Raw genomic sequence first — 94,303 nt, 5'->3', positions numbered from 1 at the left:
GGGCATGGGCCGGCGCGTGCTGCTCACCGGCTCGGCGGAGGCGCGTTCCACCTCGCCTGGAACGATCACGCCCGCCTGCGCCATGCGCGACAGGACGCGGTCGCGTGCGGCCTGCGCGGCTCGTGCGTTCCGGTCGGGGCGCCGCGCCTCGGGCGATTGCGGCAAGGCCACCAGAAGGGCTGCCTGCGGCAGCGTCAGCCGGTTCGGCTCCCGTCCGAACCAGGCGAGGCTTGCCGCGCGCACGCCCTCGATGTTGCCGCCATAGGGCGCCAGCGTCAGGTAGCGCGTCAGGATCTCGTCTTTCGACAGGCGCCGCTCGATCTGCAGCGCCCGCAGCGCCTGGCGCGCCTTTGACAAGAGGCTGCGCTCCTCGCGTGGTTCGATCAGCCGGGCAAGCTGCATGGTGATGGTGGAGCCGCCAGAAACGATCCGACCTTGCGTGGCGAACTGGAAGGCGGCGCGGCCGACCGCCAGCAGGTCGACGCCGTGGTGGTCGTGGAAGCGCTTGTCCTCATAGGCCACCAGCATCCTCACGAATTGCGGATCGACCGCCTTCCGGTCCACCGGCAGCCGCCAGCGGCCGTCGTCGGTGGCGTAGGCCCTGAGCAAGGCGCCGTTGCGGTCGACGACCTCGCGGGAGAAATCCCTCGCCCGGTCGAGCGGCGGCGGATAGGCGCGATCGAGGCGATCGAGGGCAAAGAGGGTGACGCCCGAGAGCGCGAGGAGGGAGAGAGCGGCAAGGGCGAGGCGGGGGAGGGTGCGTGCGGCCCGGTGGGCGAAGATGCCTGTACCTCTTCCTCCGCCGGCAGTACCCCCAGCCCCCACCCCTCCCCAAAAGGGGGAGCGGGGCCGCCCGAGACCGAGCCCGGCCGACATCGTCTGATTGTCAGGCACAGCATCGGCGACCCCCTCCCCCTTGTGGGGAGGGATAAGGGGTGGGTGTCCCGCGCCATCCAAGCCAGATGCGGAACCGGGGATCGAGCCGGCCTGAAAGGCCTCTTCGCCATGATCCATCATGGTTATCTGCCGGATGCGCCGCTCACTCGCCCCGCACCTCCATCAGCCCACTGGCGGTACGGGCCGACAACTGCGGACGGTACATGTCCTCGACGGTGGCCGCCGGATGTGTGTAGACGCCCGGCGTCACCGCGCGAACCACATAGGCGAGTGTGATGTCTCGGTCGCTTCCGCCAGGCCGGTCGAAGGCCGCGATGAAGCGGTCGTCACGGAACTCGGTGTGAACGGCGTCGGGTTGGGGCAGCCAGTCGAAGTTCGATAGCGCCGCGGTGTCGATCAGACGCGGATTGTCGATCTCGAACCCCGCCGGCAGCAGGTCGGATACGAGGAGCCGCGACGGCCAGTCGTTGAACTCCCGAACCTTGAGCACCACCACATAGCGCTCGTTCTGCCTCGCATCGAAGACGTTCGCCGGCTCCCCGTCGAGCGTGTAGTAGGCGCGCTCGATCGAAAAACCCTCGCCGCCGGCCGGCAGCGGCTGTTCGGGTGCAGCCGAGACCGTCAGGATCGCATCGACCGGTTCCGGCCCCCGGTTGACGATGGTCATCGGCGAAACCGTCACCTCCATACCGTCCAGACGTCGGGCGAAAGCGCCCTGGTGCGCCGCGCCGTCGACTTCGAGGCGGATGTCGTCGCTCGTCTCCTGGATCGCGCGGGCGGCGAGCAGCATCCAGGCTTCGTCCTGCGTGCTGGTCCAGCGGAACTGACGGCGGACGTCGGCAACGTAGTCGATCATCTTCGGGATGAGCGCGGGCGCGGGACGGCTTTCGGCCGCCAGCGCCAGCATGGCCGCGCCGTCGCGCAGCGTCGAGCCATAGTCCGAGCGGCTGGTGTAACCGACAGGTTCGCCCTCGGCGAGCCGGAAGGCGGAGCCAAAGGCCGCCTCGGAGCGCACGGCGTCGCCATAGAGCGCCAGGCTGGCGGCCAGCTGGGCGCGGGCCATCGGGCTGGCGAAGGCCTCGATCTGCGTGTCGGAATAGTAGCGCAGGTCGGCGGCCGAGGCCTTGCGGTTGCGCGACAGCACGTAGAGCGCATAGGCGATCTCGTTGCCGCGAGAGGCGATGTCGGTGTTGTAGGCGAGCGCGTTCTGCAGGTTCATCAGCGCCTGGCTCATCGCCTGTTCCGGCACCGGGTATCCCTGTTCGCGGGCCCGGGTCAGGAAGTCGGTGACATAGGCGTCGAGCCACAGGTCGCCGGAGCTCGGCCGCCAGAGGCCGAAGCTGCCGGACGAGGACTGGTAGGACAGAACCCGTATGATCGCGTCCTCGATGCGCTGGCGTACCGCCGGATCCTCGTCGAGGCCGGCCGCCTTCGACAATTCGCTGACATAAAGAAGTGGCAGCGCACGGCTGGTCGTCTGCTCGGCGCAGCCATAGGGATAGCGGTCGAGCGACATCAGCAGGGCGGGAACGTCGAAGGCGCTCATGCGCGAGACGTTGAGCGCGACGGAGGCGCCTTGCGGCAGCGACCCGGCGAAAAGTTCGCCGTCGAGCCGCAGGCTGCCGCCTTCGGCCGCGAGTGTCACCGTCCGCCGCGTCGTCACCGGCATGGCGCCGGGGCGAACGGAGAGGGTTGCGGTGCGGTTGACGGTGAGCCCGCCTGCATGGGTGAGCGCCACCAGCACCTCGCCGGTGCCCGGCACGTCGGCCGTCAGCGGCAACGTCAGGCTGGTCTTTCCGCCGGCCGGCAACGTCACCGTCGCCGGCACGCCGCCCTCGGTCGGCAGGAGCGAGCCGCCGGTGGTGAGCGCCAGGCGGTATTCGCCGGCCGGGCCGTCGGTGTTGGCGATCTCGACCAGGAGCCGGGCCTGGTCGCCGGGCGCCATGAAGCGCGGCAGGCTCGTTGTCACGACCACCGGGTCGCGCACGATCACGTCGGCCGAAGCATTGCCGGTGCCGTCCTTCGACCAGGCGACCGCCATGACGCGGACCGTGCCGTTGAACTGGGGGATGTCGAAGGCGACGCTGGCGCGGCCTTCGTCGTCCACCCGCACGATGCCGGAGAAGAAGGCGACGAGCTTTTCGGTCGGCGGATTGCCCTCCGGTCCCATCGCGCCGCCGTCGCCGCCGGTCCTGAGCCGCCCGAAGGCGCCCTGCGAGCCGTCGATCAGCCAGCCGTAGACGTCGCGCATCTCCAGACCCAGCATGCGCTGGCCGAAATACCAGGCGGTCGGGTCCGGCGCCTCGTAGCGTGTCAGGTTGAGGATGCCGACGTCGACGGCGGCGACCGTCACATAGGCTTCCTCGCCTGGCGCCAGTCCACCGACGGAGACGGGGAGCGTCAACGCCTGGCGCGGCTCGATGCGGGCCGGCGCCTCGATCGCCACGACGAGCTTGCGCTGGCCGGGATCGACCTTCAGCCATTTGAGCCCGATCGCGCGCATCGGCAGACGGGATTCCTGCGCCTCGCCGGGCCGGAACAGCGTCGCCATCACGTAGGCGCCGGCTCCGAAGTCATCGGTCACCGGAATGTCGATCGTGGCGCCGCCCTCCGGCACGGTCGCCGTGAAGGACGACAGCACACTCTCGGCGCCGATGGTGATCAGCGCCTCGCCGGCAAAACGCGGCGCGATGTTCAGCCTGGCCGTTTCGCCCACCGCATAGGCGTCCTTGTCGAAGGCCACTTCCAGCGCGTCCGGCGTCTCGGTCGACGTAGCCTCGACATACCAGCCGGCCTCGAAGTCGATGCTGGTCGCCGGCCCGTCGGCGTCGGCCGTCTCGATTTCCAGCCGGTAGCGACCCCAGCTCACGGGGACCGATATCTGCGGCTCCGACGTCGCCGAGGCGTCGACAGTGCCGTCCTGGATCAGGCTCGTCGTGGTGATGGGTTCGTAGCTCCAGGAATTGCCGCTGCGATACCATTGGTAGTGCCGGTCGAGCTTCTTCAGCGTCCAGCCCAGGCCCTTCAGGTCGATGCGCTCGCCGGTGGGGTCGACCGCCAGCACACGGAAGGCCGCCGTTCCTCCCTCTGGCACAGAGCCGTCGAATTCCGGCTTCAGGCCGAGCATGGCCGTCTGTGGGGTCACGTCGATGTCGACCGACCGCTCGACGGCCCGGCCGCCGCCTTCCACCATCCGCACCGAGACCGTCGCGCGCAGGAACTGCGTGGTCGAGGGCACCGCGTCGATCGTGACGTCGAAGCTCGCCTTGCCGTCGGCATCGGTGCGCGGCAGGTCCTCCAGCGTGATGCGGGCGTCCTCCACGTCCTCCTCGTCGGCAAGTCCGAAGACGTAGCCCGGATGCGAAGTGCGCGTTCGGGCGCGGCCGACCCGGACCTGGCCTTCCAGCCCAAGGCCTTCGGCCGGCGCGCCATAGAGATAGCGTCCGTCCACCGACAACGTCGCGGCCTCGCCGACCGCCACTTCGGTGGCGCCGCTCACGAGGTCGAACTCGATCCGGTCGGGCACGAAGTCCTCGACCAGAAAACTCTTCTGGGCGATCGGCGCGGCCTTCGGATCGGCGTGGATGCGCAGGGACCAGGTGCCGCGCATGGCCGTCGAGGCGAGCGCGAGCTCCACGGCATGGCCACCGAGTTCGGCACCGGACGAAACGACGCGGCTGTCCTCCACGCCGTCGGGGCGCTGGAAGATGAAGGTCAGCGGCAGGTTGTCCACGGCGTCCGCTCGCGGATCACGGTTCAGCGCCGAGGCATGCACCGTCTCGCCGGCACGGTAGATGCCGCGCTCGGTCCAGGCATAGACGTCCATTGCGCCGGGCGAAGCGCGGCCCTCGACGCCGCGATCGGACAGGTCGAAACCAGCCCGCGTCATGTCGAGGAACACGAAATCCGCCGTCCCTTCGCTGGCCATGATCACGGCCGGTGCCATGCCGCCATTGCCGCGGATCAGCCCGGCGTCGAAGCGGGCGCGTCCGTCGGCATCGGTGGTGGCGGTGCCGAGCACCTCGTTGTTGCGCGCAACCAGCGTCAGCGATAGCTCGGGCTTGGGCCTGGCGGTGTCGAGCGAGCGGGCAAAGACCGACAGCCCGTCTTCGCCGGCAAAGGTCACGAGGCCGATGTCGGAGACCAGGAACCACTGCGTGGCGCGCGCCGACCAGTCGTCGCTGCGGTCGTCGTCCGGAACGGCCGTCATCACGTAGATGCCCGGCGCCCGCTCGGGAAGCGCTTCGTCGACCGGAAAGGCGGTGACGATCTCCTTGTTCAGTTCGGGCGTGATCTCCAGAGTGCCCTCGAACACCGGCGCGCCTAGATCGTCGGCCAGGCGGCCGATCTCGTAGCGGTCGAGCTGGCGCAGGAACTGCGATTCGGTCAGGAGCCGCGACAGCGACCGGTCGCCGATCCGGTGGATCGCGATCTGCGCCCTGTCGGTGTTGACCGAGACGACGGGGATGCCGCGCCGGGCGCTGTTGGGCAGGATGAAGTTCTCGCCGGTGAAGCGCAGCGAGGGCGAGCGGTCGCGGATGTAGATGTCGAGCGCGACGGGCTCGCCGATCACTTCGCCGATGGCCGAAGGCAGGCCGGGGCGCACGACGATGCGATAGCGTCCGCCATGCACGAGGCCCTCCACGCACAGTTCGCGCTCGCCACGCTCGATGGCGGTGAGGGGCGCGTTGTCGACGGTGACGAAGGAGGCATAGTCGATGCCGGCCTTCACCAGATCCTCGGAAAACTGGACACAGACGCGCGGGCTGGCGCTGTCGGAATCCACGCGGTGATCGACGACGCGAAAGCCCCTGCGCCGCTTCAGGTCGGCATAGAGCGCCTGGATCACAGGCGACGAGACGAGTTCGAGGCTCTTCTCGTAGGCGGTGATGGCCGGGCGGAACATCGAGCGCCGTTCCAGTCCGACGGCCAGCGCGTTCAGCGCCGCGGCCCGCTCGCTCGCGGTGCGCGACAGGAGGTAGCCGTTGACGGCGGCGCCGGTCGTGACGCGCTGGAAGTTGAAGCCGCTCTCCCCGCCGCCCGGCCGTACCGCGATGGCCGCGTCCGCGAGGCCAGTCCACAGGCGGGTGTCGTCGGGCAGGATGGACAGGGCATTGGTGTAGTTCAGCATCGCCGCGCGCGGGTCGTTGTTGGCCATCGCCATGCGGGCGGCTTCTGTCAGCGCGGCAAGACCGGCGCCGCCGGCATCGGCCCGTGCCAGCGTCTCGTCGCGCGTGCGCCGGGCTTCGGACAGGACATAGCCCGCGACGAAGGAGAGGGCGGGTGGCGCGCCGAGGTCGGCTTCGCCGGTCGGGTTGACCACCTTGCCGGCCACCGCGCCGGGGAAGGGGTTCAGAACGTGGTAATCGGACTTCAGGAAGCACCAGCTGGCGCGGGTGTTGTAGGTGAAGGCGCGGCAGGCAGGATCGCCGAGGCAGACCGCCTTGCACTGTTCGAGCGTGACGTTCTGTTCCGTCCGCAGGTCGAAGCCGAAATAGTCGCCGTCGGCGGAGGTGACGATCTGCCGGGCGTCCTGGGCGAGGCCCGGCGACGCATGCATGATCATGGCCGCGAGCGCGACCGCAACGAAACGAAACATGCGCATCCGAAATCCTCCAAAGCCCGGCGGCCGATCCTAGGCCCGGGCATGTCGCGGGACTGTGACATGCTCCACAGTCGGTCGACATGCCGGCCGCGGATACGGCCGTTCGCCCATTGCCGGGCCGTTGCGACCACGGCCCGGGTAACCCAGCGGCAGGCAATCCCCAGATTGCGCCTAAAATACGGAGAGCTTCGCGCGAACCTTCGCGAGATAGGCCGCGCGGGAAGCGGGCGTGGAGGCATCCATGCGGTAATGCGCCAGGAAGAGCGTGCGGCAACGCCAGCCGCACAGCGCCCGGATGCCGCGCAGCACGGTGCGGCGGCCGGGATGGCCCATGAGATGCGACCAGACGAAGGAAGCGCCGCAGGTCGTCACCACCGCCACCTTGCGGATGTGGGTCATCAGCGGTCGGATGCGACCGCCATCCTTGGGTAGCTGGAAGACGATGTCGATCGCCCAGACCCGGTCCAGCCAGCCCTTCATCATCGCCGGCAGGCCATACCACCAGGTCGGATAGACGAAGACGAGACCCTCGGCCCAGCGCAGCGCTTCGATATGGGGCTCGAGCGCCGGATCGGTCGGGGCATGGTCGTTATAGGTACGCCGCTCCTCGGTTCCCATCACCGGATCGAAGCCCATGGCATAGAGGTCGAGAAGCCGCGTCTCGTGGCCCGCCGCGATCAGCGCGGCGAGTGTTTCGTCACGGACGGCGGCACAGAAGCTTTCGGGGACGGGATGGCAGTAGACGACGAGGACACGCACGACGCTTCTCTAGAATCGATCCATTGCGGAGGATACCGCCCGCATGAAACGCTTTCGCGACGCGTCCGTCGAGCGGTTCATGTCGTAGTGCGCCATGTATTTGACGCGAGCGCCCGGTTTCACCGTACCCCAAAGGAGGCGCCTGACCAGTTTGCGGGGCGGATCGCCGATCAGGAAGGCGCGCCAGCGCGAGCCACCATAGCTCGTCACGGCGACGACCTTGGTGATGTTGTGGAGAGCACCTTCGACCTTGCCGTCGACGATCCGGAAAGATACGCCGGGCAGGAAGACGCGGTCGAAGTAGCCCTTGAGGATCGCCGGATAGCCGTAGTTCCACACCGGGTAGCACAGCACCAGCGCATCGGCCGCGCGCAGCCGCTCGACATAGGGCCGCACATTGTCGAGGTTCCGCTCTTGGTCGTGATAGTCGAGCCGCTCCTGCCGCGACAGGCGCGGGTCGAAATCCTCCGCATAAAGGTCGCAATCGTCCACCGCATGCCCCGCTGCCTCCAGCCGCTCCACGATCAGCCGGTGCAGCGCGGCGTTGAAGCTGGTCTCGACGGGATGGGCATGGAGGAGGAGGATTTTCATGGCGCGCCTGTCTTCGACATCAGCCGACCTGCTGCAGCCCCCTGAACAGGAACGGCTTCGACGTCGCGAAATCGAAGTCCGGGTTTTCCCAGGCGATCATCTTTCCGGGGTTGAGCAGGCCCTTCGGATCGGCCTCCTTCTTGAAGGCGAGTTGCACGGCGTCCGTCTGCTTCATCCCGCCTTCCTCCAGCGTGTAGCGGTGCGGGTTGAAGATCGGGCAGCCGTTCTCCTCGTGCAGGCGGATGATCTCGTCCAGCCGCTCCTCGGTGGTGTAGCGCACCATGGGCAGGCCGAAGCAGGTGACGTCGCCGTCGAAACGCACGAATTCGAGGTGGCCGATCACTTCGTCGGGGAACAGCGCATGCACCTTCTCGATCAGCTCGATCTGGTTGGGGAAGGGGTAGAGCACCTGGAGATAGGTGATCGCCGGGTCGATGCGGATGCCGCGCAGCGTCGTGTGGTTCCACGACAGCTCCGCCACCGGCGGCAGGCCCTTCATATCCTCGGCGCTCGCGGTCGCCGCGTTGAAGATCACCGCCGCGCCCTGTCTGCGGGTGAAGGCCAGGAAGGCGTCGAGCGCGTGGGCGGCCACCATGACGAGGCAGACGCTCTGGCCCTCGCCGAGGAACTTGCCATGGCGTTTGAAATAATCGACGGGCGCGGGGGCGGCGATCGGCGAGATCAGCTTGGTGAGAATGCCGTCCTGGCGCGCCAGCGCGTTGCCGTAGCGCGCGGCCTCGATGAAATTGTCGAAGCCGACGATCACGTCGACCCAGTCATAGGCCGCCGTCAGCGGCATCTCCACCTCTGTGATGATGCCGTTGGTGCCATAGGCGTGGGTGACCTTGTGCAGGTCCTCGCCGGTCAGGTCGAGGATGCGTGGCGTCTCTTCCATGGTCACCACCCGAAGCCGGATGATGTTGCCAAAATCGCGCAATCCGCCCCAGTTGATCGAGCCGATGCCGCCCGAGCCGCCGGCGATGAAGCCGCCGATCGAGGCGGTGTGGAAGGTCGACGGCAGCATGCGCAATTCCTGGCCGGAATGCGCCCGCGTCTGCCTGTCGATCTCGGCCATCACCGCGCCGGGACCGCAGACCACGCGCCCGGGCGCGATTTCGCGCACGTCGTTCATCTCGGCGAGGTTGAGGAGCACGCCGCCCGAGAGCGGCATCGCCTGGCCATAATTGCCGGTGCCGGTGCCGCGGGGCGTGACCGGCACGCCGTGGCGGTAGCAGGCGGCCAGCACGCGCACCACCTCGGCCTCGTCGCGCGGGCTCACCACGATGTCGGCCGTCACCTCGTCGAGCTGGCGTTTCAGCACCGGCGAGTACCAGTAGAAGTCGCGGCTCTTCTGCTTGACGATCGCCGCATTGTCCTCGATCCGGATGCCGTCGATGTCGCGTCTCAGCGCTGCGATGTCCATGCAATCACCTCAGGAAGGGGTCGAGTTCGGCGTAGTCGGGAACGGTCGTCTCGATGCGCCTGCCGCTGCGCAGCACGATGCGGTCGCTCTCCGGGCGCGACAGAAGTTCGGTCAGCGAGCGTCCCTTGAAGATCACGAGATCGGCCGGCGCGCCGGCGTCGATGCGGCCGGTTCCGTCGAGCCGCAGGATCTCGGCTGGCGTCGCCGCGACGGTTCTCGGCCAGTCGGCCACGGGATGGTCGAAATGGATCGTTCGGGTGGCCATGCGATAGACCTCCAGCATGTCGAGGTCGCCATAGGCGTAGAAGGGGTCGCGTGTGTTGTCGGAGGCGACCGCCACGGGGATGCCGCGCGCCTTCATCTCGTGCAGCAGCGTCACGCCGCGCCAGCGCGGCGTCGTGCCGTCATGACGGCGGTCCTGGAGATACATGTTGCACATGGGCAGCGACACGACCGCGAGGCCTGCGCGCGCCACCTTGTCCAGCGTGTCGAGCACGTCGGCGTCGGGCTGTCTGGCCAGCGAACAGCAGTGGCCGACGAGGATATTGCCTTCGAAGCGGTGCTCGATCGCCTTCTCGGCGATGTGCTTCAGCGAGATCGCGCCGACGTCGTCGGTCTCGTCGGCGTGGAAGTCGAGATCGAGGCTGCGGTCGATCGCGGCGCGAAAGACGACGTCGAGCAGGTTGTCGAGGTCCGGCACCATGTAGGTGACCGCGCCGAGGATGCCGCCGGCCTCGGCCACACGGTCGGCAAGCGCGGCAAAGAAGGCGCCGTCGCGCACGCCGTCGATGCCGATCAGGCTCGCCGCCTGCAATTCGATGCGCCCGGCCCAGCGTTCCCGCAGCTTCTGGAACACCGGCCAGGAAATGGTCTCTTGCGGATGGATCGAATCGAGATGCGTGCGAATTGCCTTGGTGCCGTGTGCGAAGGCGCTCTTCAGGCCGAACTCCATCCGAGCCTCGACGTCGGCCGCCGACCAGTTCGCCTCCCGGTCGGCGCCGACGGCTTCCAGCGCACCCATGAACGTGCCGTCCGGGTTCGGCTGGCGCCGCCAGATGTGGCCCTTGTCGAGATGGGTGTGGCAGTCGACGAAGCAGGGCATGACGATGCGGCCGGCGAGATCGACCGCGCGCGGCGGGACTGAACCTCCGGCGCTGCGCGGCGCGATGCCGGTCACCTTGCCATCGGCAATCGCGAGGTCGACCTGCACGAAGCCGTCGGCATCGCCCGTTCCCATCTCCGCCTGGGTCAGCGAGGCGTGGATGCGGGCATCGGCGAGCACGAAATCGCCTGAGGAGGGAAGTTCGATCGACATCAACGCTCCTGCTTCAAGGCGCTCTCGTGCCAGCGGCGCAGCATCATGTGCGACACCCAGGACAGCACGAGGAAGATGACGATGCCGGTGGCCGAGATCAGGATCAGCGCGGCAAACAGGCGCGGCGCGTTCAGCCGGTAACCGGCCTCGATGATGCGCGAGGCTAGCCCCGAGGACTGGCCGGCCGCGCCTGCCACGAACTCGGCCACCACCGCGCCGATCAGCGCCAGCCCGCCCGCGATCTTCAATCCGCCGAGGAAGTAGGGCATGGCCGAAGGCAGCCGCAGCAGCCACAGTTCCTGCCAGCGCGTGGCGCCGTTGAGCGCAAACAGGTCGCGCAGATTGCGGTCGGCCGAGTTCAGCCCGAGCGTCGTGTTGGACAGGATCGGGAAGAAGGCGACGATCCAGGCGCAGAGCAGCAGCTTGGTGGTCTGGTTGTCGACATAGATGTTGATCAGCGGGAAGATCGCCACGATCGGCGTCACCTGCAGCACCACGGCGAAGGGAAAGAACGACATTTCCACCCATTTCGACTGGGCAAACAGCACCGCCAGCCCGACGCCGCCGGCCACCGCCAGCAGCAGGCCGAGGAAGGTGATGCGCAGCGTCACCAGGAGCGAGGAAAACAGCAGCGCGGCATCGTTGTAGAGCGCCTGCAGGACCACGCCCGGCCGTGGCAGGATGTAGTGCGGGATCTCGTTCCACACGCAGATGCGGTCCCAGGCGAAAATCGCCAGCGCCATGATGGTGAGCGGCAGAACCCAGCGGCCGATCCGCTCGGCCCGTTCGCGCCGGACGCGGCGGACCTCCTCGGCGTCGATCGCAACGGTTGCGGATTGGTCGATGGCGGTCACGCACGCCCCCGATAGGCCTGATGCGACGCGTTGATGGCGCCGAGCAACGCTTCGGAGGCGTCGCGGCAAAGCGCGGCATAGTCCGCCGAGGTGCGGAAGCGCTCGTCGCGAGGGTAGGGCGCGTCGACGTCGAACTCGCCATGGACCCGACCCGGACGCGCGGCCATGACGATGATGCGGTTGGACAGGAACACGCTTTCGAAGACGGAGTGGGTGACGAACACGACCGTGAGCTTGCGGTCCTGCCAGAGTTCGAGAATGTCGTCGTTCAGCTTGAACCGGGTGATCTCGTCGAGCGCGGCGAAGGGCTCGTCCATGAGGAGGAGCTTCGGCCGCGTGACCAGGCTGCGCGCGATGGAGACGCGCATCTTCATGCCGCCCGAAAGCTCGCGCGGCACGGCCTTCTCGAAACCCGTCAGGTGGACGCGCTCCAGCATCTCGCCGATCTCGGCGGCGGCCTGCGCGCGCGAGACGCCGCGCAGACGCAGCGGCAGCCAGACATTGTCGAAGACGGACGCCCAGGGCATCAGCGTCGGCTCCTGGAAGACGAAGCCGAGGTCGCGCTGGCCGATCGTCTCGCCGTGCCAGTCGAGCCCGCCGGTCGTCGGCGTCGAAAGGCCGGCTATGATGCGCAGCGCCGTCGACTTGCCGCAGCCGGAAGGTCCCAGCAGGCTGACGAAGTCACCCTGCCGGATGGTCATGTCGACGCCCGAAAGCGCCGTCACGCCGTTCGAGAATGCCTTGCCCACGCCGCGCAGCGACAACAGCGGCGCGCGCGTCGCGGATCGTTCGGTCGAAGTCTGGAGGGCAAGCAAGTCCGGCGCGGTCCCTGGGTTTCGCCCTCCGGCTTGGCGGCCGGAGGGACATGGCTGGCGGCCCGGTGAGGCTTACTTTTTCAGGTCGAGCCCAACGCCCTTGTTGACGAAATCGAGCGTGTAGGATTTCGCGATGTCGAGACCGTCCGCGACCACTTTCGCCTTGACCATGGATCCATAGAAGCCGGCGATGCGCTCGGCCGTCATGGCGCCGATGCCCATGGTCTCGGTGTCGCCGGAATCGACGATGCCAAACTCCTTCATCGTTTCGATCGAGAAGGCGATCTGCTCGTCGTTCATGTCCGGATTGTCGGCCTTGATCATCTCGTTGGCGGCGGCATTGTCGCCGTAGAGATAATTGTACCAGCCCTTGGCCGAGCCGTCGACGAAGCACTGCACCACCTCGGGACGCTCGTCGATGGTCTTCTGCATCGTCTCGATCGTGGTGGCGTAGGTCTCGAAACCGTAGTCGGCGAGCAGGAACAGGTTGGGCTTGAAGCCCGCCTCGCGCTCGACGGCGAACGGCTCGGAGGTGACATAGCCCTGCTGGACCGACTTCGGATTGGCGATGAAGGGCGCGGGGTTGAATGTGTAGGGGACGCGCTTGGCCGCGTCGAAGCCGAAATCGGTGATCATCCACTGGAAGTAGCTCTGGAAGCCTTCGTCGCCTAGAATGTACTGCTCGGCGTTCTTCAGGTCCTCCCAGGTGTCGAGGCCCTGGCCCGGATGGCTCATCAGCACCTGCGGCTCCTTCTGGAACGAGGCGGCGACGACCCGCAGCGGGATGTTCTGCTCGACCGCCGAGAAGGCCTGCAGCATGTTGCCGCCCATGTAGAAGTCGATGCGGCCGGCCAGAAGCAACGGTCGGCCCGACACCTGCGGGCCACCCTGCATGATTTCGACGTCGAGACCGCAGGCGGCATAGGTGCCGTCGGCGACGGCCTGATAGTAGCCGCCATGCTCGGCCTGCGCGAGCCAGTTGGTGGCGAAGATCACCTTCTCGGCCGCCTGCGCGGCCAGCGGCGAGATCGAGGCGAGGAGGACGGAGAGGGCTGCGGTGCGGATAGCTGACGTCATGACACGACCCCTGTGCTTGTCCCGCCACCTCACGGGCGCGGGCTGTGTGATTTCCACGAAGGCGACGCAAGACGCATGCCATCGGCCTGCGCGCCAGGAAGAATACGGCCCGACCGGGGCGGCTGGATCACCGCCTGCGTGCGATGCCGCCACGTTGCGCAACCTGCCCATTTTTGCGCCATGAGTCCATGGCGGACGACCTCTCGTCCACATCGCTGGCACCGGTGTCTTGCGGGCGAGCGCGCCGCGGTCTTAGGTGGAACGAACAAGCATGCCGATGGCGTCGAACACGGAGACCAAAGATGCGAAAACTGTGGTGGGGCGATTACCGCACGGTCGATTTCGAGGGGCTGGACCCCGAGGCCGTCATCGCGGTCGTACCGGTCGCCGCCATCGAGCAGCACGGACCGCATCTGCCGGTCTCGACCGACACGACCATCATGCAGGGCATGATCGACACCGTCCTGCCGCTGGTGCCGGACGATCTCGACGTGCGCTTCCTGCCGATCCAGGCGGTCGGCAAGTCGAACGAGCACCTGCATACACCAGGCACGCTGACGCTGCCCGCGCCGCTTTTGATCGAGGCCTGGACCGAGCTCGGCCTGTCGGTCGCCCGCGCGGGGGTGAGGAAGATCGTCTTCGTCAACTCGCATGGCGGCAACGAGGAGATCATGGGCATCGTCGCGCGGGAACTACGGGTCAAGGTTGGCATGCTGGCGGTGAAGACGAGCTGGCAGCGCTTCGGCCGCCCGGCCGGCATGTACACGGAGGCGGAGGAACGGCTCGGCATCCATGGCGGCGACGTGGAGACCTCGCTGATGCTGCACTTCCGGCCCGACCTCGTGGTGATGGACGAGGCGCGCGACTTCGCCTCGGCCACCAGCCGCGCCGACGCAACCTTCGCGCTTTTGAAGCCGCAGGGCACGCACGCCTTCGCCTGGATCGCGTCCGACATCAACCCGGCCGGCGTGGCTGGCGACGCCTCGATCGCAACCGCTGGGAAGGGCCGGGCGACCGCGGCGCACCAGGCCGCCGGATTCGTCGACCTGCTGAAGGACGTGCGCGCCGCGCGGCTTTCGGACTGGTTGTCCTGACCCGGCCTTTCCACAGGCGATCGTGCCATCGACGGCCGTCGCGGCCGCGCCTGCCGACCGTCCCCGCGAGCGGCAGCCATCCGCCGCGATTGTTCCGGTTGCGGTCGATTCGGCACCAATCTTGTCGCAATCGCAGCAGCTTGCCGGCCCGCGAAGTTGCACATTCCGTGACGAAACCGGATCGGGGCTGTTTTGACATCGCCGGCCGGATGGGGAATGCTAACAGGCGAAAAGCCAGAGAAACGGGAGATTGCAATGAGCTTATACAAAAGCAACGGAGACCGTGTGCCCGGTCACGTCGAGGCGCTGGCCGAAGGTGTGCGCGCCGGCAAGTTCGACCGCCGCGAGTTCCTTGCGATGGCCAGCGTCTTCGGCGCCACGACGGCCATGGCCTACAGCATGATCGGTCTCGTCGCGCCGACGCCGGCGATGGCGCAGGAAGCCAGGAAGGGCGGCGTTCTGAAGGTCGCCATGCCGGTCAAGGATCCGAAGGATCCGCGCACCGCCGACTGGTCGGAAATCGCCAATGCCGAGCGTCAGACGCTCGAGCCGCTGGTGAAGTACACCCGTGAGTTCACCTTCGAGCCCTACCTGCTCGAAAGCTGGGAAGTGAATGACGACGCGACCGAATACGTCTTCCATGTTCGCCCGGGCGTGACCTGGACCAATGGCGACACGTTCAACGCCGACGACGTCATCTTCAACCTGACCCGCTGGTCCGACAAGAGCGCCGAGGGCAACTCGATGCCCGGCCGTCTCGGCACCATCGTCGACGACGAAACCGGCAAGCTGCGCGAAGGCGCGGTCGAGAAGGTCGACGACATGACCGTCAAGATCAGCCTGACCCGGCCCGACATCGCGCTCATTCCGAGCCTTTGCGACTATCCCGCGCTCGTGGTGCACCGCTCCTTCGACGAGACCGGCGCCAACTTCGTCCAGAATCCGATCGGCACCGGTCCGTTCGAGCTCGTCTCCTACGACGTCGGCCAGCGCGTGGTCTACAAACGCCGCGAGAACGGCACCTGGTGGAACGGCGAGGTCTATCTCGACGGCGTCGAGTTCATCGACTACGGCACCGATCCCTCGGCGATGGTGGCGGCCTTCGAGGCCGGCGAGGTCCACACCAACCACGAGACGTCGGCCGACTACGTGTCGATCCTCGAAGGCGTCGGCGCGGTAACGTCCGAAGTCGTGACGGCCTCGACCATCGTGGCCCGCACCAACGTCGCCAACGCGCCCTATGACAACCAGAAGGTCCGCAAGGCGCTGCAACTGGCGGTCGACAACGCCACCGTGCTCGCGCTCGGCTACGGCAACGCCGGCGAACCGGCCGAAAACCACCATGTCTGCCCGATCCACCCCGAATATGTCGCGCTGCCCAAGGTGGAACGCGACATCGCGGCGGCCAAGGCGATGATGGAGGAAGCCGGCCAGATCGACTTCGAACACGAACTCATCACCGTGGACGAGGACTGGCACAAGAACACCGGCGACGCCATTGCCGCCCAGATCCGCGAAGCCGGCATCAAGGTGAAGCGGACGGTTCTGCCGGGTTCGACCTTCTGGAACGACTGGACGAAGTATCCGTACTCGATGACCAACTGGAACATGCGCCCGCTCGGCATCCAGGTCGTCGCGATCGCCTATCGCACCGGCGAGGCCTGGAACGAGGCTGCCTATTCCAATCCCGAGCTCGACGCGGCCGTCGGCGAGGCGCTGTCCATCGCCGATGCCGAAAAGCGCAAGGAGGTCATGGAGAAGATCGAGACGATCCTCCAGGATTCGGGCATCATCATCCAGCCCTACTGGCGCAAGCTCTACAACCACTCGGTCGAGGCGGTGAAGAACCACGGCATGCATCCGACCTTCGAGCACGACTACGGCAAGGTCTGGCTCGACGAGGCGTGACACGGCACTGACGACGGGGAGGGGCCATGCGCCCCTCCCTTTCCGTCCGGAGGGTTAGACGCCCCAACCTGAAGCGGCAGGGGGATCGATGCTTGCTTTCATAGTGCGGCGACTGGGCACCATGGCGCTGACGATGCTGTGCCTGACGCTCGTCGTCTTCTTCATGGTCAATCTCGAGCCTAACCTGCGCAAGCTGTCGATCAGCCAGCTCGACATGCGCTCGTCCGACGCGCACATCGAAAGCTGGTTGCAGCGCAACGGCTACCGCGACAATTTCTTCGTCCGCTACGGCCGCTGGCTGGGCGTCGTCGAAAAGCAGCCCAATTTCAACGCGGAGGGCCAGCCGGTCCCGCGCTTCTCCTATTGCAACGAGCCGGCCGAGCCCCATTACGGGGGCATCCTCCAGGGCGATTTCGGCTGCTCGACAAAGTTCAAGACCACGGTCGCGGCCAAGCTGTTTCCCGCGCTTCGGGCCACCGGCATCCTGATGTTCTGGGTGATGGTAGTGATGGTGCCGATCTCGCTGCTGATCGGCATCCTGGCCGGCATGCGCGAGGGCTCGCGCACCGACCGGTCCCTGTCCGTCGCCTCCATCACCACGACCGCGACGCCGGAATATGTGTCGGGCGTCATCTTCACCGTGATCTTCGCCTCCTGGCTCGGCTGGCTCAACGGCTCGGCCGCATCGGCCACCGGGCCGGGGGGCATCACCTTCTACAATTTCACGCTGCCGGTGATGACCATGGCCATCTACGGCATCGGCTACATCGCCCGCATGACGCGCGCCTCGATGGTCGAGGTGATGACGCAGCAATACATCCGCACCGCGCGGCTGAAGGGGCTGAGCTTCAGCGCCGTGGTGGTCAAGCACGCGCTGCGCAATGCGCTGATCGCGCCGTTCACCGTCATCATGCTGCAGTTTCCCTGGCTTCTGACCGGCGTCGTCATCGTTGAAGTGATGTTCCGCTACCAGGGCTTCGGCTACACGCTGGTGGAAGCCGCCGGCAACAACGACATCGACCTGCTGCTCGGGTGCTCGCTCGTGTCCGTGGCCGTCGTCCTGTCCACGCAACTCATCTCGGACGTCGGTTATGCCTATCTCAACCCGCGCATAAGAGTTCAATAAAGGGGGACGCGGATGCAGCTCGAATATGTCGGCGCCTTCCAGATCGTGCTTGGCGTTCTGTTTCGCTTCTGGCCGGTCTGGTTGTCGCTGGCCGTCGTGCTCACGCTCTCGATCACCTACAAAAAGCGCCTGGGCCTCTACGGCCAGCTTTTCGACACCGGAGTGGGCGTCGCCGGCGTCGTCATATGCCTGTTCTGGCTCTTCACCGCCATCTTCTCAGGCACCGTCGCGCCCTTCGACCCGCTGGTCCAGAACGTCGTCATGAAGGATGCGCTGCCGGGCGCCATGACGCCCGATGGCGGCGTCTACCTCTTCGGCGGCGACAGGCTCGCACGCGACATCTTCTCGCGCATGGTGTTCGGCAGCCAGATCGTGCTGATCATCGCGCCGGCCGCCACCGCCTTCGCGCTGATGGTCGGGATCACGCTTGGCCTTCCCGCCGGCTATTTCGGCGGACGGATCGATTCCGTTCTCTCGTTCCTCGCCAATCTGGTTCTCGCCTTCCCGGTGATCCTGCTGTTCTATCTGCTGGTCACCCCCGGCATCATGGACACGCCCATCCCCTACGCCTTGGCCGGCGTCTTCTTCCTGTTCCCGATCGTGTTTTTCTGCGTGCTGTTCTACACCCGCTTCAGGAACCGGACCGACCGGCTCTATCCGCAACTGGCGATCACGCTTGTGCTCGGCCTGTGGATCTATGTCGGGCTGGTGTTCGACGCCGATCCGCTCGGCATCATCTCGATCCGTCCGAACGAGCTGAACATTTTCGTCGCCGTGGTCTTTGCCTCGTCGCCCGGCGTGTTCCGCATCGTGCGCGGCCTCGTCATGGACATCAAGACGCGCGACTACGTCGCCGCCGCCCAGACACGCGGGGAGACGCCCTGGTACATCATGCTGTGGGAGATCCTGCCCAATGCGCGCGGGCCGCTGATCGTCGATGCCTGCCTCCGCATCGGCTACACCACCATCCTTCTTGGAACGCTCGGCTATTTCGGCCTCGGTCTCGCGCCGGAGAGCCCGGACTGGGGCACGGCGATCAAGGATTCCAGCCGTCTGCTGCGCGCCTTCATCCATCCGGCACTTCCGCCCGTCATCGCGCTCATGTCCTTCGTGCTGGGCTTGAACCTGCTTGCCGACGCGCTGCGCGAACAGTCGCTGAAGGATTGAGGAGGCCATCATGTCCGCGATTTCCGCCGCCGCCCGTCCCGCCGCCAACGCCCAGCCGATCCTCGAGATCGAGAACCTGTCGATCTCCTTCTTCACCCGGGCGGGCGAGATTCCCGCGGTGATGGATTTTTCCTGCAAGGTCATGCCGGGCGAGGCGATGGGCCTCGTCGGCGAATCGGGCTGCGGCAAGTCCACCGTCGCGCTCGGCATCATGCGCGACATGGGCAACCGGGGGCGGATCGTCGGCGGCCGGATCAAGTTCATGGGCCGCGACATGGGCGAGATGAGCGACGCGGAACTGCGCGACATCCGCGGCAACAAGATCGCCATGATCTACCAGGAGCCGATGGCCAGCCTGAACCCGGCGATGAAGGTCGGCCGGCAGCTCATGGAAGTGCCGATCCTGCACGAAAAGGCGTCCAAGGCCGATGCCTACAAGCGCGCGCTGGAAATGCTGGCGGCGGTGCGCCTGCCTGACCCGGAACGCATGATGGGCTCCTATCCGCACCAGTTGTCGGGCGGGCAGCAGCAGCGCGTGGTCATCGCCATGGCGTTGCTGTCGAAGCCGGCGTTGCTGCTGCTGGACGAGCCGACCACGGCGCTGGACGTGACGGTGGAGGCCGGCATCGTCGATCTGGTCAAGGATCTCGGCAAGAAGTTCGGCACGTCGATGCTGTTCATCTCGCACAATCTCGGTCTGATCCTGGAGACCTGCGACCGCATTACCGTCATGTATTCGGGCGAGGCGGTGGAGGAAGGCAAGGTCGGCGACGTGTTCGACCGTATGCGCCATCCCTATACGCAAGGGCTCTTCCGCTCCATCCCGCTGCCCGGCGCCGACAAGAATTCGCGGCCGCTGATCGCCATTCCCGGCCAGTTGCCGCTGCCGCACGAGCGTCCGCGGGGCTGCAATTTCGGCCCGCGCTGCCAGCACTTCGTGGAAGGGCTCTGCGACGCCCGCGAAATCCCGATGTATCCGGTCAAGGAGCATCCCGATCATCTGAGCCGATGCGTGCGGTTCGACGATGTCGACTGGACCGCTCTGCCGGCGGGCATCAAGCGAAACGAACCGGTGAAGCCGGGCCCGACCGTGCTGAGGATCGACGACCTGCGCAAATACTACCGCGTCGCGGCCAACGAGATCTTCGGCGGCGGGGAGGCCCGCACCGTCAAGGCCAACGAATCGATCTCCTTCGAGGCGCGCGAATCCGAAACGGTCGCCATCGTCGGCGAATCGGGTTGCGGAAAATCGACGCTGGCCAAGGTGCTGCTCGGGCTCGAGACGGCGTCCTCGGGCAAGGTTTTGCTCGGCAATTCCGAGATCCAGGACACGCCGATCGAAAAGCGCGACGTCGAGACCATCTCCTCGATCCAGATGGTGTTCCAGAACCCGTTCGACACGCTCAATCCGAGCCATTCGGTGGGCTCACAGATCGTCCGGACGCTGGAGAAGTTCAAGGTCGGCAAGACGCAAGGCGAGCGCCAGAACCGGATGCTGGAACTGCTCGACCTAGTTAAGCTGCCGCGCGCCTTCGCTACGCGCATGCCGCGCCAGCTCTCCGGCGGGCAGAAGCAGCGCATCGGCGTGGCGCGCGCGTTTGCCGGCAACGCACGCGTGGTGGTGGCCGACGAGCCGGTCTCGGCCCTCGACGTGTCCGTGCAGGCGGCGGTGACCGAACTGCTGATGGACGTGCAGCGCCAGAACAAGACGACGATGCTGTTCATCAGCCACGACCTGTCGGTGGTGCGCTATCTCGCCGACCGCGTCGTCGTCATGTATCTCGGCTACATCGTCGAGCAGGGCACGACCGACCAGATCTTCGCGCCGCCCTACCATCCCTACACGGAGGCGCTCCTGTCGGCGATCCCGATCGCCGACACCAGCGTGGTGAAGAAGCACATCGTGCTCGACGGCGACATTCCGTCCGCCATGAACCCGCCGTCCGGCTGCCCTTTCCAGACGCGCTGTCGCTGGAAATCACGCGTGCCCGACAATCTGTGCGAGACCAAGGTTCCGCCGCTGAAGAATCTCGGCAATGGCCACCAGAGCCTGTGCTGGCTGGACGATGCCGAACTCGCCTCGATGGAGCCGGTCATCTCCTTCGCCCAGCCCGACAGGGAGGCCGCGTCGCCCGTCGCCTCGGAGGTGCCGGTCGAGCCCGTTACGCCGCGCGTGGAAGCCACTGCTCCGGACACCGCCGCCCGGCCGCGAACCCGCAAGGCCGCCGGCCGCTCTGCGGTTGCCGGCGAATCCTCGCCCAAGCGGCGGGCGGCGGAAGCCGGCTCCGGCCGCCAGGCGGTCAATCCAAAGGTGAAGCCGGGGACGACCGCGTCGAGCGGCGCGCCGTCCACCGGGAAGATGACTCGTGCGAAGGCCCGGCAGGAGGTCGCCGAACCGGCGCATCCCGACCTCCAGGCCGCGCCGGCGCTCGCGCTCTCGCCGGAAGACAGGAACCGGCCCGCCGGCATTCCGCGTCCCGACCAGCCGGACGATCTGAAGCTCATCGCCGGCATCGGGCCGAAGATCGAGGCCACGCTCAACGGTCTCGGGATCTACACCTATGCGCAGATCGCGGGCTGGTCGAAGTCAGAGCGCGAATGGGTCGACGGCTTCCTGAAATACCGCGGCCGCATCGACCGCGACGACTGGGTCAGGCAGGCCGGGGCACTCGCGACAGGCGGCGTGGAGGAGTATGTGCGGGTGTTCGGCAAGAATCCGCGCTGATCGGCCCGTTGGCTTGGCTCGTGGCCGTCACACCGAGAGTTGATGGAGAAGCAGCCCGGGAGCACATGGCGACGATTCTCGCGATGTCGATCTCCCGAAGCGATCGCAATCGCGCCGAGCCATCCGGGACGTCGGCATCGCCATGGCACGCCTCAGGAAAACGCCTGAAAGGCGCTGATGCGGGTCTCCCTGCCCAGTCGAAGTCTCTGGTGATCTGCTGCACCCGGCCGCGCGCGACCGGGTGTCAGCCATTCCGCTCAGGAGCTGACGGGATCGGCCTTCGAGCGGCTGCAGCCCGACCCGCCATAGCTCTGCGACTGCGAGCAGTCGGCACCGGTGCAGCCGGTCGCCGAAGCGGTGGACGCAAAGGGAAGGATGGACGAGGCCGTGAAGGCGGCGGCGAGGAGCATGCTTTTCATGACGCGCATCGTTCTCTCCGTTTTGAGGGCTGCCAGGATAGGGTCACCCAACGGAAGCGTAGTCGATGCGGCTGGCCGACGAAACCGCCCCGGCGTCCGTGCTCGATCACAAATGCTTGTCTGGGACGAAGGCGATAGCCGATACCGCCGCTTTCGAATCCGGTGAGGGCGGACGGGGCGCGACGCGCCCCGTCACCGTCCGCGAATCAGACGAGGCCGACCGGCATGATGGCTGGCCGCACGACAACCTTCGACCCGTCCCTGACACGATGGTGGAGGTCGATGATGTCGTGGTTGAGCAGGCGGATGCAGCCCGAGGACACCGCCTGGCCGATCGAGTGTGCCTCCGGGTTTCCATGGATGCGATAGATCGTGTCCTCGCCATTCTGGAACAGGTAGAGCGCGCGCGCGCCCAAGGGGTTGTCGAGACCCGGGTCCATGCCGCCCGCGGCGACCGAATAGGGCGCGAGTTCGGGCTGGCGCGCGACCATTTCGTCGGGTGCCCGCCAGCGCGGCCAGCGACGCTTGTATTGCACGACCGCATCGCCTGACCATGAGAAGCCCTGTCGGCCGACGCCGATGCCGTACCGCATCGCCATGCCATCGGGCTCGACGAGATGCAGGTAGAAGGCGTTCGGATCGACGATCAGCGTTCCGACGACGTGCTCGGGGAAGGGGTTCTCGACGCGCTGCCGCCAGTATTGCTGCGGCACCACCCCGGCCGGAACGGCTGGAATCGGAAACGGTTCGTCGTAGATCGGCCCATAGAAGGCGGGCATTTCGGGCGGGAGGGGCGGACGGACGGGGGCCATGGCGCTGTAGCTTCCGTCGAGGCTGGTACAGCCGGAGACGAAGGCCGCGGAAGCGGCGCCCAGGAAGGAGCGTCGGGTCAACATGCGAATATCCTTGGAATTGCCGATTTCTGTTCTGCAGCTCGCGCTGCGAAGGTCCATCAGCCGGATCTGGGCGGTCCAACGAGGCATCCCGCAGACAGGCCTGCCATCGTTGACGTGAAATATTCGAAGCCGACCCCAGTGAAGGTCGCGGTCGCGGCATTGCCGCTGGCCGGCAGGCCGATGTCGGGCGCGCAGGGCGCAAGCGGCATGGCGCCACGCGAGCAGGGTTTGCTCGCCACGACGATGACAGCGCTGATCGCTTTCCCTGATCCGTTCACCACCGGCAGGTCCGACGACAGGACAGCCGAATACAGCGTCGGCGCCACGCTACGGGGGCCAGCGAGAAGGCTGGTCGGCGTGAGCGCCAGCGCGATGAGGAAAACGATCAGTCGAAACATCATGGCATCGCAACACCACGAGAATGCGGAGATTTGAAGTCAGGCTTGTGGCGTTGCCGGGTCATTTGCACGCCTGCAGCTGCATGGCATAGCTGCGGGCCATCGCCTCGGTCTCGCGGGCGTAGCGCTGAATGCTGGCATTGCCGCGCCAGCTTCCGCTGCGATATCCGCCCCATCCGGCATAGTAGGCGAGGTAGAGATTGTAGGCGTCGGTCCGGGCGATGCCGAGCGTCCTGGCCGACTTGGCATGATACCAGCCGACGAAATCGATGGCGTCTCCAAAGCTCGTGCGCCGCGCGGCGACGTTTCCGGTCTCGGTCCTGTATTGCGTCCAGGTTCCGTCCAGCGCCTGCGAGTAGCCATAGGCAGTCGACTGGCGCTTCCAGGGGATCACGCCGAGCAGCTTCGTGCGGGGCGGACGGGCATTGTGCTGGAAACCGGATTCCTTGCGCACCGTGGCCATCAGGATGGCCACTGGCACGCCGTGCTTACGTTCGGCCGCCCGTGCCTGCCGCTCCCAGCTGGTCAGCCAGCCGTCGTTCTGGTCGAACACCGCGCAGACATTGTTGATCTGTCGCGGCGGCGACGCACAGGCCGAAAGGCCGACCGCGAGTGGCAGCCCGAGAAGGAGTATTTTACTCAAACGCAACGCGAACATGGTTCACGTCTATCGTCAAAGGGTTGAGGGAATCTTTCGGCGGGCACGAGACGGGGAGACGGGACCAGACTGGCGCGGCAAAGGATACGAATTCGCCGGGCATGCGCATGTTCTCGGTATTGGAGCTTTGCGCTCGCCTGCCGGCAGCCAGCCGGTGCGCAAGACCGCGGTCGTCAATGTGTTCGAGGCGGCACTCGCCGTAGGGCGTGGCATCCAGGACTATCGACGGACGAGCGAGCTTGTGAGACGGTTTCTGCGGGAAGCGGCGATCGACATGGTGCCGCCGGAAAGCGACTGCTGCGAGATCGCTGTCGACGCCTTTGCCTGTTCCGGTTGTAGGGCCACGCATCCGGCAAAACTGAATGCTTGCGATTGCCTGTCCTGCGCCGCCGCGCAACGCACCGGCTTGCCGATGCGGTTCAAGGGTGCGGATTTCACGCTCAGGGATATGCGCAAGCCTGATCGACTATCCGCGTCACGGGAGCATCCTTCTTTCGGCCAGCGCGTCGTGGCACGCCCACGGCTCCCTTAATATGACAAAAAGCATCATGTTTACAAGGTATTGGCCGTCGTTTTGAAAAATTGACCAATTGATAAAAAAATAAATCTGCGATAGCGTTCCCCAAAACCAACAATGGGGAACAGGAATGGCTGCAGGCCTTTTCAAGGAAGGGATCGCCCCCGGCAGGCTCCCGACGACGCAATATGCCGACAATTTTTCCGACCTCCATCCGCCGCTCGACCGGCATGAGGCGGTGGTCGAGGCCGATCGCTGCTACTTCTGCTACGATGCGCCCTGCATGCAGGCGTGCCCGACCTCGATCGACATTCCTCTGTTCATCCGCCAGATCGCGACCGGCAACCCGCTTGGGTCGGCGAAGACGATCCTCGAACAGAACATCCTCGGCGGCATGTGCGCCCGCGTCTGCCCGACGGAGACGCTGTGCGAGGAGGTCTGCGTGCGTGAGGTGGCAGAAGGCAAGCCGGTGCAGATCGGCCGCCTCCAGCGCTACGCCACCGACGTCGCGATGGCGCAGGACAAGCAGTTCTTTCCGCGCGCCGCGCCAACTGGCAAGAAGATCGCCGTCGTCGGCGCCGGGCCTGCCGGCCTCGCCTGTGCGCATCGCCTGGCGGTGAAGGGTCATGACGTCACCATCTACGAGGCGAAGCCCAAGGCTGGCGGCCTCAACGAGTACGGCATCGCCGCCTACAAGTCGGTCGACGGTTTCGCCCAGGCGGAGGTGGACTACATCCTCGCCGTTGGCGGAATCACCATCCAGAACGGCAAGGCGATGGGCCGCGACTTCACGCTGGCAGAACTGACTGCATCGCATGATGCCGTGTTCCTCGGCATGGGCCTGGCCGGCGTCAATGCGCTCGGCGGGGAGGGCGAAGAGGCGCAAGGCGTGCGTGACGCGGTCGATTTCATCGCCGAACTGCGCCAGGCGAGCGATCTCTCGTCGCTGCCGATCGGCCGGCGCGTCGTCGTGCTCGGCGGCGGCATGACCGCGATCGACGCGGCCGTGCAGGCCAAGCTGCTCGGCGCCGAGGAGGTGACGATCTGCTACCGCCGCGGCAAGGAGAGCATGAACGCCTCTACCTACGAGCAGGATCTGGCGGCCGCCAACGGTGTGACCATCCGCCACTGGATGCAGCCGAAGCGCATCGTCGGCGTCAACGGCGTGACCGTCGGCATCGAACTCGAATACACCGCCGTCGATGGCGGACGGCTCGTCGGAACCGGCGAGACGCTGACGCTCGCCGCCGACCAGGTGTTCAAGGCGATCGGCCAGTCCTTCGACGCCGCGCCGCTCAACGGCTCGGGGCCGAGCGTCGTGCTCGAAAAGGGTCGTATCAAGGTCGACGAAGAAGGCCGCACGTCGATGTCGAAGGTCTGGGCCGGCGGCGACTGCGTCGTCGACGCCCGCGAAGACCTGACGGTCGCCGCCGTCGCGGCCGGCCGTGACGCCGCCGAGAGCATCCACCGCACACTCACCGCCAACGGGAGGGCATGAGCATGGCAGACCTGTCCAGCAACTTCGTCGGCATCAAGAGCCCCAACCCCTTCTGGCTGGCCTCCGCGCCGCCGACCGACAAGGCCTACAATGTGGAGCGCGCCTTCAAGGCGGGCTGGGGCGGCGTCGTTTGGAAGACGCTCGGTGAGGAAGGCCCGCCGGTCGTCAACGTCAACGGCCCGCGCTATGGCGCGATCTGGGGCGCCGACCGGCGCCTGCTCGGCCTCAACAACATCGAGCTGATCACCGACCGCGACCTCTACGTGAACCTGCGCGAGATCAAGCAGGTCAAGAAGAACTGGCCCGACCGGGCGCTGGTCGTGTCGCTGATGGTGCCTTGCGTGGAAGAAGCCTGGAAGGCGATCCTGCCGCTGGTCGAGGAGACCGAGGCCGACGGCATCGAGCTCAATTTCGGCTGCCCGCACGGCATGAGCGAGCGCGGCATGGGTGCCGCGGTCGGCCAGGTGCCGGAATATGTCGAGATGGTCGTGCGCTGGTGCAAGGCCAACACGCGCATGCCCGTCATCACCAAGCTCACGCCCAACATTTCCGACATCCGCAAGCCCGCGCGGGCCGCGCATGCCGGTGGTACGGACGCGGTTTCGCTGATCAACACGATCAACTCCATCACCGGCGTCAATCTCGACACCTTCTCGCCGGAGCCGATGATCGACGGCAAGGGCACGCATGGCGGCTATTGCGGCCCGGCGGTGAAGCCGATCGCGATGAACATGGTGGCCGAGATCGCGCGCGATCCCGAGACCGCCGGCCTGCCGATCTCCGGCATCGGCGGCATCACAACCTGGCGCGATGCGGCCGAATTCATGGCGCTCGGCGCCGGCAACGTGCAGGTCTGCACGGCGGCCATGACCTACGGCTTCAAGGTGGTGCAGGAGATGATCGCCGGCCTCGAAGCCTGGATGGACGAGAAGGGCCACCGCACGCTGTCCGACGTCATCGGCCGCGCCACGCCCAACGTCACCGACTGGCAGTACCTCAACCTGAATTACGTCGCCAAGGCGAAGATCAACCAGGATCTCTGCATCAAGTGCGGCCGCTGCCACATCGCCTGCGAGGACACCTCGCACCAGGCGATCACGTCGCTGGTCGACGGCGCGCGCCACTTCGAAGTGATGGAGGAGGAGTGCGTCGGCTGCAATCTGTGCGTCAACGTGTGCCCGGTCGAGAACTGCATCACCATGGAGCCTTTGGCCGCTGGGACGCTCGACAAGCGCACGGGCGAGGTGGTGAAGCCCGTCTACGCCAACTGGACGACGCACCCGAACAACCCGTCGGCGCAGGTCGCGGCGGAGTAGGGCGACAGGGGTCGGCCGAGGGGGAGGGGCCCTCGAACGGACCATTCGAGCGCCGTCATCCTCGGGCTTGTCCCGAGGATCTGCCGATGATCGCATGCTCCGTGGGGTAGTCGTGGGATCGGTGTCGGCATCGGCGGCGAAGTCACGGGGCGGAGTTCGTTTTTCCGCGCGCAGCAGATCCTCGGGACAAGCCCGAGGATGACGACGCGTACATGCCGCCTATCACACCTCCTTCGTGTCGAAGAACAGCAGGTCCACGCCCGCCTGCGCGAAATTGGCGAGATCGGCCGCCGCCGCCTGGCCTTCCGGCGAACCGAGCCCGGCCTGGATGTCGGCGATGCTGTCGAAGGTGAGAATGGCGATCAGGTGGAAATCCGATGACCCACCTGGCGTGGCGACGCCGCCATCGTTGACCTCGTAGGACCGCAGCCCCGGGATTTTCTTCGCGATCGGAACGTGCGTGCCGAAATAATGGGCGTCGAAGGCCGCCGCGTCGGCGGGCTTTTTGTACATCGCGATCATGCGTGCCATGGGTGTCCTCCCTGTTTGTCGGTTGCAACGGCCAGCGTAGCAGCAGGGGAAAGGGGGGAGAAGGGGCAGCGAGGCGTTGCTCCACCCGGCGCGCGCCGCCCGACGTTCTACCCGACTATGCGATAGCCCCGGCGGCAAGGGTCGTCGCCGGGACGGCGATCGGTGCCAGTTTCGAACAGGCTTGCGTGCGAACCCTTGCTTCGTGGCGCTTTTCCAGCGTGCGGACCTCGACGAGCGAATCCGCCTGCAAGGTCTTGAGCAAGCGTCCATTGCCGCAGACGAGGGCCCCGAGTTGCGGCGCGTTCTGGTGAATGAGAACACCGAGCCGGGACAGGGGCAACCAGGGCGCCTCCACTCCGGTCGCCTGCGCCAGGATTCCTCGAACGGCGTCGAGATCCTGCCGTGACGGGGCTGGTCTGGCTACGGGCGGTTGCGGCTTGCCCGCTGGGGTATTGACCATCACCGATTTGGCCACTTCCGGCTTTGCTGCTGCCAGCTTGCCCACCGGCGGCTTTGAAACAGCAGGTCTTGCGATGACTTTGGCGGTCGGCGCCTCGGCCGGCGACCCGTCGAGGTCGAAGAACGCCGTGCACGCGGCGCGCCACAAGCTGTCCTGCCTTGCGCTGCCCATGCCGAAAACCGCCACGCCGGATCGGCCGAGCCGCTGCGCCAACGGCGCGAAATCGCTGTCGCTGGAGACGATCAGGAACTGCCGGAAGGCGTTCGTTCCGAGAAGATCCATGGCGCGGATCGTCAGGGCGATGTCGGCGGAGTTCCTGCCCTTTCCACAAGAGGGCTGGAAGACGAGTTCGAGCGCATGGGCCGGCGCGACCTTCACCCACTCCGCCAGCCGGTTGCCGGAGAAATCGCCGACGACGGACCGGGCCGATGGCTGACCGAGTTTCGCGGCCCTGGCCATGATGAGCGGCAACCGGCTCGCGGCGACATTCTCGCCGTCGATCAGTACCGCAAGAGGAATCCCGCTCATGATGCGCTCCGGTGAAACCGGCATCATGCAACCTTGATTTGAATGTCCGCTTTGCGGGAAGCATCGCAATTGAACGAAAGGCTTCGAAAGATGGATTTCGATCAGATCGGAGATGTTGCCGGCGATCGTCGAGATTGCGTTCATGCTGAAAGACGCGAGTCGATCCACGCCGACCTATCGACGGCGCGCCTCAGGATAAGTCGGTCGCGTTCGCGGCAATCGGTCTTGTCGGCTCCCCTCGCCATGCCACGAAGCTCGTCGTGTGTCGGCATCCGCACGAGCAAACCGCGGAGATCGTCGTCGTCGCGAATTTGCCTCGCGGCTCCCGGATCGATCTCGGAAAGGCAGGAACTCCGGACGCCGTCGCAGCGTCAATACCCGCGCCATCACCCCTTCACCCTCAGCCCTTCCACGAACAGCTGCTCCAGAAACCGCGCCGCGTCCTCGAAGCGGCCTTCGCCGTCGCGGGCAGGGCCAAGCACGGCGCGGACCTGAACGTCGAAATCGGCATAGTGCTGGGTCGTCGCCCAGATGGCGAAGATGAGGTGATAGGGGTCGGTGCGGGCGATCTTGCCGGCGCGCATCCAGCCGCGGATGATCTCCACCTTCTCGTCGACCAGCGTTTTCAGCTCGCCTTCCAGCATCGGCAGCACGCGCGGCGCGCCCTGCAGGATCTCGTTGGCGAAGAGGCGGCTCTCGCGCGGGTAGTCGCGCGCCATCTCCAGCTTGCGACGGATGTAGCTTCGCAGTTCGGTGACGGGATCGCCGATGTCGTCGATTTCGCGCAGCGGCGCCAGCCAGGTGTCGAGCAGTCGCTGGATCAGGGTTCGATGGATGTCGTCCTTGCTCTTGAAATAATAGAGCAGGTTCGGCTTCGACATGCCCGCCGCGTCGGCGATCTGGTCGATGGTCGCGCCGCGAAACCCATGCTGGGCGAAGATCTCGAGCGCCGCCTCCAGGATGAGTTCGCGCTTCTCGATCTGGATGCGCGTGCGAGGCTTGCGGGCCGCCTGATCCATGTCGTTCCTTCTTTCGTGGCCCAATCGGCTGGACCAGTCCGTGGCCCGCCCGTGGAGTGCACCCGGGAACATGGCTTTAGGCTATTCTTCCCTTGACCGCTCATGTGGCGATGCTAACGTTTGTCCAATCGGTCAAAAATTGCAAGCGCAAGCGCGCGCGATGAACCAAGCGTTGGCCGACACGGAACGAGGGGCAATAAGCAACAACAAGAGGCTTGGTATGTCGAACCGTCTTAATGTGGCGCCGAACGATCTTTCCGCGTTCTGGATGCCATTCACGTCCAACCGCCAGTTCAAGCAGGCGCCGCGCATGCTGGCGTCGGCCAAGGACATGCACTACACCACCACCGACGGTCGCAAGGTGCTCGACGGCACCGCCGGTCTCTGGTGCGTCAATGCCGGCCACTGCCGGCCCAAGATCACCGAGGCGATCCAGCACCAGGCGGCCGAGCTCGACTACGCGCCGGCCTTCCAGATGGGCCATCCGATCGTCTTCGAACTGGCCAACCGGCTGGTCGACGTGGCGCCCGAAGGCATGGACCATGTCTTCTTCACCAATTCCGGCTCGGAATCGGTCGAAACAGCGCTGAAGATGGCCATCGCCTATCACCGCGTCCGGGGCGAGGGCGCCCGCACGCGCCTCATCGGCCGCGAGCGCGGCTATCATGGCGTGAATTTCGGCGGCATTTCCGTCGGCGGCATCGTCACCAACCGCAAGATGTTCGGCACGCTGCTCGGCGGCGTCGACCACATGCCGCACACCCACTTGCCGGCGAAGAACGCCTTCACCCGGGGCGAGCCCGAGCATGGCGCGGAGCTGGCCGACGAGCTGGAGCGCATCGTCACGCTGCACGACGCCTCGACCATCGCGGCGGTCATCGTCGAGCCGGTCGCGGGTTCCACCGGCGTGCTCATCCCGCCGAAGGGCTATCTGAAAAAGCTGCGCGAGATCTGCACCAAGCACGGCATCCTGTTGATCTTCGACGAGGTCATCACCGGTTTCGGCCGTCTCGGCACGCCGTTCGCCGCCGACTACTTCGATGTCATCCCCGACATCATGACCACCGCCAAGGGTGTTTCCAACGGCGTCATCCCGATGGGCGCGGTGTTCGTGAAGAAGGAGATCCACGACGCCTTCATGACCGGCCCCGAGCACATGATCGAGTTCTTCCACGGCTACACCTATTCGGGAAATCCGATCGCCTGCGCCGCCGCACTCGCCACGCTCGACACCTACAAGGAAGAAGGCCTGCTCACGCGCGGCGCCGAGCTGGCGCCCTACTGGGAAGAAGCGCTGCATTCCCTGAAGGACGCGCCCAACGTCATCGACATCCGCAACATCGGCCTCGTCGGCGCGATCGAACTCGCGCCGATCGCCGGCCAGCCGACCAAGCGCGCCTTCTCGGCCTTCGTGAAGGCTTTCGAGAAAGGCTGCCTGATCCGCACCACCGGCGACATCATCGCGCTGTCGCCGCCGCTGATCATCGAGAAGGGCCAGATCGACGAGCTCATCGATTGCGTGCGGACCGTGCTGAACGAGGTCGAGTAGGCCCATGACACGCCCGAGAGCGACCCACGAGGTTCTGGTGGATGACGCAAGGGTTCGCGTCACCCGCTGGGACTTCGTGCCGGGGGCGGAGACGGGCTGGCATCGTCACGGCATGGACTATGTCGTGACGACTCTGACGCCATGCTCCTTCCTGCTCGAAGAGCCCGGTGGCGGCTCGCGCCGCGTCGATCTTCCCGCGGGCGCCACCTATCGCCGCGACGAAGGCGTCGAGCACAACGTCGTCAACGGCGGGACCGAGACGATGTCCTTCGTCGAGACCGAACTGAAGAACTGAGAGGACCATCCATGGCCGCACCGGGCGAAAATCTGCGTATCAATCCGGACCGCTTGTGGGATTCCCTCATGCAGATGGCGAAGATCGGCCCCGGCATTGCCGGCGGCAACAACCGCCAGACCCTGACGGACGAGGATGCCGAGGGACGACGCCTGTTCCAGACCTGGTGCGAGGAGGCGGGCCTGTCCATGGGCGTAGACCAGATGGGGACCATGTTCGCCCGTCGCGAGGGCACCGATCCTGACGCGGCCCCGGTCTATGTCGGTAGCCACCTCGACACCCAGCCGACGGGCGGCAAGTATGACGGCGTGCTCGGCGTTCTGGGCGGCCTCGAGATCATCCGCACGCTGAACGATCTCGGCATCAGGACGAAGCACCCGATCGTGGTCACAAACTGGACCAACGAGGAAGGCACGCGCTTTGCCCCGGCCATGCTCGCTTCCGGCGTCTTCGCCGGCATGCACGAGCAGGACTGGGCGTATGACCGGAAGGACGCCAAGGGCAAGCGCTTCGGCGACGAGCTGGAGCGCATCGGCTGGAAGGGCGAGGAGGAGGTCGGCGCGCGCAAGATGCACGCCTTCTTCGAGCTGCACATCGAGCAGGGTCCGATCCTGGAAGACGAGGACATCGACATCGGCGTGGTGACGCACGGGCAGGGGCTGTGGTGGCTGCAGGTCACGCTCACCGGCAAGGACGCCCACACCGGCTCGACGCCGATGCCCAAGCGCCGCAACGCGGGGCTCGGCATGGCCCGCGTCACCGAACTCGTCCACGAGATCGCGATGGACTACCAGCCGGACGCGGTCGGCGCCGTCGGCCATGTCGAGGTCTATCCGAACTCTCGCAACGTCATCCCCGGCAAGGTCGTCTTCACCATCGACATCCGTTCGCCGCATCAGAATGTCCTGGACGAAATGCGCGCGCGCATCGAGCACGGCATCGCCACCATCTGCGAGGCGCTGGACATCGGCTTCGAGGTGGAACCGGTCGGGCACTTCGACCCCGTGACCTTCGACGAAGGCTGCGTGGCGGCGGTTCGCAACGCGGCCGAGCGGCTTGGCTATTCGCACATCGACATCGTGTCGGGCGCAGGCCACGACGCCTGCTGGATCAACCGCGTGGCGCCGACGGCGATGGTCATGTGCCCCTGCGTCGACGGGCTTTCCCACAACGAGGCCGAGGAAATCACGAAGGACTGGGCGCGGGCGGGTTGCGACGTGCTCTTCCACGCGGTGGTGGAGACGGCGGGGATCGTGGAGTGAGGGGACGAAGCATTGCATAGATAGGTCGCCGGTGCTCGTCTCTGGCAAGGGTGACTATGGGAAAGCCCGACCGGCGATCGTTGTGCAGGCCGATTGTCTCTTCGATGGTTAGGACGGTGTCACGGTTTGTCCGCTTACGAGTGACGTCTTGAACAGGGAGTATTTACGCGTTGCCGTGGAGCCGACTGCCGAGAACGGTTTGAAGCTGCCTTCGGACATGATGGTCGACAAGTTGCAGACTGATCTGAAGACGAAAGTGTTCGGACCGATCGGCCATCTTGCCGGGGCCGGTATTCGTCGCCTCGGCGCCGCGCTGACCTTCTTCCTCCAGCTCGGTCCGAATTGAAGCCAGCGTTCGCGTGCGATCACGCACAGCCTTTCGAATAACTGAAGTCAGTACGGGGAACACCATGTCCAATGTCATCAAGAACGGAACCATCGTCACCGCCGACCGCACATACAAGGCGGACGTGCTGATCGAGGGCGACAAGATCGCCGCGATCGGCGCCAACCTGTCCGGCGACCAGGTGATCGACGCCACCGGTTGCTTCGTCATGCCGGGCGGCATCGATCCGCACACCCATCTGGAGATGCCTTTCATGGGCACCTACTCGTCGGACGACTTCGAGAGCGGCACGCGCGCCGCGCTATCGGGCGGCACCACCATGGTGGTCGACTTCTGCCTGCCGTCGCCCGGCCAGTCGCTGCTCGAGGCCATCGACATGTGGTCCAACAAGTCGACGCGCGCCTGCTGCGACTATTCCTACCACATGGCCATCACCTGGTGGGGCGAGCAGGTCTTCGACGAGATGCCGAAGGTCGTCGAAAAGGGCATCACCTCCTTCAAGCACTTCATGGCCTACAAGGGCGCGCTGATGGTCAACGACGACGAGATGCTCGCCTCGTTCCAGCGCTGCGCCGAGATCGGCGGGTTGCCGCTGGTCCACGCCGAGAACGGCGACGTCGTCGCATCGCTGCAGCAGAAACTGCTCGCCGAGGGCAACAACGGCCCCGAGGCGCATGCCTATTCGCGCCCGCCGGAAGTGGAGGGCGAGGCGACCAACCGTGCCATCATGATCGCCGACATGGCCGGTGTGCCGCTCTATGTCGTCCATACGTCGTGCGAGCAGAGCCACGAGGCGATCCGCCGGGCGCGCCAGAAGGGCATGCGCGTCTATGGCGAGCCGCTGGTCCAGCACCTCGTCCTCGACGAGACAGAATATGCCAACCCCGACTGGGACCACGCGGCGCGGCGCGTCATGAGCCCGCCCTTCCGCAACAAGCAGCACCAGGATTCGCTGTGGGCCGGCCTGTCGGCAGGCTCGCTGCAGGTGGTGGCGACCGACCACTGCGCCTTCACCACCGAGCAGAAGCGTTTTGGCGTCGGCGACTTCACCAGGATCCCGAACGGCACCGGCGGACTGGAAGACCGGCTGCCAGTGCTGTGGACCTACGGCGTCGGCACCGGTCGCCTGACCATGAACGAGTTCGTGGCCGTCACCTCCACCAACATCGCCAAGATTCTCAACATGTATCCGAAGAAGGGCGCGGTCGTCGAAGGCGCCGACGCCGATCTGATCGTCTGGGATCCGGAAGCGACGAAGACCATCTCGGCCGGCAGCCAGCAGTCGGCGATCGACTACAACGTCTTCGAGGGCATCACCGTGAAAGGCCTGCCGAAATACGTGCTGACGCGCGGCGAGATCGCCGTCGACAATGGCACGGTGCAGGCGAAGCCCGGCCATGGCCAGTTCGTCGGCCGGGAGCCCTTCATGGCCGTCAGCAAGGCGCTGTCGACCTGGAAGGAACTGGTCGCGCCGCGCAAGGTGGAGCGGTCAGGTATCCCGGCCAGCGGGGTGTGATCGCGGATGCGACCGCTCGTCATCGCGGTCTTCTGCCTGGCCACGTGGAACGCGATCGCCGAAGAGGCGGTCGCGCCTGCGGCGGATTCCCTTTGGCTAACCGGCGTCTGGGGCAATGTGCCGGGCTGCGCCTACCACAAGGGTGGCTCGCGCGACGACGACGATTCGCTGTTCGTGCTCAAATCCGATGGACTGGAGAGCTATGTGACGGGTTGCGACTTCCTCTCCGTCCAGCGCGGGAACGGCGCATCCGTCGCCACGGCTCTGTGCGGGCACGAAGGGGAGGACGTTCTGACCGCCGAACTCGTGATCATTCGCGATCCGTGGGACCCCGAGGACAGAACCCGGCGCGTGACCGACGCCGCCGGCAATCCCTGGGCCGAAGTCGAGCCATGCGAATGACGGTTCGCCACGTCCGGGCAGGGTCGTTGTCACGCAGGCACCTGCGCCTCCAGGTCGGGCAGCAGGGTGACGCTTTCCTGCTCGTTGGGGTCGGTGCGGGCTATGACTGCGGTGACGGGCTCCGACGACCGGTTGACCGGCAAATGCGGCATGTTTGCGGGGATGTAGACCATGTCGCCGGCATCGGTCTCCATCATGATTTCCAGCCGTTCGCCCCAGTACATGACCGCCTTGCCCGACAGGACGTAGATCGCGGTTTCGTGGCTGTCGTGCTTGTGGGCCTTGGCGCGGCCGCCCGGAGGGATCGTCAAAAGGTGCATGCAGATGCCCGAGGCGCCGACCGTCTCGCGCGCAACGCCTTCGAAATAGTCGAAGCCCTGCTTGCCGCCATAGGTCTTTTCGGCGCGCAGGCGCCGGCATTGGCGCGGAGTGTTGGGAGATGACATCGGGTTTCCTCCGGTTTTTGCATCGCTCATGCTGCGGAGCGGAAAAGACCCTTCTATGATGACATCGAAAGTGGCTGGCAGCCAGCAGCAGGCATGGGGGCACAGACGGATTTGACAGCAGGTTCGGTGATATCGGCCAAGGGGCTCGACCTGACGTTCCAGACGGGGGACGGCCCGGTCCACGCCCTGTCCAACGTCGACCTCGAGATCGGCAAGGGCGAGTTTGTCTCCTTCATCGGCCCGTCCGGCTGCGGCAAGACGACGTTCCTGCGCGTCATCGCCGATCTGGAACAGCCGACGGGGGGCGCCATCACCGTCAACGGCATGAGCCCGCAAGAGGCGCGCCGCCGTCGCGCCTATGGCTATGTCTTCCAGGCCGCAGCGCTCTACCCCTGGCGCACGATCGAGAAGAACGTCGCGCTGCCGCTGGAAATCATGGGCATCTCCGCGGCTGAGCAGCGCGAGCGGGTCAAGCGCACGCTCGACCTCGTCAATCTCACCGGCTTCGGCAAGAAGTTTCCCTGGCAGTTGTCCGGCGGCATGCAGCAGCGTGCCTCGATCGCCCGCGCGCTCGCCTTCGACGCCGACCTGCTCTTGATGGACGAGCCCTTCGGTGCGCTGGACGAGATCGTTCGCGACCATTTGAACGAGCAGCTTCTCGAACTCTGGGCACGGACGAACAAGACGATCTGCTTCGTCACGCATTCGATTCCCGAGGCAGTCTACCTGTCGACCAAGATCGTGGTCATGAGCCCGCGCCCCGGCCGCGTCACCGACGTCATCAATTCGACGCTGCCGAAGGAGCGGCCGCTCGACATCCGCGAATCGACCGAGTTTCTCGCCATCGCCCACCGCGTGCGCGAGGGCCTGAGGGCAGGGCAATCCTATGAGGATTGAGCGGCTTCGGAGCTTACTCCAGAGTGCCTGCGCCGCGACGGGGACGAAAGGCCTCGGTGCTCCGCTTGTGTCTGGCGGTACGTCGACGCCGGAGCACGTCCTAGACGTCCCCCTCCCCACAAGGGGGAGGGGGAACGAGGCCAGCCATGACTGACCGTCTGCGCGACAAGATCATCCCCGTCACCGTCATCCTGGCCGCCATCGTGGTGGCCTGGTATGTCGGTTCCTATGCCATGAATGCCCCGTTCCAGCGCGATCTCGACCGGCGGGCGGGCGTGACATCCACCACTTGGGAATTCGTCGTCAAGACGATGAGCCAGCCCAAGCCGACCTTGCCCGCGCCGCACCAGGTGGCGGTCAACTTTGTCGAAAACACCTTCTTCCGGAAGGTCACGTCGAACCGCAGCCTCGTGTACCATGCCGCCGTGACGCTCTCGTCCACGGTGCTCGGCTTTGCCTTCGGCACCGTCCTCGGCATCCTGATCGCCGTCGGCATCGTCCATGTCGTGACGCTGGATCGGTCGCTGATGCCGTGGATCATCACCTCGCAAACGATCCCGATCCTGGCGCTGGCGCCGATGATCATCGTCGTTCTGGCCGCCGTCGGCATCACCGGCCTGATCCCCAAGGCGCTGATCTCCACCTACCTGTCGTTCTTCCCGGTCGCGGTCGGCATGGTGAAGGGACTTCGCTCGCCTGAAATCATGCATCTCGACCTCATGCACACCTACAATGCCAGCGCCGGCCAGGTGTTCTGGAAGCTGCGGGTGCCGGCCTCGGTACCCTTCCTCTTCGCCTCGATGAAGGTCGCGGTGGCCGCGAGCCTCGTCGGCGCGATCGTCGGCGAGCTGCCCACCGGCGCGGTGGCCGGCATCGGTTCCAAGCTGCTCAGTGGTTCCTACTACAGCCAGACCATCGACATGTTCGCGGCCCTCGTCGCCGGCTCGATCGTCGCCATCCTGCTCGTCAGCCTCGTCGGGCTGGCCGGGCGCATCACCGAGCGCGTGATGGGGGCGCGGCCCGCATGAATCCCATCGCCCTGCTTCCCTGGCAATCCGTCGCGGCGCTTCTCGCCGCCATCGTCGCCTTGGCTGGACTGCCGATCCTGCCCGACGGCATGGCGCCGGCTTCGACCGCTCTGGTTTTCCTTCTCGTGCTCACGGGAGCGCTCGTGCCGCTCCTGCGGCTCCCGACCGCGACCGAGTCTTTCGTGCTCTTCGCCGCAGCGCACGGCCCGGTGTACCTCCTGCTGTCGGGCATCACGGGGCATGAGGGCCAGGCAGGGCTCGCCTTCTTCGCGCTCGTCGCTGCGTCTTGGCTCATCGCCTGGCGTCTGGTCACGGTTCTGTCGCTGGCCAGGCCGACGTCGCGTCCGATGGGCACGCTGCTGCGCCTGGTCGTTCCGACACTCTTCGGCGTCTGGCTCCTGCTCTTGTGGGAGGCGATCGTGCGCGGCGCGGGCATCCCCTTCATCCTTCTGCCGCCGCCGTCGCTCATCGGCGTGCGGATAGCCAATTCCCTGCCGATCCTGGCCGCCGACGTCCAGCAGACGATCTTCAAGTCGGTCTTTGCCGGTTACTTCATGGGGTGCGCGGCAGGCTTCTCGGTCGCCATTCTTGCCGACAGGTTCGTATTCCTGCGGCGCGGCCTGATGCCGATCGGCAACATGGTCTCTGCGCTGCCCATTATCGGCGTCGCGCCCATCATGGTGATGTGGTTCGGTTTCGACTGGCCGTCCAAGGCCGCCGTCGTCGTCATCATGACCTTCTTCCCGATGCTGGTGAACACCGTCGCCGGTTTGACGGCCGCCGGTTCGATGGAGCGCGACCTGATGCGCACCTATGCGGCCGGCTACTGGCAGACGCTGTGGAAGCTGCGGCTGCCGGCCGCAGCCCCCTTCATCTTCAACGCCTTGAAAATCAACTCCACACTGGCGCTGATCGGCGCTATCGTCGCGGAATTCTTCGGCACGCCAGTGGTGGGAATGGGCTTTCGCATCTCCACCGAAGTCGGCAGGATGAATGTCGACATGGTGTGGGCGGAGATTGCCGTCGCCGCGCTGGCGGGGTCGATCTTCTACGGAGTTCTGGCCCTGATCGAGAGGGCCGTGACGTTCTGGCATCCGTCTGTCCGTGGTGGATAGACAAACTTCAGAGGGAAAAAAACATGAAGAAAACGATCGTTTCCATGCTGGCCGGCGCGCTGTCGCTCGCTGCTTCGCACATGGCCATGGCGGCCGATGCGGTGACGCTGCAGCTCAAATGGGTCACGCAGGCCCAGTTCGCCGGCTATTTCGTCGCCAAGGACAAGGGCTTCTACGAGGAAGAGAATCTCGACGTCACCATCAAGCCGGGTGGCCCCGACATTGCGCCCGAGCAGGTGATCGCCGGCGGTGGCGCCGACGTGATCGTCACCTGGATGGCGGCGGGTCTTGCCGCCCGCGACAAGGGCGTCAACCTCGTCAACATCGCCCAGCCCTTCAAGAAGGCCGGCATGCAGCTCGTCTGCCCCGCCGACGGCCCGGTCAAGACCGAAGCCGACTTCAAGGGCCACACGCTCGGCGTCTGGTTCTTCGGCAACGAGTATCCGTTCTATGCCTGGATGAACAAGCTCGGCCTGTCGACCGAGGGCGGTGCCGACGGCGTCACCGTGCTCAAGCAGAGCTTCGACGTGCAGCCGCTGATCCAGAAGCAGGCCGACTGCATCTCGGTCATGACCTACAACGAGTACTGGCAGCTCATCGATGCCGGCTACAAGCCCGAGGATCTGATCGTCTTCAACTATTCCGCCATGGGCAACGACCTGCTCGAGGACGGCCTCTATGTTCTCGAGGACAAGCTCGCCGACCCGGCTTTCGAGGACAAGATGGTCCGCTTCGTGCGTGCCTCGATGAAGGGATGGAAATACGCCGCCGAAAATCCCGATGAAGCCGGCGAGATCGTCGTCGAGAACGGCGGCCAGGACGAGAATCACCAGAAGCGCATGATGGGTGAGGTCGCCAAGCTCATCGACAATGCCGACGGCAAGCTGATCATCGATGCCTACGAGCGGACCGCCCAGGCTCTGCTCGACCAGAAGATCATCTCCAAGCCGGCCGAAGGCGCCTATACCACCGCCATCACCGACAAGGCGATCGACTGATCCGCGAACCGTCCGCGACGACGAAAAGGGGCGGGCGACCGCCCCTTTTTGCAGGGCCGGCATGTGAATTCACAAGCGCAAACGGCTCGTTTTCGCAGGTCCGGCGAATTATATCGCGATCAACGCAGTCTTTGCCTTGTTTCGGACACCGACTACCCCTATGTAGAGCCTATCGATCTTGTTGTTGAACTTTGTTTATCGGTGTGGCGACGCACCACGGACGATCTTCCTGCTCAAAGTCGATCTACGGGCATTGTTGCGCATTCGGCGCGGCAAGCCCATTCACGTGACCGATTGAAAGGAAATCGTCATGACCATTGGCACCGTAAAGTTCTTCAATGCCACCAAGGGCTTCGGCTTCATCCAGCCCGAGGACGGCGCTCAGGACGTGTTCGTCCACATCTCCGCCGTTGAGCGTGCCGGCATGCGCACGATCGTGGAAGGCCAGAAGCTCAGCTTCGACGTCGTCCGTGACAACCGCTCGGGCAAGAACGCCGCGGAAAACCTCCAGGCGGCATAAATCCCACTTCCGGTTCGTGACCACGGATGTACTGGCACGGATTGTCGAGGTGAACGGAGAGGTCGGGCTAGCGCCCGGCCTTTTTGCTATGTAAACCTCTCCGGGCTGCCGCACGGTTTGGGGGGAGATGCCGGTGGCGGACACGCTCTATGGCTCTGGTGAATGATTCCGTTCCGACGCCTCGCGCCTCGAAACGGACACGCCCGCTCATCATGGATGGGCATGGCACGGCAACGAGCCGATTCGAACCCGCCTTGTGCCCGAGCGTCGTCGAAGACCTTTCCCTTGACATGAACCACCTGGAGACTGCGTGACAATCGCCCTTGCCACCGCCGCCGCCGTCGAGCCGAAGAAGCCATCCTGGAGCGCGCTGCTCGCGAAATATCGCCAGCCCGATCCGATTCGCAGCACCCTTGAGATCGTGGTCACCGCCGTCCCCTTCGTGGGGTTGTGGGCGCTTGCGGCGATTGCCGTTCTGAACGGTTTCTGGTGGGGTCTCGTGCTCACCATCCCGGCCGCCGGATTGCTCGTGCGGCTGTTCATCCTGCAGCATGATTGCGGCCACGGGACGCTGTTTTCGCAGCGTCGGCTCAACGACTGGACCGGGCGGATCATCGGTATCTTCACGCTGACGCCCTATGACTACTGGCGCCGCACTCACGCCGTCCATCACGCATCGGCCGGAAATCTCGATCGGCGAGGCATCGGCGACGTCGACACGCTGACCGTGCGCGAATATCGAGCCCTGCCGCGTTTCGCGCGTCTGCGCTATCGTCTCTACCGCCATCCACTGGTCATGTTCGGGCTTGGACCGGCCTTTCTCTTCGTGTGTCAGTATCGGCTGCCGATCGGCCTGATGCGTTCGGGCGCATTGCCCTGGATCTCGACCATCGCGACCAATCTGGGGATCGCGATTCCGGTGGCCACGATGATCTGGCTGGTCGGTCTCGGACCCTTCCTCCTGGTGCAGATTCCGATCACGCTGATGGCGGCGACGCTGGGCGTTTGGCTGTTCTACGTCCAGCACCAGTTCGAGGAAACGCATTGGTCGGGTGACGGCGAATGGAGCTTCCAGCACGCAGCGCTTCACGGCAGCTCGCACTACGACCTTCCGCCCGTACTGCGCTGGTTCACCGGCAATATCGGCATCCACCACGTGCATCACCTGGCCGCGACGATCCCGTTCTACCGGCTTCCCGAAGTGCTGCGCGACCATCCGGAACTGCGCTCGCTTGGCCGCATCACGCTGCTCGAGAGCCTGCGGTGCATCCGGCTGGTGCTGTGGGACGAGCAGGCCAGGCGCCTCGTCTCGTTCAAGGACGCGCGCGGGCTGGTACCAGCCTGACCGGGCGCGGCCTCAGAACTTCAGTCTCGCCCTTTCCCTGGCTCGATAGGCGGCGGGACTGACGCCCGCGTGCCGGGCGAAGAATCGGCTGAAATAGGCCGGGTCCGAAAAACCCAGGTCATGCGCGATCGATTGCGCCGGCAGGAACGTGAACACCAGATTGCGACGCGCTTCCTCCACCAGCCGGGCCGCGATCAGCGCCTGGAGGCTGCGGCCGGTGCGGGTGCGCGCGATCCGGTTCAGGTGGGCTGCCGACAAGCCGATCCGGTCGGCGTAGAAGGCCGCCGGCCGATGTTCGCGGAAATGCGTGTTGATGAGCGCTGCGAGTTGCTCCAGCCGCTGCTGGTCGCGGTCGTCCGGATCGGGGGACTGTTCGGCGCGGGCGCCGCTTGCTCGCGCAAGGTCGATGAGGGTTGCCGAGACCAGCGCTTCGGTGAGGATCATCCGGCCGATGCCGTGCCCCGCCACCTCGGCCGCGATCCGGTGGAGCGAATCGACCGCCAGCCTTGCGCTGGTTTCCGCGCCGGACACCACGCGCGTCTCGGCCGCGAAGGCGGCAAGGTGGCGGCTCGCGCCGCTCGGGATGTCCAGCCGGTCACGCGGAACGGTCACGACCAGCCCGACGATGTCGCGCGAGAACCGGAAGCCGTGCACGATCCCCGGCGGAACGAAAATGAGCGTGTCGCCGGCGAAATCCCGATAGGCATCGCCGGCCAGAACTTCTCCCTTGCCGTCCGAAATGTACAACATCTGGAAGAACGCCTGATGGCGATGCGGGCGAATTTCCCAGTCGTGCAGGCGGCTGCGCTCCTGAATCGTCTCGCAATGCAGCCAGAACTGGCTATCCCGTTCGATCTCCTCGCCATAAAGCTGGTAGGTCGGGACGTAGCGGGTCATCCCTCGACGATGCCGCAGATGCGCGGATAGTGCAAGAGATTGCGCGAAGCGTCCATTGAGGCGCTTCGGCGTCCGCGTCACATGGACTCCGTTGATCGCTCGCAGTCCCGGAGGGAGCGCCGGGCTGACGGAAACGCGGAGGAAACCATGCGCACTCAGGTCGTCATCATCGGGTCGGGGCCGTCGGGCCTCCTGCTTGGCCAACTGCTCTCCAATGCCGGCATCGACAACGTCGTTCTGGAGCGCGTCACCAAGGAGTACGTGCTGTCGCGTATCCGTGCCGGAGTGTTGGAGGAGGGCGCCTGCGCCATGCTGGAGGAGGCGGGCGCGGCCGAGCGCATGCGCCTCGAGGGCCTGCCCCACGACGGCTTCGACCTGACCTTCGACGGGCAGCGGCATCGCATCGATCTGCACGGCCTCACCGGCGGAAAGCGCGTCATGGTCTACGGCCAGACCGAGGTGACGCGCGACCTGATGGACCAGCGCGAGAAGACCGGCGGCAAGACGGTCTACGAGGCGGCCGACGTCGAATTGCACGACTTCGACGGCGACAAGCCCTACGTCACCTATCGCAAGGACGGTGTCGAGCAGCGGATCGATTGCGACTTCATCGCCGGCTGCGACGGCTTCCATGGCGCGTCGCGCAAGGCGGCGCCGGCCAGCCTGCTGAAAGTCTACGAAAAGGTCTATCCTTTCGGCTGGCTCGGCATCATCGCCGACGTGCCGCCGGTCAACCACGAACTGATCTATTCCAACCATCCGCGCGGTTTCGCGCTCTGTTCCATGCGTTCCCACACCCGCAGCCGCTACTACGTGCAGGTGCCTCTGGACGAAAAGGTCGAGGACTGGTCCGACGATCGCTTCTGGGACGAGATCCGCCGCCGACTGACGCCTGACGCCGCCGAAGCGATGACGACCGGCCCATCGATCGAAAAGTCCATCGCCCCGCTGCGCTCCTTCGTGGCCGAGCCGCTGCGCTTCGGCCGCATGTTCCTCGTCGGCGATGCCGGACACATCGTGCCCCCCACCGGCGCCAAGGGGCTGAACCTTGCCGCCAGCGACGTGCGCTACCTCTTCGATGCGCTGCGCGAATATTATGGCGAGAAATCCATGGCCGGGATCGACGGCTACTCCGCCAGGGCGTTGCGCCGCATCTGGAAGGCCGAGCGCTTCTCGTGGTGGATGACGACGCTCATGCACCGGTTCCCGGACGATGGCGGTTTCGGCCAGAAGATCCAGGAAGCCGAGCTCGACTACACCGTCAACTCGCGCGCTGCTTCGGTCGCCCTCGCCGAGAATTACGTCGGTCTGCCGTACTGACCCGGCGGTGCGTGGCCGATCAGCGCTGGCTGACGGCCACCTCCCGCAACACGCGGGCAAAATGGTCGAGGATCGGCCATGGTTCGCGATCGGCGCGCAGCGTAATCCCGACGGCGCCGCGCGTCTCGGACGTATCGATCGGCAGGCGGGCCAGCGTTCCCGCCGCGATCTCGTTGGCGACCACACCCTGCGAGATGATCCAGATCGCGTCCGTCTCGCGCAGGAAGGATCGGCCGAAACTGTCGGATACGCTTTCGATGCGCGCGCGCAGGTCCGCCAGGCCATGAGCCACCAGCAGTCGGTCGACGAAGGGCCGGATGATGGCCGAGCGCGTCGGCATGACGACCGGATAGGATCGCAGCGCGGCAAAATCGAAGGTCGCGGCCTCCATCAGCGGGTGGCCGCGGCGGACGGCGAAGACGACCTGTTCGGAATAGAGATGCTCGAAGGTGAGGCCGATCATCCGCTCCGGCGCGGCCAGCCGCCCGACCACGACGTCGAGCTCGCCGCGTGTCAGTTGATCCAGGAGGACGGCGTTTTCGCCGGTGACGATCTTCAGCCTGGCGTCGCTCGACTGAAGCAGGCTGCGTACCGCCGTCGGCATGATGCGGGCCGAAACCGTCGGCAGCGCCCCGACGCGGAGCGGTGGCGCTTCGTCGGCCGTCACGCGGCGCACCGCGTCGACCCCCTTGCGCAAGGCGGCGAGGCTGGCCCCGGCATGGCGCCGGAACTCCTGGCCGGCCGACGTCAGGCGGATGCCGCGCCCGTCGCGCTCGACCAGCGCGCAGCCGAGTTCGTCTTCCAGCTCGCGCAGCGTACGCGTCACCGCCGGCTGCGACACTTTCAGCGTGGCCGCCGCCTTGCCGACGCTGCCATGCCGGGCGATCTCGAGGAAGGTGGTCAGGTGGCGGGTCTTGACCTGCATGGATCATCCATATCAGAAAAATTATCGGTTCTGCCGGAAATGGCATTATTCTTAACTGGGTTCCGATGGTATGTATACAGCATGACGATCAGGGAGGACGGCGTGACCGACAGCGAAGCGAAATCCGCCCGTTACGACGAAGGCATGGCAACCCGGCGCAGCGTGCTCGGCGGGGACTATGTCGACAAGGCGCAGGCGAAGAAGACCGCCTTCGACGAGCCGTTCCAGGATCTCATCACCGAAGCCGCCTGGGGCCACGTCTGGTCGAGGCCGCATTGGACGAAGCGCGAGCGCTCGATGGTGACGATTGCCCTGCTGGCTGCCCTTGGCCACTATGACGAGGTGGCCATGCATGTGCGGGCGACCGCCAATACCGGCGCGACCCCGGACGACATTCGCGAGGCGATGCTGCACGTGGCCATCTATGCCGGCGTGCCCGCTGCCAACCATGCGATCAAGATCGTGAAACAGACACTTGCCGAGATGGAGGAGGCCAGCACATGACTGCGAGCAACGGTATGTCCAACCAGCGACCCGAGACGGGTTCGTTCTTCCAGCGCGACCGCGAGTGGCATCCGCCGGCATTGACCCCGCAGTACAAGACCTCCGTCCTGCGGTCGCCGCAGCGGGCACTGATCTCCCTCGACAACACGATCAGCGAGATCACCGGGCCGACCTTCGGTCACAACATCATCGGTGAACTCGACAACGATCTGATCCTGAACTTCGCCAACCCCGGCCAAAGCGCCATCGGCGAGCGGATCATCGTGTACGGGCGCGTGCTCGACGAGCGCGGCAAGGGCGTGCCGAACGTGCTGGTGGAGTTCTGGCAGGCCAATGCCGGTGGGCGCTACCGCCACAAGAAGGACGGCTACCTGGCGCCGCTGGATCCGAATTTCGGCGGTTGCGGCCGTACCATCACCGGCGAGGACGGCTTCTACTCCTTCCGTACCATCAAGCCGGGCCCCTATCCGTGGCCGAATGGCGTCAACGACTGGCGGCCGCGCCACATCCATTTCTCGATCTTCGGCAATGGCTTTGCGCAGCGCCTGATCACCCAGATGTATTTCGAGGGGGATCCGCTGATCTGGAAGTGCCCGATCGTGTCGACCATTCCGAGCCGCGAGGCCATCGAGGCGCTGATCGCGCCGCTGGACATGGAGTCGACGATCCCGATGGATTCGATGGCCTACAAGTTCGACATCGTCCTGCGCGGTCGTCGCTCGACGCTGTTCGAAAACCGGCTGGAGGGGAATTGATCTGCCGCAACCGGCCGCGTTGAATACATGGACTACATGTATTCAACGCGTAGCGCTCACATGCCGACCTCGATCCGACTGGAGCCTGAAATCGAAGCCCGTCTCAACGCATTGGCCGCCCGGACAGGGCGCACCAAGGCCTACTACCTGCGGGAACTGATCGCGAACGGTCTCGACGACCTGGAGGACTACTACGCCGCGGTCGAGGTTTCTGAGCGGATCCGCCGGGGTGAGGAGAGGACCTATTTGTCCGAGGACGTGAGGCGCGAGCTTGGCTTGGACGATTGAGTACTTGGAGAAGTCCAGGAAGACGCTTCGGACGCTCGATCGGCGGGTCGCGAAACGCGTCGTCGGGCTATCGTGTGGCGGCGGGTGATCCGCGCAGCCTGGGAAAGGCGCTGCACGCGTCGCTGGAAGACTACTGGTCCGATCGCGTGGGCGACTATCGGCTCATCTGCGAGATCAGGCACCAGAAACTCGTCGTGCTGGTCGTGGAGATTGGCCACAGATCGGACGCTTATCGCTAGTTGGGAGAGAAACCATGCAAACGCTCGCACGCTTGAAGGAAACCGCCTCGCAGACAGCGGGCCCTTACGTTCACATCGGCCTGACGCCGAATTTCTGCGACATCGGCGGCATCTATCCGGCCGATCTCGGCACGCAACTGGTCAACGACAAGACCAGGGGCGAGCGCATCACGGTCAAGTCGCGCGTCATCGACGGCTCTGGAACGGTGCTCAAGGATGCACTGGTCGAGATCTGGCAGGCCGACGCCGACGGGCTCTACAATTCGCCGGCCGAAATGCGCGGCTCGGCCGATCCCAACTTCACCGGTTGGGGCCGTTGCCCGGCGGACATGGACACTGGCGAGTTCGTGTTCCAGACCATCAAGCCCGGCCGCGTCCCGTTCCGTGACGGTCGTCTCATGGCGCCCCACATCACCTTCTGGATCGTGGCGCGCGGCATCAATCTCGGCCTGCACACGCGCATGTATTTCGGCGACGAGGACAAGGCGAACGCCGAGGATCCGATCCTGCAGCGGGTGGAGCACAAGGTGCGCGTGCCGACCCTGATTGCTCCGCGCGACGGCGACGTCTACACCTTCGACATCCACCTTCAGGGTGACAAGGAAACGATCTTCTTCGACATCTGAGAGCGCGTGCCCTTCATGTCCGTATCGCCCTTCGAGCACCCCTACCTCAGCGGTCTGCTGGGCGATGCGGACATGGAGGCGCCCTTCTCCGTCGAGGCGGATGCGAGCGCCATGCTCGCCTTCGAGGTCGCGCTTGCGAAGGCGCAGGCCGAGGTCGGGTTGATCCCGGCGGAGGCGGCCAAAGCGATCGAGGCGGCGCTGGCCGGTTTCTCGCCCGACGTCGAGGCCCTCAAACTCGGCGTCGGCCGGGACGGTGTGGTGGTTCCCGAACTCGTCCGCCAGTTGCGCCAGGCGGTGGCTGGCGACGCGGCCGCCTTCGTGCATGTCGGCGCCACCAGCCAGGACGTGGTCGACACCAGCCTGGCGTTGCGCCTCAAGCCGGTGCTGGCCATCCTCGACGCCCGGCTCGCCGCCGTGTCGACCGCCTTGCAGGCGCTCGACGATCGCGACGGCGCCGTCGAGGTCATGGCGCATACGCGCATGCAGGCGGCTATTCCTGTTGCGGCCTCGCGCAAGATCCGTAGCTGGCGCGACCCGCTGGCGCGTCACCGCGAGCGCCTTGACGCGGTCGCGGCCGACATCGGCGTGGTGCATTTCGGCGGCGCGGCCGGCACGCTGGAAAAGCTCGGCGACCGGGCGGGCACAGTCACCAAGCGGCTTGCCGATCTGCTCGACTTGCGACCCGTCGACCGTGCCCGCCACTCCGAGCGGGACGGCGTTGCCGGTCTTGCGTCCTGGCTGTCGCTCGTCACCGGCAGCCTTGGCAAGATGGGGCAGGACATTGCGCTTGCCGCGCAGAGCGAGGTCGGCGAGATCAAGCTGTCGGGCGGCGGCGGATCCTCGGCCATGCCGCACAAGGTCAATCCCGTTGGCGCCGAGACGCTGGTGACGTTGGCGCGCTTCAACGCGACGCTTCTGGCCGGCATGCATCAGTCGCTCGTTCACGAGAACGAGCGGTCGGGTGCGGCCTGGACGCTGGAATGGATGCTTTTGCCGCAGATGGTGATGGCCTGCGGCGTCTCGCTGCGCATCGCGCAGGCGCTGCTGGCCCAGGTCTCGTTTCGTCCAGGTGGCGCCGACATGAAGGACGTTTCGTGAAGGATCGCTGGCTCGTCGCCTATTGCGGCGTCCTGATGTCGATTTCGTCCTTCTCGGTCGACATCACGCTGCCGTCCTTTCCGGACATGGTCGCGGACCTCGCGACGCCATTCGAACTCGTCCAGTGGACGATCACCTCCTACATGATCGGGGCGGGGGTCGGGCAACTGTTCTGGGGCTCGGCATCGGATCGCTTCGGCCGCCGTCCGATTCTCGCCGCCGGTCTTGCGCTCTTCCTGCTCGGTTGCCTGGGCGCGGCGTTTGCCGCGTCCATCGAGTTGATGCTGGCCTGCCGGGTCCTGCAGGGGCTCGGCGCTGCCGCCGCCATCGTGTCGTCGCGGGCCATTATCCGCGACCGCTACTCCGGCGAGGCGCTGGCCCGAAACCTGGCGCTTGCCACGGCCATCTTCGCCGTCGGCCCGATCTTCGCTCCCTTGCTCGGCGCAAGCGTTGCGGCGCTGGCCGGCTGGCGCTTCATCTTCCTCGGCCTCTCGGTCTTTGCCGCCGGTCTGCTGGTCGTGCTGGTCAAGGTACCCGAGACGCTGCCCCGGTCGGCGCCCGATGCGCTTCGTCTCCAGGTTTTCGGGCAGCGAACGGCACGCCTCTTCCGACATCCGCAGTCGCGCCATTTCATGCTCCTGTCGGCCGTGGTGATGGCCTCGATGCTCTTCATCCTCGCCTCGACGCCGCGCATCTACGAGCACGCCTTCGGGTTGAGCGGAACGACCTTCGCCCTCTACTTCGCCTTCCACGGGCTGGGCATCGTCGCAGGTCAGATCGCCAACCGGCGGCTGATCCTCGAGATCGGCATCGTCAATGCCATGATCGCGGCCAATCTCGTCCTCATCGGCTCCGTGGTGCTGATGCTCGTCGCCATCGGCGCGGGCGTCATGAATGCCTTCGTGATGACGGCGCTGCTGACGCTCTTTGCCACCAGCTATCTCATCGTCTACTCGAACGCGGCCGCCATGGTGCTCGATCCCCATGGCGACATTGCCGGCTTCGCGGCAGCCTTCTACGGTTTCACCAGCCAGATCGGCTCGGCATTGATCGTGTCGATCCTCGTGTTCCTGACCGGCGACAGCGTGGCCGGTTTCGCGGTTGCGCTGCTCGTCATCTGCCTCGTCTGCTTTGGCGCTTTGCTTGCGTGGCGCAAGCAACGGCGTGTCTGACCGACAAAACCGGCACGCAAACGTGGCCAAAACGCCCGCGAACCGGCTTAATCCGACCTTAACTGCAATGCTCCATGGTGCATCCAGGCGGGTGGCATCATTCTCCGGGCCGTCGGCATGAACCGCGGCGAGGGGATGTCGCCGAGATGTGGGACAGGACGCGGGCGTCGAGCCACGCAGTCGGGGGCCGGTAATGAAAATCAGTGGTAAGATCTATTCCATCGTGGCGCTCATGGGCTTCGTCGCCGTGATCATCGGCGGCATCGCTGGATACACGGTGCTGGAATACAACAAGCGGCTCGCCGCTCTGGACAACGCGGCGGAGCGCGCCTTGCAGGGCGAGCGGCTCAACCGATACGTGACGGCCGTCGTGATGGAATCGCGTGGCATCTATTCCTCGGCCACGACCGAGCAGGCAAAGCCGTTCGCCGACGGGATCATGCAGTTCCTCGACCGCATGGACACGGTGCTGGCCGCGTGGCGCCCGATGGTCGATGCCGAAGGCCTTCCAGACTTCGATCGCGTGGTGGCACGGGCCGGCGAGTTCCGCGCCTTCCGCACCGAGACGGCGCGGCTTGGCCGCGAGGTTTCGCCCGCGCTCGCCAACGAGCAGGGCAACAACACGGACAACCGCACCAACCGCCGCAACTACCAGGCCGAGATCGATGCCGTGGTGCAGCGCGACCAGCAGCAGCTGGCCGACATCAAGGCGGGCATCGAAGCCTTCCAGTCGAGGATGATCATCCTGCTCGCCTCCACGACGCTGCTCGGCCTCCTGCTTGGCACGGGCGCCGCCGCCTACATCGGTACGGTGCAGCTCAGCCGGCCGATCCGCAGGCTGACCGGCACCATGCAGACCCTGGCGGAGGGCGACCTGAAGGCCGAGGTGCCCTTTGCCGACCGCAAGGACGAAGTGGGCGAGATGGCGCAGGCCGTGCTGGTCTTCAAGCAGAACGGCATCAAGGTGAACGAACTGAACGCCCAGGAAGCGGCGCTCCAGGCCAAGAGCGCCGACCTGCAGTCGAGCATCGCCGAGGTCGTGTCCGCAGCCGTCCAGGGCAATTTCGGCCGCCGCATCACCAAGGACTACGCCAATGACGACCTCAATCGTTTCGCGGCCAGCGTCAACGAGCTCCTGACCAGCGTGGACGCGGGTGTGGCCGAGGTTCGCAGGGTGGTCGCGTCGCTGGCCGATGGCGATCTCACCCAGTCGATGACCGGGTACTTCCAGGGCGCCTTCGAGGAGTTGCAGACCAACGTCAACGCGGCGATGAGCTCGCTGCGGGCGGCGATGGGCGAGGTGCGCACGACTTCCGACACGATCAACGGCAACACGACCGAGTTGCGCAATGCCGCCGACGACCTGTCGCGCCGCACCGAGCAGCAGGCGGCCTCGCTGGAAGAGACCTCGGCCGCGCTCGAGGAGATCACGGCGACCGTTCGCACGTCGACCAGCCGCGCTCAGGAAGCCAGCCAGATGGTGGATGAGGCAAAGCGCAGCACGGAGGAGTCCAACCGGGTCGTCGGCGAGGCGGTCGTTGCCATGGGCCGCATCGAGCAGGCCTCCGGCGAAATCGGCAAGATCATCAGCCTCATCGACGAAATCGCCTTCCAGACCAACCTTCTGGCGCTCAATGCCGGCGTCGAGGCGGCACGGGCCGGCGAGGCGGGCCGCGGCTTCGCCGTCGTGGCGCAGGAGGTGCGCGAGCTCGCCCAGCGCTCGGCCACCGCTGCCAAGGACATCAAGGGGCTGATCAGCAAGTCGACCGAGGAAGTGGCCACCGGCGTGCGCCTGGTGACCGACACCGGCGAGGCGCTGACCACCATCCAGAGCCATGTCGTCAAGATCAACGAGCACGTCCGCTCGATCGCGGTCGCGGCGGCCGAGCAGTCCACCGGCCTGCACGAGATCAACATCGCTGTGAACCAGATGGATCAGGTCACGCAGCGAAACGCGGCGATGGTGGAAGAGACCACCGCGGCCACGCACAGGCTTTCGGAGGAATCCGACAATCTTGCCCGGCTCATCTCGCGTTTCAGGCTGGAGGGTGGTTCGTCCCATCCGCGCGAAGCCAACGACCGGATGCAGGCCACCGCCTCGCCGGCGCGCGCGCTCGGTCAGCGGCTCGCTGGCGCATTCGGAGCACGGGCGAGCTAGGCTTTCCCGCTCAATCGAACGATGACGGGGCTGGCGATCACCGCCGGCCCCGTTTCGTTGATGGGTTCCCTACGCCGCGTTCATGGTGAGGAGTTCGTAGGCCGCCACCGGCTCTCCGTCCTGGTTGGCGACGGTGACGTCCCAGCGCACTTCCCCGTATTCGTCGTTGCGCCGCGTCTTCGACTTGGCCGTCAGCCGGACGGCCAGGCGGTCGCCCGGCGAGACCGGCTTCATGAAGCGCAGATTGTCCAGGCCGTAATTGGCCAGAACCGGACCCGGCGCGGGATCGACGAACAGGCCGGCCGCGAAGGACAGGATCAGGTAGCCATGCGCCACCCGGCCGGGGAAGAACGGGTTCGCCTTCGCCGCCTCCTCGTCCATGTGGGCGTAGAAATTGTCGCCGGTGAACTCGGCGAAGTGCTCGATGTCGGAGAGCGTCACCTCGCGCGCCGCCGTTTCCAGCGTGTGGCCGATCTCCAGCTCGCCGAAGGTCATGCGGAAAGGGTGCGCTTCCTTTGCGAGCGTGGTTGATCCCTTCACGAAGCTCTTCGTGATGGCGGAGAGCAGGTCCGGGCTCGCCTGGATCGCGGTGCGCTGCATGTAGTGCATGACGCCGCGGATGCCGCCCATTTCCTCGCCGCCGCCGGCGCGCCCCGGGCCGCCATGGACCAGATGGGGCAGTGGGGATCCGTGTCCCGTGGCTTCCTTGCCGGTGTCGCGGTTGGCGAAATAGAGCCGGCCGTGGAAGGCACCCGACGCGATCACCACCTGGCGCGCCACGGCCGGGTCGTGCGTGAACACCGAGGCGACCAGCGAGCCGGCGCCGCGGTTGGCGAGCGCGGTGGCATGATCGAGGTCGCGATAGGCCATCACCGTCGAGACCGGGCCGAAGGCTTCCACCGAGTGCACCTTTTCCGCGCTATCCGGGTCGTCGCAGGCAAACAGCATCGGCGACACGAAGGCGCCGGCCGCGACATCGACGCCCGCTGGCGAAAACCCGTCCGCGCCGAAGACGCAGCGCGCCTCGGTCCCGATCTGCCGCGCCTTCTCCAGCACGTCCTCGCGCTGCGCGAGGCTCGCCAGCGCGCCCATGCGGGTGCCTTCCGCGCGCGGGTCGCCGACGGGCGTCTTCGCCAGCCTGTCCGAAATCGCCTCGATCACCGCCTCGCGATGCGCGGCCGGCACCAGGATGCGGCGGATGGCCGTGCACTTCTGTCCGGCCTTCGCGGTCATCTCGCGATGCACCTCGCGCACGAAGGTGTCGAACTCTGGCGTGCCCGGCGCCGCATCTGGGCCGAGGATCGTGGCGTTGAGCGAATCCTGCTCCGCGACGAAGCGCACGGCGTTGTCGAGCAGGTTGCGATTGCCGCGAAGCAGGCCGGCGGTCGCCGCCGAGCCGGTGAACGACACCACGTCCTGCGAACCCAGCCGGTCGATCAGGTCGCCCGTCGAGCCGGCCACGAACTGCACTGCGCCCTCCGGCAGCAGGCCGGATTCGATCATCATTCTGAACGCTGCCTCGGCCAGCCATGCGGTGGCCGAGGCCGGCTTCACGATGGCCGGAACGCCGGCGAGCAGCGTGGGTGACAGCTTCTCCAGCATGCCCCAGACCGGGAAGTTGAAGGCATTGATGTGGACCGCCACGCCCTGCAGCGACGTCGCCACGTGCTGGCCGAGAAAGCTGCCCGTCTTGCCGAACTGCTCGATGCCCGGCTCGACATGGATCACGTCGTCGGGGAGTTCGCGGCGGCCCTTGGAGGCATAGACGAACATCGTGCCGATGCCGCCGTCGATGTCGATCATCGAATCCGTCTTGGTCGCGCCGGTGTCGTAGGACAGTTCGTACAGTGCCTCGCGCCGCTCGTTCAGATGTTGCGCCAGCGCCTTCAGCATGGCCGCACGCTGGTGGAAGGTCATTGCGCGCAGGGCGGGACCGCCGACGGTGCGGGCGTGCGCGGTCATGGCGGCGAAATCGAGCGCGGCGCCGAGTTCGGCCACGACGCGGCCGTCGACGGCGCTCTTCAGCTGGGTCAGTCGTCCCGATGGCGCGACCCACTTGCCGACGGCGTAGCTGTTGAGGGCGATGATGGTCATGGCGTGGCTCCTTGTTCGTGGGTGCGCGCGGGCAGGGTGGAGAAGCCGCGAAAGCGGACACGTCCGGTTCGCGTCGGCGCCGCAGAAAGCTGGTAGTCGGGAAACCGCCTCAGGAAGCGCTGGATCGCGATGCGGCCTTCCATGCGCGCCAGGGAGAAGCCGGCGCACAGATGCGGCCCCTGTGCGAAGGCGAGATGACGATTGGGCCTTCGCGACAGGTCGAGCCGATCGGGATCGGCGAACTGGCGCGGATCGCGGTTCGCTGCACCGATGGCCAGGTGAATGCGCGTGCCCGGCTCGATCGTCTCGCCGTGGAACGTCGACGGCTCGACGGCCATGCGGTTTCCGAGCTGGTTCGGGCTTTGGAAGCGCAGGAACTCGTCCACCGCCGTGTCGATCATGTCCGGCGTCTCGATCAGCCGACGCCGTTCGTGGGGCCACTGCGTCAGTTCATAAAGGGCATTGCCGATCAGGTTGGTCGTCGTCTCGTGGCCGGCGTTGAGGATGAAGATGCAGTTCTGCAGCAGTTCCGTGTCGGTCAGCAGTTCGCCGTCATTGCCGTTGATGAGCCGTGTCAGCACGTCGGTCGCCGGATCGCCCGGACGTGCCTTCCGCTCTGCCCATAGTTCATGCAGATAGGCCTTGAAGTCGGTCACCGCACGGTTGCCGCGCTCCTTTTGCGTGGGCGACAGCACCGGTTCCAGCGCGCCCAGGATCGCAAGCGACCAGTCGCGCAGCGGCCCGCGATCCTCGTGCGGCATCACGAAAAGGTTGCCGATCACTTCAAGCGGGATCGCGGCGGCGAAATCCTCGATCAGGTCGACTTCGCCCCTGGCGGCCATGCGGTCGAGCAGGTCGTCGACCAGTCTGACGAGCCCCGGCTCCATTGCCGCGATCGCCTTCGGCGTCAGCGCGCCCACCATGATCTTGCGGACACGGGTATGCAGCGGCGGGTCGTTGAAGACGAGGCTGGTGGTGTGATGCTCGTAGAGGGGCGTCTCGCCGAACTTCGGCAGGAACTCCACCTTCTTGTCGGACGAAAAGCTCTTCGTGTCGCGATAGACACGGTCGAGATCCTCATATCGCGACAGCATCACCGAACCGTCGCGAAAGCGCTTCAGCGGGGCGTCGTCCAGCAGCGCGCGATAGACCGGGAACGGATCGTCCGCGAAGCCCGCCGGAAGCGCATTGATGTCGAAAGCCTCGGCGAGGCCGGTCTTCGCCTGCATGGCAGCGCTCCTCCCAAGCGTGCGGAGGACGGTGGAACGGCCTCCTTCAGTATTATTGACCGGCCGGTCGGTTTATGCAAGGCTCCTATCCATGGCGCTCGGGAGGAGCGCGGGCAGGGAGGCTCGGATGGCATTGTCGGCTGAAGAAATCGCCACGCGCTCGGCACAGGCCATGTGGGCGCGCGATGACGCCTCGAAATGGCTGGGTGCCGCGCTCGACGCCGTTGGTCCCGGCACCGCGACCATGTCGATGACCGTCGAGAAGCACCACACCAACGGCCACGACATCTGCCATGGCGGCTTCATCTTCACGCTGGCGGATTCGGCCTTCGCCTTCGCCTGCAATTCCTACAATCAGCTCGTCGTCGCCCAGCACAACGTCATCACCTTCCTGGCCCCAGGGCAACTCGGTGACCGATTGACGGCAGAGGCTCGCGAAGTCGCCCGCGCCGGCCGCTCGGGCATCTACGACGTCACGGTGAGGAACCAGGCAGGAAAGCTGATCGCGGAGTTCCGTGGCGCGTCGCGGACGGTCGAGGGCCGCCATTTCGACGAGAACGCGGGTTGAACGCGCCACACGAGAACGCACGGGGGAGAAAGCAATGAAGGACCTGACGCCGAGGAGGGAAGATCTCGACCCCATCGAGATCGCATCCCGCGACGAAATCGCAGCGCTCCAGCTCAACCGCCTGAAATGGTCGTTGAAGCATTCCTACGAGAACGTGGCGCACTACCGCCAGGCCTTCGACGCGGCGGGGGTTCACCCGGATGACCTCAAGCAGCTGTCGGACCTGAAGAAATTCCCCTTCACGACCAAGCACGATCTGCGCGCCAACTATCCCTTCGGCATGTTCGCGGTGCCACGCGAGCAGGTGTCTCGGATCCATGCGTCTTCGGGGACGACCGGCAAGCCGACCGTCGTCGGCTACACGAAGAACGACCTCGCCGTCTGGGCAGAATGCGTGGCGCGGTCCATGCGCGCGTCCGGCACGCGGCCGGGCGACATCGTCCATATCGCCTATGGGTACGGTCTCTTCACCGGCGGCCTCGGGGCGCACTACGGCGCCGAACGCCTCGGTTGCACCGTGGTCCCTGTTTCCGGGGGCATGACCACCCGGCAGGTGACGCTGATCGAGGATTTCAGGCCGACGACCATCATGGTCACGCCGTCCTACATGCTGTCGATCCTGGATGAATACCGTGCACAGGGTCTCGACCCGCGCAAGAGCCCGCTTCAGGTCGGCATCTTCGGCGCCGAGCCTTGGACCAATGCCATGCGCGCCGAGATCGAGGACGCCTTCGACATGCATGCCGTTGATATCTACGGACTGTCGGAGGTGATGGGGCCGGGCGTTGCCAACGAATGCGTCGAGACCAAGGACGGGCTGCACATCTGGGAGGATCACTTCTATCCTGAGGTGATCGACCCGATCACCGGCGATCCGGTCGATGACGGCGGGCAGGGGGAGCTCGTCTTCACCTCGCTTTCGAAGGAGGCTTTCCCGATCATCCGCTATCGCACTCGCGACCTGACGCGGCTCCTGCCGGGGACGGCCCGCACGATGCGGCGCATGGAGAAGATCACTGGCCGTTCCGACGACATGATGATCCTGCGCGGCGTCAACGTCTTCCCGACCCAGATCGAGGAGCAGATCCTGGCCGTCGAAGGTCTCGCCCCGCATTTCCAGATCGAGCTGATGCGCGAGGGGCGCATGGACGAGATGATCGTGCATGTCGAGGCAACGATCACGCATGTGGCCGACGATGCCCGCAAGGTCGCTGGCCATGCCTTGCGCGAGCGCATCAAGGATGTCGTCGGCGTGACGGTGCGCGTCAACGTCACCGAACCGGAGAAGGTCGCGCGCAGCCAGGGCAAGGCGCAGCGCATCGTCGACAACCGGCCGAAGGAATGAGGTTCATGCGGGACCGTCGGCGCTGATGGCACGCAGCCGCGCCAAGGACTACGACGAGAAGCGGCTTGCCCTCTTGAGGAAGGCCGCGGCCGTCTTCGCGCGTGACGGCTATGATCGCGCCTCGATGGGCGGGCTTGCTTCGGAGTGCGGCGTGTCGAAGGCGCTGTTCTACCATTACTACGCCTCCAAGGAGGCGCTGCTCTTCGACATCGTCTCGACCCACCTGGAAGAACTCGTCGAAGTGGTGGAAGCCGCCGATCGACCGGACGTCGCGCCCGAAACGCGCCTCGAAGGGCTGGTTGCCGCCCTGCTCGAGGCCTACCGGGACGCCGATGCCCAGCACAAGCTCCAGGTCGGTTCGATGCAGCTTCTGCCCGAGGCCGATCAGGCGCAGCTCAAGGCACTCGAACGCCAGCTCGTCACCCGCTTCGCCGATGCCGTCCGGGCCGTCGCGCCGGAGGCATTCGAGGGGACGCCGCTGCTCAAGCCGGTCACCATGAGCCTCTTTGGCATGCTGAACTGGTTCTACATGTGGTTTCGCGAGGGCGGACCCGTCAGCCGGCAGGACTATGCGCGCATCGCCACGCGGCTTCTGGTCGGCGGTATCCGGGAGCTTGCGGCGCCCTTGCCTCCGCCAGCCTAGCTGAATCCCCGTGCCGACCGGCTGGACCGGCTTCGGCCGCGTTCATCCGGCGGTCCGGTTGCCCGCGCGGATCGGCATGCCTTGCCATCGCCTTTGCGGGCGTGGCATTCCAGCAGGCATGGATGCGACCACCAACCCGGCCCTGACCGCGCTCGAGCGGATGATCGACCGCCTGCACGGGCGCGGCCGTCTCCGGGTCTGGTCGCTGATCATCACGGTGTTCGGCGACGCCGTCGCGCCGCGCGGCGGTCAGGCGCCGCTCACATTGCTGCAGGATCTGATGGCCCGGCTGCGGGTCGAGCCCGGCGCCGTCCGCACCGCCATGTCGCGGCTGGCGGCCGATCACTGGGTGCTGCGCGAGCGGGGAGGGCGCAACAGCTTCTACCGACTGGCCGACGAGGGGCGTCATGCATTCGACCTCGCCACTCGCCGCATTTACGCCGCCGCGCCGCCTGCCTGGGATGGTCGCTGGATCGTTGCTGTCTCGCCATCGGCCGGTGATGCCGCCGACCGTACCCTGCGCGACGAGGACATGCGCAGCCTGGGCTTCGTCTCGACGGGCCCGGCCAGCTGGATCCGTCCGCACAGCGAAACCGGCGATCCGGCGGTGGGGTTGCCCTCCGGCCTGCTGGTCGTCGCCGGTCCGGCCTTGCGCATTCCGGAAGGGGTGACGCGGCTCTGGGCGCTGGATGGCGTTGCTGCCGGATATCGGGCGCTGTGCTCGGAACTGACACCGCTCGCGAGGGCGCTCGATGGCGGTGCGGACCTGTCACCGCTCGACGCCATGGCCGCGCGCATCCTGGTCAATCACGGCTGGCGCCGCCTCGTGTTGCGCGACCCCGGCCTGCCGGCCGCGCTCTTGCCACAGGATTGGCCGGGCGAAGAGGCGAGGGCGCTCGTGCGCCATCTCTACTCCGCGCTCGCGCACCCGAGCGAGGCCTGGCTCGACGTGGCGGGACTTCCGCCCCAGGGGCGACGGGACCGGTTCAAGGCGCGCTTCGGGGGTATATGAGCGGTGCCTGAATCACAAATCAGGCCGAAGTGCCGGGCACGCGCCGCTCCATCCTTCCGACCGCGTCAAGCAATGTCGGCAGATGGATGCGAAGTATGCTCAACATCGTGGTGTCATCGATCCGATAATACTCATGTCGAAGCAGGTTCCCGATCCCGATAATGTCTTTCCAGGGGATTTTGGGTTCTGTCTCCCGAAGCCAATCCGGCAAAGCCTTGGCCGCTTCCGAGACGATTTCGATCGAGCGTTCGAGCGCGCGGCGGTGGATATGGCTCGCCACGATCTCTTGGTCCGCCATTCCGTCCACCGACGCAATCATCGCCTCGATGTCGTGCCTGATGTGGAGAAGCCGCACGACCGGAGACTTCGTCGAGCTCATCAAAACACCCGGATCGATTCGCTTTCGATTGAAGTTCGATAATCAGGGACGATATTGTCGGAAGTCCCGTATCCTATGGCCACATCCGGCAACTGACGTTCCAGGATGTGATACGGACCCATGTAGCTGGTCAGGTCGTGTTGCCGTCCTGGCGCAAACTCTACGATGACGTCCACATCGCTATCCGGCCTCGCTTCATCGCGCGCGTAGGAGCCATAGAGATAGAGCGCGACGACGCCTGTGTCGCGTAACGCCCGTTCGGCGTCTTTCAGCCGCTCTATGACGAACTCCCGGTCCATGCTCGGGAATATAGGCGCATTTCCTTTCTTCGTCACGCGGCGCCGCCTTTCAGTCCTCCAGATAGGCAAAGGCGCTCGTCGCGGTTACCGCCACCTTCGTCTCGCCCTTCGCCCGCATCTCCACCCGCGTGTAGGCCATGCGCTTGCCGTTGGAGAGCACGTCGACGCGGATGTCGACGTCTCCGGGCTTCAGCGGGCGGACGAAGTGCGTCGTCAGGTCGACGGTGGTGCAGATCCGAAATCGCCCGTTCAGCGCCGCCAGCGCCACGACCGAGCAGGTGTCGGCGGCAGACGCGGTGGCCTGGCCGCAGATCACGCCGCCGATGTGAACGAGCGTCCGGTTCTCCGGCAGGACGAAGTCGCCGCCGCCGGCATCGAAGCTGATCGGCTTCAGCCCCATCTGCACGATCCAGGGCGCGAACACCCTGGCCAGCGTCTCCTCCGCTTCCTTCACGCCGAATTGCATCCACGCCTCCCTTGTCGTGTTACGAAAGATTGAAATCATCGATCTTTTTTGTTACATATCCCGCATGAGGCGGATGTGTTACGATCCACCCACGGAGGAGACGTCATGTACAGCCAGGGCCTGATCGGCGCAAAGACCGAAACCAACGAGGACGAAGCGTTTCTCGCCGCCTTCCAGGCGCGAATCGACGCCGAGGAAAAGATCGAGCCGAACGACCCGATGCCGGAAGGCTATCGCCGCACGCTCATCCGCCAGATCGGCCAGCACGCGCATTCCGAGATCGTCGGCATGCTGCCGGAAGGCAACTGGATTACCCGCGCACCGTCGCTGCGCCGCAAGGCCGCGCTGCTGGCCAAGGTGCAGGATGAGGGCGGCCATGGGCTCTACCTCTATTCGGCGGCCGAGACGCTCGGTGTCAGCCGCGAGCAGATGACCGAGGAGCTTCTGGCCGGCAAGGCGAAGTACTCCTCGATCTTCAACTATCCGACGCTCACCTGGGCCGATATCGGCGCGATCGGCTGGCTGGTCGACGGCGCCGCGATCATGAACCAGATTCCGCTCTGCCGCTGCTCTTACGGGCCCTATGCGCGCGCCATGATCCGCGTCTGCAAGGAAGAGAGTTTTCACCAGCGCCAGGGCTACGAGATCATGATGACGCTCGCGCAGGGCACGCCGGGGCAGAAGGAGATGGCGCAGGACGCGCTGAACCGCTGGTGGTGGCCTTCGCTGATGATGTTCGGCCCGCATGATTCCGACAGCCAGCACGGCGACCAGTCGATGAGGTGGAAGATCAAGCGCTTCACCAATGACGAGCTTCGCCAGAAATTCGTCGACGCCACCGTGCCGCAGGGCGAGTATCTCGGCCTGACTTTTCCTGACCCCGAACTCAAGTGGAACGACGAGCGCGGCGCCTATGATTTCGGCGCCATCGACTGGGACGAGTTCTGGCGTGTCGTCAAGGGCGGCGGCCCGATGAACCGCGAGCGCCTCGCCGCGCGCAGGAAGGCCTGGGACGACGGCGCCTGGGTGCGCGAGGCTGCGCTGGCTCACGCCGAGAAGCGCAGGGCGCGCCGCGAAGCGACGAAGCTCGCGGCGGAATAGACCTGTCCAGGTGAGTTCCGGAGGGCGGCGCGCGGGCGCCGCCGCGTACGCAATCTGAATATGCCCAGCCGCTCGCCTGGCGGGCGCCCAGGAGGACCAGATCATGGCAAAGAACGAGATCCCGCTCTGGGAGGTTTTCATCCGGCCGCGCAATGGCCTCGCGCACAAGCATTGCGGCTCCGTGCACGCCGCCGACGAGGTGATGGCGTTGCAGGCGGCGCGCGACGTCTACACCCGTCGCGGGGAGGGCGTGTCGATCTGGGTCGTGCCGTCGGCGGCGATCGTCGCTTCGGACCCGCTCCAGAAGGAAGAGAACTTCGAGCCGACCGCGTCGAAGATTTACCGCCACCCGACCTTCTACACGGTTCCGGACGAAGTGGGGCACATGTGATGGGCGCCGCCGCCACGATCGACCGCGACACGCTGCTGACCTTGCTGCTCCGACTAGCCGACGATCATCTCGTGCTTGGTCACCGCCTGTCGGAATGGTGCGGCCACGCGCCGATGCTGGAGGAAGACCTCGCCATGCCCAACATGGCGCTGGACCTGATCGGCCAGGCGCGTGCGCTCTACACCTATGCCGCCGACGTCGAGGGCAAGGGCCGCACCGAGGACGATCTCGCCTATCTGCGTCTCGAGCGCGAGTATCTGAACTGCCTTCTGGTGGAACGCCCGAACGGCGACTTCGCGCAGACCATGCTTCGCCAGCTCTATTTCGCCGCTTTCATGGAACCGTTCTGGAAGGCTGCCGCCTCGTCGACCGACGCCACCGTCGCCGGCATCGCCGCCAAGGCGGTCAAGGAGGTCGCTTACCACATCCGCCATGCCGGCGAGTGGGTGGTGCGGCTGGGCGACGGCACCGAAGAAAGCCGTCGTCGCATGGAGGACGCCATCGAGGAACTGGCGCCGTACCTGGACGAGATCTTCGAGGACGATCCGGTGACGGTGCAGGCCTCCGCTGCCGGCATCGCGCCTCAGCCCTCGTCGCTGCGGCCGGCCTTCGACCGGATCATCGGGCCGATCTTCGCGGAAGCCGGGCTCACCTTCATCACGCCCCCCTACAGCCAGCGCGGTGGCCGCAAGGGGATGCACGGCGAGGCGATGGGCTTCCTGCTTGCCGACCTCCAGCACATCCAGCGCACTTATCCCGGGGCGACGTGGTGAGCCGATGACGATGGTTGGGGGGGCGACGGGACTCGATACGCGCCAGCAGGCGTGGGCCGCTGCTGCTTCGGTTCCCGACCCCGAGGTTCCCTGCGTCACCGTCGCCGATCTCGGCATCCTGCGATCCGTCGAACTGGTCGACGGCGTGGCGGTGGCGAGGGTGACGCCCACCTACTCAGGCTGCCCGGCGGTGCTCGCCATCGAACTCGCCGTCGAGGCGGCCTTGCGCGATGCGGGCTTCGAGGCGCGTGTCGAACGCGTCGTCTCTCCAGCCTGGACGACCGACTGGATCACGCCTGAAGGACGCGAGAAACTGCGCGACTACGGCATCGCGCCGCCCCAGCAGGCGTCGTCGTCGATCCGCTCGCTGTTTGGCGAGATCGAGGTCGCCTGTCCGCGCTGCGGTTCTGCCAAGACGGAACGGCTTTCCGAATTCGGTTCCACGGCCTGCAAGGCGCATTGGCGCTGCCTCGCCTGCCGCGAACCCTTCGATTATTTCAAATGCATCTGAGGCTCGAATGGTACCTCGTTTCCACGACCTGACCGTCACCGACATCGAACGCCAGACGCCCGAGGCCGTGGCCGTCGCCTTCGCGGTCCCGGACGAACTGCGCGAGGAATTCGCGTTCAAGCCAGGCCAGTACCTGACGCTGGCGGCCACCGTCGACGGACAGGACGTGCGCCGCTCCTATTCGATCTGCTCGGCGCCCGGCGAGACGATGCTCAAGGTCGGCGTCAAGAAGGTGGCCGACGGTCGCTTCTCGCGCTTCGTCAACGAGGTGTTGTCGATCGGCGACACCATCCGCGTGATGCCGCCGGAAGGCCGCTTCACTTCGCTGGCCGGCGAACGCCACGACTACCTGCTCATCGCCTCGGGCTCCGGCATCACCCCGATGCTTTCGATCGCCAAGACGGTTCTCGCCCACGAGCCGGCCAGCACGGTCACGCTCGTCTACGGCAACCGCACCACCGACACCATCATGTTCCGCGAGGAGTTGCAGGATCTGAAGGATGCCCACATGCGGCGTTTTTCGCTGGTCAATCTCCTGTCGCGTGAAAAGCAGGACGTCGACCTGCTGAACGGCCGCATCGATGGCGGCCGCATCCGCCGCATGGCCGAGCTCGGACTGATCGACCCGTTCTCCAGCGACGGTGTTTTCCTGTGCGGACCCGGCGAGATGATCGATGACGTCTCTCTGGCGCTGAAGGATCTGGGCGTCGATCCCGACCGCATCCGGTTCGAGCGCTTCACGCCGTCGGGCGAGGCGCCGGCGCCACGCGCGCCCTCGGCCGCCGCGCAGAAGGCCGTCGCCGAAGGCGTGTCGATCGAGGTCGTTCTCGACGGCGTTCGCCGGGGATTCCCGATGGGCGAGGGCGCTTCGACGGTTCTGGACGCGGCCCATGCGGCCGGCCTCGAGCTGCCCTACTCCTGCGCCGGCGGCATGTGCTGCACCTGCCGCTGCCGGGTTGTCGAAGGCCAGTCGGAAATGGCCGTGAATTTTTCGCTCGAGCCCTGGGAAATCGAAGCCGGGTTCACGCTCGCCTGCCAGACGCGGCCCTTGTCGCAAAGGCTGGTGCTCGACTTCGACGCGACCTGAGCGGTCGCGTTGCCGCTCAGTTCGTGGCGGGGTCCGAGGGCTGCATCCGGAAGAAGCGAAGGAACCGGGCGGTTCCCTTGGAATAGTTGAAGCCTTCGACCGTGCCGAGCTCTTCCAGCGAGTCCAGCCCGCCAGGCATGGTCGCGGCGAAGGCTTCCATCGAACGATCGTCGATCATCAAGATCGTGCAGTCCGGATTGTTTGCCAGTTCCAGGGCCGCTTCTCGGGTGCCGGCAAGCAGCGTGTCCGTGCCGGCGAGGAACACCAGGCTCGGCTCGTGATAGCCGACCGAGACGAGGCGCGAATCGGGACACGTCTTCACTTCGGCGAAGGTTGCCGCGAGCTGCGGCGACAGCCAGATCGGCCTGAGACCGGGAGCGACCACGGTCGCCAGGATCGCGAACGCGGCGGCAGACGCGAGTGTCGCCGGCAGGATGGCGCCCCGGAAGCTCGTGTTCGGGCCGATGCCGGAGCCGAGCCAGGCGCCCGCCAGGAGAAGAATGGCGGCGACAACGCCCCAGATCGAGAATGAGCCGGTGAGGTAGGGGGTCGCGGCGACCGACAGGACCGCAAGCGCCACGCTCACCAGCCCGAAACCGACGATGGTCGCCCACCAGAGCCAGAGCTGCCACCGCTTCAGCTCCGTCGTGGCCGCGCTGGCACTCGTCAGCGCCCAGCCCATCGCCAGCAGGACCGCCGGATACGCCGGTAGCGCATAATGCGGCAGCTTGGTCGGGATCAGTTCGATCATCACCCAGTAGGGCACGTACCAGCAGACGAGGAACAGAAGAGCCGGATCCTCGCGCATGCGGTTGAGCGCCTTGAAACCGCCTCGCAGCGCCAGCGGTGCGAAGGGAAACAGGAACAGCACGTAGATCGCGGCATAATAGCCGGGCGGGAATCCATGCGATTCCTGCCCGGATCCGATCTTGGAGATGAAATCCTCGCCGATCGATTTCTGCCAGAACTCGACCCCGCTCTTCCAGGTGATGAGGACCAGCCATGGAGCGGCGATCAGAAGCATCAACAGCACGCCGCGCCCGGCCTTGAGCCGTCCCAGCCAGGCGCGATCCCGGTCGAGCACCAGAAGCGACGCCACCGTCAGTGCCGACAGGGCCGGAACCACCGGCCCCTTGATCAGGATCGACGCGCCCAGCGCGGCCCACATGATCCAGGGGGCCGCGGCCGACGGCTCGATCCGCCCTCGGGCGGCGAGATAGACCCGCGCCAGCGCGGCCTGGGCAATGACGGCGGTGGCCAGAAGCGTCGCGTCGGTCTTGGCGATACGGCCTTCGAACAAGAGCATCACGATGCCGGCGAGCGCCGTGCCGGCAATCAGCCCGGCGCCCGTCCCGAACAGGGCTGCGCCGAGCCGCGCGGTGGCAAGAACGGCGATCGTCGCGGCGGCGACCGACACGAGGCGGTAGGCCCAGATCGGCGCGTCGGCGCCTTGTCCCGTCAGCGTCAGCGCGGCCGATTGCAGCCAGTAGATGCCGGCCGGCTTCTTGTAGCGTGGAACGTCCTGGAAGCGGATGTCGACATAGTCGCCGCTCGCCACCATCTGCTTCGTGGCCTGGACGAAGCGGGATTCGTCGCGATCGGTGGGCGGCAGGGTCGCGATGCCTGGCACGAAGGCAAACAGGCACAGGAGAACCAAGAGCACCTGATGCAACGCGCCCAGTCGCAAGGACGCGGAGGAAATCGCGGGCGCCGCCATGCCCGCCTTAGTCCGCCTGTTGCGACAGGCTGCGGCGCTCGTTGAAGATCAGCCACAGGTTCCGGACATAGATCAGAAGGCCCATGCCCTGGCCGGCGATGAAGACGGGATCCTGGCGCTGGATGGCGTAGACGAGCAGCAGCGCCCCGCCGCCGAGCGAGAAGAACCAGAAGGCGATCGGCACGACCGACCGCTTCTCGCGCTCGGATGCCAGCCATTGCACCACGAACCTCATGGTGAACATCGCCTGGGCGACGAAGCCGAGAACGATCCAGCCGTCGAACTGTGCCACGAAGACATCGTGCATCCAGACGGATAGCGACTGCAGCCAGGTCATCATTTCACCTCCCTGACCTGCGGAACGACTTTGCGGCGGCGCCTCAGCCACCACACGCCGAACAGGTCGAGCACGCCCCGCAGGCCGCGATCGAGAATGCCGTAATTGGATTTTCCGAAGCGGCGCTGCCGATCGGTCACATCGATGTGGACCACCGAATAGCCTTCGCGGATCACCAGCGCCGGCAAGTAGCGATGCCAGCCGTCGAAGAAGGGCAGCTGCCTGAAAACCGCGGTCGGCAAGGCTTTCAGGCCGCAGCCCGAGTCGCGCGTACCGTCGCGCAGGATCATCTCGCGCAGATTGTTGGCGAAGCGCGACGAAAGCTGCTTCAGCTTGGTGTCGGTCCGCTTCAGCCTCTGCCCGGCGGCGATGCCGCAGCCCGGGCCGGCCGCCATCAGCGCGTCGGCAAGCTTGGGGAGGTAGGCCGGGTCGTTCTGCCCGTCGCCGTCCATGGTCACGACGATGTCCTTGGCGGCATGCCAGACGCCAGACCGCACGGCCGCGCTCTGCCCCGCCGAGCGATCATGCCGGATGTGACGCAGCCTGCCGCCGGACGTACCCATCCGCGCCGCCAGCACTTCGGCGGTTCGGTCGGTCGATCCGTCGTCCACGATGACGATCTCGTAGTCGCGTCCGGCCAGCGCGGCGTCCACCTCGTCGAGGAGGAAGGCCACGTTGTCGGCTTCGTTTCGACATGGAATGACGACCGTGATGGACGCCGTCGGCGCGGGGTTCATGCGATGGTCTCCAGAAAATCCGCCGCTGCCATATCACCCTATGCGCGCACGCGCCACACGCGATGAGGTGCCGCGGCGACCGGTCAGCGTTTCTCGCGGATGTCGGTCAAAGTGCGTGTCGGGGTGATCGCTTCGGGGTCGAGCCGGATCTCGATGATCGCAGGCCGGCCGCTGGCCCGCGCGCGTTCGAAGGCCGACGCGAAGTCGGCTGTCCTCTCCACCGTCTCGCCATGGCCGCCATAGGCTCGGGCAAGCGCGGCAAAGTCGGGATTGACGAGGTCGGTGGCGACGGTCCGGCCGGGATACTCCCGCTCCTGGTGCATGCGGATGGTCCCGTAGATGCCGTTGTTGACCACCACCACGACGATCGGCAGGTCGTACTGCACGGCGGTGGCGAATTCCTGGCCATTCATCAGAAAACAGCCGTCGCCGGCAAAGGCGATCACCTCGCGCTCCGGGAACAGCGCCTTTGCGGCGACCGCGGCCGGCGTGCCATAGCCCATCGATCCCGACGTCGGCGCGCCATGCGTGGCAAAGCGGCGGAAACGATGGAATCGGTGGATCCAGGTAGCGTAGTTGCCGGCGCCATTGGTCAGGATGGCGTCGTCGGGCAACACGCTTTCGAGATACGACATGATCGGCCCCATGTGGACGGCGCCGGGGCCGCTCTCCGGCGGCGTCGACCAGTCGAGATAGGCGCGGTGCAGCGCTTCCGTCCGCTCGGACCAGGCCGGCGGCGCCTTGGGGCCGTGACCGGCAAAGGCAGCCGCGAAGGCGTCGGGTGAGGCGTTGATGGCGATCGTCGGGCGGTATACCCGGCCCAGTTCGCCGGCGTCCGGATGGACGTGGATCAGCGTCTGTTCGGGATAGGGGCTCTTCAGAAGCGAATAGTCGGACGACGGCATCTCGCCGAAGCGCCCGCCGATCAGAAGCACCACATCCGCGTCCCGGATGGCAGCGGCAAGCGCCGGGTTCGGCCCGATGCCGACATCGCCGGCATAGCAGGGGTGGAGGTGGTCGAACAGCATCTGGCGACGGAAGGAACAGCCGACCGGAAGCGACCAGCTTTCCGCCGAACGCTGAAAGTCGGCCACCGCGCGTTCACTCCAGCGCGTGCCGCCGAGGATGGCGATCGGCCGCTTGGCGGCGGCAAGCAGGTCGATCGCCTGCTGGATCACATGCGGGGCCGGCGCGGTCTCGACCGGTGTGAATGCCAGCGGGGCGACCGTCTCGCAGGCTTCGGTCAGCATGTCTTCCGGCAACGAGATCACCACGGGTCCGGGCCGGCCCGCGGTTGCGATCGCGAAGGCTCGGGTGACGAGTTCGGGCACGCGGGCCGGATCGTCGATCTCGACCACCCACTTGGCGATCGAACCGTAGAAGGCCTTGTAGTCGACCTCCTGGAAGGCCTCGCGTTCCAGGTTGCCGCGCGCCACCTGGCCGATGAACAGGACCAGCGGGATGGAATCCTGCGCGGCGATATGGATGCCGGCCGAGGCGTTGGTGGCGCCCGGGCCCCGCGTCACGAAGCAGACGCCGGGCTTGCCGGTCAGGCGTCCGGCACAGTCGGCCATCATCGCGGCGCCGCCTTCCTGGCGGCAGACGATCGTGCGGATGGCGGAATCATGCAGCGCGTCGAGCACCGCGAGGTAGCTTTCGCCCGGCACGCAGAAGACGGTTTCGACGCCGTTGGCCTCGAGGGCGTCGACGATCAGCTGGCCACCGGTTTTCATGATGTCTTCTTCTCCAGTCGGGCAAGTTCGGCAAGAATGTCGTCTGAGTGCTCGCCGAGCCGCGGCGAGGGGCGGTCGTAGACCGGCGGCGTGCCCGACATCAGCATGGGCGCCCGCACCGAGGGCAGGCGCGTGCCATGGCCATCGTCGAGGTCCATGCGCATGCCGCGTGCAATCGTCTGCGGATCGGCAAACATCTCGGCGATGTTGTTGATCGGCGAGGCCGGCACGGACGCCGCGTCGAGCCTCGGCAAGAGGTTCGCTTTGGTCCAGTCCGCCAGCGCGGCGACCAATTGCTCGCGCAGGCGCACGCGGTTGGCGACGCGTGCCGGGTTGGTCGCAAAGTCGGGATCCGTCGCCAGCGCGTCGAGGCCGACCACGGCGCAGAAGCGCTGGAACTGGCCGTCGTTACCGGCTGCCAGGATGAAGTGCCCGTCCTTCAGCGGCAACACCTCATAGGGCGCGATGTTCATGTGGGCATTGCCCATCTGAACCGGGGCCGCGCCCGAGACGAGGTAGTTCAGGTTCTGGTTGCCGAGCACCGAGATCTGGGTGTCGAACAGCGCCATGTCGATCCACTGGCCTTCGCCGGTCTTCTCCGCATGCCGCAGCGCCGCCTGGATGGCGATGACCGAGTACAGCCCGGTGAAGATGTCGGAGATCGCCACCCCCGCCTTCTGCGGTTCGCCGCCCGGCGCCCCGGTGATCGACATCATGCCGGCCATGCCCTGGATGATGAAGTCGTAGCCGGCGCGCGGCGCGTAAGGTCCGGTCTGCCCGAAGCCGGTGATCGAGCAGTAGACGAGCTTCGGGTTGATCGCCTTCAGGCTCTCGTAGTCGAGGCCGTATTTCTTCAGCCCGCCAAGCTTGAAGTTCTCGATCATCACGTCGCTGGAGGCGGCGATGCGCCGGACGATGTCTGCGCCTTCGGGCGTCGAGAAATCGACGGCGATCGAGCGCTTGCCGCGATTGGTCGAGTGGTAATAGGCCGCCGACAGGTTTTCGCCATCCGCGCCGGTCACGAAGGGCGGCCCCCACTTTCGCGTGTCGTCGCCGCCGTCCGGATTCTCCACCTTGATGACGTCGGCACCCAGGTCGGCCAGCAATTGCCCGGCCCAGGGACCGGCGAGGATGCGGGCGAGTTCGAGGACGCGGACGCCGGCGAGCGGGGGAGAGGACATGGACGAAGCGGTTCCTGCGAAGGAGTCGCCGGGTGCCTAGCAGAAGTGGGCGGCCGCTGTCACGCCGTCAGCGTCACGACGTCACGGGTAGCCGGGGGAGGTGGATGCCGGAGGAAACTGGAAGTCGGAGGGATGGCCGTTTGGTGATCATCTTCTTGTCGCCGTTGAAGACGGCGGTGACGGCGTGGTTCGCGGCGATCGCCAGATGCATCGCGTCCGGCCCGCGCAGACCGCCTTCGCGCCTAGCGAGGAATACCGCTGCTGTTTCATGGTCGTCGGCCGTATGGAGTATGAGCGAGAAGGATCCTCGAACCAAACCGCCGAAGCGCGTCCCAAGCCCCTCCGCTTCCTCGCGCGAGAACCGTCCCGTCCTCAAATCCCGCACCAGAACGGGGCGAATCGACAAGGGTCCAGTGGCTGGGGGCGAGGGTCTGATGATCGAGCGTCGAGATGAACTCCGTAACGGCGGCGCCGTACACCTCTTCCACGGTAAGCGGCACGAGGTAGGACGTGTCGAAACAGCACGATCCTACCATCCCTCATCCCGCAGCTCGGACAGCCGCGTCAGACCGGAACCCTGGGGCATGGTCTCCCGGAATGCCGCGAGTTCCTCGAAGGGGATCGGCTTCTTCGCGCTCTCCGCGGGAGAGACACGCGCGACGGGCTTGCCGCGTCGAGTGATGATGACGGTTTCACCTGCCTCGACGCGGTCGAGGAGGCTGCTCAGTTGCCCTTTTTATCGTGGCAAGAGTGACCGTAACCATGTCAGCTCCAGTTGGTCATCTTGTTGGGCATATGGCATCCACGGCTGCCGGTCTCCAGCCGCGCCTTCCTGATCATTGGGTTGCAGGTGCAAGCGTCAGTGACTTTCCGACGCGTGCGACGAAACGTTACGTCGGACTTTGGAACTCGTCGATCCCATCCACCCAAGCCACGAAATCCGCCATCACCTCATCGCGGTTCACCTCGTTCAGGCTTTCGTGCCGTGTCTCGGCATAGACCTTTGACTGGACTCCTGAAAATTCCATCGCTCGCAACCTGCCGGCAAGCTGCTCCGTCGCCTTTCCGCCATCCGTCGCCGGGTCCTTCTCCCCGCCGACGATGTTGATCGGCAGGTCGCGGCGGATGCGGGCGAGGTTGGTGTCGTCGGCGCCGGCAAAGATCATCGCGAATACGTTCTGCCACATCGACACCGAGGCATCGAAGCCGCAGAGCGGGTCGGCCACGTAGGCGTCGACCTTGGCCGGGTCGCGCGACAGCCAGTCGAAGGCCGTGCGCGCGTTCGGCACCTGCTTGGCCCAGGCCTGGAAGGTGAGCTTCGGGACGATGCGCGACGGAACGTCCGAACCAAGGCGAAACCGCTCCCAGGCGAGCAGCCCCTGTCCGACGCGGCCGAGCAGGCCGGCGGAGAAATTGGCGTTCCAGATGGCGGCGCCGGCCACGCGGTGGGAGGCGGAAAAAAGCGTGTTGAGCGCGATCAGGCCGCCCATCGAATGGCCGAAGATGATGACCGGCACGCCGGGCCAGCGCTGCGCGATATGGTCGTGCACGGACAGCACGTCGGCGATGACCTTGGCCACCCCGTCGCCGCCCGTCGCAAACAGGCCGGCCGGCGCGTCCGGCGCTCTCGTGTGCCCATGTCCGCGATGATCATGCGCCACGCTGGCGATGCCGTGCCGCGCCAGATGGTCGGCGAAGCGGCCATAGCGCGCCGCATGCTCGGCAAGCCCATGGTTGATCTGGACCACGGCACGGGGCCGCGTCTCCGGTTCGCGGTTGTAGAGACGAAGAGCCGCCCCCGTGGCCGAGTGAAGCGTCGCACCGTCGTCCATTGGCATGGTCTCCCCGGATCCGTCCGCGGACCTTTTCCGTCTCCCGGGGGCGAGGTCAAGGGCGTCGTGCGGCGGGTAGGTGTCATCCCGGCTGCCCGCCGCTTGTTCAGGCGTTGAAAATGCCAATGGATTGTGCAGTCGCGTCTTGCCAAGCGCCTTGCGGCATAGTTTGATGACGCCCGTGCAACATTCCGTGCCGGAGACAACAACAATGCATCTGACCAGACGACTCTTTTCGCTCGCCGCTGCGGGCGCGATGTCCCTGGCCGCCTTCGGCGGTGCAGGCGTCGGGGCCGCGATGGCCGACACCAACATCAAATTCACGCTCGACTGGAAGTTCGAAGGCCCGGCCGCGGGTTTCCTGCTCGCCGTCGACAACGGCCATTTCGCCGCCGAAGGCCTGAACGTCACCATCGACACGGGCGCCGGCTCGCGCGAATCGATCCCACGGGTGGCCACCGGCGCCTACGAGATGGGTTTCGGCGACATCAACGCGCTGATCAAGTTCCTCGACGAGGATACGTCGCAGAAGGTCAAGGCGGTCATGATGATCTATGACAAGCCGCCCTTCGCGGTGATCGGACGGACCGCGCAAGGCATCACCGAAGATCCGAAGTCGCTGGAAGGCAAGAAGCTCGGCGCGCCGCCCCCGGACGCGGCCTTCGGCCAGTGGCCGGCCTTTGTCCAGGTCGCCGGCATCGACACGTCGAACATCACGATCGAGAATGTCGGCTTCCCCGTCCGTGAGCCGATGCTGGCGCAGGGCGCTGTCGATGCGATCTTCGGCTTCTCCTTCTCCAGCGTCCTGAACCTGAAGGCGCAGGGCATTCCCGCCGACGACATCGTCACCATTCTGATGGCCGACCACGGGCTCGAGCTCTACGGCAATGCCATCATGGTCAACGAGGACTTCGCCGCCGCCAATCCCGATGCGGTCAAGGGCTTCCTCAAGGCGCTCGCCAAGGGTTTCGCCGACGCGGTCGCCGATCCGGAAGCCGGCGTCGCCGCCGTCATGTCGCGCAACGAGATCCTGACCAAGGAAATCGAGGTCGAGCGGCTCGGCATGGCCAATTCGATGAACATCAAGACCCCCTGGGTCGAGGCGAACGGCTTCGGCGGCATCGACGAGGCCAAGCTCGCCAACTCGATCGAACTGCTCAAGGTTTCGATGGATCTCAAGGGCAACGTCACCGCCGCCGACGTCTTCGATGCGTCCTACCTGCCGCCGAAGGAAGAGCGGATGCTGCCATAGGCCGTCGGGACGCGGGGGTGTCCACGATGCAGCCGCTCGTCACCATCGACAAGGTGGAGATGCGATACGGGGGAGAGGACGGCCTTCTGGCCGTCCGCGACCTCTCGCTGTCCGTTGCCAAGGGAGAGTTCGCTGCCGTGGTCGGTCCGTCCGGCTGCGGCAAGTCCACGCTGATGAAACTGGTGACGGGGCTCTACATTCCGCAGCAGGGCGTGGTCACCGTCGCCGGTTCGCGCGTCACCAAGCCGGTCTCCATCGTCGGCATGGCCTTCCAGAACCCGACGATGCTGCCCTGGCGCACCACGCTGGACAACATCCTCCTGCCGCTCGAGGTGGTGGATCGCCACCGTCGGCGGTTGAGGGCCAACAAGGCGGAATATGTCGCCAAGGCCGAGGCGCTGCTCGAAACCGTCGGTCTCAAGGGCTTTGGCCAGAAGTTTCCATGGCAGCTGTCCGGCGGCATGCAGCAGCGGGCCAGCCTCTGCCGGGCGCTCATTCATGAACCGGACCTGCTGATGCTCGACGAGCCGTTCGGCGCGCTCGATTCCTTCACCCGCGAGGAGCTCTGGTGCATCATCCGCGACCTGCATGCCGCGCAGGGCGTCACCATCGTGCTCGTCACGCATGATTTGCGCGAGGCCGTGTTCCTGGCCGACCGCATCTTCGTCATGAGCTCCCGTCCGGGCCGCATCATCGAGGAGCGGGCGATTCCATTCGCGCGGCCCCGCGACCTCGAGATCATGTACGAACCCGCGTTCACGGACGTCGTCCACGAACTGCGCGGTTCCATCGCCGATGCACGGAAGGCAGCATGAGCACCGCATCGAAGGGTTTCAACTGGATCAAGGCCGCGCCGTGGCTCTACACCGCCGCGCTGTTCATCCTGTGGGAAGGGGCGGCGCGCGGCTTCAACCTGCCGCAGTACATCCTGCCCGCGCCGACCGTCATCGCCCAGGCGATCGTGCAGTACTGGTCGGCGATCTGGAAGAACTCGCTGCAGACCCTCTACACCACGCTCGCCGGCTTCCTGCTCGCCGTCGTTGGCGGCCTGGCGCTCGGCATCCTGGTCGGCTGGTCGCGCTTCATCTATGCCGGCCTCTACCCGCTGATGGTCGGCTTCAACGCCATCCCCAAGGTCGCGCTGGTGCCGGTACTGGTCATCTGGTTCGGCATCGGCACCGTGCCGGCGATCCTCACCGCCTTCCTCATCGCCTTCTTCCCGATCGTCGTGAACGTCGCCACCGGCCTCGCCACCATCGAGCCGGAGGTGGAGGATGTGCTGCGCGCGCTGGGCGCCAAGAAGATGGATATCATGCTCAAGGTCGGCATCCCGCGCTCGATGCCCTATTTCTTCGGCTCGCTGAAGGTGGCGATCACGCTGGCCTTCGTCGGCTCGGTGATCTCGGAGACGGTGGCGGCCAATTCCGGCCTCGGACACATGATGCTCGGCGCGCAGTCGCAGTTCAACGTGCCGCTGGTCTTTGCCGGTCTCGTCATGCTCGCGATCGAGGGCATCGTCATGTACGCCATCATGGCGTGGATCGAGATGCGCATGACCGGCTGGGCGCATCGCAGCCAGACCATGGCGGCCTGACGATCGACGCCGTGTCCCAATGTGCGGCGCGTCACATTCGCGACCGCACACGCACGCTATGATGGCATCGTCCGGTTGGTTCACGGGAGGATCCATCATGCAGGCCGCGTCGTTCATCGGCTTTTCCGCAGCCCTGGCGATCCTGGCGCTCGCCGCGCCCGCCGCAGCCGAAGTTCGGCTCGACGGCTTCTTCGTCGCGCAGGACGAATGCGCGGCGACGCAGTCGATCCGCACCGGCGCCAATCCGGGCGGGATCGTCACCGAGATCGGTCGCGCCTACGACATGCTGGCCGCCAACAAGGAAACGCCGAGCCACTACCTGATCCGGGTGCCCGGCGCGGCGCCCGACCGGCGCTGGGTGGGCGTCGGCTGCGGCGTGCATGCGCTGGTGTCCGGGCAGCCCTCGGTTCCGGTTCCGGCGACCGGCGGCGGGCACGGCGGCGGTATGCAGACGGGCCGGGTCGACTATGTGTTGGCGGCGAGCTGGCAGCCCGGCTTCTGCGAAACGCGGCCGAACAAGGTGGAGTGCGAGACGCAGACCGGCGACCGCTTCGATGCCAGTCATTTTTCCCTGCACGGGCTGTGGCCGCAGCCGCGCAGCAACGTCTATTGCCAGGTCGCGCCGGAGATCGCTGCCGCCGACAAGGCCGGCCGATGGGAGGATCTGCCGGAGGTCGCGCTGCCGCAGGAGGTTCGAGCTGAACTCGACACCGTCATGCCGGGCACGGCTTCCCACCTCGATCGCCACGAATGGATCAAGCACGGCACCTGCTACGGCGATACGATGGAAGAGTACTATGCCGACTCGCTCGCCGTCATGCGCGACCTGAACGCATCCGCCGTGCGCGACCTGTTTGCCGAAAACATCGGCGCGACGCTGACGTCGGGCCAGATCCGCGAGGCCTTCGACGAGGCCTTCGGTCCCGGGGCCGGTTCGCGGGTGCGAGTTGCTTGCGTGACCGATCCGTCGAACGGGCGGCGGCTGATCGGCGAACTGACGATCGGCCTGTCGGGCGAGATCGACGGCGAGAAGAGCCTGGCCGAGCTCATCTTCGCCGCGGCGCCGACCAGCGATGCCGGCTGCCCTCGCGGCATCGTCGACGCGGCCGGTCTGCAATAGGGCAGGGGCGTCGCGCAGACCGGCGGGGTTTGCGTCAGCCGTCGGTCTTCCGCTTCGCCTTCTTGTCCGCCTTGCGGGCGAAATCCGGCTTGCCCTTGTCCTTGGACGGCTTTTTCGGCCCCTTGCGGAAGGGCGCGCGGTCGTCGACGGCGCGCTCGGTTGTCGCCCGATCGGCCGGGGCACGGTCGGCCGGAGCGGCGTCGCGCCGGGCCCAGCTGCCCTCCGGCTTGACCGGCTTTTCGGCGCGCTCCGTCCAGGCCGGACGGTCGTCGCGCTTCTTCCACTCGGGACGCGGCGAAGCCGAAGCCTGGTCGCGCGTGGCCGGCCTGTCCGACCGGGCGTCACGCGCGGGCTTGTCCTGCCAGCCGCCATGCTCCTTGCGCGGGCGGTCGTCATAGATCTTGCGCGGGCGCTCCGGTCGGTCCTGGCCGCTCCAGGCCTTGCGCGGGGAGACGTCCGGCACGCCCGACAGCCGCGTCACGCGGATGTTGTTCTGCAGCGTCCCCTTCGGTCCGATCGCCGCAACCAGCGCGTCGGCATGGCTGGCCGCGATTTCCACGAAGGTCTCTTCCGGCTGCATCTTGATGGCGCCGATCTCGGACTTGGTGATCGCCTCGGACCGGCACAGCATCGGGATCAGCCAGCGCGGCTCGGCATTCTGCTTGCGGCCGATCGACAGCGAAAACCAGACCGTCGGCCCGATGTCGCGGTCGCGCGGGCGCGGACCGTCGAGCGGCGCGCGTTCGCCGTCGCGCTCGCGCCGGGGGCGGGCATGCGGGTCGACCGGAACGTCGACCAGTTCCTCGGGCGCCGAGCGTCCGGCGCGCCACAGGCGCAGGAAGGCGGCCGCCACCTGGTCGGGCGCGTGCCGGGCCAGCAGCTTTTCCACCGTCGGCGCTTCCTCTTCGGTCACCGCCTCGGTCAGCGCGGCATCCGCCAGAAGCCGCTCCTCGTCGCGCGCGGCGACGTCGTCGGCATTCGGCGCCGCCGCCCACACGGCGGTGATGTTGGCCAGTTGCAAGGTCCGCTCGATGCGGCGGCGCGCCGGCATCGGCACGATCAGCGCGCTGATCCCCTTGCGGCCGGCGCGTCCGGTGCGGCCCGACCGGTGCAGCAGCGCTTCCGGATTGGTCGGCAGGTCGGCATGGACCACGAGGTCGAGGTTCGGCAGGTCGATGCCGCGCGCCGCCACGTCGGTGGCGATGCAGACGCGGGCGCGCCCGTCACGCATGGCCTGAAGCGCGTGGGTGCGCTCGCTCTGGCTGAGTTCACCCGACAGCGCCACGACCGAGAAGCCGCGATTGTTGAGCCGCGCCGTCAGGTGGTTCACCGCAGCACGGGTGTTGCAGAACACGATCGCGTTGCGCGCCTCGTGGAAGCGCAGCACGTTGACGATCGCGTTGTCGCGGTCGGAGGCTGCAACCGGGTGGACGCGGTACTCGATGTCGGCATGCTGCTCGCGGCCGGTCTCCGTGGCGACGCGGATGGCGTTGCGCTGGTAGTTCTCCGCCAGCGTGGCGATCGGCTTCGAAACCGTGGCCGAAAACATCAGCGTGCGGCGGTCGTCCGGCGCGGCTTCCAGAATGAACTCGAGATCCTCGCGGAAGCCGAGGTCGAGCATCTCGTCGGCCTCGTCGAGCACGACGGCGCGCAGCGCGCTCATGTCGAGCGCATAGCGGGTGATGTGGTCGCGCAGCCGGCCCGGCGTGCCGACCACGATGTGGGCGCCGCGTTCCAGCGCCCGGCGCTCGGTGCGGATGTCCATGCCGCCGACGCAGGACGCGATCCGCGCGCCGGCCCCGGCATAGAGCCATTCCAGCTCGCGCATGACCTGCAAGGCAAGCTCGCGCGTCGGGGCGATGGCCAGCGCCAGCGGCGCGGCGGCCTGGCCGAAGCGCTCGTCCTCGCCAAGCAGCGTCGGCGCCAGCGCCAGGCCGAAGGCCACCGTCTTGCCCGAGCCCGTGCGCGCCGAGACGAGAGCGTCGGCATCGCGCAGTTCGGGCGCCAGCATGGCTTCCTGCACCGGGGTCAGCGTGGTGTAGCCGCGTTCCTGCAATGCGGTGGCGAGCGCCGGGACGACGCCTTCGAATATGGTCATGGTGATCTTTCGGGGTACTGTATCGCTTGAACGCGGTCCACCGGCCAGCCGCGTCGCCGCGGCGCAGGGCCTTGGGGGTCCATCCTAGGCTTCTCCCTACTGCCTGCGGGCCGAAATGTACAGGCCGTGTCGGCGCATGGCTGCCCGGCGGCATTGCCCCACGCGGCGGTTTCGCTTACATAGCGCCCACAATCTCAGCTTTTCCTCTCATAAGACGGAGTGCGACGCGCCCCATGGCACGCCAGTTCATCTATCACATGTCCGGTCTCTCCAAGGCCTACGGCGCCAAGAAGGTGCTCGACAACGTTCACCTCTCCTTCTACCCGGACGCGAAGATCGGCATTCTGGGCCCCAACGGCTCGGGCAAGTCGACTATTCTGCGCATCATGGCGGGCGTCGACAAGGAATGGACCGGCGAAGCCTGGCTGGCTGACGGCGCCACCGTCGGCTACCTGCCGCAGGAGCCCGATCTCGACCCGGCGCTCGACGTGTTCGGCAACGTCATGGAAGGCGTCAAGGCCAAGACCAACATCATCGAACGCTACAACGAGCTGATGATGAACTACTCCGACGAGACCGCGGAGGAGGCAACCCATCTCCAGGACGAGATGGACCGGCTGAACCTGTGGGACCTGGAACAGCAGGTCGAAATGGCCATGGAGGCGCTCGCCTGCCCGCCCAAGAACGCCGACGTGACCAGCCTGTCGGGCGGCGAGCGGCGGCGCGTCGCGCTCTGCCAGCTGCTGATGCGCCAGCCCGACCTGCTGCTTCTCGACGAGCCGACCAACCATCTCGACGCCGAGACGACGTCGTGGCTCGAAAAGCACCTGCGCGCCTATCCCGGCGCCGTGATGATCATCACCCACGATCGCTACTTCCTCGACAACGTCACCGGCTGGATCCTCGAGCTCGATCGCGGCCGCAGCATTCCCTACGAGGGCAACTATTCCGCCTACCTCGAGGCCAAGGCCAAGCGGCTGAAGCAGGAGGGCCGCGAGGACGACGCCCGCCAGCGCGCCATCAATCGCGAGCGCGAGTGGATCGGGTCGAGCCCCAAGGCGCGCCAGTCCAAGTCGAAGGCGCGTATCGCGGCCTTCGAGCAGTTGCTGGAGGCCGCCGACGGACGCCGCCCGAGCGACACGCAGATCGTCATCCCGCATGGCGAGCGGCTGGGCAACGTCGTCATCGAGGTCGAGGGCCTGTCGAAGGGCTATGGCGACCGCCTGCTGATCGACGACCTGTCCTTCAAGCTGCCGCCCGGCGGCATCGTCGGCATCATCGGCCCGAACGGCGCCGGCAAGACGACGCTGTTTCGCATGATCACCGGCCAGGAAGCGCCCGACAGCGGCTCGATCCGCGTCGGCGAGACGGTCAAGCTCGGCTATGTCGACCAGAGCCGCGATTCGCTCGACCCGACGAAGACCGTCTGGGAAGAGATTTCCGGCGGCGCCGAAGTGGTCAAGCTCGGCAAGTTCGACGCCAACACGCGCGCCTATTGCTCGTCGTTCAACTTCCGCGGCGGCGACCAGCAGCAGAAGGTCGGCAACCTGTCTGGCGGCCAGCGCAACCGCGTCCACCTCGCCAAGATGCTGAAGACGGGCGGCAACGTGCTGCTCCTCGACGAACCGACCAACGATCTCGACACCGAGACGCTGGCGGCGCTGGAGGACGCGCTGGAAAACTTCGCCGGCTGCGCCGTCATCATCTCGCACGACCGCATGTTCCTCGACCGCATGGCCACCCACATCCTCGCCTTCGAGGGCGACAGCCACGTCGAGTGGTTCGAGGGCAATTTCGAGGACTACGAGAAGGACAAGGTGCGCCGCCTCGGCCCCGACGCGCTCAACCCGCACCGGATGACCTACAAGCGCCTGACGCGGTAGGCGAGTTGATGGCGCGGTCTCCTTGCTATACATGTATAGCAAGGAGACGTCCATGCTCGCACTTCGTCTGCCTCCCGACATCGAGAAGCGCCTTGACGACCTCGCGCGGCGTACCGGCCGCACCAAGAGCTATTATGCCCGTGAAGCCTTGATCGAGCATCTCGACGATCTCGAGGATATCTATCTGGCACAACAGCGAGTCGAGGAAAACGGGCCGCGCATCTCGCTCGACGACATGATTGAGAAGTACGGTCTCGGCAGAGATGACGAGACCTGAACGTGTGGACCGTCGACTTCGATGCCCAGGTCGACAGGGAACTGGTGCGGCTGGCACCGCGGGATCGGCAGCGAATCCTGCGCTTCCTGCGCGAACGCGTCGCGCCGCTCGACAACCCGCGTGACCTCGGCGAGGCCCTTGCGGGCTCCTTGTCGGGGTATTGGAAATACCGAGTCGGCGACTACAGGGTTATCGCGAAGATCGAGGACCGGAAGGTAACCATTCTCGTGGTGCGCATCGGCCATCGCCGCGAGGTCTATCGATGAAATCCACCCGCCCCGACTGGTCTGCCACGCAATACCTCAAGTTCGAGGACGAGCGCACGCGGCCGGCGCGGGATCTACTGGCGCAGGTGCCGGTGGCAGCACCCCGGCGGGTGGTCGACGTCGGCTGCGGGCCGGGCAATTCGACGGAGCTTCTGGCCGAGCGCTGGCCGGACGCGGTCGTGTCGGGCTTCGACACCTCGCCCGACATGATCGAAAAGGCGCGCAAACGCCTGCCGGGACTCGACTTTTCGCTGGCCGATGCGGCGACGTGGCAACCGGCCGGGCCGGTGGACGTGATCTTCGCCAACGCCGTGTTCCAGTGGCTGCCCGGGCATCCTGCGCTGCTGGCGCGCCTGATGGGGTTTCTCGCGCCGGGCGGCGCGCTCGCCGTGCAGATGCCCGACAACCTCTCCGAACCGACGCATCGCCTGATGCGCGAAACGGCCGCCGCCATGCCCTTCGCAGACAAGATGGCGGGGGCCGCGCGCGCGCCGCTGCCGCCGGTCGGGCACTACTACGACGTCCTGAAGCCGGTCGCGGCGCGGGTCGACCTCTGGCACACGATCTACAACCATCCGCTCGCCGATGCCGGCGCCATCGTCGAATGGCTGCGCTCGACCGGCCTGAAGCCCTTCCTCGACCCGCTCGACGCGGACGAGCAGGCGACCTTCCTGGATGCCTATCGTGCCCGAATCGCCGCCGCGCACCCGCCGATGGTCGACGGCAAGGTGCTGCTGCGCTTTCCGCGCCTGTTCATCGTCGCGCTGAAGGGCTGATCGCTCCGGACGCGAAACCGCGGGTTGCAAGGCCTGGAGCGCGCGGAAAGGCGATGTTGAGCCGCATGATCCGGTTTGCACCGCGCGGGGGCGCGATATACGATGCCGCCGCCTACTGCGCGAAAGGAATCCCGGTCCGCGGCAGTGCCTGACGGACAGGAAAGACAACCAGCATGAAGCGCGTCATCATCAGCGGGACGGGGGTCACGATCCCGCAAGCCGTGATCGGCAACGAGGAACTGGTCGAGAGCTACAACGCCTTCGTCGAGCGCGAAAACGTCGAGCGCGCCGGGCAGGGGCTCGAGCCGCTGCCGTCCTCCAGCGCGAAGTTCATCGAGCACGCCTCGGGCATTCGCCAGCGCCACGTCCACACGTCCGACGGCATCCTCGACATCGACCGCATGGCGCCGCGCATCCCCGCGCGCGGCGACGACGACCTGTCGGTGCTGGCCGAGTTCGGTGCCTCGGCGGCTGCGGCGGCGATCGAGGATGCGGGCATCGATCCGGCGAGCGTCGATCTCGTGATCTGCGCCTCCTCGCATCTGCAGCGCATGTATCCGGCGATCGGCATCGAGATCCAGAAGGCTGTCGGGGCGCAGGGCGCAGCCTTCGACCTCAGCCTCGGCTGCTCTTCGGCGGCCGGCGGGCTGCACGTGGCGTTCAACCTGCTTCGGGCCGGCGCGCATCGGCGCGCGCTGGTGGTGACGCCGGAACTGATCACCGCGCACCTCAATTTCCGTGACAGGCAGACGCATTTCATCTTCGGCGACGCCGCAACCGCGCTTCTGCTGGAGGCCGTCGACGACGACCGCGAGGTGGCCGGCCGGTTCGAACTGGTCGACACGCGCAACTGGACGCAGTTCTCCAACAACATTCGCTCCAATTTCGGCTATCTCAACCGCGCGGCGGAGGACGACCCGAGCCGTGTTTCGATGGACGACAAGCTGATCAAGCAACAGGGCAACAAGGTCTTCAAGGACGTGACGGTGGCGAGCCACCGCTTCATCGTCGACTTCCTGGCCGATCATGGCCACACCCCGCACACGATCCGCCGCTTCTGGCTGCACCAGGCCAACGGGCGTATGAACGCCATGATCCTGAAGCTGGCCTTCGGCGAGGAAGTGGGGCAGGACCGCGCACCGATGGTGCTCGACGAGCTCGGCAACACCGCCGCGGCGGGCGCCGTGGTGGCCATGCACAGGCACCACAAGGATATGAAGCCCGGCGAGTTCGGCCTCGTCTGCACCTATGGCGCCGGCTATTCGATCGGCGGCGCGCTGGTGCGCATGATGTAGGCCGGCAAACGGAGGCCGCGTGATGCAATTGCCCCTGATGCGCCTCGACGACGAGGTCGAGATCCACCCGGCGCGCAAGCTGCTCGGAACGGTCGACGCCGTTCTCGTGGCCGGGGGCCGCGATTTCGTCACCGCGCAAACCGATGCGCTCGACCTCGGCTTCGACGGCATCGCGGGCGATCATCATCGCGGCGTCTCGCGCCGGTCGGGCGGGCGCGAACCCTGGTATCCGCGCGGCACCGAAATGCGCAACGAGCGCCAGCTGTCGATCGTGGCGGCCGACGAACTCGCCATCGTCGCCGGCCGTATGGACCTGTCCGAACTCCGGCCCGAATGGATCGGTGCCAACATGGTGATCGGCGGCGTTCCCGGTCTGTCGATGCTGCCGGCCGGCACCCTCCTGTTCTTTTCGGGCGGGGTGACGCTCAAGGTCGACGGGCAGAACGTGCCCTGCCGCATCGCCGGCCGTTCGATCGCCGACCATGCCCGCATGCCCGATCGGGAAGCCGGCGCGCTGCTGTTTCCCAAGGTGGCGCGTCGCCTGCGCGGCATCGTCGCCTGGGTGGAGAAGCCGGGTCGCATCGCTTCGGGCGAGAAGGTCTCGGTGCGCATCCCCGAGCAGTGGATCTACCGGACCTGAAGCCGCGCCGGCCTCATTCCTCGTCGTCGGGGTCGAGCAGCCGTGTCGCGCGCCAGCGCGTCAGCACCGCATTGGTCTCGTCGATGACGAAGAACCGCGCCGAATCGCGGTCGTAGCCTTCCTCCAGCAGGGTCTCGTAGTCGGTGTGCTCGTGGCGCACATGCGCGACGGCCGCGAGCCAGACGGCGGTCGACGGCGGCAGCGTCTTCATGTGCGGGCGCATGGCGTCGGCCCTGATCTTTTCGGTGTCGGCATAGGGCGCCGCCGGCAGGAGCAGGGTCAGCGCCTTGGCGACGGCGCGGGCGCGGCCGGTGCGGGCGATCACGGCCTGGCTTGGTCCGACGGACGGGTCGCCTCCGGAAAGGCGTCGATCGTGGCGTAGTAGGGTTTCAGGTCCACCACCGGTGTCCCGTCGAGAACGTCGATCGCGTCGATTTCGACGAGGCCCGTGGCGATGTCGACCGACATGATCGTCGCGACATGCAGGCCGATCGGGTTTGGCCGGGCAGGGGACCGCAGTGCGAAAGTGCCGCGCGGCGCTGATGCATGGCGCGGGAACTGGACGATGAGGTTGCGGTCCGACCGGTCGAGCCAGGTCAGGATGACGACGTGGCTGAAGCCCGAAAGCCCGTCGAGCCCTTCCCGATACGCCTCGGCGATCTCGATGGCGGCCGGCTGTCCCCGCTCGCGGGCGGTGGCCATGTTCTTCGGGCAATCGGCCCGCTCGGTCCAGGGCGAGCGCACCCGGCCGACGAAGACCAAGCCGGCATCGGCGGGCATTTCCGCCGGATCGAAGCCCAGTTCGCGTTCACCCTCGCGCTTCATGCCGATCCGCTCCATTTCCATATTCACCGCCTGCCTGCTGTGGCGGTTTTCTTCATCGCGAGGTCGCCGGGTGGTTGCATCATCTCCAAAATCCATATAAACATATCTTTATGTCGTTTGGAGTTGCAGATGCTTTTCCGTCCACTGACCGATCTCGGTACCTTCGTTGATAGCTTGAAGGCGGTCGCCGAATCCAGCCGGCTGCGCATTCTCTACCTGCTGTCGCGCGGCGATCTCACCGTTTCCGACATCACCGAGATTCTCAACCAGTCGCAGCCGCGGGTCTCGCGCCATCTCAAGCTGTTGCTCGACGAGGGCCTGATCGGCCGCTACCAGGAAGGCTCCTGGGCCTATTTCCACCTGACGGAGGAGGGGTTCGCGCGCGATCTGGTGTCCAGCCTCATTGCGCGCATCGATCCGGCGCAGCCTCCGGTCGACCGCGACCTGGAGCGGCTGGCTTCGGTCAAGCACCGGCGGCAGGAGCGGGCAGCGGCCTATTTCGGCGCCAATGCCGACAGCTGGGATCGCATCCGCTCGCTGCACGTGCCGGAAGAGGCAGTGGAGAAGGCGATCATCGACCTCGTGGCCCGGCGCCCGTTCAGGACCATGCTCGACCTTGGCACCGGCACCGGCCGCATGCTCGAGATTCTGGCGCCTTACTACCAGCACGCGATCGGCGTCGACCTGTCGCGCGAGATGCTGGCGATCGCCCGCGCCAACCTGGAGAAGGCGGGCATCGCGCATGCCCAGATCCGCCAGGGCGACCTGCTCGCGCCGCCGGTCGAGCGCGGCCAGTTCGATCTCGTCACCATCCACCAGGTGCTGCACTATCTCGAGCATCCCGGATCGGCCATCGCGGAGGCCGCCCGCCTGCTGCGCCCGTCCGGGCATTTGCTGATCGTCGATTTCGCGGCGCACGAGCTCGAGTTCCTGCGCGAGCAGCACGCGCATCTGCGCCTCGGCTTCTCCGACCGTCAGATCGCCGAATGGTTCGACGAAGCCGGCCTCGACCTGGAGGAGACGATCCGGTTCGAGCCCAAGGGCGTTGCCGACGAACACCTGACGGTGAAGCTCTGGCTCGGCCGCGACCGCCGCCTCCTCATCGCCGACACGCACAACCCAAGCACGGAGCAGACCGCGTGAACCAGTTCCGCTTTTCCCGCCGTCCCGACATCGGCGACCGCATCAAGGTGTCCTTCGAATTCTTCCCGCCGAAGAACGACCTGATGGAGGCCAGGCTCTGGGAGACCACGACCCGGCTCCAGGTGCTGTCGCCCGATTTCGTCTCCGTCACCTATGGCGCGGGCGGATCGACGCGTGAGCGCACGGCGCGCACGGTCGGCCGCATCCGCCGCGAGACCGACCTCGACCCGGCCGCGCACCTGACCTGCGTCGATGCCTCGCGGGCCGAGGTGGACGAGGTCATCGCCGAGTTCATGGCCATGGGCGTGACGCGGTTCGTGGCGCTGCGCGGCGACCCGGCCGAGGGCGTCGGCGCCCGCTACCGGCCGCATCCCTCCGGCTATGCCAATGCCGCCGAACTGGTCGGCGCCCTGAAGGCGCAGGGCGCGACGGACATTTCGGTCTCGGCCTATCCCGAGAAGCATCCCGAGAGCCCCGACTTCGCCACCGACGTCGACATGCTGAAGCGCAAGGTCGACAACGGGGCGACCCGGGCCATCACCCAGTTCTTCTTCGACAATGACAGCTTTGAGCGCTACGTCGAGCGGATCCGCCGCGCCGGCATCTACGTGCCGATCGTGCCGGGCATCCTTCCCGTGCACAACTTCACGCAGGTGGCGAATTTTTCCGCTCGCTGCGGGACGCATGTTCCGGCCTGGCTGGCGGAGCGCTTCGAGGGGCTGGAGGACGATCCGCAGACCCATGCGCTGGTGGCGGCCGCTGTGGCCGCCGAACAGGTGCTCGACCTCGTCGAGCGCGGCATCACCGATTTCCATTTCTACACGATGAACCGCGCCGATCTTGTCGTCGCCATCTGCCACATGATCGGAATTCGCGGCAGCACCGCAGCGTCGGAAAACAGGCCGGTCGCGGCCTGAGCGCGGTCCGGCAGCCCAGGGGCGCGACACAATCCAGACGATGAAAACGGCCGGATCGATGTCCGGCCGTTTCCTGTCTTGTCTACGATGATCGTCTACACTGCCAGCGGCGTCAGGTGCCGCCTTTTCGGCTCAGGGGATCACCCCGACGATAAGCGCTCCGATGAAAGCGAACGCACAACACACCATCAACGCGTTGATAGGTTTCGTCAGTCCCATGTCATAGCCTCCTCAGCAGACTATGCCACGAGTGTAGGCGAGTTTGTGCCACTCGCAAGCAAAAACTGTGCTGCGCTGCACAGCCATTGTGGACGATCTTGCGCCGGCGAGGGGCTTGTCCATTGATAACATTCGGCTATCGGACGCGCACGGAACGTCCGCGATCATTAGCCGAAAACGCGCCCGACGCCGCCTCTATTGCGCTGCAGCATCGTCCCGGCGGCGCTTGAAAAGGCGTCCGTCGATCACGACGAGGCCACCTGCGATCAGGGCGAGTCCGGCCAGTTCGAAGAGTTCCAGGCGTTCGCCGAGGAAGACGATGCCGAGCAGGACGGCGCTGGCGGGCACGATCAGCGTGACCAGCGACGCGTTACTGGCGCCAGCCGACGCGATGATCCGGAAGTACAGGATGTAGGCCACGGCGGTGGCGAGCAGTGCGATGCCCAGGACGGCGGCCCAGGCCTTCGGCGAAGCGTCGGCGGTGCCCGAGCCCCCGTCGACCAGCAGCGCCAGCGGCAGCATGATGACGGTCGCCGCCGTCAACTGGCCGGTCGCCACGATCGGTGGCGCGAGGCCGCTGAGGCGCTTCGCCAGGATGAAGGCGAAGGCATAGGAGAGCGCGGCGCCGAGGACGAGCAGCTTCGCCCAGACCGGCCCGCCGAGGCTGGCGAGCACGCCCGGCCCGACCATGACGGCGGTGCCGAGGATGCCGATCAGCACGCCGGCCAGCTTGTTCACCGTCAGGCGTTCGTCCGGCAGGAAGGCGCTTGCGACGATCGCCGTCCAGAACGGCGTGGTGGCGTTCAGGATCGAGGCGAGGCCCGCGCCGAGCTCGGTCTGTCCCATGAAGATCAGCGAGAACGGGATCACGTTGTTGAACAGGGCGAGCAGGAACAGCGGTCCCGCCATCCGCAAGGCTGGCGCAAAGGTGCGCCCGGTGGCAAACAGCCACAGATGCAGGGCTGCGGCGGCGATGCCCACCCGCAGCAGCACGAGCGTGATCGGCGCGATCTCCAGGACCGCGATACGGCCCATGACGAAGGTCCCGCCCCAGATCGCCCCGAGGAGCAGAAGCTGCGCCCAGACAGCCGCAGTCATCGGCGCGGCCGTGGTCTTCTGTCTCATGTCGGCTTTCCTGCGGATCGTGTCTCGTGTTCGTCCCGCTGCTGGGATAGGACATGGCAGGGGCCGCGACCACCCGATTTCCGTGTCATGGACACCGTTGTTCCAGCACGGGCTTTGCGGTCGGTCGCCGGGTTCGAATTGCGCCGGAACGGGAGTGCCCGATGCAGAAGTTCGAGAACGCGCGCGACGCCGCGCTGACGATGCGGCCGGACGTGCCGGTCTACTGCTTTCGGCCCGAGGTGCTGAAGGCCGATGCCCGGCGTTTCATGGAGATGTTCCCGGGCAAGACCGCCTATGCGGTCAAGACCAATGGCGAGCCGATGGTGCTGAAGGCGCTGGCCGAGGCCGGCGTCTCGGCCTTCGACGTCGCCTCGCCGGCCGAGTTCGAAGCCGTCCGCGCCGTCGCGCCCCAGGCCGAGATGCTCTACATGCACCCCGTCAAGGCGCAGTCGGACATCCGGCTGGCGCTGGAAACCTACGGCATCCGGGTGATCGCGGTCGATCACGAGGACGAGGTCACCAAGCTCGCCCGCGTGGTTCAGGCGCTCGACATCGACCCGGGCACCTTGACCGTGTTCGTGCGCATCCAGACAAAGGGAAGCGCCGCCTATGAACTGTCGAAGAAGTTTGGCGCCGGGCCGGCGCACGCGGTCGAACTGCTTCAGCGGCTGCACCGCAACGGCTACAAGGTCGGCATCTGTTTCCATGTCGGCAGCCAGATCACCGATCCCGACACCTATGAACGGGCGCTGCGCACCGCCGACTGGGTGCGCAACCGCGCCGGCGTGCCGCTCGCCGGCCTCGATGTCGGCGGCGGCTTTCCGGCCGAATACGGGCACGACCCGAACCGCAAGGCGCCGGAAATGCCCTCGCTCGGACAGCTGATGTCGCGTCTGCGCGGCGATATCGTCGAATGGGGCTTCGGCGACATGCCGCTGGTGGCCGAGCCGGGCCGCGTCATCTGCGCCCACGCCTTCTCGCTGATCGTGCGGGTGCTCTTGCGCAAGGGCCGGCGCATCTACATCAACGACGGCATCTGGTCGTCGCTGTCCGACAGCTGGACCGGCAAGATCACGCTGCCGGCGCGCTTCATCCCGGATCCCGCGATCCGCAGCCGCAACGGCGACGAAAAGACCATCGTGCCGTTCAAGGTCTGCGGCGCGACCTGCGATTCGGTCGATATCCTGTCGCGGCCGTTCTGGCTGCCGGAGACGATCGACACCGGCGACTGGATCGAGATCGGCCACATCGGTGCCTATTCGCTGTCGCTGCGTTCCCGCTTCAACGGCTTCTATCCCGATACATTCGTCGAGGTATCGACGCCGTTCGACGAAGGCAGCGCGCCCGAGGGCTTCGCCAGCCTCGAGACCATGGCGGGTTCCTGATCATGGCCGCGCCGCGTATCCCCAAGCTGATCCGCTTCGTCGTCGTCAACTCGGTGACCGGCATCCTGATCGGCTGGCTGGTGGCCGCCGGGCTGATCTGGTTCAACGTCGGCGGTTTCGGCGAGCTGGTCTGGCATTCGCGCCAGTGGATGGTGGCGCTGTTCATTCTCGGAATGTCGTTCGGCGTCACCTTCGGCTTCGCGTTCCTGGCCACCGCGCTGATGCTGCTGCCCGGCGACAAGGATCGCTTCGACCGGGTCTGAGCGGTTCGTCCGTCAACTCGCGTTGGCCTTCAGCCACCGTTGCCAGGCGGCTGGGCTGCCGGAAAAGACGTTGATGTCGGCATCGCCGCGGATGCCCGGCACGATGCCGGTTCCCGTGTATTGCCAGAACAGGAAATCCTGGCGGCCATAGCGTTTTTCGGGATGGCCGGCCACCGAGCGCAGCCACCAGTCATAGCCCTTGAACGTCGCCAGATTGTTGTCTTCCCAGAAGTCGATCGACGTGTAGATGATCGGCTTCTTGCCGTAGTGCTTCTCGACCGCGTCGAGGAAGACCTTCATCTCGGCCCGCACCGTCGCGGCCGGCGGGCGCAGCTTGCACGAGGGCGACAGATGGTTCCATTCCATGTCGAGCACGGGCGGCATCGCGCCCTTGTCGCGTGGCACGTGGCGGATGAACCATTGCGCCTGCTCGATCGCCGGCCGACAGAAGTAGAAGAAGTGATAGGCGCCGCGCGGCACGCCGGCGAGCCTCGCGGCGTTCCAGTTTCGGTGGAAGAAGTCGTCGAGACGGTCGCCCCCCTCGGTCGCCTTGATGAAGGCAAACGAGATGCCGCTCTTGCGCGCCGTCTCCCAGTCGATCGTCCCCTGATACTTCGACACGTCCGTGCCATGCACCGGATATTGCCAGGGCGCCTTGCCGTCCCAGGGGTGCGGGTCGCGGTCGCCGAAGCGCGGGTTCGTCACCATCACCGCCGAGGTCGGTCCGGCGCTTGGCGCCAGGTCCGAAAAGCTGATCCCGCTCGAGGTGCATCCCGCCAGGATCACCATCAATGTCGCCGCCGCCCATCGGCGCATGTCATCGTCCTTTCGTCCCGCCCCGAATCGCAAGCCGACGTATCGCTTCGTGGATAGCCCAGCATGCCGGTCCGGTCACGGCCGTGCGTGGCAACGGCAGACCACGAATTGGTGATTGCGTTTCAGGCAAGCCCGCCCGATTGTGCCGGCCAGACAGCGGGTGATGGCGGCATTTCGATGGCCGCCGACGGTATCAGGCGGACAGGGGCGTCGCATCGCATGCGCATTCTCGGATTCATCGTCAAATGGCTGGTCATCCTCGTCGTCGTGGCGGTGGCGGGCCTTGCGGGATGGCTCTATCTGGCGCCGCCGGACCTGATCCGGGTGGCCAGCGGCTACACCGCCAAGATGGTCTGCTCCAACGTTTTCGTGGCGGGCCGCGATTCCCGGGAGGTGCTGGCGATCGACGTCCAGGCGCCCGGCCATCCCATCCTCGGCTATCTTTCGGTCGACGTGGATCCCTCCGCCGGAACGGCCCGGGCCGCACTGCTCGGCCTGTTCGGGCCCGGGCTGGCCGTCGACCGGGCTGGGCTCGGCTGCGCATCGGTGCCGTCCGGCGACAGGGCTTCGCTGGCCGACCTGTCCGCCACGCCGGGAAGCAACGCCGTGCGTCGTGGGCCGTGGCCTTCGGGCGACATGGTGGAGCCAACGCAGGCGGAGGGCATCCGCGCCATCCTCGAAAACGAGGCGCTGGTCGGGCCGGGCATGCGCGCGGTCGTCGTCGTGAAGGACGGGCGCATCGTCGGCGAGCGCTACGGGGAGGGGTTCGACGCGAGTTCTCCATCGCTCGGCTGGTCGATGACCAAGACCGTCAACGCCGTGATCGTCGGCACGCTGGTCGCGGAGGGCCAGCTGTCGCTCGACCAGGCCGGCCTGTTTCCCGGCTGGTCCGACGGGCGCGCGCGCATCACCGTCGCGGACCTGATGGGCATGCAGAGCGGCCTCGTGTTCAACGAAGACTATGGCGACGTCACCGACGTCACCCGCATGCTCTATCTGGAGCCGGACATGGCAGGCTTTGCCGCGTCGAAGCCGCTGGCCGGACCCCCGGGAACGATCTTCAACTATTCGAGCGGGACGGCCGTCCTTCTGTCACGCCTCTGGCAGGACACGCTCGGCGAGCCGCAGGCGGCGATGGACTGGCCGCGCGAGGCCCTGTTCGATCCGCTCGGCATGGAAAGCGCCGTGCTCGAAACCGACGCGGCCGGCACCTTCGTCGGCTCCTCCTACCTCTATGCAACGGCACGCGACTGGGCCCGCTTCGGCCTGTTCATGCTGGGCGACGGGTCGATCGGCGGCCGGCGGCTGGTGCCGGCAGGCTTCCTCGAATGGATGCGCCAACCCGCTTCGGCCTCGAACGGAGACTACGGCAACGGCCAGCTCTGGCTGCACGGACCCGAGGCCGGAACCCCGGAGGGACAGCATCCCGATGCCGGTTTCGATCTGCCCGAAGACGCCGTCTGGGCGCTCGGCCATGACGGCCAGTCGATGGCGATGATCCCGTCGAGGGGCATCGTCGTGCTGCGCATGGGGCTTACGCCCTCGAAGCTCGGCTGGAAGTCGCAAGGCCTCGTCGAGGCCGTCGTCAGTGCGCTGGAATAGCCCGGGCGCGGACGACGGCGTGGACCGCGTAGCCGCGAAAGAGCGGCTCGAATGAAAGGTTTGCGCCGGTTCGCTCGCAGTCCCCGCAAAGAACGGCGTGCAGTTCGTCGCGCGGGCTGACATGGAATTTTGCCAGCCAGGTCCGCAGCCCGGCGCGGAACCAGGTCGGCAGGCGTTCCTGGCCGCCGAAGTCGACGATGTGCAGCGATCCGCCGGGTGCCAGCGCGTCGATCCCCAGCGCGATCGTGCGCTCCCAGCCGGGGATCATCGACAGCGCATAGGAGATGAAGACGCGGTCGAAACGGCCGGTGTCGAACAGGTCGCGCGCCTCGAAGCGGGTGGCGTCGGCGCGCGCCAGCGCGACGCGGCCGGCGAGGCCCGCGCGGTCGATGGCGGTCCTGGCGGTGGCCAGCATTTCGGACGAGATGTCGAGCCCGAAGAACTGCGCCCGCGGATAGCGTCGCGCGGCGAGCACCAGGTTGCGCCCGGTGCCGCAGCCGAGCTCGAGCACGGTGCCGCGGTTGGGCACGTCGAGGCCGTCGATCATCCTGTCGCGGCCAAGCAGGTAGTATTTGCGCGTGGCGTCGTAGAAGTGCCGCTGGACGCGGTAGACCCCGTCCATCAGCTCCGCATGATCGGGCGCCGCGCGCTCCATGCTTCAGCCCCGCTTCACGTAGAGATGGAAACCGCCATAGATCGCCGAGCGGTCGCGAGCGGTGAACTCGGCCGAGGCGTCTGCCGCATAGGTCCAGTGCGACAGCGTCCCGTCCGACACGCGTCCGGGCAGCAGCGTCGGCATCGCGGCGGTGCGGAAGATCACGCGGGCGCCGGGCGCGGCAGTGCGTGTGATCTCGGCCCACAGCGCGTTCAACTGGCCGTCGTTCATCCAGTCCTGTGCGTCCAGAAGCACGTAGCGGTCGACGGAAGCGGCGGGCTTCCGCGCCAGAAGCTCGGTGAAGTTCGCCTGATGCACCGACACGCTCTGCGATCCCGCGCGCACCGCGTGGAAATGCCGGCTTTCGAGATAGGGTGGCAGCGCGGCCTCGCCGGGCTGCGGATAGCGGCGGGCGAAGGCCTGCCAGGCGAAATAGTTCGACTTCAGCGGAAAGTCGCAGGCGAGCTTGCGCACGCGCTCGACCAGCACGTCGGCCATCGTTTCCTCGCCGGCCAGCGCGTCGTATTGCGCCGGCGGGATGCCGAGCCCGAACAGCGAGGCCTTGTTGGAGGCCGCCCAGCGGATGAGGCGGCGGCGAAAAAGCGGCGCCAGATGCTCGGCAAAGAAGATGCGCTGCGCGCGCAGGTCCTTCGCCTCCATGATTTCCCGGGGATCGACGCCATGCAGGCGCGCCACGCCATGGGCCATCGAGATGCACAGGCCAAGCAGGCCGGTGCGGTAGAAGTCGCGGTCGAAGACGGTGATGCGGCGTCGGCCGAGAAGATCGCGCGCTTCCCAGTAGCGACGCGCCTCGCGGTCGAGATGCGGCGCGATGAACCGGTCATAGGCCTGTGCGTTGTGGCCGACCCGAGCGGCGCCGAAGAAGCGGAAATAATCCTCTTGCGAGGGCAGGCGCCTGGCCGCTTCGAGCTTCAGGCGGTTCAGCGCCACATGGGCGCGGTTGAGATCGACGGCGTCGATGCTGGCCGGTTCGCGCGTGAGGTACGACAGGACGTTGCAGCCGCCCGACGCGATGGTGACGACCCGGTGGCCCTTGTCGAGCGCCATCGCCTCCATGTCGATCTCGGGATCCTCCCAGATCTGCGGATAGACGAGGCCGGAAAACAGCAGGGCGAAAAACCGTTCCGACAGGCCGGCCTTCGAGAAGGGACCGTTCTGGTAGACGGCCGTCTTGATATGGCGTCGGGCGGTGAGCGCAATGTCGGCGGACAGGTCGGTCATGATGGCGAATCCGTCGCGGGTGGCGTTCCGCTGCGGGTAATCGAGCGGCATGACAGGGCCGTGACAGGGAGGAGGGAGGAGGCCCCGTTCCACGTCGTCATGATCGGTTGATCGGCCCGTCATTGCCGTCGGGCGGTTCGCGGGCTGCTTCGAATTCACCGTCGGGCCATGGTGCAGCGCGTCATGGTTCCTATATCGGGAAGGACGCCCCACGGCCGGAGACCGCCCATGACCGCTTCTCTCGACGAAACCGACAGCGCCGGCGACCCGTCCGCAACCGCGGCCGGGCCGGCGCGCCGAGGCTCGAAGCGTGGCAGCAGGCCTTCCGAGCGCAAGGTTCTCGTGCTCCAGGGCGGAGGCTCGCTCGGTGCCTATCAGGCCGGCGCCTATGCCGAGCTTTCGGCCGCCGGTCTCGCGCCCGACTGGGTGGCCGGCATCTCGATCGGCGCCATCAACGCCGCCATCATCGCCGGCAACGCGCCGTCGCAGCGCGTGGAAAAACTGCGTGCCTTCTGGGAGCGGGTGTCCTCGGTGCTGCCCATCGACCAGTCGCTGCCAGGCGATGCCGGCCGGCAGGCCTATTCGGACTTCGCCGCCGCCTTCGGCGCCATGTTCGGCATTCCAGGCTTCTTTGCCCCCCGCTTTCCGCCGGCCGCGCTGCGGGCGCCCGGCGGGCCGGCCGCCACCAGCCACTACGACACCGAGCCGCTGGCGCGCACCCTCGAGGATCTCGTCGACTTCTCCCTGATCGCGCAGGGCGATACCCGGCTTTCGGTCGGCGCGGTCGACGTCGAAACCGGCAACTTCGCCTATTTCGATTCGGCCGAGACCCGGCTGTCCCCGGTCCACATCATGGCCAGCGGTGCGCTGCCGCCGGGCTTTCCGCCGGTGGAGATCGACGGTCGCCTCTACTGGGACGGTGGCATCGTCTCCAACACGCCGCTGCACTACGTGATGGAGGAGCACCGCTCGGCCGAGCCGATGTGCATCTTCCAGGTCGACCTCTTTTCCGCCCGCGGGCCGGTTCCGCGGACGCTGGCCGACGTGGCGCAGCGCGAGAAGGAAATCCGCTACTCCAGCCGCACCCGCATGAACACCGACATGGAGCGCGAATTGACCGACGTGCGCGCCGCACTCGCCCGCCTGTGCCGCAAGCTGCCTCCGGAACTGCGCGACGATGCGGATTTCCGCTTCCTGATGGACAAGGCGCGCGAAACGCCGGTCTCCATCGTCCACCTGATCAACCGCCGCGAGCACTGGCAGACCCAGTCCAAGGACTACGAGTTCTCCCGCCTCACCGTCGAGACCTTGTGGGAGAACGGTCGCCGCGACGTCGGCAAGATGCTGGCCGACAAGGCCTGGCGGGACCGCGATCCCTCACGGCCCGGCGTGCAGGTGTTCGATGCGGGGCGAGGGCAATAGGCAGGGAATGCACGGGAGGCCTGGCGCCGATGCCGACGGGACGGGAACCGTGGTGCCGCTTTGCATCTTTCCGACCGGCGGCGAACATGCGAGACCTGACGGCACGTCCAAGCCCGTCTTGCCTGTGAGGAGGCCCGCCGATCATGAGTGATTTCTTCGTCTCGACCGAGTGGCTGGCAAAGCACCTGAACGACCCCGGCCTGTCGGTGGTGGACGGCTCCTGGTATCTGCCGGCACAGGGCCGGAACGCCAAGGCGGAGTACGAGGCGGGCCACATTCCGCGCGCCGTCTTCTTCGATCACGATACGGTGGTGCAGCCGGGGTCCACCCTGCCGCACACGCTGCCGTCGCCGGAGGTCTTTGCCACCTTCGCGGGGTCGATGGGCATTTCGCAGGACGACACCATCATCGTCTATGACGGGCCGGGCCTGTTTTCGGCCCCACGCGTCTGGTGGATGTTCAGGATCATGGGGGCAAGGGACGTGCGGATTCTCGAGGGCGGCATCGATCGCTGGACGGCGGAGGGCCGTTTCGTGACCGACAAGCCGACGCGGATCGCCGCCTGCCTGTTCGAGACCGATTTCGACGAGGCGCGCGTGGCCTCGCTCGACGAGATGGTGGCCATCGTGGCGACCGGCAGCGCCCAGGTGGCGGATGCGCGCCCGTCCGGCCGGTTCGAGGGCGTCGATCCCGAGCCGCGGGCGGGCATGCGCGGCGGCCACATGCCGGGCGCACGCAACGTGCCGGCGCTGTCGC

Annotated in this window: 92 protein-coding genes and 2 pseudogenes; 56 read left to right on the top strand and 38 right to left on the bottom strand. The window is 66.3% G+C overall.

From position 1 onward, the window contains the following. The 9 genes from EJC49_RS20740 to EJC49_RS20700 form a co-directional block, all read right to left on the bottom strand. A partial coding sequence (locus tag EJC49_RS20740) for a transglycosylase domain-containing protein (RefSeq protein ID WP_245453496.1) occupies nucleotides 1-894 on the bottom strand: 894 nt, incomplete at its 3' end. 145 nt (nucleotides 895-1,039) lie between these two features. Then, nucleotides 1,040-6,502, bottom strand: coding sequence for an alpha-2-macroglobulin family protein (locus EJC49_RS20735; RefSeq protein WP_126701841.1), 5,463 nt, complete (start codon nucleotides 6,500-6,502; stop codon nucleotides 1,040-1,042). Nucleotides 6,503-6,673: 171 nt separating this feature from the next. Beyond that, nucleotides 6,674-7,261 (bottom strand): NAD(P)H-dependent oxidoreductase, encoded by a 588-nt coding sequence (locus EJC49_RS20730; protein ID WP_126701840.1) that lies wholly within the window; start codon nucleotides 7,259-7,261, stop codon nucleotides 6,674-6,676. Between the two features lie 9 nt (nucleotides 7,262-7,270). Further along, nucleotides 7,271-7,852: an NAD(P)H-dependent oxidoreductase gene (locus tag EJC49_RS20725; RefSeq protein WP_126701839.1), complete on the bottom strand. Its 582-nt coding sequence runs from the start codon at nucleotides 7,850-7,852 to the stop codon at nucleotides 7,271-7,273. Nucleotides 7,853-7,871: 19 nt separating this feature from the next. Next, the gene (locus EJC49_RS20720; protein WP_126701838.1) at nucleotides 7,872-9,275 is read right to left on the bottom strand and encodes an FAD-binding oxidoreductase; all 1,404 of its coding nucleotides are present in this window, start codon (nucleotides 9,273-9,275) and stop codon (nucleotides 7,872-7,874) included. A gap of 4 nt (nucleotides 9,276-9,279) precedes the next feature. Further along, nucleotides 9,280-10,590: a cytosine deaminase gene (locus tag EJC49_RS20715; RefSeq protein ID WP_126701837.1), complete on the bottom strand. Its 1,311-nt coding sequence runs from the start codon at nucleotides 10,588-10,590 to the stop codon at nucleotides 9,280-9,282. Further along, on the bottom strand, nucleotides 10,590-11,444 hold the full coding sequence (locus EJC49_RS20710; protein WP_126701836.1) for an ABC transporter permease: 855 nt from the start codon (nucleotides 11,442-11,444) through the stop codon (nucleotides 10,590-10,592). The genes EJC49_RS20715 and EJC49_RS20710 overlap by 1 nt, the downstream gene beginning before the upstream one ends. After that, nucleotides 11,441-12,259, bottom strand: coding sequence for an ABC transporter ATP-binding protein (locus tag EJC49_RS20705; protein WP_245453495.1), 819 nt, complete (start codon nucleotides 12,257-12,259; stop codon nucleotides 11,441-11,443). The genes EJC49_RS20710 and EJC49_RS20705 overlap by 4 nt, the downstream gene beginning before the upstream one ends. A gap of 72 nt (nucleotides 12,260-12,331) precedes the next feature. Continuing rightward, nucleotides 12,332-13,336 carry an ABC transporter substrate-binding protein gene (locus tag EJC49_RS20700; RefSeq protein WP_126701835.1) on the bottom strand — a complete coding sequence of 335 codons (1,005 nt, stop codon included), beginning with the start codon at nucleotides 13,334-13,336 and terminating at the stop codon, nucleotides 12,332-12,334. Between the two features lie 302 nt (nucleotides 13,337-13,638). Between EJC49_RS20700 and EJC49_RS20695 the strand changes: the two genes are divergently transcribed. The 5 genes and pseudogenes from EJC49_RS20695 to EJC49_RS20675 form a co-directional block, all read left to right on the top strand. Further along, on the top strand, nucleotides 13,639-14,430 hold the full coding sequence (locus tag EJC49_RS20695) for a creatininase family protein (RefSeq protein WP_126701834.1): 792 nt from the start codon (nucleotides 13,639-13,641) through the stop codon (nucleotides 14,428-14,430). 255 nt (nucleotides 14,431-14,685) lie between these two features. Further along, on the top strand, nucleotides 14,686-16,338 hold the full coding sequence (locus EJC49_RS20690; RefSeq protein WP_126701833.1) for an ABC transporter substrate-binding protein: 1,653 nt from the start codon (nucleotides 14,686-14,688) through the stop codon (nucleotides 16,336-16,338). An 88-nt stretch (nucleotides 16,339-16,426) separates the two neighbouring features. After that, nucleotides 16,427-17,464, top strand: a complete 1,038-nt coding sequence (locus tag EJC49_RS20685) for an ABC transporter permease (RefSeq protein WP_126701832.1) — start codon at nucleotides 16,427-16,429, stop codon at nucleotides 17,462-17,464. Between the two features lie 12 nt (nucleotides 17,465-17,476). Beyond that, nucleotides 17,477-18,631 (top strand): ABC transporter permease, encoded by a 1,155-nt coding sequence (locus tag EJC49_RS20680; RefSeq protein ID WP_126701831.1) that lies wholly within the window; start codon nucleotides 17,477-17,479, stop codon nucleotides 18,629-18,631. A gap of 10 nt (nucleotides 18,632-18,641) precedes the next feature. After that, a pseudogene (locus tag EJC49_RS20675) lies at nucleotides 18,642-20,762 on the top strand (dipeptide ABC transporter ATP-binding protein); the annotation flags it as partial. A gap of 851 nt (nucleotides 20,763-21,613) precedes the next feature. Here the strand turns inward: EJC49_RS20675 and EJC49_RS25800 are convergent. Both EJC49_RS25800 and EJC49_RS20670 read right to left on the bottom strand, forming a co-directional pair. Beyond that, nucleotides 21,614-21,784, bottom strand: coding sequence for a hypothetical protein (locus EJC49_RS25800; protein ID WP_170314808.1), 171 nt, complete (start codon nucleotides 21,782-21,784; stop codon nucleotides 21,614-21,616). A 197-nt stretch (nucleotides 21,785-21,981) separates the two neighbouring features. Next, the gene (locus EJC49_RS20670) at nucleotides 21,982-22,671 is read right to left on the bottom strand and encodes a L,D-transpeptidase (protein WP_126701829.1); all 690 of its coding nucleotides are present in this window, start codon (nucleotides 22,669-22,671) and stop codon (nucleotides 21,982-21,984) included. Nucleotides 22,672-22,809: 138 nt separating this feature from the next. Between EJC49_RS20670 and EJC49_RS20665 the strand changes: the two genes are divergently transcribed. After that, nucleotides 22,810-23,106, top strand: coding sequence for a hypothetical protein (locus EJC49_RS20665; protein ID WP_126701828.1), 297 nt, complete (start codon nucleotides 22,810-22,812; stop codon nucleotides 23,104-23,106). A gap of 24 nt (nucleotides 23,107-23,130) precedes the next feature. On the opposite strand, the gene EJC49_RS20660 is transcribed toward EJC49_RS20665, so the two are convergent. Beyond that, nucleotides 23,131-23,727 carry a transglycosylase SLT domain-containing protein gene (locus EJC49_RS20660; RefSeq protein WP_126701827.1) on the bottom strand — a complete coding sequence of 199 codons (597 nt, stop codon included), beginning with the start codon at nucleotides 23,725-23,727 and terminating at the stop codon, nucleotides 23,131-23,133. On the opposite strand from EJC49_RS20660, the gene EJC49_RS20655 reads away from it, so the two are divergent. The 3 genes from EJC49_RS20655 (at nucleotide 23,726) to preA (ending at nucleotide 27,058) form a co-directional block, all read left to right on the top strand. Continuing rightward, the gene (locus tag EJC49_RS20655; protein WP_126701826.1) at nucleotides 23,726-24,259 is read left to right on the top strand and encodes a type II toxin-antitoxin system VapC family toxin; all 534 of its coding nucleotides are present in this window, start codon (nucleotides 23,726-23,728) and stop codon (nucleotides 24,257-24,259) included. The two genes, EJC49_RS20660 and EJC49_RS20655, sit on opposite strands and share 2 nt — an antisense overlap. Before the next feature lie 115 nt (nucleotides 24,260-24,374). Further along, entirely contained in the window at nucleotides 24,375-25,742 is a 1,368-nt protein-coding gene (locus EJC49_RS20650) for an NAD(P)-dependent oxidoreductase (RefSeq protein WP_126701825.1), read from the top strand. 2 nt (nucleotides 25,743-25,744) lie between these two features. Next, complete coding sequence (gene preA, locus EJC49_RS20645) at nucleotides 25,745-27,058, top strand: NAD-dependent dihydropyrimidine dehydrogenase subunit PreA (protein WP_126701824.1); 1,314 nt, start codon at nucleotides 25,745-25,747, stop codon at nucleotides 27,056-27,058. Between the two features lie 222 nt (nucleotides 27,059-27,280). Here preA and EJC49_RS20640 read toward each other — a convergent pair whose 3' ends face one another. The 3 genes from EJC49_RS20640 to EJC49_RS20630 form a co-directional block, all read right to left on the bottom strand. Further along, nucleotides 27,281-27,589 (bottom strand): EthD family reductase, encoded by a 309-nt coding sequence (locus EJC49_RS20640; protein WP_126701823.1) that lies wholly within the window; start codon nucleotides 27,587-27,589, stop codon nucleotides 27,281-27,283. Nucleotides 27,590-27,704: 115 nt separating this feature from the next. Then, on the bottom strand, nucleotides 27,705-28,577 hold the full coding sequence (locus EJC49_RS20635) for an NYN domain-containing protein (protein WP_170314807.1): 873 nt from the start codon (nucleotides 28,575-28,577) through the stop codon (nucleotides 27,705-27,707). Nucleotides 28,578-28,963: 386 nt separating this feature from the next. Next, a complete protein-coding gene (locus tag EJC49_RS20630; protein ID WP_126701821.1) occupies nucleotides 28,964-29,596 on the bottom strand; it encodes a TetR family transcriptional regulator C-terminal domain-containing protein in 633 nt (210 codons plus the stop codon). A gap of 220 nt (nucleotides 29,597-29,816) precedes the next feature. On the opposite strand from EJC49_RS20630, the gene aptA reads away from it, so the two are divergent. The 6 genes and pseudogenes from aptA (at nucleotide 29,817) to EJC49_RS20600 (ending at nucleotide 34,966) form a co-directional block, all read left to right on the top strand. Continuing rightward, nucleotides 29,817-31,145, top strand: coding sequence for an omega-aminotransferase AptA (aptA, locus tag EJC49_RS20625; protein ID WP_126701820.1), 1,329 nt, complete (start codon nucleotides 29,817-29,819; stop codon nucleotides 31,143-31,145). A 4-nt stretch (nucleotides 31,146-31,149) separates the two neighbouring features. Beyond that, nucleotides 31,150-31,440, top strand: a complete 291-nt coding sequence (locus tag EJC49_RS20620; protein WP_126701819.1) for a cupin domain-containing protein — start codon at nucleotides 31,150-31,152, stop codon at nucleotides 31,438-31,440. A gap of 11 nt (nucleotides 31,441-31,451) precedes the next feature. Continuing rightward, nucleotides 31,452-32,702, top strand: a complete 1,251-nt coding sequence (locus EJC49_RS20615; RefSeq protein WP_126701818.1) for a Zn-dependent hydrolase — start codon at nucleotides 31,452-31,454, stop codon at nucleotides 32,700-32,702. Nucleotides 32,703-32,832: 130 nt separating this feature from the next. Then, nucleotides 32,833-33,048 (top strand): annotated as a pseudogene (locus EJC49_RS20610) (type II toxin-antitoxin system PemK/MazF family toxin); the annotation flags it as partial. A 64-nt stretch (nucleotides 33,049-33,112) separates the two neighbouring features. Next, the gene (hydA, locus tag EJC49_RS20605; protein WP_126701816.1) at nucleotides 33,113-34,564 is read left to right on the top strand and encodes a dihydropyrimidinase; all 1,452 of its coding nucleotides are present in this window, start codon (nucleotides 33,113-33,115) and stop codon (nucleotides 34,562-34,564) included. 6 nt (nucleotides 34,565-34,570) lie between these two features. Then, complete coding sequence (locus EJC49_RS20600; protein WP_126701815.1) at nucleotides 34,571-34,966, top strand: hypothetical protein; 396 nt, start codon at nucleotides 34,571-34,573, stop codon at nucleotides 34,964-34,966. A 29-nt stretch (nucleotides 34,967-34,995) separates the two neighbouring features. Here the strand turns inward: EJC49_RS20600 and EJC49_RS20595 are convergent, their stop codons facing one another. Beyond that, complete coding sequence (locus EJC49_RS20595; RefSeq protein WP_126701814.1) at nucleotides 34,996-35,412, bottom strand: cupin domain-containing protein; 417 nt, start codon at nucleotides 35,410-35,412, stop codon at nucleotides 34,996-34,998. Between the two features lie 93 nt (nucleotides 35,413-35,505). Here EJC49_RS20595 and EJC49_RS20590 point away from each other — a divergent pair, with 93 nt between their 5' ends. The 6 genes from EJC49_RS20590 to EJC49_RS20565 all read left to right on the top strand — a co-directional run bounded on the left by EJC49_RS20590 (nucleotide 35,506) and on the right by EJC49_RS20565 (nucleotide 41,315). Beyond that, nucleotides 35,506-36,309, top strand: coding sequence for an ABC transporter ATP-binding protein (locus EJC49_RS20590; RefSeq protein ID WP_126701813.1), 804 nt, complete (start codon nucleotides 35,506-35,508; stop codon nucleotides 36,307-36,309). A gap of 146 nt (nucleotides 36,310-36,455) precedes the next feature. Further along, on the top strand, nucleotides 36,456-37,337 hold the full coding sequence (locus tag EJC49_RS20585; RefSeq protein ID WP_126701812.1) for an ABC transporter permease: 882 nt from the start codon (nucleotides 36,456-36,458) through the stop codon (nucleotides 37,335-37,337). After that, the gene (locus EJC49_RS20580) at nucleotides 37,334-38,452 is read left to right on the top strand and encodes an ABC transporter permease (protein ID WP_126701811.1); all 1,119 of its coding nucleotides are present in this window, start codon (nucleotides 37,334-37,336) and stop codon (nucleotides 38,450-38,452) included. The genes EJC49_RS20585 and EJC49_RS20580 overlap by 4 nt, the downstream gene beginning before the upstream one ends. A 23-nt stretch (nucleotides 38,453-38,475) precedes the next feature. Next, nucleotides 38,476-39,450: an ABC transporter substrate-binding protein gene (locus tag EJC49_RS20575; RefSeq protein WP_126701810.1), complete on the top strand. Its 975-nt coding sequence runs from the start codon at nucleotides 38,476-38,478 to the stop codon at nucleotides 39,448-39,450. A gap of 310 nt (nucleotides 39,451-39,760) precedes the next feature. Beyond that, a complete protein-coding gene (locus tag EJC49_RS20570; protein WP_126701809.1) occupies nucleotides 39,761-39,970 on the top strand; it encodes a cold-shock protein in 210 nt (69 codons plus the stop codon). Between the two features lie 310 nt (nucleotides 39,971-40,280). Beyond that, a complete protein-coding gene (locus EJC49_RS20565) occupies nucleotides 40,281-41,315 on the top strand; it encodes a fatty acid desaturase (RefSeq protein ID WP_126701808.1) in 1,035 nt (344 codons plus the stop codon). Nucleotides 41,316-41,327: 12 nt separating this feature from the next. Here EJC49_RS20565 and EJC49_RS20560 read toward each other — a convergent pair whose 3' ends face one another. Further along, nucleotides 41,328-42,212 (bottom strand): helix-turn-helix domain-containing protein, encoded by an 885-nt coding sequence (locus tag EJC49_RS20560; RefSeq protein WP_126701807.1) that lies wholly within the window; start codon nucleotides 42,210-42,212, stop codon nucleotides 41,328-41,330. Nucleotides 42,213-42,359: 147 nt separating this feature from the next. Between EJC49_RS20560 and pobA the strand changes: the two genes are divergently transcribed. Next, nucleotides 42,360-43,532: a 4-hydroxybenzoate 3-monooxygenase gene (gene pobA / locus EJC49_RS20555; protein ID WP_126701806.1), complete on the top strand. Its 1,173-nt coding sequence runs from the start codon at nucleotides 42,360-42,362 to the stop codon at nucleotides 43,530-43,532. A gap of 19 nt (nucleotides 43,533-43,551) precedes the next feature. Here the strand turns inward: pobA and pcaQ are convergent, their stop codons facing one another. Then, entirely contained in the window at nucleotides 43,552-44,457 is a 906-nt protein-coding gene (gene pcaQ / locus EJC49_RS20550; protein WP_126701805.1) for a pca operon transcription factor PcaQ, read from the bottom strand. 102 nt (nucleotides 44,458-44,559) lie between these two features. Between pcaQ and pcaC the strand changes: the two genes are divergently transcribed. The 8 genes from pcaC to EJC49_RS20510 all read left to right on the top strand — a co-directional run bounded on the left by pcaC (nucleotide 44,560) and on the right by EJC49_RS20510 (nucleotide 51,297). Beyond that, nucleotides 44,560-44,961: a 4-carboxymuconolactone decarboxylase gene (gene pcaC / locus EJC49_RS20545; RefSeq protein ID WP_126701804.1), complete on the top strand. Its 402-nt coding sequence runs from the start codon at nucleotides 44,560-44,562 to the stop codon at nucleotides 44,959-44,961. Next, complete coding sequence (gene pcaH, locus EJC49_RS20540) at nucleotides 44,958-45,716, top strand: protocatechuate 3,4-dioxygenase subunit beta (RefSeq protein ID WP_126701803.1); 759 nt, start codon at nucleotides 44,958-44,960, stop codon at nucleotides 45,714-45,716. Before pcaC ends, pcaH begins: the two co-directional genes overlap by 4 nt. A 60-nt stretch (nucleotides 45,717-45,776) precedes the next feature. Next, on the top strand, nucleotides 45,777-46,004 hold the full coding sequence (gene relB, locus EJC49_RS20535) for a type II toxin-antitoxin system RelB family antitoxin (protein ID WP_126701802.1): 228 nt from the start codon (nucleotides 45,777-45,779) through the stop codon (nucleotides 46,002-46,004). A 74-nt stretch (nucleotides 46,005-46,078) separates the two neighbouring features. Continuing rightward, the gene (locus EJC49_RS26240) at nucleotides 46,079-46,243 is read left to right on the top strand and encodes a type II toxin-antitoxin system RelE family toxin (protein WP_342635368.1); all 165 of its coding nucleotides are present in this window, start codon (nucleotides 46,079-46,081) and stop codon (nucleotides 46,241-46,243) included. A 14-nt stretch (nucleotides 46,244-46,257) separates the two neighbouring features. Beyond that, on the top strand, nucleotides 46,258-46,869 hold the full coding sequence (gene pcaG, locus EJC49_RS20525; RefSeq protein WP_126701800.1) for a protocatechuate 3,4-dioxygenase subunit alpha: 612 nt from the start codon (nucleotides 46,258-46,260) through the stop codon (nucleotides 46,867-46,869). Between the two features lie 15 nt (nucleotides 46,870-46,884). Beyond that, nucleotides 46,885-47,967, top strand: coding sequence for a 3-carboxy-cis,cis-muconate cycloisomerase (locus EJC49_RS20520; protein WP_126701799.1), 1,083 nt, complete (start codon nucleotides 46,885-46,887; stop codon nucleotides 47,965-47,967). Beyond that, a complete protein-coding gene (locus EJC49_RS20515) occupies nucleotides 47,964-49,139 on the top strand; it encodes an MFS transporter (RefSeq protein WP_170314806.1) in 1,176 nt (391 codons plus the stop codon). The genes EJC49_RS20520 and EJC49_RS20515 overlap by 4 nt, the downstream gene beginning before the upstream one ends. A gap of 193 nt (nucleotides 49,140-49,332) precedes the next feature. Beyond that, a complete protein-coding gene (locus EJC49_RS20510; protein ID WP_126701797.1) occupies nucleotides 49,333-51,297 on the top strand; it encodes a methyl-accepting chemotaxis protein in 1,965 nt (654 codons plus the stop codon). A 69-nt stretch (nucleotides 51,298-51,366) separates the two neighbouring features. On the opposite strand, the gene paaZ is transcribed toward EJC49_RS20510, so the two are convergent. Beyond that, a complete protein-coding gene (gene paaZ, locus EJC49_RS20505; protein WP_126701796.1) occupies nucleotides 51,367-53,391 on the bottom strand; it encodes a phenylacetic acid degradation bifunctional protein PaaZ in 2,025 nt (674 codons plus the stop codon). Further along, on the bottom strand, nucleotides 53,388-54,620 hold the full coding sequence (locus EJC49_RS20500; protein WP_126701795.1) for a cytochrome P450: 1,233 nt from the start codon (nucleotides 54,618-54,620) through the stop codon (nucleotides 53,388-53,390). Before EJC49_RS20500 ends, paaZ begins: the two co-directional genes overlap by 4 nt. A gap of 127 nt (nucleotides 54,621-54,747) precedes the next feature. Here EJC49_RS20500 and paaI point away from each other — a divergent pair, with 127 nt between their 5' ends. From paaI to EJC49_RS20480, 4 genes are all read left to right on the top strand, one after another. Then, nucleotides 54,748-55,188 carry a hydroxyphenylacetyl-CoA thioesterase PaaI gene (gene paaI / locus EJC49_RS20495; RefSeq protein ID WP_126701794.1) on the top strand — a complete coding sequence of 147 codons (441 nt, stop codon included), beginning with the start codon at nucleotides 54,748-54,750 and terminating at the stop codon, nucleotides 55,186-55,188. 34 nt (nucleotides 55,189-55,222) lie between these two features. Then, complete coding sequence (gene paaK / locus EJC49_RS20490) at nucleotides 55,223-56,533, top strand: phenylacetate--CoA ligase PaaK (RefSeq protein WP_126701793.1); 1,311 nt, start codon at nucleotides 55,223-55,225, stop codon at nucleotides 56,531-56,533. A 25-nt stretch (nucleotides 56,534-56,558) separates the two neighbouring features. Next, nucleotides 56,559-57,176 (top strand): TetR/AcrR family transcriptional regulator, encoded by a 618-nt coding sequence (locus EJC49_RS20485; protein WP_126701792.1) that lies wholly within the window; start codon nucleotides 56,559-56,561, stop codon nucleotides 57,174-57,176. A 118-nt stretch (nucleotides 57,177-57,294) separates the two neighbouring features. After that, entirely contained in the window at nucleotides 57,295-58,188 is an 894-nt protein-coding gene (locus EJC49_RS20480; protein WP_126701791.1) for a PaaX family transcriptional regulator, read from the top strand. A 19-nt stretch (nucleotides 58,189-58,207) separates the two neighbouring features. Here EJC49_RS20480 and EJC49_RS20475 read toward each other — a convergent pair whose 3' ends face one another. The 3 genes from EJC49_RS20475 to EJC49_RS20465 are packed head-to-tail and all read right to left on the bottom strand — an operon-like array spanning nucleotide 58,208 to nucleotide 59,332. Then, nucleotides 58,208-58,567 (bottom strand): HepT-like ribonuclease domain-containing protein, encoded by a 360-nt coding sequence (locus tag EJC49_RS20475; RefSeq protein ID WP_126701790.1) that lies wholly within the window; start codon nucleotides 58,565-58,567, stop codon nucleotides 58,208-58,210. Beyond that, complete coding sequence (locus tag EJC49_RS20470; protein ID WP_245453494.1) at nucleotides 58,567-58,902, bottom strand: nucleotidyltransferase family protein; 336 nt, start codon at nucleotides 58,900-58,902, stop codon at nucleotides 58,567-58,569. The genes EJC49_RS20475 and EJC49_RS20470 overlap by 1 nt, the downstream gene beginning before the upstream one ends. 13 nt (nucleotides 58,903-58,915) lie before the next feature. After that, nucleotides 58,916-59,332: a PaaI family thioesterase gene (locus EJC49_RS20465; protein WP_126701789.1), complete on the bottom strand. Its 417-nt coding sequence runs from the start codon at nucleotides 59,330-59,332 to the stop codon at nucleotides 58,916-58,918. Between the two features lie 105 nt (nucleotides 59,333-59,437). On the opposite strand from EJC49_RS20465, the gene paaA reads away from it, so the two are divergent. The 5 genes from paaA (at nucleotide 59,438) to paaE (ending at nucleotide 63,195) form a co-directional block, all read left to right on the top strand. Beyond that, the gene (gene paaA, locus EJC49_RS20460) at nucleotides 59,438-60,433 is read left to right on the top strand and encodes a 1,2-phenylacetyl-CoA epoxidase subunit PaaA (protein WP_126701788.1); all 996 of its coding nucleotides are present in this window, start codon (nucleotides 59,438-59,440) and stop codon (nucleotides 60,431-60,433) included. A 103-nt stretch (nucleotides 60,434-60,536) separates the two neighbouring features. After that, nucleotides 60,537-60,824 carry a 1,2-phenylacetyl-CoA epoxidase subunit PaaB gene (gene paaB / locus EJC49_RS20455; protein WP_126701787.1) on the top strand — a complete coding sequence of 96 codons (288 nt, stop codon included), beginning with the start codon at nucleotides 60,537-60,539 and terminating at the stop codon, nucleotides 60,822-60,824. After that, the gene (gene paaC / locus EJC49_RS20450; protein WP_126701786.1) at nucleotides 60,824-61,597 is read left to right on the top strand and encodes a 1,2-phenylacetyl-CoA epoxidase subunit PaaC; all 774 of its coding nucleotides are present in this window, start codon (nucleotides 60,824-60,826) and stop codon (nucleotides 61,595-61,597) included. The genes paaB and paaC overlap by 1 nt, the downstream gene beginning before the upstream one ends. 10 nt (nucleotides 61,598-61,607) lie before the next feature. Next, a complete protein-coding gene (paaD, locus tag EJC49_RS20445; protein WP_245453497.1) occupies nucleotides 61,608-62,108 on the top strand; it encodes a 1,2-phenylacetyl-CoA epoxidase subunit PaaD in 501 nt (166 codons plus the stop codon). 7 nt (nucleotides 62,109-62,115) lie between these two features. After that, on the top strand, nucleotides 62,116-63,195 hold the full coding sequence (gene paaE, locus EJC49_RS20440) for a 1,2-phenylacetyl-CoA epoxidase subunit PaaE (RefSeq protein ID WP_126701784.1): 1,080 nt from the start codon (nucleotides 62,116-62,118) through the stop codon (nucleotides 63,193-63,195). Between the two features lie 16 nt (nucleotides 63,196-63,211). Here the strand turns inward: paaE and EJC49_RS20435 are convergent, their stop codons facing one another. The 8 genes from EJC49_RS20435 to EJC49_RS20400 all read right to left on the bottom strand — a co-directional run bounded on the left by EJC49_RS20435 (nucleotide 63,212) and on the right by EJC49_RS20400 (nucleotide 70,738). Beyond that, the gene (locus EJC49_RS20435) at nucleotides 63,212-64,912 is read right to left on the bottom strand and encodes an ArnT family glycosyltransferase (protein WP_126701783.1); all 1,701 of its coding nucleotides are present in this window, start codon (nucleotides 64,910-64,912) and stop codon (nucleotides 63,212-63,214) included. Between the two features lie 7 nt (nucleotides 64,913-64,919). After that, nucleotides 64,920-65,252, bottom strand: a complete 333-nt coding sequence (locus EJC49_RS20430) for a lipid-A-disaccharide synthase N-terminal domain-containing protein (RefSeq protein WP_126701782.1) — start codon at nucleotides 65,250-65,252, stop codon at nucleotides 64,920-64,922. After that, nucleotides 65,249-65,986: a glycosyltransferase family 2 protein gene (locus EJC49_RS20425; RefSeq protein ID WP_126701781.1), complete on the bottom strand. Its 738-nt coding sequence runs from the start codon at nucleotides 65,984-65,986 to the stop codon at nucleotides 65,249-65,251. Before EJC49_RS20425 ends, EJC49_RS20430 begins: the two co-directional genes overlap by 4 nt. 83 nt (nucleotides 65,987-66,069) lie before the next feature. Continuing rightward, the gene (locus tag EJC49_RS20420) at nucleotides 66,070-67,719 is read right to left on the bottom strand and encodes a thiamine pyrophosphate-binding protein (protein ID WP_126701780.1); all 1,650 of its coding nucleotides are present in this window, start codon (nucleotides 67,717-67,719) and stop codon (nucleotides 66,070-66,072) included. Continuing rightward, a complete protein-coding gene (locus EJC49_RS20415) occupies nucleotides 67,716-68,900 on the bottom strand; it encodes a CaiB/BaiF CoA transferase family protein (protein ID WP_126701779.1) in 1,185 nt (394 codons plus the stop codon). Before EJC49_RS20415 ends, EJC49_RS20420 begins: the two co-directional genes overlap by 4 nt. Before the next feature lie 73 nt (nucleotides 68,901-68,973). Further along, nucleotides 68,974-69,306, bottom strand: a complete 333-nt coding sequence (locus EJC49_RS20410; RefSeq protein WP_126701778.1) for a PIN domain-containing protein — start codon at nucleotides 69,304-69,306, stop codon at nucleotides 68,974-68,976. A 123-nt stretch (nucleotides 69,307-69,429) separates the two neighbouring features. Then, nucleotides 69,430-69,627: a type II toxin-antitoxin system Phd/YefM family antitoxin gene (locus EJC49_RS20405; RefSeq protein WP_126701845.1), complete on the bottom strand. Its 198-nt coding sequence runs from the start codon at nucleotides 69,625-69,627 to the stop codon at nucleotides 69,430-69,432. A gap of 163 nt (nucleotides 69,628-69,790) precedes the next feature. Further along, the gene (locus EJC49_RS20400) at nucleotides 69,791-70,738 is read right to left on the bottom strand and encodes an alpha/beta fold hydrolase (RefSeq protein WP_126701777.1); all 948 of its coding nucleotides are present in this window, start codon (nucleotides 70,736-70,738) and stop codon (nucleotides 69,791-69,793) included. 205 nt (nucleotides 70,739-70,943) lie between these two features. Between EJC49_RS20400 and EJC49_RS20395 the strand changes: the two genes are divergently transcribed. From EJC49_RS20395 to EJC49_RS20380, 4 genes are all read left to right on the top strand, one after another. After that, nucleotides 70,944-71,984, top strand: a complete 1,041-nt coding sequence (locus EJC49_RS20395; RefSeq protein WP_126701776.1) for an ABC transporter substrate-binding protein — start codon at nucleotides 70,944-70,946, stop codon at nucleotides 71,982-71,984. Nucleotides 71,985-72,010: 26 nt separating this feature from the next. Next, complete coding sequence (locus EJC49_RS20390; protein ID WP_170314809.1) at nucleotides 72,011-72,799, top strand: ABC transporter ATP-binding protein; 789 nt, start codon at nucleotides 72,011-72,013, stop codon at nucleotides 72,797-72,799. After that, nucleotides 72,796-73,578: an ABC transporter permease gene (locus EJC49_RS20385; RefSeq protein ID WP_126701775.1), complete on the top strand. Its 783-nt coding sequence runs from the start codon at nucleotides 72,796-72,798 to the stop codon at nucleotides 73,576-73,578. The genes EJC49_RS20390 and EJC49_RS20385 overlap by 4 nt, the downstream gene beginning before the upstream one ends. 97 nt (nucleotides 73,579-73,675) lie before the next feature. Continuing rightward, entirely contained in the window at nucleotides 73,676-74,698 is a 1,023-nt protein-coding gene (locus EJC49_RS20380) for a ribonuclease T2 family protein (RefSeq protein ID WP_126701774.1), read from the top strand. Between the two features lie 34 nt (nucleotides 74,699-74,732). Here the strand turns inward: EJC49_RS20380 and EJC49_RS20375 are convergent, their stop codons facing one another. Further along, the gene (locus EJC49_RS20375; RefSeq protein ID WP_126701773.1) at nucleotides 74,733-76,796 is read right to left on the bottom strand and encodes a DEAD/DEAH box helicase; all 2,064 of its coding nucleotides are present in this window, start codon (nucleotides 76,794-76,796) and stop codon (nucleotides 74,733-74,735) included. Nucleotides 76,797-77,029: 233 nt separating this feature from the next. Between EJC49_RS20375 and ettA the strand changes: the two genes are divergently transcribed. From ettA to EJC49_RS20345, 6 genes are all read left to right on the top strand, one after another. Next, nucleotides 77,030-78,679, top strand: coding sequence for an energy-dependent translational throttle protein EttA (gene ettA, locus EJC49_RS20370; RefSeq protein ID WP_126701772.1), 1,650 nt, complete (start codon nucleotides 77,030-77,032; stop codon nucleotides 78,677-78,679). 52 nt (nucleotides 78,680-78,731) lie between these two features. After that, nucleotides 78,732-78,956 (top strand): type II toxin-antitoxin system RelB family antitoxin, encoded by a 225-nt coding sequence (gene relB / locus EJC49_RS20365; RefSeq protein WP_126701771.1) that lies wholly within the window; start codon nucleotides 78,732-78,734, stop codon nucleotides 78,954-78,956. Nucleotides 78,957-78,958: 2 nt separating this feature from the next. Further along, complete coding sequence (locus tag EJC49_RS20360; RefSeq protein WP_126701770.1) at nucleotides 78,959-79,222, top strand: type II toxin-antitoxin system RelE family toxin; 264 nt, start codon at nucleotides 78,959-78,961, stop codon at nucleotides 79,220-79,222. Further along, on the top strand, nucleotides 79,219-79,998 hold the full coding sequence (gene tam / locus EJC49_RS20355; RefSeq protein WP_126701769.1) for a trans-aconitate 2-methyltransferase: 780 nt from the start codon (nucleotides 79,219-79,221) through the stop codon (nucleotides 79,996-79,998). The genes EJC49_RS20360 and tam overlap by 4 nt, the downstream gene beginning before the upstream one ends. 173 nt (nucleotides 79,999-80,171) lie before the next feature. Further along, entirely contained in the window at nucleotides 80,172-81,293 is a 1,122-nt protein-coding gene (locus EJC49_RS20350; RefSeq protein ID WP_126701768.1) for a beta-ketoacyl-ACP synthase III, read from the top strand. 22 nt (nucleotides 81,294-81,315) lie between these two features. Continuing rightward, nucleotides 81,316-81,933, top strand: a complete 618-nt coding sequence (locus EJC49_RS20345; protein ID WP_126701767.1) for an MOSC domain-containing protein — start codon at nucleotides 81,316-81,318, stop codon at nucleotides 81,931-81,933. A 13-nt stretch (nucleotides 81,934-81,946) separates the two neighbouring features. Here the strand turns inward: EJC49_RS20345 and EJC49_RS20340 are convergent, their stop codons facing one another. Further along, the gene (locus EJC49_RS20340; protein WP_126701766.1) at nucleotides 81,947-82,258 is read right to left on the bottom strand and encodes a DUF2293 domain-containing protein; all 312 of its coding nucleotides are present in this window, start codon (nucleotides 82,256-82,258) and stop codon (nucleotides 81,947-81,949) included. Next, the gene (tsaA, locus tag EJC49_RS20335) at nucleotides 82,255-82,779 is read right to left on the bottom strand and encodes a tRNA (N6-threonylcarbamoyladenosine(37)-N6)-methyltransferase TrmO (protein WP_126701843.1); all 525 of its coding nucleotides are present in this window, start codon (nucleotides 82,777-82,779) and stop codon (nucleotides 82,255-82,257) included. Before tsaA ends, EJC49_RS20340 begins: the two co-directional genes overlap by 4 nt. 108 nt (nucleotides 82,780-82,887) lie before the next feature. On the opposite strand from tsaA, the gene EJC49_RS20330 reads away from it, so the two are divergent. Both EJC49_RS20330 and metF read left to right on the top strand, forming a co-directional pair. Further along, a complete protein-coding gene (locus EJC49_RS20330) occupies nucleotides 82,888-83,901 on the top strand; it encodes an ArsR/SmtB family transcription factor (protein WP_126701765.1) in 1,014 nt (337 codons plus the stop codon). After that, the gene (gene metF, locus EJC49_RS20325; protein WP_126701764.1) at nucleotides 83,898-84,818 is read left to right on the top strand and encodes a methylenetetrahydrofolate reductase [NAD(P)H]; all 921 of its coding nucleotides are present in this window, start codon (nucleotides 83,898-83,900) and stop codon (nucleotides 84,816-84,818) included. The genes EJC49_RS20330 and metF overlap by 4 nt, the downstream gene beginning before the upstream one ends. 414 nt (nucleotides 84,819-85,232) lie before the next feature. On the opposite strand, the gene EJC49_RS20320 is transcribed toward metF, so the two are convergent. Beyond that, on the bottom strand, nucleotides 85,233-86,162 hold the full coding sequence (locus EJC49_RS20320) for a DMT family transporter (RefSeq protein WP_245453493.1): 930 nt from the start codon (nucleotides 86,160-86,162) through the stop codon (nucleotides 85,233-85,235). Nucleotides 86,163-86,323: 161 nt separating this feature from the next. On the opposite strand from EJC49_RS20320, the gene EJC49_RS20315 reads away from it, so the two are divergent. Both EJC49_RS20315 and EJC49_RS20310 read left to right on the top strand, forming a co-directional pair. Next, nucleotides 86,324-87,547 (top strand): alanine racemase, encoded by a 1,224-nt coding sequence (locus tag EJC49_RS20315; RefSeq protein ID WP_126701763.1) that lies wholly within the window; start codon nucleotides 86,324-86,326, stop codon nucleotides 87,545-87,547. 2 nt (nucleotides 87,548-87,549) lie between these two features. Next, nucleotides 87,550-87,810 (top strand): hypothetical protein, encoded by a 261-nt coding sequence (locus EJC49_RS20310; RefSeq protein WP_126701762.1) that lies wholly within the window; start codon nucleotides 87,550-87,552, stop codon nucleotides 87,808-87,810. Nucleotides 87,811-87,822: 12 nt separating this feature from the next. On the opposite strand, the gene EJC49_RS20305 is transcribed toward EJC49_RS20310, so the two are convergent. Next, nucleotides 87,823-88,626 (bottom strand): glycoside hydrolase family 25 protein, encoded by an 804-nt coding sequence (locus EJC49_RS20305; protein WP_126701761.1) that lies wholly within the window; start codon nucleotides 88,624-88,626, stop codon nucleotides 87,823-87,825. A gap of 219 nt (nucleotides 88,627-88,845) precedes the next feature. On the opposite strand from EJC49_RS20305, the gene EJC49_RS20300 reads away from it, so the two are divergent. After that, nucleotides 88,846-90,228, top strand: coding sequence for a serine hydrolase domain-containing protein (locus EJC49_RS20300; RefSeq protein WP_126701760.1), 1,383 nt, complete (start codon nucleotides 88,846-88,848; stop codon nucleotides 90,226-90,228). On the opposite strand, the gene EJC49_RS20295 is transcribed toward EJC49_RS20300, so the two are convergent. Beyond that, entirely contained in the window at nucleotides 90,212-90,883 is a 672-nt protein-coding gene (locus EJC49_RS20295; RefSeq protein WP_126701759.1) for a class I SAM-dependent methyltransferase, read from the bottom strand. The two genes, EJC49_RS20300 and EJC49_RS20295, sit on opposite strands and share 17 nt — an antisense overlap. 3 nt (nucleotides 90,884-90,886) lie before the next feature. Beyond that, the gene (locus tag EJC49_RS20290) at nucleotides 90,887-92,125 is read right to left on the bottom strand and encodes a BtaA family protein (RefSeq protein ID WP_126701758.1); all 1,239 of its coding nucleotides are present in this window, start codon (nucleotides 92,123-92,125) and stop codon (nucleotides 90,887-90,889) included. Nucleotides 92,126-92,353: 228 nt separating this feature from the next. Between EJC49_RS20290 and EJC49_RS20285 the strand changes: the two genes are divergently transcribed. After that, the gene (locus EJC49_RS20285) at nucleotides 92,354-93,547 is read left to right on the top strand and encodes a DUF3734 domain-containing protein (RefSeq protein WP_170314805.1); all 1,194 of its coding nucleotides are present in this window, start codon (nucleotides 92,354-92,356) and stop codon (nucleotides 93,545-93,547) included. Between the two features lie 143 nt (nucleotides 93,548-93,690). After that, the coding region (locus EJC49_RS20280; RefSeq protein ID WP_148106321.1) for a sulfurtransferase at nucleotides 93,691-94,303 on the top strand (613 nt) is incomplete at its 3' end.

It is taken from the genome of Aquibium carbonis (assembly GCF_003970795.1).
Classification (GTDB): Bacteria; Pseudomonadota; Alphaproteobacteria; order Rhizobiales; family Rhizobiaceae; genus Aquibium; species Aquibium carbonis.
The sequence above is the reverse complement of the archived record's forward strand: the minus strand, read 5'-3'. Positions and strand labels throughout refer to the sequence as shown.

Excerpts from the sequence above, each read along its gene's own strand:
- pcaQ (WP_126701805.1), bottom strand. The coding sequence starts at position 44,457 with ATGCAGGTCAAGACCCGCCACCTGACCACCTTCCTCGAGATCGCCCGG.
- EJC49_RS25800 (WP_170314808.1), bottom strand. The coding sequence starts at position 21,784 with ATGCGCGTCATGAAAAGCATGCTCCTCGCCGCCGCCTTCACGGCCTCG.
- paaI (WP_126701794.1), top strand. The coding sequence starts at position 54,748 with ATGGCATTGTCGGCTGAAGAAATCGCCACGCGCTCGGCACAGGCCATG.
- EJC49_RS20330 (WP_126701765.1), top strand. The coding sequence starts at position 82,888 with ATGCTTTTCCGTCCACTGACCGATCTCGGTACCTTCGTTGATAGCTTG.
- paaE (WP_126701784.1), top strand. The coding sequence starts at position 62,116 with ATGGTACCTCGTTTCCACGACCTGACCGTCACCGACATCGAACGCCAG.
- EJC49_RS20285 (WP_170314805.1), top strand. The coding sequence starts at position 92,354 with ATGACCGCTTCTCTCGACGAAACCGACAGCGCCGGCGACCCGTCCGCA.
- EJC49_RS20650 (WP_126701825.1), top strand. The coding sequence starts at position 24,375 with ATGGCTGCAGGCCTTTTCAAGGAAGGGATCGCCCCCGGCAGGCTCCCG.
- EJC49_RS20510 (WP_126701797.1), top strand. The coding sequence starts at position 49,333 with ATGAAAATCAGTGGTAAGATCTATTCCATCGTGGCGCTCATGGGCTTC.
- EJC49_RS20315 (WP_126701763.1), top strand. The coding sequence starts at position 86,324 with ATGCAGAAGTTCGAGAACGCGCGCGACGCCGCGCTGACGATGCGGCCG.
- EJC49_RS20655 (WP_126701826.1), top strand. The coding sequence starts at position 23,726 with ATGGTTCACGTCTATCGTCAAAGGGTTGAGGGAATCTTTCGGCGGGCA.
- paaC (WP_126701786.1), top strand. The coding sequence starts at position 60,824 with ATGGGCGCCGCCGCCACGATCGACCGCGACACGCTGCTGACCTTGCTG.
- EJC49_RS20680 (WP_126701831.1), top strand. The coding sequence starts at position 17,477 with ATGCAGCTCGAATATGTCGGCGCCTTCCAGATCGTGCTTGGCGTTCTG.
- EJC49_RS20700 (WP_126701835.1), bottom strand. The coding sequence starts at position 13,336 with ATGACGTCAGCTATCCGCACCGCAGCCCTCTCCGTCCTCCTCGCCTCG.
- tsaA (WP_126701843.1), bottom strand. The coding sequence starts at position 82,779 with ATGGAAATGGAGCGGATCGGCATGAAGCGCGAGGGTGAACGCGAACTG.
- paaZ (WP_126701796.1), bottom strand. The coding sequence starts at position 53,391 with ATGACCATCATCGCCCTCAACAGCTACGCCGTCGGCAAGTGGGTCGCG.
- EJC49_RS20345 (WP_126701767.1), top strand. The coding sequence starts at position 81,316 with ATGCAATTGCCCCTGATGCGCCTCGACGACGAGGTCGAGATCCACCCG.
- EJC49_RS20375 (WP_126701773.1), bottom strand. The coding sequence starts at position 76,796 with ATGACCATATTCGAAGGCGTCGTCCCGGCGCTCGCCACCGCATTGCAG.
- EJC49_RS20415 (WP_126701779.1), bottom strand. The coding sequence starts at position 68,900 with ATGTCCTCTCCCCCGCTCGCCGGCGTCCGCGTCCTCGAACTCGCCCGC.
- EJC49_RS20320 (WP_245453493.1), bottom strand. The coding sequence starts at position 86,162 with ATGAGACAGAAGACCACGGCCGCGCCGATGACTGCGGCTGTCTGGGCG.
- paaB (WP_126701787.1), top strand. The coding sequence starts at position 60,537 with ATGGCAAAGAACGAGATCCCGCTCTGGGAGGTTTTCATCCGGCCGCGC.
- EJC49_RS20585 (WP_126701812.1), top strand. The coding sequence starts at position 36,456 with ATGACTGACCGTCTGCGCGACAAGATCATCCCCGTCACCGTCATCCTG.
- paaA (WP_126701788.1), top strand. The coding sequence starts at position 59,438 with ATGTACAGCCAGGGCCTGATCGGCGCAAAGACCGAAACCAACGAGGAC.
- EJC49_RS20560 (WP_126701807.1), bottom strand. The coding sequence starts at position 42,212 with ATGACCCGCTACGTCCCGACCTACCAGCTTTATGGCGAGGAGATCGAA.
- EJC49_RS20720 (WP_126701838.1), bottom strand. The coding sequence starts at position 9,275 with ATGGACATCGCAGCGCTGAGACGCGACATCGACGGCATCCGGATCGAG.
- EJC49_RS20690 (WP_126701833.1), top strand. The coding sequence starts at position 14,686 with ATGAGCTTATACAAAAGCAACGGAGACCGTGTGCCCGGTCACGTCGAG.
- hydA (WP_126701816.1), top strand. The coding sequence starts at position 33,113 with ATGTCCAATGTCATCAAGAACGGAACCATCGTCACCGCCGACCGCACA.
- EJC49_RS20570 (WP_126701809.1), top strand. The coding sequence starts at position 39,761 with ATGACCATTGGCACCGTAAAGTTCTTCAATGCCACCAAGGGCTTCGGC.
- EJC49_RS20390 (WP_170314809.1), top strand. The coding sequence starts at position 72,011 with ATGCAGCCGCTCGTCACCATCGACAAGGTGGAGATGCGATACGGGGGA.
- EJC49_RS20385 (WP_126701775.1), top strand. The coding sequence starts at position 72,796 with ATGAGCACCGCATCGAAGGGTTTCAACTGGATCAAGGCCGCGCCGTGG.
- EJC49_RS20635 (WP_170314807.1), bottom strand. The coding sequence starts at position 28,577 with ATGAGCGGGATTCCTCTTGCGGTACTGATCGACGGCGAGAATGTCGCC.
- preA (WP_126701824.1), top strand. The coding sequence starts at position 25,745 with ATGGCAGACCTGTCCAGCAACTTCGTCGGCATCAAGAGCCCCAACCCC.
- aptA (WP_126701820.1), top strand. The coding sequence starts at position 29,817 with ATGTCGAACCGTCTTAATGTGGCGCCGAACGATCTTTCCGCGTTCTGG.
- pcaG (WP_126701800.1), top strand. The coding sequence starts at position 46,258 with ATGCAAACGCTCGCACGCTTGAAGGAAACCGCCTCGCAGACAGCGGGC.
- EJC49_RS20350 (WP_126701768.1), top strand. The coding sequence starts at position 80,172 with ATGAAGCGCGTCATCATCAGCGGGACGGGGGTCACGATCCCGCAAGCC.
- EJC49_RS20630 (WP_126701821.1), bottom strand. The coding sequence starts at position 29,596 with ATGGATCAGGCGGCCCGCAAGCCTCGCACGCGCATCCAGATCGAGAAG.
- EJC49_RS20620 (WP_126701819.1), top strand. The coding sequence starts at position 31,150 with ATGACACGCCCGAGAGCGACCCACGAGGTTCTGGTGGATGACGCAAGG.
- pobA (WP_126701806.1), top strand. The coding sequence starts at position 42,360 with ATGCGCACTCAGGTCGTCATCATCGGGTCGGGGCCGTCGGGCCTCCTG.
- EJC49_RS20660 (WP_126701827.1), bottom strand. The coding sequence starts at position 23,727 with ATGTTCGCGTTGCGTTTGAGTAAAATACTCCTTCTCGGGCTGCCACTC.
- EJC49_RS20500 (WP_126701795.1), bottom strand. The coding sequence starts at position 54,620 with ATGCAGGCGAAGACCGGCCTCGCCGAGGCTTTCGACATCAATGCGCTT.
- EJC49_RS20640 (WP_126701823.1), bottom strand. The coding sequence starts at position 27,589 with ATGGCACGCATGATCGCGATGTACAAAAAGCCCGCCGACGCGGCGGCC.
- EJC49_RS20575 (WP_126701810.1), top strand. The coding sequence starts at position 38,476 with ATGAAGAAAACGATCGTTTCCATGCTGGCCGGCGCGCTGTCGCTCGCT.
- EJC49_RS20305 (WP_126701761.1), bottom strand. The coding sequence starts at position 88,626 with ATGCGCCGATGGGCGGCGGCGACATTGATGGTGATCCTGGCGGGATGC.
- EJC49_RS20435 (WP_126701783.1), bottom strand. The coding sequence starts at position 64,912 with ATGGCGGCGCCCGCGATTTCCTCCGCGTCCTTGCGACTGGGCGCGTTG.
- relB (WP_126701771.1), top strand. The coding sequence starts at position 78,732 with ATGCTCGCACTTCGTCTGCCTCCCGACATCGAGAAGCGCCTTGACGAC.
- EJC49_RS20615 (WP_126701818.1), top strand. The coding sequence starts at position 31,452 with ATGGCCGCACCGGGCGAAAATCTGCGTATCAATCCGGACCGCTTGTGG.
- EJC49_RS20310 (WP_126701762.1), top strand. The coding sequence starts at position 87,550 with ATGGCCGCGCCGCGTATCCCCAAGCTGATCCGCTTCGTCGTCGTCAAC.
- relB (WP_126701802.1), top strand. The coding sequence starts at position 45,777 with ATGCCGACCTCGATCCGACTGGAGCCTGAAATCGAAGCCCGTCTCAAC.
- pcaH (WP_126701803.1), top strand. The coding sequence starts at position 44,958 with ATGACTGCGAGCAACGGTATGTCCAACCAGCGACCCGAGACGGGTTCG.
- EJC49_RS20380 (WP_126701774.1), top strand. The coding sequence starts at position 73,676 with ATGCAGGCCGCGTCGTTCATCGGCTTTTCCGCAGCCCTGGCGATCCTG.
- EJC49_RS20290 (WP_126701758.1), bottom strand. The coding sequence starts at position 92,125 with ATGACCGACCTGTCCGCCGACATTGCGCTCACCGCCCGACGCCATATC.
- ettA (WP_126701772.1), top strand. The coding sequence starts at position 77,030 with ATGGCACGCCAGTTCATCTATCACATGTCCGGTCTCTCCAAGGCCTAC.
- EJC49_RS20475 (WP_126701790.1), bottom strand. The coding sequence starts at position 58,567 with ATGAGCTCGACGAAGTCTCCGGTCGTGCGGCTTCTCCACATCAGGCAC.
- EJC49_RS20485 (WP_126701792.1), top strand. The coding sequence starts at position 56,559 with ATGGCACGCAGCCGCGCCAAGGACTACGACGAGAAGCGGCTTGCCCTC.
- EJC49_RS20580 (WP_126701811.1), top strand. The coding sequence starts at position 37,334 with ATGAATCCCATCGCCCTGCTTCCCTGGCAATCCGTCGCGGCGCTTCTC.
- EJC49_RS20465 (WP_126701789.1), bottom strand. The coding sequence starts at position 59,332 with ATGCAATTCGGCGTGAAGGAAGCGGAGGAGACGCTGGCCAGGGTGTTC.
- EJC49_RS20425 (WP_126701781.1), bottom strand. The coding sequence starts at position 65,986 with ATGAACCCCGCGCCGACGGCGTCCATCACGGTCGTCATTCCATGTCGA.
- EJC49_RS20590 (WP_126701813.1), top strand. The coding sequence starts at position 35,506 with ATGGGGGCACAGACGGATTTGACAGCAGGTTCGGTGATATCGGCCAAG.
- tam (WP_126701769.1), top strand. The coding sequence starts at position 79,219 with ATGAAATCCACCCGCCCCGACTGGTCTGCCACGCAATACCTCAAGTTC.
- EJC49_RS20670 (WP_126701829.1), bottom strand. The coding sequence starts at position 22,671 with ATGTTGACCCGACGCTCCTTCCTGGGCGCCGCTTCCGCGGCCTTCGTC.
- EJC49_RS20295 (WP_126701759.1), bottom strand. The coding sequence starts at position 90,883 with ATGGAGCGCGCGGCGCCCGATCATGCGGAGCTGATGGACGGGGTCTAC.
- paaD (WP_245453497.1), top strand. The coding sequence starts at position 61,608 with ATGGTTGGGGGGGCGACGGGACTCGATACGCGCCAGCAGGCGTGGGCC.
- EJC49_RS20480 (WP_126701791.1), top strand. The coding sequence starts at position 57,295 with ATGGATGCGACCACCAACCCGGCCCTGACCGCGCTCGAGCGGATGATC.
- EJC49_RS20400 (WP_126701777.1), bottom strand. The coding sequence starts at position 70,738 with ATGCCAATGGACGACGGTGCGACGCTTCACTCGGCCACGGGGGCGGCT.
- EJC49_RS20600 (WP_126701815.1), top strand. The coding sequence starts at position 34,571 with ATGCGACCGCTCGTCATCGCGGTCTTCTGCCTGGCCACGTGGAACGCG.
- EJC49_RS20735 (WP_126701841.1), bottom strand. The coding sequence starts at position 6,502 with ATGCGCATGTTTCGTTTCGTTGCGGTCGCGCTCGCGGCCATGATCATG.
- EJC49_RS20430 (WP_126701782.1), bottom strand. The coding sequence starts at position 65,252 with ATGATGACCTGGCTGCAGTCGCTATCCGTCTGGATGCACGATGTCTTC.
- EJC49_RS20695 (WP_126701834.1), top strand. The coding sequence starts at position 13,639 with ATGCGAAAACTGTGGTGGGGCGATTACCGCACGGTCGATTTCGAGGGG.
- EJC49_RS20300 (WP_126701760.1), top strand. The coding sequence starts at position 88,846 with ATGCGCATTCTCGGATTCATCGTCAAATGGCTGGTCATCCTCGTCGTC.
- EJC49_RS20725 (WP_126701839.1), bottom strand. The coding sequence starts at position 7,852 with ATGAAAATCCTCCTCCTCCATGCCCATCCCGTCGAGACCAGCTTCAAC.
- EJC49_RS20520 (WP_126701799.1), top strand. The coding sequence starts at position 46,885 with ATGTCCGTATCGCCCTTCGAGCACCCCTACCTCAGCGGTCTGCTGGGC.
- EJC49_RS20420 (WP_126701780.1), bottom strand. The coding sequence starts at position 67,719 with ATGAAAACCGGTGGCCAGCTGATCGTCGACGCCCTCGAGGCCAACGGC.
- EJC49_RS20595 (WP_126701814.1), bottom strand. The coding sequence starts at position 35,412 with ATGTCATCTCCCAACACTCCGCGCCAATGCCGGCGCCTGCGCGCCGAA.
- EJC49_RS20395 (WP_126701776.1), top strand. The coding sequence starts at position 70,944 with ATGCATCTGACCAGACGACTCTTTTCGCTCGCCGCTGCGGGCGCGATG.
- EJC49_RS20715 (WP_126701837.1), bottom strand. The coding sequence starts at position 10,590 with ATGTCGATCGAACTTCCCTCCTCAGGCGATTTCGTGCTCGCCGATGCC.
- paaK (WP_126701793.1), top strand. The coding sequence starts at position 55,223 with ATGAAGGACCTGACGCCGAGGAGGGAAGATCTCGACCCCATCGAGATC.
- EJC49_RS20685 (WP_126701832.1), top strand. The coding sequence starts at position 16,427 with ATGCTTGCTTTCATAGTGCGGCGACTGGGCACCATGGCGCTGACGATG.